General features: G+C 46.3%; 103 protein-coding genes and 2 riboswitches (2 of these 105 running past the window's edge). Of the genes, 85 read left to right on the top strand and 18 right to left on the bottom strand.

Annotation, left to right across the window (positions count from 1 at the left end):
* From PAHA3_RS17595 to mgrA, 5 genes are all read left to right on the top strand, one after another.
* Positions 1–157, top strand: the end of a protein-coding gene (locus PAHA3_RS17595; protein WP_017686833.1) for a bifunctional 2-keto-4-hydroxyglutarate aldolase/2-keto-3-deoxy-6-phosphogluconate aldolase. 509 nt of this gene lie to the left of the window's left edge; only the last 157 of its 666 coding nucleotides appear in the window; its start codon lies off the left edge, out of view; the stop codon is at positions 155–157.
* A 96-nt stretch (positions 158–253) separates the two neighbouring features.
* The gene (locus tag PAHA3_RS17590; RefSeq protein ID WP_062835860.1) at positions 254–1,018 is read left to right on the top strand and encodes an alpha/beta fold hydrolase; all 765 of its coding nucleotides are present in this window, start codon (positions 254–256) and stop codon (positions 1,016–1,018) included.
* Positions 1,019–1,082: 64 nt separating this feature from the next.
* Positions 1,083–1,850, top strand: coding sequence for an HAD family hydrolase (locus PAHA3_RS17585; RefSeq protein ID WP_062835859.1), 768 nt, complete (start codon positions 1,083–1,085; stop codon positions 1,848–1,850).
* 234 nt (positions 1,851–2,084) lie between these two features.
* Entirely contained in the window at positions 2,085–2,825 is a 741-nt protein-coding gene (locus tag PAHA3_RS17580; protein ID WP_062835858.1) for an NAD-dependent protein deacylase, read from the top strand.
* Between the two features lie 78 nt (positions 2,826–2,903).
* Positions 2,904–3,911 carry an L-glyceraldehyde 3-phosphate reductase gene (mgrA, locus tag PAHA3_RS17575; protein ID WP_062835857.1) on the top strand — a complete coding sequence of 336 codons (1,008 nt, stop codon included), beginning with the start codon at positions 2,904–2,906 and terminating at the stop codon, positions 3,909–3,911.
* Between the two features lie 83 nt (positions 3,912–3,994).
* Here mgrA and PAHA3_RS17570 read toward each other — a convergent pair whose 3' ends face one another.
* On the bottom strand, positions 3,995–4,969 hold the full coding sequence (locus PAHA3_RS17570) for an AraC family transcriptional regulator (RefSeq protein ID WP_235599460.1): 975 nt from the start codon (positions 4,967–4,969) through the stop codon (positions 3,995–3,997).
* A 153-nt stretch (positions 4,970–5,122) separates the two neighbouring features.
* Between PAHA3_RS17570 and PAHA3_RS17565 the strand changes: the two genes are divergently transcribed.
* From PAHA3_RS17565 to ptsP, 11 genes are all read left to right on the top strand, one after another.
* Positions 5,123–6,304 carry a galactokinase gene (locus PAHA3_RS17565; RefSeq protein WP_062835856.1) on the top strand — a complete coding sequence of 394 codons (1,182 nt, stop codon included), beginning with the start codon at positions 5,123–5,125 and terminating at the stop codon, positions 6,302–6,304.
* A 1-nt stretch (position 6,305) separates the two neighbouring features.
* The gene (galE, locus tag PAHA3_RS17560; RefSeq protein WP_062835855.1) at positions 6,306–7,295 is read left to right on the top strand and encodes a UDP-glucose 4-epimerase GalE; all 990 of its coding nucleotides are present in this window, start codon (positions 6,306–6,308) and stop codon (positions 7,293–7,295) included.
* 14 nt (positions 7,296–7,309) lie between these two features.
* Positions 7,310–8,908, top strand: a complete 1,599-nt coding sequence (locus PAHA3_RS17555) for a UDP-glucose--hexose-1-phosphate uridylyltransferase (RefSeq protein ID WP_062835854.1) — start codon at positions 7,310–7,312, stop codon at positions 8,906–8,908.
* A gap of 156 nt (positions 8,909–9,064) precedes the next feature.
* Positions 9,065–9,652 (top strand): MSMEG_1061 family FMN-dependent PPOX-type flavoprotein, encoded by a 588-nt coding sequence (locus tag PAHA3_RS17550; RefSeq protein ID WP_235599459.1) that lies wholly within the window; start codon positions 9,065–9,067, stop codon positions 9,650–9,652.
* A gap of 92 nt (positions 9,653–9,744) precedes the next feature.
* Entirely contained in the window at positions 9,745–10,908 is a 1,164-nt protein-coding gene (locus PAHA3_RS17545; protein ID WP_062835853.1) for an iron-containing alcohol dehydrogenase, read from the top strand.
* Between the two features lie 218 nt (positions 10,909–11,126).
* Positions 11,127–11,663, top strand: coding sequence for a protease (locus PAHA3_RS17540; RefSeq protein ID WP_062835852.1), 537 nt, complete (start codon positions 11,127–11,129; stop codon positions 11,661–11,663).
* A gap of 63 nt (positions 11,664–11,726) precedes the next feature.
* Positions 11,727–13,283, top strand: a complete 1,557-nt coding sequence (locus PAHA3_RS17535; protein ID WP_062835851.1) for a flotillin family protein — start codon at positions 11,727–11,729, stop codon at positions 13,281–13,283.
* A 165-nt stretch (positions 13,284–13,448) separates the two neighbouring features.
* Complete coding sequence (glcT, locus tag PAHA3_RS17530) at positions 13,449–14,303, top strand: glucose PTS transporter transcription antiterminator GlcT (protein ID WP_062835850.1); 855 nt, start codon at positions 13,449–13,451, stop codon at positions 14,301–14,303.
* A gap of 287 nt (positions 14,304–14,590) precedes the next feature.
* Positions 14,591–16,642, top strand: a complete 2,052-nt coding sequence (gene ptsG / locus PAHA3_RS17525) for a glucose-specific PTS transporter subunit IIBC (RefSeq protein WP_062835849.1) — start codon at positions 14,591–14,593, stop codon at positions 16,640–16,642.
* 77 nt (positions 16,643–16,719) lie between these two features.
* Positions 16,720–16,995 carry an HPr family phosphocarrier protein gene (locus tag PAHA3_RS17520; RefSeq protein ID WP_036617010.1) on the top strand — a complete coding sequence of 92 codons (276 nt, stop codon included), beginning with the start codon at positions 16,720–16,722 and terminating at the stop codon, positions 16,993–16,995.
* Positions 16,988–18,700: a phosphoenolpyruvate--protein phosphotransferase gene (gene ptsP, locus PAHA3_RS17515; RefSeq protein WP_047844045.1), complete on the top strand. Its 1,713-nt coding sequence runs from the start codon at positions 16,988–16,990 to the stop codon at positions 18,698–18,700. Before PAHA3_RS17520 ends, ptsP begins: the two co-directional genes overlap by 8 nt.
* Before the next feature lie 239 nt (positions 18,701–18,939).
* Here the strand turns inward: ptsP and gcvPB are convergent, their stop codons facing one another.
* The 3 genes from gcvPB to gcvT form a co-directional block, all read right to left on the bottom strand.
* Positions 18,940–20,403 carry an aminomethyl-transferring glycine dehydrogenase subunit GcvPB gene (gene gcvPB, locus PAHA3_RS17510; RefSeq protein ID WP_062836158.1) on the bottom strand — a complete coding sequence of 488 codons (1,464 nt, stop codon included), beginning with the start codon at positions 20,401–20,403 and terminating at the stop codon, positions 18,940–18,942.
* A gap of 110 nt (positions 20,404–20,513) precedes the next feature.
* Positions 20,514–21,869 carry an aminomethyl-transferring glycine dehydrogenase subunit GcvPA gene (gcvPA, locus tag PAHA3_RS17505; RefSeq protein ID WP_062835848.1) on the bottom strand — a complete coding sequence of 452 codons (1,356 nt, stop codon included), beginning with the start codon at positions 21,867–21,869 and terminating at the stop codon, positions 20,514–20,516.
* Positions 21,866–23,002, bottom strand: coding sequence for a glycine cleavage system aminomethyltransferase GcvT (gene gcvT, locus PAHA3_RS17500; protein ID WP_062835847.1), 1,137 nt, complete (start codon positions 23,000–23,002; stop codon positions 21,866–21,868). The genes gcvPA and gcvT overlap by 4 nt, the downstream gene beginning before the upstream one ends.
* Before the next feature lie 223 nt (positions 23,003–23,225).
* Positions 23,226–23,327, bottom strand: a riboswitch (glycine riboswitch).
* Between the two features lie 3 nt (positions 23,328–23,330).
* Positions 23,331–23,453, bottom strand: a riboswitch (glycine riboswitch).
* 343 nt (positions 23,454–23,796) lie between these two features.
* Here gcvT and gcvH point away from each other — a divergent pair.
* The 5 genes from gcvH to PAHA3_RS17475 all read left to right on the top strand — a co-directional run bounded on the left by gcvH (position 23,797) and on the right by PAHA3_RS17475 (position 29,775).
* Positions 23,797–24,189 (top strand): glycine cleavage system protein GcvH, encoded by a 393-nt coding sequence (gcvH, locus tag PAHA3_RS17495; protein ID WP_062835846.1) that lies wholly within the window; start codon positions 23,797–23,799, stop codon positions 24,187–24,189.
* A 417-nt stretch (positions 24,190–24,606) separates the two neighbouring features.
* Positions 24,607–26,061 (top strand): PTS mannitol transporter subunit IICB, encoded by a 1,455-nt coding sequence (locus PAHA3_RS17490; RefSeq protein ID WP_062835845.1) that lies wholly within the window; start codon positions 24,607–24,609, stop codon positions 26,059–26,061.
* 38 nt (positions 26,062–26,099) lie between these two features.
* A complete protein-coding gene (locus tag PAHA3_RS17485) occupies positions 26,100–28,202 on the top strand; it encodes a BglG family transcription antiterminator (RefSeq protein ID WP_062835844.1) in 2,103 nt (700 codons plus the stop codon).
* Positions 28,199–28,633, top strand: a complete 435-nt coding sequence (locus PAHA3_RS17480; protein ID WP_062835843.1) for a PTS sugar transporter subunit IIA — start codon at positions 28,199–28,201, stop codon at positions 28,631–28,633. Before PAHA3_RS17485 ends, PAHA3_RS17480 begins: the two co-directional genes overlap by 4 nt.
* Positions 28,630–29,775: a mannitol-1-phosphate 5-dehydrogenase gene (locus PAHA3_RS17475; protein WP_062835842.1), complete on the top strand. Its 1,146-nt coding sequence runs from the start codon at positions 28,630–28,632 to the stop codon at positions 29,773–29,775. Before PAHA3_RS17480 ends, PAHA3_RS17475 begins: the two co-directional genes overlap by 4 nt.
* Positions 29,776–29,838: 63 nt before the next feature.
* On the opposite strand, the gene PAHA3_RS17470 is transcribed toward PAHA3_RS17475, so the two are convergent.
* Complete coding sequence (locus PAHA3_RS17470; RefSeq protein WP_082762842.1) at positions 29,839–30,090, bottom strand: cysteine-rich CWC family protein; 252 nt, start codon at positions 30,088–30,090, stop codon at positions 29,839–29,841.
* Between the two features lie 136 nt (positions 30,091–30,226).
* Entirely contained in the window at positions 30,227–32,230 is a 2,004-nt protein-coding gene (locus PAHA3_RS17465) for an endonuclease MutS2 (protein ID WP_062835840.1), read from the bottom strand.
* A gap of 512 nt (positions 32,231–32,742) precedes the next feature.
* On the opposite strand from PAHA3_RS17465, the gene PAHA3_RS17460 reads away from it, so the two are divergent.
* From PAHA3_RS17460 to PAHA3_RS17395, 14 genes are all read left to right on the top strand, one after another.
* Positions 32,743–35,079 (top strand): AraC family transcriptional regulator, encoded by a 2,337-nt coding sequence (locus PAHA3_RS17460; protein ID WP_167350898.1) that lies wholly within the window; start codon positions 32,743–32,745, stop codon positions 35,077–35,079.
* Between the two features lie 281 nt (positions 35,080–35,360).
* Entirely contained in the window at positions 35,361–36,314 is a 954-nt protein-coding gene (locus PAHA3_RS17455) for an ABC transporter permease (RefSeq protein ID WP_017686861.1), read from the top strand.
* Positions 36,315–36,359: 45 nt separating this feature from the next.
* Entirely contained in the window at positions 36,360–37,232 is an 873-nt protein-coding gene (locus tag PAHA3_RS17450; protein WP_062835838.1) for a carbohydrate ABC transporter permease, read from the top strand.
* A 62-nt stretch (positions 37,233–37,294) separates the two neighbouring features.
* Positions 37,295–38,794 carry an extracellular solute-binding protein gene (locus PAHA3_RS17445; RefSeq protein ID WP_062835837.1) on the top strand — a complete coding sequence of 500 codons (1,500 nt, stop codon included), beginning with the start codon at positions 37,295–37,297 and terminating at the stop codon, positions 38,792–38,794.
* Between the two features lie 24 nt (positions 38,795–38,818).
* Complete coding sequence (locus PAHA3_RS17440) at positions 38,819–39,922, top strand: glycoside hydrolase family 88/105 protein (protein ID WP_062835836.1); 1,104 nt, start codon at positions 38,819–38,821, stop codon at positions 39,920–39,922.
* Positions 39,923–40,030: 108 nt separating this feature from the next.
* Entirely contained in the window at positions 40,031–41,542 is a 1,512-nt protein-coding gene (locus PAHA3_RS17435) for an extracellular solute-binding protein (protein ID WP_062835835.1), read from the top strand.
* A 348-nt stretch (positions 41,543–41,890) separates the two neighbouring features.
* The gene (locus PAHA3_RS17430; protein WP_062835834.1) at positions 41,891–43,159 is read left to right on the top strand and encodes an S-layer homology domain-containing protein; all 1,269 of its coding nucleotides are present in this window, start codon (positions 41,891–41,893) and stop codon (positions 43,157–43,159) included.
* An 86-nt stretch (positions 43,160–43,245) separates the two neighbouring features.
* A complete protein-coding gene (locus tag PAHA3_RS17425) occupies positions 43,246–46,854 on the top strand; it encodes a DUF5704 domain-containing protein (RefSeq protein WP_082762841.1) in 3,609 nt (1,202 codons plus the stop codon).
* 171 nt (positions 46,855–47,025) lie between these two features.
* Positions 47,026–49,074, top strand: coding sequence for a type I pullulanase (gene pulA, locus PAHA3_RS17420; RefSeq protein ID WP_062835833.1), 2,049 nt, complete (start codon positions 47,026–47,028; stop codon positions 49,072–49,074).
* 479 nt (positions 49,075–49,553) lie between these two features.
* On the top strand, positions 49,554–52,430 hold the full coding sequence (gene pulA / locus PAHA3_RS17415) for a type I pullulanase (RefSeq protein ID WP_062835832.1): 2,877 nt from the start codon (positions 49,554–49,556) through the stop codon (positions 52,428–52,430).
* A gap of 280 nt (positions 52,431–52,710) precedes the next feature.
* Positions 52,711–53,340 carry a 50S ribosomal protein L25 gene (locus PAHA3_RS17410; protein WP_062835831.1) on the top strand — a complete coding sequence of 210 codons (630 nt, stop codon included), beginning with the start codon at positions 52,711–52,713 and terminating at the stop codon, positions 53,338–53,340.
* A gap of 158 nt (positions 53,341–53,498) precedes the next feature.
* A complete protein-coding gene (locus tag PAHA3_RS17405) occupies positions 53,499–54,020 on the top strand; it encodes a hypothetical protein (protein ID WP_062835830.1) in 522 nt (173 codons plus the stop codon).
* Positions 54,021–54,292: 272 nt separating this feature from the next.
* Positions 54,293–55,264 (top strand): helix-turn-helix transcriptional regulator, encoded by a 972-nt coding sequence (locus tag PAHA3_RS17400; protein ID WP_062835829.1) that lies wholly within the window; start codon positions 54,293–54,295, stop codon positions 55,262–55,264.
* Positions 55,265–55,305: 41 nt separating this feature from the next.
* A complete protein-coding gene (locus PAHA3_RS17395) occupies positions 55,306–55,668 on the top strand; it encodes an HIRAN domain-containing protein (protein WP_062835828.1) in 363 nt (120 codons plus the stop codon).
* A gap of 58 nt (positions 55,669–55,726) precedes the next feature.
* On the opposite strand, the gene PAHA3_RS17390 is transcribed toward PAHA3_RS17395, so the two are convergent.
* Positions 55,727–56,830 carry a glycosyltransferase family 4 protein gene (locus PAHA3_RS17390; protein ID WP_062835827.1) on the bottom strand — a complete coding sequence of 368 codons (1,104 nt, stop codon included), beginning with the start codon at positions 56,828–56,830 and terminating at the stop codon, positions 55,727–55,729.
* A 216-nt stretch (positions 56,831–57,046) separates the two neighbouring features.
* On the opposite strand from PAHA3_RS17390, the gene PAHA3_RS17385 reads away from it, so the two are divergent.
* The 6 genes from PAHA3_RS17385 to msrA all read left to right on the top strand — a co-directional run bounded on the left by PAHA3_RS17385 (position 57,047) and on the right by msrA (position 63,143).
* Positions 57,047–57,358 carry a DUF3817 domain-containing protein gene (locus PAHA3_RS17385; protein WP_062835826.1) on the top strand — a complete coding sequence of 104 codons (312 nt, stop codon included), beginning with the start codon at positions 57,047–57,049 and terminating at the stop codon, positions 57,356–57,358.
* 277 nt (positions 57,359–57,635) lie between these two features.
* The gene (locus PAHA3_RS17380; protein WP_062836156.1) at positions 57,636–58,454 is read left to right on the top strand and encodes a TerC family protein; all 819 of its coding nucleotides are present in this window, start codon (positions 57,636–57,638) and stop codon (positions 58,452–58,454) included.
* A 501-nt stretch (positions 58,455–58,955) separates the two neighbouring features.
* Positions 58,956–60,419 (top strand): RtcB family protein, encoded by a 1,464-nt coding sequence (locus tag PAHA3_RS17375; RefSeq protein WP_062835825.1) that lies wholly within the window; start codon positions 58,956–58,958, stop codon positions 60,417–60,419.
* Entirely contained in the window at positions 60,419–61,723 is a 1,305-nt protein-coding gene (locus tag PAHA3_RS17370) for an AAA family ATPase (RefSeq protein WP_062835824.1), read from the top strand. Before PAHA3_RS17375 ends, PAHA3_RS17370 begins: the two co-directional genes overlap by 1 nt.
* A gap of 309 nt (positions 61,724–62,032) precedes the next feature.
* Positions 62,033–62,290, top strand: a complete 258-nt coding sequence (locus PAHA3_RS17365) for a GlsB/YeaQ/YmgE family stress response membrane protein (protein WP_062835823.1) — start codon at positions 62,033–62,035, stop codon at positions 62,288–62,290.
* Between the two features lie 337 nt (positions 62,291–62,627).
* Entirely contained in the window at positions 62,628–63,143 is a 516-nt protein-coding gene (msrA, locus tag PAHA3_RS17360; protein WP_062835822.1) for a peptide-methionine (S)-S-oxide reductase MsrA, read from the top strand.
* Positions 63,144–63,221: 78 nt separating this feature from the next.
* Here the strand turns inward: msrA and PAHA3_RS17355 are convergent, their stop codons facing one another.
* Positions 63,222–64,493, bottom strand: coding sequence for a PQQ-binding-like beta-propeller repeat protein (locus PAHA3_RS17355; RefSeq protein ID WP_062835821.1), 1,272 nt, complete (start codon positions 64,491–64,493; stop codon positions 63,222–63,224).
* Between the two features lie 261 nt (positions 64,494–64,754).
* On the opposite strand from PAHA3_RS17355, the gene PAHA3_RS17350 reads away from it, so the two are divergent.
* On the top strand, positions 64,755–65,351 hold the full coding sequence (locus PAHA3_RS17350) for a restriction endonuclease (protein WP_062835820.1): 597 nt from the start codon (positions 64,755–64,757) through the stop codon (positions 65,349–65,351).
* 212 nt (positions 65,352–65,563) lie between these two features.
* Here the strand turns inward: PAHA3_RS17350 and PAHA3_RS17345 are convergent, their stop codons facing one another.
* Positions 65,564–66,019, bottom strand: coding sequence for a MerR family transcriptional regulator (locus PAHA3_RS17345; protein ID WP_235599458.1), 456 nt, complete (start codon positions 66,017–66,019; stop codon positions 65,564–65,566).
* A gap of 235 nt (positions 66,020–66,254) precedes the next feature.
* Here PAHA3_RS17345 and PAHA3_RS17340 point away from each other — a divergent pair, with 235 nt between their 5' ends.
* From PAHA3_RS17340 to PAHA3_RS17330, 3 genes are all read left to right on the top strand, one after another.
* On the top strand, positions 66,255–67,373 hold the full coding sequence (locus PAHA3_RS17340; protein WP_062835818.1) for an NADH-dependent flavin oxidoreductase: 1,119 nt from the start codon (positions 66,255–66,257) through the stop codon (positions 67,371–67,373).
* A 164-nt stretch (positions 67,374–67,537) separates the two neighbouring features.
* Positions 67,538–67,777, top strand: coding sequence for a hypothetical protein (locus PAHA3_RS17335; protein WP_062835817.1), 240 nt, complete (start codon positions 67,538–67,540; stop codon positions 67,775–67,777).
* Positions 67,778–67,844: 67 nt separating this feature from the next.
* Positions 67,845–69,092, top strand: a complete 1,248-nt coding sequence (locus PAHA3_RS17330) for a winged helix-turn-helix domain-containing protein (RefSeq protein ID WP_062835816.1) — start codon at positions 67,845–67,847, stop codon at positions 69,090–69,092.
* Between the two features lie 109 nt (positions 69,093–69,201).
* Here PAHA3_RS17330 and fabV read toward each other — a convergent pair whose 3' ends face one another.
* Positions 69,202–70,395, bottom strand: a complete 1,194-nt coding sequence (gene fabV / locus PAHA3_RS17325) for an enoyl-ACP reductase FabV (RefSeq protein WP_062835815.1) — start codon at positions 70,393–70,395, stop codon at positions 69,202–69,204.
* 203 nt (positions 70,396–70,598) lie between these two features.
* On the opposite strand from fabV, the gene PAHA3_RS17320 reads away from it, so the two are divergent.
* The 5 genes from PAHA3_RS17320 to PAHA3_RS17300 all read left to right on the top strand — a co-directional run bounded on the left by PAHA3_RS17320 (position 70,599) and on the right by PAHA3_RS17300 (position 74,618).
* Positions 70,599–71,879, top strand: a complete 1,281-nt coding sequence (locus PAHA3_RS17320) for a hypothetical protein (protein WP_062835814.1) — start codon at positions 70,599–70,601, stop codon at positions 71,877–71,879.
* Positions 71,880–72,050: 171 nt separating this feature from the next.
* Positions 72,051–72,371, top strand: coding sequence for a MazG nucleotide pyrophosphohydrolase domain-containing protein (locus tag PAHA3_RS17315; protein ID WP_062835813.1), 321 nt, complete (start codon positions 72,051–72,053; stop codon positions 72,369–72,371).
* A 22-nt stretch (positions 72,372–72,393) separates the two neighbouring features.
* Entirely contained in the window at positions 72,394–72,975 is a 582-nt protein-coding gene (locus PAHA3_RS17310) for a TIGR00730 family Rossman fold protein (RefSeq protein WP_062835812.1), read from the top strand.
* 332 nt (positions 72,976–73,307) lie between these two features.
* Positions 73,308–73,724 carry a hypothetical protein gene (locus PAHA3_RS17305; RefSeq protein ID WP_062835811.1) on the top strand — a complete coding sequence of 139 codons (417 nt, stop codon included), beginning with the start codon at positions 73,308–73,310 and terminating at the stop codon, positions 73,722–73,724.
* A gap of 99 nt (positions 73,725–73,823) precedes the next feature.
* Positions 73,824–74,618: a hypothetical protein gene (locus PAHA3_RS17300; protein ID WP_062835810.1), complete on the top strand. Its 795-nt coding sequence runs from the start codon at positions 73,824–73,826 to the stop codon at positions 74,616–74,618.
* A 166-nt stretch (positions 74,619–74,784) separates the two neighbouring features.
* Here the strand turns inward: PAHA3_RS17300 and PAHA3_RS17295 are convergent, their stop codons facing one another.
* Positions 74,785–75,600, bottom strand: a complete 816-nt coding sequence (locus tag PAHA3_RS17295) for a class I SAM-dependent methyltransferase (protein ID WP_062835809.1) — start codon at positions 75,598–75,600, stop codon at positions 74,785–74,787.
* Between the two features lie 73 nt (positions 75,601–75,673).
* Positions 75,674–76,615, bottom strand: coding sequence for a helix-turn-helix transcriptional regulator (locus PAHA3_RS17290; RefSeq protein ID WP_260986625.1), 942 nt, complete (start codon positions 76,613–76,615; stop codon positions 75,674–75,676).
* An 88-nt stretch (positions 76,616–76,703) separates the two neighbouring features.
* Here PAHA3_RS17290 and PAHA3_RS17285 point away from each other — a divergent pair, with 88 nt between their 5' ends.
* Positions 76,704–78,137, top strand: coding sequence for a glycoside hydrolase family 1 protein (locus tag PAHA3_RS17285; RefSeq protein WP_062835807.1), 1,434 nt, complete (start codon positions 76,704–76,706; stop codon positions 78,135–78,137).
* 161 nt (positions 78,138–78,298) lie between these two features.
* On the opposite strand, the gene PAHA3_RS17280 is transcribed toward PAHA3_RS17285, so the two are convergent.
* Positions 78,299–78,964, bottom strand: a complete 666-nt coding sequence (locus tag PAHA3_RS17280; RefSeq protein ID WP_062835806.1) for a phosphatase PAP2 family protein — start codon at positions 78,962–78,964, stop codon at positions 78,299–78,301.
* Between the two features lie 172 nt (positions 78,965–79,136).
* Between PAHA3_RS17280 and PAHA3_RS17275 the strand changes: the two genes are divergently transcribed.
* Complete coding sequence (locus tag PAHA3_RS17275; protein WP_062835805.1) at positions 79,137–79,709, top strand: hypothetical protein; 573 nt, start codon at positions 79,137–79,139, stop codon at positions 79,707–79,709.
* A 186-nt stretch (positions 79,710–79,895) separates the two neighbouring features.
* On the opposite strand, the gene PAHA3_RS17270 is transcribed toward PAHA3_RS17275, so the two are convergent.
* The 3 genes from PAHA3_RS17270 to mgtE form a co-directional block, all read right to left on the bottom strand.
* Positions 79,896–80,681, bottom strand: coding sequence for an AraC family transcriptional regulator (locus PAHA3_RS17270; RefSeq protein WP_062835804.1), 786 nt, complete (start codon positions 80,679–80,681; stop codon positions 79,896–79,898).
* Positions 80,682–80,700: 19 nt separating this feature from the next.
* Positions 80,701–81,282, bottom strand: a complete 582-nt coding sequence (locus PAHA3_RS17265; protein WP_062835803.1) for a LysE family translocator — start codon at positions 81,280–81,282, stop codon at positions 80,701–80,703.
* A 154-nt stretch (positions 81,283–81,436) separates the two neighbouring features.
* Positions 81,437–82,807 (bottom strand): magnesium transporter, encoded by a 1,371-nt coding sequence (mgtE, locus tag PAHA3_RS17260; protein WP_062835802.1) that lies wholly within the window; start codon positions 82,805–82,807, stop codon positions 81,437–81,439.
* A gap of 190 nt (positions 82,808–82,997) precedes the next feature.
* Here mgtE and PAHA3_RS17255 point away from each other — a divergent pair, with 190 nt between their 5' ends.
* From PAHA3_RS17255 to PAHA3_RS30505, 12 genes are all read left to right on the top strand, one after another.
* Positions 82,998–83,708, top strand: a complete 711-nt coding sequence (locus PAHA3_RS17255) for a DNA alkylation repair protein (RefSeq protein ID WP_062835801.1) — start codon at positions 82,998–83,000, stop codon at positions 83,706–83,708.
* A 30-nt stretch (positions 83,709–83,738) separates the two neighbouring features.
* A complete protein-coding gene (locus tag PAHA3_RS17250; RefSeq protein WP_062835800.1) occupies positions 83,739–84,293 on the top strand; it encodes a methylated-DNA--[protein]-cysteine S-methyltransferase in 555 nt (184 codons plus the stop codon).
* A 220-nt stretch (positions 84,294–84,513) separates the two neighbouring features.
* Positions 84,514–85,740 carry an amidohydrolase gene (locus tag PAHA3_RS17245; RefSeq protein ID WP_062835799.1) on the top strand — a complete coding sequence of 409 codons (1,227 nt, stop codon included), beginning with the start codon at positions 84,514–84,516 and terminating at the stop codon, positions 85,738–85,740.
* A 128-nt stretch (positions 85,741–85,868) separates the two neighbouring features.
* On the top strand, positions 85,869–86,279 hold the full coding sequence (locus PAHA3_RS17240) for a GNAT family N-acetyltransferase (protein ID WP_062835798.1): 411 nt from the start codon (positions 85,869–85,871) through the stop codon (positions 86,277–86,279).
* A gap of 26 nt (positions 86,280–86,305) precedes the next feature.
* Complete coding sequence (locus tag PAHA3_RS17235; RefSeq protein ID WP_062835797.1) at positions 86,306–86,761, top strand: GNAT family N-acetyltransferase; 456 nt, start codon at positions 86,306–86,308, stop codon at positions 86,759–86,761.
* Between the two features lie 13 nt (positions 86,762–86,774).
* Positions 86,775–87,203: a GNAT family N-acetyltransferase gene (locus PAHA3_RS17230; protein WP_062835796.1), complete on the top strand. Its 429-nt coding sequence runs from the start codon at positions 86,775–86,777 to the stop codon at positions 87,201–87,203.
* Positions 87,204–87,244: 41 nt separating this feature from the next.
* On the top strand, positions 87,245–87,946 hold the full coding sequence (locus PAHA3_RS17225; protein WP_062835795.1) for a DUF1361 domain-containing protein: 702 nt from the start codon (positions 87,245–87,247) through the stop codon (positions 87,944–87,946).
* A 39-nt stretch (positions 87,947–87,985) separates the two neighbouring features.
* Complete coding sequence (locus PAHA3_RS17220) at positions 87,986–88,615, top strand: hypothetical protein (protein WP_062835794.1); 630 nt, start codon at positions 87,986–87,988, stop codon at positions 88,613–88,615.
* Entirely contained in the window at positions 88,612–89,073 is a 462-nt protein-coding gene (locus tag PAHA3_RS17215; RefSeq protein ID WP_062835793.1) for a DUF6896 domain-containing protein, read from the top strand. The genes PAHA3_RS17220 and PAHA3_RS17215 overlap by 4 nt, the downstream gene beginning before the upstream one ends.
* Positions 89,074–89,110: 37 nt before the next feature.
* Complete coding sequence (locus tag PAHA3_RS17210) at positions 89,111–90,055, top strand: GNAT family N-acetyltransferase (protein ID WP_062835792.1); 945 nt, start codon at positions 89,111–89,113, stop codon at positions 90,053–90,055.
* Between the two features lie 3 nt (positions 90,056–90,058).
* Positions 90,059–90,772: a metallophosphoesterase family protein gene (locus PAHA3_RS17205; protein WP_062835791.1), complete on the top strand. Its 714-nt coding sequence runs from the start codon at positions 90,059–90,061 to the stop codon at positions 90,770–90,772.
* Between the two features lie 35 nt (positions 90,773–90,807).
* Complete coding sequence (locus tag PAHA3_RS30505; RefSeq protein WP_167350897.1) at positions 90,808–90,957, top strand: hypothetical protein; 150 nt, start codon at positions 90,808–90,810, stop codon at positions 90,955–90,957.
* 104 nt (positions 90,958–91,061) lie between these two features.
* Here the strand turns inward: PAHA3_RS30505 and PAHA3_RS17200 are convergent, their stop codons facing one another.
* A complete protein-coding gene (locus PAHA3_RS17200) occupies positions 91,062–91,964 on the bottom strand; it encodes an ArsR/SmtB family transcription factor (protein WP_062835790.1) in 903 nt (300 codons plus the stop codon).
* 177 nt (positions 91,965–92,141) lie between these two features.
* On the opposite strand from PAHA3_RS17200, the gene PAHA3_RS17195 reads away from it, so the two are divergent.
* The 9 genes from PAHA3_RS17195 (at position 92,142) to PAHA3_RS17150 (ending at position 100,521) form a co-directional block, all read left to right on the top strand.
* Positions 92,142–93,632, top strand: a complete 1,491-nt coding sequence (locus tag PAHA3_RS17195; protein ID WP_062835789.1) for a glycoside hydrolase family 43 protein — start codon at positions 92,142–92,144, stop codon at positions 93,630–93,632.
* Positions 93,633–93,762: 130 nt separating this feature from the next.
* Positions 93,763–94,308 carry a GrpB family protein gene (locus tag PAHA3_RS17190; RefSeq protein ID WP_062835788.1) on the top strand — a complete coding sequence of 182 codons (546 nt, stop codon included), beginning with the start codon at positions 93,763–93,765 and terminating at the stop codon, positions 94,306–94,308.
* 47 nt (positions 94,309–94,355) lie between these two features.
* A complete protein-coding gene (locus PAHA3_RS17185) occupies positions 94,356–94,772 on the top strand; it encodes a hypothetical protein (RefSeq protein WP_153028234.1) in 417 nt (138 codons plus the stop codon).
* Between the two features lie 30 nt (positions 94,773–94,802).
* Positions 94,803–95,324: a cysteine hydrolase family protein gene (locus PAHA3_RS17180; protein ID WP_062835786.1), complete on the top strand. Its 522-nt coding sequence runs from the start codon at positions 94,803–94,805 to the stop codon at positions 95,322–95,324.
* Between the two features lie 730 nt (positions 95,325–96,054).
* A complete protein-coding gene (locus PAHA3_RS17170) occupies positions 96,055–96,534 on the top strand; it encodes a DinB family protein (protein WP_062835784.1) in 480 nt (159 codons plus the stop codon).
* Positions 96,535–96,571: 37 nt separating this feature from the next.
* Positions 96,572–97,444 carry an aminoglycoside phosphotransferase family protein gene (locus tag PAHA3_RS17165; protein WP_062835783.1) on the top strand — a complete coding sequence of 291 codons (873 nt, stop codon included), beginning with the start codon at positions 96,572–96,574 and terminating at the stop codon, positions 97,442–97,444.
* Positions 97,445–97,579: 135 nt separating this feature from the next.
* On the top strand, positions 97,580–97,927 hold the full coding sequence (locus PAHA3_RS17160; RefSeq protein ID WP_082762835.1) for a hypothetical protein: 348 nt from the start codon (positions 97,580–97,582) through the stop codon (positions 97,925–97,927).
* A gap of 239 nt (positions 97,928–98,166) precedes the next feature.
* Positions 98,167–99,168 carry an endo-1,4-beta-xylanase gene (locus PAHA3_RS17155; RefSeq protein ID WP_062835782.1) on the top strand — a complete coding sequence of 334 codons (1,002 nt, stop codon included), beginning with the start codon at positions 98,167–98,169 and terminating at the stop codon, positions 99,166–99,168.
* A 534-nt stretch (positions 99,169–99,702) separates the two neighbouring features.
* On the top strand, positions 99,703–100,521 hold the full coding sequence (locus tag PAHA3_RS17150) for a purine-nucleoside phosphorylase (protein WP_062835781.1): 819 nt from the start codon (positions 99,703–99,705) through the stop codon (positions 100,519–100,521).
* A gap of 118 nt (positions 100,522–100,639) precedes the next feature.
* Here the strand turns inward: PAHA3_RS17150 and PAHA3_RS17145 are convergent, their stop codons facing one another.
* Positions 100,640–101,716, bottom strand: a complete 1,077-nt coding sequence (locus PAHA3_RS17145) for a LacI family DNA-binding transcriptional regulator (RefSeq protein ID WP_062835780.1) — start codon at positions 101,714–101,716, stop codon at positions 100,640–100,642.
* 539 nt (positions 101,717–102,255) lie between these two features.
* On the opposite strand from PAHA3_RS17145, the gene PAHA3_RS17140 reads away from it, so the two are divergent.
* The 12 genes from PAHA3_RS17140 to pstC form a co-directional block, all read left to right on the top strand.
* Positions 102,256–103,116, top strand: coding sequence for an ABC transporter permease (locus PAHA3_RS17140; protein ID WP_223200008.1), 861 nt, complete (start codon positions 102,256–102,258; stop codon positions 103,114–103,116).
* Positions 103,117–103,132: 16 nt separating this feature from the next.
* On the top strand, positions 103,133–104,014 hold the full coding sequence (locus tag PAHA3_RS17135) for a carbohydrate ABC transporter permease (protein ID WP_036617174.1): 882 nt from the start codon (positions 103,133–103,135) through the stop codon (positions 104,012–104,014).
* 55 nt (positions 104,015–104,069) lie between these two features.
* Positions 104,070–105,677 carry an ABC transporter substrate-binding protein gene (locus tag PAHA3_RS17130; protein ID WP_153028233.1) on the top strand — a complete coding sequence of 536 codons (1,608 nt, stop codon included), beginning with the start codon at positions 104,070–104,072 and terminating at the stop codon, positions 105,675–105,677.
* Positions 105,678–105,702: 25 nt separating this feature from the next.
* Positions 105,703–107,175 carry a glycoside hydrolase family 32 protein gene (locus PAHA3_RS17125; RefSeq protein WP_062835778.1) on the top strand — a complete coding sequence of 491 codons (1,473 nt, stop codon included), beginning with the start codon at positions 105,703–105,705 and terminating at the stop codon, positions 107,173–107,175.
* A gap of 28 nt (positions 107,176–107,203) precedes the next feature.
* On the top strand, positions 107,204–108,103 hold the full coding sequence (locus PAHA3_RS17120) for an ROK family protein (protein ID WP_062835777.1): 900 nt from the start codon (positions 107,204–107,206) through the stop codon (positions 108,101–108,103).
* A 267-nt stretch (positions 108,104–108,370) separates the two neighbouring features.
* Positions 108,371–108,796: a GNAT family N-acetyltransferase gene (locus PAHA3_RS17115; RefSeq protein ID WP_062836153.1), complete on the top strand. Its 426-nt coding sequence runs from the start codon at positions 108,371–108,373 to the stop codon at positions 108,794–108,796.
* Between the two features lie 215 nt (positions 108,797–109,011).
* Positions 109,012–110,208, top strand: coding sequence for an MFS transporter (locus tag PAHA3_RS17110; protein ID WP_062836152.1), 1,197 nt, complete (start codon positions 109,012–109,014; stop codon positions 110,206–110,208).
* Positions 110,190–111,512, top strand: coding sequence for an LLM class flavin-dependent oxidoreductase (locus tag PAHA3_RS17105; protein WP_062835776.1), 1,323 nt, complete (start codon positions 110,190–110,192; stop codon positions 111,510–111,512). Before PAHA3_RS17110 ends, PAHA3_RS17105 begins: the two co-directional genes overlap by 19 nt.
* 146 nt (positions 111,513–111,658) lie before the next feature.
* Positions 111,659–112,486, top strand: coding sequence for a sugar phosphate isomerase/epimerase family protein (locus PAHA3_RS17100; protein WP_062835775.1), 828 nt, complete (start codon positions 111,659–111,661; stop codon positions 112,484–112,486).
* A 309-nt stretch (positions 112,487–112,795) separates the two neighbouring features.
* Entirely contained in the window at positions 112,796–114,190 is a 1,395-nt protein-coding gene (locus PAHA3_RS17095; RefSeq protein WP_235599457.1) for a stalk domain-containing protein, read from the top strand.
* Positions 114,191–114,263: 73 nt separating this feature from the next.
* A complete protein-coding gene (locus PAHA3_RS17090; protein ID WP_017686974.1) occupies positions 114,264–115,127 on the top strand; it encodes a phosphate ABC transporter substrate-binding protein in 864 nt (287 codons plus the stop codon).
* Between the two features lie 105 nt (positions 115,128–115,232).
* A protein-coding gene (gene pstC, locus PAHA3_RS17085; RefSeq protein WP_062835774.1) for a phosphate ABC transporter permease subunit PstC crosses the window boundary here: on the top strand, positions 115,233–115,343 show its beginning. 858 nt of this gene lie beyond the right edge of the window; only the first 111 of its 969 coding nucleotides appear in the window; its start codon is at positions 115,233–115,235; its stop codon lies beyond the right edge, outside the window.

Below are 115,343 nucleotides of genomic sequence, written 5' to 3'. Positions count from 1 at the left end.
CTTGTCTAATCTGGGCGATTGGATCAAGGGTGGAGCGGTGGCTGTAGGTATCGGCTCCGACTTGACATCGGAAGCGGTGAAGACGGGTGACCTGAGTCATGTACGTCGCAAAGCGGAACAATATATGGATGCTTACCGCAAGGCCAAGGCTGAATAATATTTTTTTGGAATTCGGAGAAGGGGAGCCTGATAAACGAAGGCTCCCACTTCTGTGAGCCGCGGCACCTGCGGAAGTGAAGAAAGGTGATGAACGTTGAGAAATCGGTATAATACAGGGCGCAAGAAGAGGGGCATCGGGAAATTCCTGCTCGTACTTCTGGCGCTCATTGTCATTGGATGTGGATTTGTTGCGTGGAAATTATTCACACCATACGGTCCACAGGAAACAGCTCAAACCGCAATGGAAACAGCCAATCAGGTGACGGTGAGCGAACAAGAGAACTGGATTGATTTTGTGCCAGATAAACCGAGGGGGAAAAGTGTACTTTTCTACCCGGGTGGTCTGGTGAAACCGGAAAGTTATGCACCGCTTGCGCATGAGCTAGCTGCTGCCGGTCATCACACGATTATTGCCAAAATGCCGGTCAACCTGGCAGTGCTCAAGCCAAACTTGGCAGATGAGATTCTGGCCGCATATCCGGGCGAACAATTCGTTATGGGTGGACACTCTCTTGGTGGGTCCATGGCTGCACGTTATGTAGCTGCGCATCCTGATGCACTTCAGGGCATCTTCTTCTTGGCCTCCTACCCGGATGAGAAAGGAAGCGTAAAGGCACTGGGAATCCCTGCTTTATCTATTCTGGGTACTAAAGATGAGGTCGTGAATGCCACGAAGTATCAGAGTGGACGGATGTATCTTCCAGAGGACACGGTATATTACACTATTGAAGGTGGAAACCACGCCCAGTTCGGTGATTATGGTCATCAAAAAGGGGATGGCGAGCCGGAAGTGAGTGGAGAAGAACAGCTGAATCAGACGGTCAAGACGGTACTGGCTTGGTTAAGTACGATTAAGTAGATTTTAATTATTCTGCATTAAGGGCTGTATGCATTTATAGCATAACTTGATGGAGGTGATACGGATGACCATGCTTCAAGTGCATGGAGCGCAAATTCCATGTAAAGGTATCCTGTTCGATATAGATGGAACACTGCTGGAATTTCTCCAGCTATGGGGGCCGTGGGCAGAGACGCTGCTCAATCAGTTACAAACACGTATGAATGAGCTTGGGGCTTCTTTTACGGTTGAATTGGAGCATGTTCTTGGTACCATCCATAATGAACAAGGTCATATTGTTGGATATGATCCGCAAGGTCCGCTGGCCATTGCTACTGTTGATGAATGCACGGGATTACTTGCAGGGCAGCTATATGCGGCGGGCATGCCGTGGAATGAAGCGATCACAACGATACGCCAATTTTCAAGTGTAGCCATGCGAGAGGTTAGGCAGAGAAAACTGGCTGAACCCATGTCAGGATTGCTGGATTTCTTGCAGAAATGCAGGGCAGCAGACATACCACTGGCGGTCGTCACTTCAGACAGTACAGCGGCAGCAGAAACACATCTGGATTGGATGGGGATCCGTTCCTTTTTTACATCCATTGTGGGCTGTGATCGGGTGATCAAAGGTAAACCGGATGGTGAAGCAGCATTCTTGGCCTGTCGTGAATTACATATCCATCCTGGAGAGGCCGTTGTAATTGGAGACAGCAATGGGGATATGCAGATGGGGCGACATGCAGGAGTATCTTATACGCTCGGTTACTGTCCGCAGTTAGATCAAGGATCTCACCTGGTTGATGCACATGCCATTATTCGTCATTATAATGAGATAAACGTGAGTGTATAAGTCACTCTGGCATTGAACTAATAAATTGAACAAACAATCATTTACATAAAACGGAGAGGACAGAAAGGACCTGAAGAAGCGGAGCGTTCGCCTTTATCACCGGATTTTCCCCTTTAATAAGGGAATCAAAAAAATCTGGGGATAACAGCGATCGGAAGGTTGTTCTGTCATCGGAGTGGCCAGTGTAAATATTATTTAGTTCAATTTATATTGTATATAAAAGGAGGAGAGAGGATGAACGCAACAGAACAACTGGCTACCTGGATTCAGGAAAGCTCCCGTATTGTTTTTTTCGGAGGGGCCGGGACTTCAACAGAAAGCGGGATTCCCGACTTCCGCTCGGCTGCGGGTCTATATCAGACGGAGCAGCATTCGCCTTATCCACCGGAAGAGTTGTTAAGCCGGCACTTTTTTGATCAACATGCCGATATTTTTTATGATTTTTATCGTGGCAAAATGCTTCATCCAGATGCGGAACCGAATGGGTGCCATCGACTATTAGCCCGTCTGGAGCAGGAGGGGAAACTTCAGGCAGTCATCACGCAAAATATTGATGGGCTGCATCAGAAGGCTGGCAGCAGTAATGTCTTTGAGCTTCACGGCTCAGTTCATCGTAACGCCTGCATGGAGTGCAAACAGTTTTATACGCTGAATGAAATTATACAATCCCAAGATACCGTACCTCGCTGTACCGCATGTGGTGGTGTGATCAAGCCGGATGTGGTGCTGTACGAAGAGGAGCTGGATCAGACGACCTTGTATCGTTCTATTGATGCACTGTCGTCTGCAGATCTATTACTCGTGGGAGGCACGTCACTGACGGTGTATCCAGCGGCTCAGTTAATTACGTATTTTCAAGGAAAACATACCGTTCTTCTTAACGCCACACCTACCGCTTACGACCGCCGGGCTGATCTACTGATTACAGAGCCGATTGGTGAGGTAATGAATAATGTGGACCAGCTTCTTGGTTAAACGCATGGACTGAATAACCGCATTCTCCGGCATAGACCGGACACAAGAGGCGGAACCTGGGGAAAGAAGGGATTCATAATGGTCTACGTAGCAAGCGATTCTCGCTATGAAACGATGAAATATAACCGCGTTGGGCGTTCAGGTTTGAAATTGCCAGCGATTTCACTGGGGCTGTGGCATAATTTTGGCGGTATTAACAATGCCGAGAATGGCCGTAATATGATTACCCGTTCATTTGATCTGGGCATTACACATTTTGACCTTGCCAACAACTATGGCCCACCAGCAGGTTCGGCAGAGCAACTGTTTGGACAGGTACTGGCTCAGGATCTGAAACCTTATCGTGATGAACTTGTGATCTCTACCAAAGCGGGATATTATATGTGGCCCGGGCCGTATGGCGAGTGGGGTTCACGTAAAAATCTGGTATCCAGTCTGAATCAAAGCTTGAAGCGTATGGGCCTGGATTATGTGGACATTTTCTATTCACATCGGTATGATCCCGAAACGCCTTTGGAAGAAACGATGATGGCACTGGATCATATTGTTCGCTCGGGCAAAGCCCTCTATGTAGGAATCTCCAACTATCCTGCAGAGCAGACAAGACAGGCCGCCGAAATTCTGAAAAGTCTGGGTACGCCATTGTTAATCCATCAACCGAAATACTCGTTGCTGGAGCGCTGGATTGAAGACGGTTTGCAGGACGTGCTCGATGAATACGGAACAGGCAGTATTGCGTTCTGTCCATTGGCACAAGGTGTGCTCACGAACAAATACTTGAATGGTATCCCGGAAGATTCACGTGCCAAAGGTCCGTCGGTATTCCTGAATGAGAATAACATCTCTCCAGAGACGCTACGCAAAGTGCGTGCACTGAACCAGATTGCAGCAGCCCGTGGTCAGAGCTTGGCCCAATTTGCACTCTCCTGGGTGCTACGTAATGGCAGAGTAACTTCTGCGCTGATTGGTGCAAGCCGTCCTTCCCAGATCGAAGAGAATGTGGCTGCACTCAGCCAATTGGATTTCTCTACAGAGGAATTGGAACGGATTGAATCCATTCTATCTCCGGAGCCGGATGACAAATAAATAAAGTGCAAAAGGTGCATCTTAGCCATAATGGCGGAATGCACCTTTTTTTGTCGTATGTGGTTCCGTCCGTTTATGTTGTTTTACCGTTTATTGTGTTGAGCGTTCTTCTGTAACCCCTGATGTGGCGGGCGGGACAGTATTTTTTCTCGATACAAGCTGGGCGCTTCACCATGAAATCGTTTGAACTGTTTGGAGAAGTATAGTGCGTCAGGTAGTCCTACCGATGCAGATACCTGCTCGATGGACAGATCCGGGCGTTCCCTCAGGAGTTGACGCGACTTGTCGATCCGCAGTTTTAGCAGATAGGTGACTGGCGAAAGTCCGGTTTCCTGTTTGAAAATACGGGATAGATACGCACGGTTATAACCGAGGCTCGCAGACATTTGTTCAATGGAGACAGGATAGGCATATTGGGTAGACATGTATTGAATCATCTGTTTCACCGTACGTCGGATGGAGGATTCACCTGGAATTAAGGTTTGACCCTGCGAAAGGTGATTTTGCGCTTCGGCTAGAATCATATATAACGTACCCAGTGATGTAAAATGGGAGCTTTCTTTACGCTCGGCAAAAGCATCCTGCATCACGGATAGCCAATCGGATATGCCATAGGAGATTCCGGCATGAAAAACGGACTTCTCCGGGCGGAATCCGGCCTCCTCGGCATGCTGGGCAGCCTGACTGCCCGTGAAGGCGATCCAGCGGTATTGCCATGGGTTGCGGGCATGTGACTGGTAGCTCACCAGTTGCCCGGGATGAATAAGGAAGCAATCACCTGCGGATAACTCGTAGGTGTGCAGTTCGGTACGGAACGTACCCGCTCCTTTTTCTACATAGTGCAGCAGATAATAATCAAACAATTTAGGTCCGAGGGCGTGCCCCGGAAGGGTCTGGCTTGCTCCGGCAAAGAGGACATGAAGTGCCCCTTGTTCATAATAAACGGGATTGGAGGCAACGGAATAACTGAGCGCTCCACTTTTACCGGAAGGTGATTCCTGTGTTTTTTCGATAGTAGATGCAAGAGGGTCTTTCTTGGAGTTGGATGTGTCTGCCATGGTTGTTTCCTTCTTTCCGGGATGCTCCGATCATTATACGCCTTAAGGTCACATTTATCCATATGAAACACACATGGTTGCATTACAAGAGGGATCGCTTTCTTATATAATAACATTAAGAAAACCACAACAACGAGGCGAGGTGCACCAGCAGTGAACGTAACTGAATTGAAACAAAAGTTTATTGAGAAGTACGGAGAGAGTGGAGCGGACATCCGTGTATTTCATGCCCCTGGGCGTGTGAATCTGATCGGTGAGCACATTGACTATAACGGTGGATACGTGCTCCCGGCAGCACTTGAATTCGGAACAACATTGATTATTCGTGAGCGTCAGGACAACAAGTTGCAACTGGCTTCCACGAACATGTCTTATGAAGGAGCACTGGATACTTCCACCATCGGTAAAGAGAAAACCGGAGAATGGATCGACTATCCTGTGGGTGTCATGGTTGAACTGCAAGGCAAAGGCGTGAATGTAACGAAAGGGTACGACTTCCTGTACCACGGGGAGATTCCGAACGGTGCAGGACTTTCATCGTCTGCATCTCTGGAGGTACTTACCGGATTTGCGATGCAGTCTCTGGAGGGTGTGTCGGATATTGATACGGTTCAACTGGCGCTTCTTTCCCAGAAAGCGGAGAATGAGTTCGTAGGCGTGAACTGCGGAATCATGGATCAGTTTGCTGTCGCAAACGGTGCTCAGGATCATGCGATCCTGCTGATGTGTGACACACTGGAGTATGAAAAGGTTCCTTTCCGAACAGGTTCCTACAAATTGGTCATCGGTAATACGAACAAACGCCGTGGTCTGGTGGATTCGGCTTACAATGAGCGTCGCTCCCAATGCGAGCAGGCACTTGCCATCTTGAAGGAACAGCTGCCTGCACTGAATTACCTGGCTCAATTGACGCCAGAGCAGTTCGTAACGCTACAGGATCAGATCAAGGATGAGAAAGTAAGACAGCGTGCACAGCATGTCGTGGAAGAGAACGCTCGTGTGCTCGCATCGGTAGAAGCATTGCAGGGTAATGATCTGGAAACCTTCGGCAAGCTGATGAACGCTTCTCATGAATCGCTTCGCGACTTGTACGAAGTAAGCTGTGATGAGCTGGACGTTATGGTCGAAGAAGCTCAGCGGATTCCTGGCACGCTCGGTGCTCGGATGACTGGCGCAGGATTTGGCGGTTGTACTGTATCGCTTGTGCATGAAGATGATGTCGAGCGTTTTGTAAGCGAAGTGGGCGCTGCATATGAAGCGCGTACCAGTCTCAAAGGTGATTTTTATGTGTGCGGCGTAGGCGACGGTGTTAAAGAATTGAAGGAGGCGAAGTAAAATGGCAATTTTGGTGACAGGTGGAGCAGGGTATATTGGATCTCATACGGTAGCAGCATTGTTGGAACGTGGGGAAGAGGTTGTTGTACTGGATAACTTGCAGACAGGGCATCGTGAGGCGTTGCTCGGCGGTAAGTTGTATGAAGGGGATCTGCGTGACAAAGAAATTCTGGCGAAGCTGTTCGCTGAAAATTCAATCGATGCAGTTATTCACTTTGCGGCCAACTCACTCGTAGGCGAGAGTATGAAAGACCCGGCTAAATATTATGACAACAACGTGTTTGGTACACTCTGTCTCTTGGAAGCGATGAATGCAGCGAACGTACGCCGCATCGTCTTCTCCTCTACAGCAGCTACCTACGGTGAGCCTGAGAAAGTGCCAATCGAAGAAAGTGATCGTACAGAGCCAACCAACGTATATGGCGAAACGAAGCTAATGATGGAACGCATGATGTCATGGTTTGATAAAGTTCAGGATATCAAATACGTTTCCCTGCGTTACTTCAATGCAGCCGGTGCTCATGACAGCGGTAAAATTGGTGAAGATCACCAACCAGAGAGTCACCTGATTCCACTGGTGCTGCAAACGGCTTTGAAACAACGTCCGCACATCGCCGTGTTTGGTGACGACTATGCTACAGAAGACGGAACATGTATCCGCGACTATATCCACGTGAGCGACTTGGCTGATGCGCATCTGCGAGCTGTAGATTATCTTCGCAAAGGTGAGAACAGTAACGTGTTTAACCTGGGTAACGGTACAGGATTCTCAGTGAAACAAGTGATCGAAACAGCTAAAAAAGTAACTGGCCTCGATATCCCGGTTGTACAGGAACCACGTCGTGCAGGTGACCCGGCTGTGCTGGTAGCTTCATCTGCAAAAGCGAGATCCGTCCTGGGCTGGAATCCGAAATGGACCAATCTGGAAGATGTCATTCAAAGCGCTTGGAGCTGGCACCAATCACGTCCTGACGGCTACGGAAAAAACTAGGAGGCGAACACCTTATGTCACAGACTCATATTGCAGCAGGTGCCACAGAGCGGACACCGGAGCAGCAGGAAGCACTGCATGCCATTGAACGTCTGGTTGCATTTGCCTTGCAGAAACAATTAATTGAGGAAGCGGATTGGGATTATAGCCGCAACCTTTTGCTGGAACAATTCGGATTCTCAGAGCCTTATGCCGGAGAACTGGATACGACAGTGCCCGATGGCCCACAGGCGATGCTGGATACGTTGATTGATTATGGATTCACGATTGGACTTATTCCTGAAAATAGCGATACGTTCCGTGATTTGCTGGATGCCAAAATCATGGGTCATTTGATGGCACGCCCATCCGAAGTGGTTCGCGCATTCCGCCACACGGAGCAGACGGAAGGCATTGAAGCTGCCACATCTCAATTCTATGACTTGTCGATTAACTCCAACTACATTCGGATGGATCGGATCTCGAAGAACGTCTACTGGACACAGGACACCGCCTATGGAGACATGGAGATTACCATCAACCTGTCGAAGCCGGAGAAAAGTCCAAAAGAAATTGCCATGGCGAAATTGCTTCCGCCACCGGTATATCCAAAATGCCAGCTGTGTCGTGAAAATGTAGGTTACGCTGGTCGGGTGAATCACCCGGCCCGCCAGAATCTGAGAGTCATTCCGCTGGAGCTTAACAGCGAGCCTTGGTTGTTCCAATACTCGCCGTATGTGTACTACAACGAGCACTGCATCATTTTCCATCATGATCATGTGCCGATGAAACTGACAAAGGATACCTTGCGCAGGCTGCTTGCCTTTGTTGGAGAGTACCCGCATTACTTTATCGGATCTAACGCAGATCTGCCGATTGTTGGTGGATCGATTCTGACACATGACCATTTCCAAGGTGGTCGTCATACGTTCGCCATTCAAAATGCACAGCCTGAAGCGGTCTTCCGCCATGCGGATGCACCCGGACTTACACTTAGTCTTGTAAAATGGCCAATGTCTGTGATGCGTCTGGCTTCACACGATCCTGCAGAGCTGCTTGAAGCGGGGAACGCTGTATATGAAGCGTGGAAGGTCTACAGTGATTCAACTGTGGATATCGAAGCATTCAGTGAAGTGGACGGGGAACAAGTACCACACAATACAGTAACACCAATCGTTCGTCGCAGTGCAGACGGTGGCTATGAGATGGATCTCGTATTGCGAAACAATCGCACGAATGACGAGCATCCTGAAGGCATCTTCCATCCGCACCGTGAAATGCACCATCTGAAGAAAGAAAACATTGGTCTGATCGAAGTGATGGGGCTTGCAATCCTGCCAGGTCGTTTGAAAGAAGAGCTGGACAGTATCGCGGATATCCTCGCTGGCGATGCCAAACTTGCTGAAGCAGCCAAAGCTTCTGATCATGTGTTGAACAAGCATCTGGGCTGGGCGGAAGAATTGATTGGACGTTTCGGTCCTAACCTGGACAAAGAACAGGCCGTTGCCATTGTACAGCAAGAAGTGGGCTTGAAATTTGCCGAGATTCTGGAACATGCAGGTGTCTACAAATATGATGAAGCAGGACGCCAGGCTTTCCGTCGTTTTGTAAGCAGCATGGGATACACTGAATAGACATGTATAACGATGAACACCCGCCCAATCATGAGCGGGTGTTCTTGTCGTCTAGTCGTTCTTGTCATTTATGCGCATTGGAATGAACTTCCGGGCCAGTTATAATAGGGAGAAGTCTTAGAGAACCACAATGAATTGAGGGAATGGGGCAATGATTTGGAAAAGCAGGCATTGGATATTCCGTTGATTACAGACGCAGAAGAACTGCAAAGCATGGTGGGTGAACCGCATGAACATGTGCGTAACAAGGCAATCTCATTTGTGGATTCACATGTTCAGCACTTTCTATCCATGTCACCATTATTTTTCCTCTCCACGTCCGATCGTGATGGAAAGAGTGATGTGTCACCACGGGGCGACGGAGCAGGATTCGTAAAAGTATATGATACATACCGGCTCGTCTATCCCGAACGCCCAGGCAATCGGCGAATAGACTCCTTGTTAAACATCTTGTCTAACCCTGGTATCGGTATGCTCTTTTTGATTCCGGGTCTGAATGAAGTGCTGCGCATTAATGGTACAGCGTCCATTACGAAGGATGAAGAATTTATCGCCAGTATGGGTTGGACCGGTAAAACGATTGGTGCGGCTGTCATAGTCGATGTGGAAGAATGCTTTATCCATTGTCCGCGAGCATTCAAACAAGCTGGATTATGGTCGGCTGAAACATGGGTGGACTCTGAGGATTTGCCTTCCACAAGCGAGATGTTTAGAGCCCATTTGGAGATTAACGGGTTGTTATAAAGTGAGTGGCTATCGATTTGTTTTTCTATAAACGGGGTACTATAATTGGAGTTGCACTAAAATTCTAAACTCCATTGGAGGCGACAATAGATATGAGATCTTTCCAATTCTATAATCCAACCCGACTGATTTTCGGTAAAGGACAACTGGAAGCATTGAAAACAGAGGTGCCGAAATACGGTAAACGGGTTCTGCTTGTATATGGTGGCGGCAGTATCAAACGCAGTGGGCTGTATGATCAAGTGATCGGTTTGCTTAAGGAAGTTGGAGCAGAAGTGACTGAACTGGCAGGCGTTGAACCGAACCCGCGTCTTTCTACAGTGCATAAAGGGGTAGACCTCTGCAAAACCAATAACATCGACCTGATTCTCGCTGTAGGTGGCGGTAGTGTACTGGACTGCTCCAAAGCTATTGCTGTAGGTGCTAAATATGATGGCGACATGTGGGATTTTGCTCAGCGTAAGGCTGTTGCACAGGACGCTCTTCCACTTGGTACGGTATTGACGATGGCAGCAACGGGTTCGGAGATGAACTCTGGTTCGGTTATTACAAATCAGGATACACAAGAAAAACTGGGCTGGGGCAGCGCATATTCATTCCCTGCATTCTCCATCCTGGATCCGGTGAATACATACACTGTTCCGCTGGACCAAACAGTATACGGTATGGTTGACATGATGTCCCACGTATTGGAGCATTACTTCCATCTGGATGCCAACACGCCGGTTCAACTCGGCTTCTGTGAGACGATTCTGCGTACTGTAATGGAAGCAGCACCACGTCTGGTTGAAGATCTGGAGAACTATGAACTGCGTGAAACGATTTTGTATTGCGGAACAATGGCACTGAATGGCGTGCTGAATATGGGTCTCGCAGGAGACTGGGCAACACATAATATCGAACACGCGGTATCCGCAGTGTATGATATCCCACATGGTGGCGGACTGGCGATCCTGTTCCCGCACTGGATGAAACATAACCTGGATGTCAATGTGGACCGATTCAAACGTCTCGCGATCAATGTGTTTGAAGTGAGTCCTGAAGGTAAGTCGGACAGACAGATTGCCGAAGAAGGCATTGATGCACTCAGCAAATTCTGGACATCCATTGGTGCTCCTAACCGTTTGGCTGATTATGATATCGATGATAGCCAAATCGACGTTATGGCTGATAAAGCCATGTTGTTCGGCCCGTTTGGTAACTTCAAGAAATTGCAACGGGAAGATGTTGTATCCATCTACAAGGCTTCTCTGTAATTCAATTATCACTGACAAGTGAACAGACACATCCTGTTGTTTAATAGCCGCAAGTCTCCTTCATGGGGGCTTGCGGTTTTTTTATGTAATACCCATTATCGGCTCCAGAATACATTTGAGGAAAGATTTTGAAACATTTTGAGGTTAGTTACGTATTTATTTACATGTGGAATGCCCAGTTAGGATGAATTTGCGGCAGAGGAGAGGAGGAACAGGGGATGGAGACGATTTATTGGGGGTGTCTAATCGGAGGAGCAATATTTGCGGTTGTCAGCCTTGTGCTGGGTGACTTGATTGATGGTTTGCTGGACGGAGCCTTCGAAATGCCAGGTCTTGATTTTTTCAAACCCGTTGTGTTAGCTGGTTCCATTACAACCTTTGGTGGGGCAGGCATTATGCTGACACGTTATAGTTCATTAAGTGCGATGTCGGTTCTAATATTATCCCTGCTTATAGGTATTGCTGCAGCCATGCTGGTATTCTTCGCATATATCAAACCGATGCGTAACAGCGATGTCTCGATTGCATTTTCAATGAAAGAGTTATCAGGAAAAATTGGGGAAATTACCATTCCGGTGCCGGAAAAAGGTTTTGGTGAAGTGATGATTCGTTTTGCTTCCGGTAGTACGATTCAGACAGCATCCAGCTTTGAACACCTCCCCATTGCGGCGGGAGCGCGTGTTGTTGTTGTGGATGTAGTAGACGGTGTACTGCGTGTGTCGGAATGGGATGAAAATGTACTTAAAGATTTATAAAGTATTCTTATCACCTAAGTATTTTAAGCACTCATCATGAATGAATAAGGGGAGAGATGTGGAATGGATAATTTGAATTTGAATTGGGATGTTTTATTGATTCCTATAGTTGTGGTCGGAGTCATTCTAATTTTAGGTCTGGCTTTCTGGGCGAGATACAAAACGGTTGGACCGGATGAAGCGATGATCGTTACGGGATCATTCTTGGGAAGCAAAAATATTTCCGATGATGATTCTGGCCGGAAAATTAAAATTGTTCGCGGTGGCGGTGCTTTTATCCTGCCAGTGTTCCAGCAATCCGAGTTTATCTCCTTATTGTCTCACAAGCTGGATGTCTCCACACCTGAAGTGTACACGGAACAAGGTGTTCCAGTTATTGCAGACGGTGTCGCTATTATCAAGGTTGGGGGCGCTGTAGAGGACGTTGCTACGGCAGCTGAGCAATTCATCGGTAAACCTGTAGAAGCGCTGAGAAGCGAAGCACAGGAGGTACTGGAGGGGCATTTGCGGGCCATCCTCGGTACGATGACGGTGGAAGAAGTATATCGGAACCGGGATCGATTTGCGCAAGAGGTTCAAGGAGTCGCAGCTAGAGATCTGAAGAAAATGGGATTGCAGATTGTCTCATTTACCATTAAGGACGTTCGTGACAAACAGGGCTACCTGGATGCTCTTGGTAAACCGAGAATTGCCGCGGTGAAGCGTGATGCCGAAATTGCTGAAGCGGAAGCGATGCGTGATGCACGTATTCAGAAGGCCAATGCGGAAGAACAGGGTCAAAAAGCGGAGTTGCTGCGGGATACCAATATCGCCGAAGCAGCCAAAGAGAAGGAACTGAAAGTTGCCACGTTTAAGCGGGATCAGGATACAGCGAAAGCGGAAGCCGATCAGGCGTATCATATCCATGAAGCTCGTGCGAGACAGACCGTAGTGGAAGAAGAAATGAAGGTTGAACTCGTTCGTAAAGAACGTGAGATCGATCTGCAAGAAAAAGAAATCGTCGTACGTGAGAAGCAATATGATGCTGAAGTGAAGAAAAAGGCAGAAGCAGATCGTTATGCGGTGGAGCAGGCGGCTGAAGCGGATAAAGCCAAGAGAATGCGTGAAGCCGATGCGGTACAGTACTCCATCGAAACGCATGCCAAAGCAACCGCTGAACAGAAGCGACTTGAAGGTCAGGCTATGGCGGATGCGGAACTTGCCAAAGGTACAGCGGATGCAGAGGTTATTCGTCTACGTGGTCTTGCGGAAGCAGAAGCGAAGGAAAAACTGGCCGAGGCGTTCCAGAAGTTTGGCGAAGCGGCTGTACTCGATATCATTGTCAAAATGTTGCCTGAACTGGCTGGCAAAATTGCAGAGCCAATTGCATCCATTGATAAACTGACTGTGGTAGATACAGGTAAAGGTGAAGGTGCCACGCGGGTTAGTAACTATGTTACCGAGTTAATGGCGACGGCACCAGAGATGCTCAAGAGCGTATCCGGCATCGATGTAGAACAGCTGATTAAAGGCCTTACCAAGACCAAAACACCTGCGCCGGTTGCCATCCAACAGAGCGAGGCAGTTACAACTCCTTCAATAATCGACAAGATTGTGGAAAGAGCTGGGGTTGACGAGTAAGAAGCACTTCGAATGTTGCATGGTTGTTCTATTGACCTTAAGGCGAATTTTTGTTACTTTTTAAGCGAGACGTCCGGCGCGATTTGCCTGCTCCGGATGTCTTTTCGTTCTTAACTAGGGTGTGACTTATCACATCTAAGATGGTGTGAAAAAGAGGTGCAAACTTTGAGTAGCCTGCATGTAGCCAAAGCGCTAAATAATAATGTAATCATTGCACAACATCCTGAACATGGGGAAGTCGTCGTGATTGGTAAAGGCATCGGCTTCAACAGGAAAACTAATGACATTATTCCACTGATGGCTGTAGAGAAGATGTTCATTTTGAGAAACCAGCAAGAGCAAGAGCAGTACAAGCAGCTTCTTCCACAGGTGGATGAAGCGTTGATCGAGATTATTAACGAAGTCATTACGTATATTGCAGAGCGTACGGACGTTCCGCTGAATGAACATATCCATATTGCATTAACCGATCATATTTCTTTCGCGTTAAAACGCAAGGAGCAAGGAATTGTCATACAGAACCCGTTTTTATATGAAACTCGTGAGATCTACCCTGAAGAATATCGAATGGGAGAATACGCTGTTCGTCTGATCAAGGAGAAAATGGGTGTAGATTTGGGGATGGACGAGATTGGTTTTGTTGCCCTTCATATCTATAGCGCAATGACCAACCAGAATATATCCCAGGTACGTGAACACTCACAGCTGATCACCGATTTGGTGAGCCTGGTGTCCGACCAACTCGATTATTCGTTTGAAACGGAATCGCTTGACTACTCCCGTTTGCTGACTCATCTTCGATTCGCACTTGAGCGTGTTCGCCGTGGAGACAAAGTCGAAGAACTTCATAAATTGGATTCGCTGCTTAAGTTGGAGTACCCCGAAATGTACTCGCTTGCATGGAAGCTGACCAAAGTGATGGAGAAAAGGCTAAGCCTGCCTGTTTATCCTGCGGAAGTAGGCTATCTGACTATACATCTTCAACGACTGTATCAGCGGAAAGAAGAAGAGAATAAGTGAAATCATTCCAATGATGGAATGCGGGATTGATTTTTTTGCTGTAAAGGCTTGCAATGGATTAGAACTGGTGCTACAATGGTCTCCGTAATCAAGCAACTGAATAAACAAAAGCGACGTGTTACTGACTCGATCAGGCATGAGTTAACTAGAGTGTGATTGTTCTTTCCTTGTACAGGGTATGCTATACCCCAAGGTTGGTACAGTTCACTTTATTAATTCATGCCTTTTTTGTGTCCCCTTGCTTGCATCACGACACACAACTTAGACGAAAGGGAGAATACGACGCGATGTTTAAAAAGCTCTTCGGTGTATTGCAAAGAGTCGGTAAAGCTCTCATGTTGCCTGTAGCCATTCTGCCTGCGGCAGGTTTGCTGCTCGGAATTGGTAACATGTTGGTTAATCCAGACTTTTTGCAATATGTAACGGCGCTCGACACCCCTTGGGTGAACTCGATCGCAACAATTATGATGAACGCAGGTCAGATCGTATTTGATAATCTGGCATTGCTGTTCGCCGTCGGTGTAGCCGTCGGATTGGCCGGTGGCGAAGGGGTTGCAGGTCTTGCAGCCATCATCGGTTATCTGGTCATGAACGTCACACTGGGTACCGCAGTAGGGGTTACCCCGGCAATGATCGGCGAAGTGCCGGGTTATGCCAGCATCTTGGGTATCCCAACATTAAGTACAGGCGTGTTCGGAGGTATTATCATAGGTATCGCCGCCGCGCTGTGTTACAATCGATTTTTCAAAATCGAACTGCCGTCTTACCTGGGTTTCTTTGCAGGTAAACGATTTGTTCCGATTATCACTTCGGTTGTTTCCCTCTTAATCGGGTTGCTTCTGGTGATTATCTGGCCACCGATTCAAAATGGATTGAATGCTGTGTCTCACTTCATGGTAGATACAAGCCCGACATTGTCGGCCTTCATCTTCGGAGTCGTGGAACGGTCATTAATTCCGTTCGGTCTTCACCACATTTTCTACTCCCCATTCTGGTTTGAGTTCGGTGAGTACGTAAACAAAGCTGGAGATGTCATCCGTGGTGACCAGCAGATCTTCTTCAATCAATTGCGTGATGGTGCAAACCTCACAGCAGGAACGTTCCAGGTTGGTAAATTCCCGTTCATGATGTTCGGTTTGCCAGCGGCTGCTCTTGCGATGTACCATGAAGCAAGACCAGAACACAAAAAGTATGTTGCAGGTATTATGGGTTCGGCAGCGTTGACTTCGTTCCTGACAGGGATCACTGAACCACTTGAATTCTCGTTCCTGTTTGTAGCTCCAATCCTGTTTGCAGTACACTGTATCTTTGCAGGTTTGTCTTTCATGACCATGCAAATTCTGGGTGTCAAGATCGGTATGACCTTCTCCGGTGGGTTCATTGACTTCCTGATCTTCGGTATTATTCCGAACCGTACACCTTGGTGGGACGTGATTATCGTCGGCTTGATTCTTGCAGTGATCTACTATTTCGGTTTCCGATTGATCATTCGCAAATTCAATCTCAAAACACCAGGACGCGAAGAGGCAACGCCTGAAACAGCGTCTGGCGCAGGCTCCGGTTCAACGGATGATCTGCCTCATAACATTCTCGAAGCTTTTGGTGGCAAAGAGAACATCAAACATCTGGACGCTTGTATTACTCGTTTGCGGATTGAAGTGAATGAGAAATCCAATGTAAAAAAAGATCGTTTGAAACAATTGGGTGCATCTGGTGTGCTTGAAGTGGGTAATAATGTTCAAGCCATCTTCGGAACACGTTCCGATACGATTAAATCTCAAATGCAGGATATTATTGCAGGACGAACACCAGCACCAACGCCAGCGGCTGCTAAACCAACTCCTGAAGAGGAGAAGGCACAAGGTGAGCAAGGCGAACGTATCGTTGCTGAGGATATCGTAATGCCAGTCAACGGTGAATTGCTGGACATTTCGAACGTACCTGATCCGGTCTTTGCTGAGAAAATGACAGGTGATGGATTCGCTATTTTGCCACATGATGGCACAATAACTTCTCCTGTGTATGGTAAAGTGTTTAATGTATTTCCAAGCAAACACGCCGTGGGCATCATGTCTGACGGTGGCAAGGAAGTGCTTGTTCATATAGGTGTCAATACGGTGAAGCTGAAAGGTCAAGGCTTTAACGTACTGGTGCAGGAAGGTGATCTGGTATCGGCTGGTCAGCCGATTATGGAAGTGGATCTGGAGTATGTCAAAGCAAACGCTCCTTCGATCATTTCACCAGTTATTTTCACCAACCTGCCAGAGGGCTCCACAGTGACCTTGAAGAAGAGTGGAGTGCTGAAAGTTGGCGATCAGCCAATCATTGAGATAAAATAAGAAGTGTTACGACGATGGCAAGCAAGTGTAAATATATGCAATGCCTAAACCAAATTACTGAAAGTGAGATGATTGTAATGCAACAAACATTCAGAATTACAGACGAAGATGGTATCCACGCACGTCCGGCGACAGCCCTGGTTAATACAGCTAACAAATTCAAAGGTGCAGAATCCTTTGCAGAAGCTAACGGTAAAAAAGTAACGTTGAAATCCATCCTGGGCGTTCTTTCCCTCGGATTGGAACAAGGCGACACTATCAGCATCATCGTTGAAGGCGAAGGCGAAGCTGAAGCTCTTCAAGCTTTGACTGACGTTATGGTTAACGAAGGGTTGGGCGAAATTAATGCTTAATGTCTCCGGGATCGCGGCTTCGGCGGGTATTGCTATCGCCAAGGCGTTTATCTTGGAGCATCCTGACTACTCTGTAGAAAAACGCCAAATTAACGACGTTGACGCAGAAATCGCGAAACTCGACTCAGCTCTGGGGAAATCCCAGGCTGAGCTTGAGGCGATCAAAGAGCGTACTTTACAAGAGCTTGGTGAGAAAAAAGCTGAGATTTTTGCTTCGCATTTGCTCATTCTGAATGACCCGGAACTGATTGATCCGGTTAAAGCTAGAATTGCAGATGACATGATCAATGCAGAATTTGCTTTGAACGAAACGGCATCGCAATTTATCTCCATGTTCGAGAACATGAAGAGTGCATACCTGCAGGAACGTGCAGCAGATATGCGTGACGTTACCAAACGTGTGCTAAATCACTTGCTTGGTATCGACTTCATGAGTCCGGCTGAGATCAATGAAGAAGTAATCGTGCTTGCCGAGGATCTGACGCCTTCCGACACGGCTCAATTGAACCGCCAATTTGTTAAAGGTTTTGCAACCAACATTGGTGGACGTACTTCTCACTCGGCGATCATGGCTCGCTCTCTTGAAATTCCGGCTGTTGTTGGAACCAAGGACATCTTGGCTCAAGCGAAACAAGGCGATATGATCATTGTTGACGGTCTGGATGGTCACGTACTGGTTAACCCTACTGATGAAGTTATTGCTGAATACCGTGCCAAACAGGAACAGTATGATGCACAACGTGCAGAGTGGAGAAAACTTCGTGATGAGCCAACAGTAACGGTGGACAACGTTCATGTTGAACTTGCAGCCAACATCGGTACACCGAATGATGTAACGGGTGTTCTGGAGAACGGTGGCGAGGCTGTAGGCCTGTACCGTACCGAGTTCTTGTACATGGGCAGAGACAAGCTTCCTTCCGAAGACATTCAGTATAATGCTTACAAAGCGGTACTGGAAAAAATGGAAGGCAAACCTGTCGTTGTTCGTACACTCGACATCGGTGGAGACAAAGAGCTTCCATACCTGGATCTGCCAAAAGAAATGAATCCATTCCTCGGCTTCCGCGCAGTTCGTCTGTGTCTGGACCGTCTGGATATCTTCCGTACACAATTGCGTGCATTGCTGCGTGCAAGCGTACATGGAAACCTGCGTGTCATGTTCCCAATGATCGCAACACTGGGTGAATTCCGTGAAGCAAAAGCTGTCTTGCTCGAAGAGAAAGAGAAGCTGGTTGCTGAAGGGATTGCTGTTTCTGACAGCATTCAACTCGGAATCATGGTCGAAATTCCTTCGACTGCAGTTCTGGCGGATCAATTTGCCAAAGAAGTGGATTTCTTCAGTATCGGAACGAACGATCTGATTCAATACACAATGGCTGCTGACCGTATGAACGAACGAGTGGCATATCTGTACCAACCTTACAACCCAGCCATTTTGCGTTTGGTTAAAATGGTTATCGATGCAGCGCATCGTGAAGGCAAATGGGTTGGCATGTGTGGTGAGATGGCAGGAGACGAAACAGCAATTCCATTGCTGCTCGGTCTTGGATTGGATGAGTTCAGCATGAGCGCAACATCCATTCTGCCAGCTCGTAGTCAGATCACCAAGCTGTCCCGTGCGGATATGCAGGAACTGGCTGCTAAAGCTCTGGATATGCAAACGGCTGAACAAGTTGTTGAATTGGTTCAAAGCATTCAAGCGTAATTTTGCCGGGGTTTCCTCCGGATTTGAGGTTTTTCTTTTTCCGATAATGAGCTGCATTCATGCAGCGATTTTGCCGGTATCCGCGAATCATGTGGATATCGGCTTTTTTTGTTGCTCGAAATGTATAGGGTTTAGAAGGGGAGCTCAAGGAGAAAGGTTCTGTACTGTCTAGCCCAAAAAATGCTCTTACTGATGTAGTTAACATCAGCAAGAGCATGGATTAGTAATTCACTTAGTGCTTAACTGCAAGCGCAGTTCAATACAGGTTTGCGGGCCGCGGTTGTCTCATCAAGACGAGTAACCGGTGTACCGTAAGGTGCGTTGAGGACCAATTCAGGTGTCTCTTCCGCTTCTTTGGCAATCCGTATCATCGTATCTATGAATCCATCCAGCGTTTCTTTGCTTTCGGTCTCTGTCGGCTCGATCATGATGCATTCCTCCACATTGAGCGGGAAGTACACCGTAGGCGGGTGATATCCAAAATCAAGCAATCGTTTGGCAACATCTAGTGTACGCACACCATATTGCTTCAATCCCCGACCAGACATCACGAATTCATGTTTACATACGCCTGGATATGGAATCTCATAGTAAGGTGCGAGGCGTGCCATCATATAGTTGGCATTCAGTACCGCACACTCAGATACACGGCGTAAACCTTCCGGTCCATAGGTGCGAATGTAGGCATAGGCGCGTACCAAAATACCGAAGTTGCCGTAGTAGGCTTTCACTCGACCAATGGATTGATCTCCTTCACGGTCCAGTGCATATACGCCCTGTTCGTTCTTAATGACCATCGGTTTAGGCAGGAACGGAATCAGACGACTCTTCACGCCGACTGGTCCGGCACCGGGTCCACCACCGCCGTGAGGTGTACTCATCGTTTTGTGCAAGTTCAGATGCACCACGTCAAAGCCCATATCACCCGGACGGGTAATGCCCATAATGGCATTCGAGTTGGCTCCATCGTAATACAACAAGCCACCAGCCTGATGCACGATGGATGCAATCTCCTGAATGTCTTTCTCGAACAAACCAAGTGTATTCGGGTTCGTCAGCATCAATGCTGCTGTATCCGAACCGACGGCTGCACGGAGTGCGTCCAGATCGACCAGTCCGTCTGCACGGGACGGAATTGTCACAGTCTCAAATCCTGCAACGGTTGCACTTGCCGGGTTGGTACCATGAGAAGAATCGGGCACGATGACTTTGGTACGTTGTTCACCACGACCTTCGTGGTAGGCACGAATCATCATAAGTCCAGTCCATTCTCCATGAGCACCAGCGGCTGGTTGCAGGGTCACAGCGTCCATACCTGTCAGACCTGCAAGGTCGTTTTGCAACGTATATAACAGTTCAAGTGCACCTTGAATGCTGGATTCATGCTGGTACGGATGGATTTTGGCAAAACCGTTATAACGTGCAACATCCTCATTAATCTTCGGATTGTATTTCATCGTACAAGAGCCCAGTGGATAAAATCCGTTGTCTACACCGAAGTTGCGACGGGACAGCGCAGTATAGTGCCTGATAACATCTACCTCGAATACTTCCGGCAGTGCCGCTGCTTCCGAACGGAGCATTTCCCGGGGAATCAACGTATCGGCAGACTGGCGAGGAACGTCACATTCTGGCAAGGAATAAGCGACACGTCCAGGGCTGCTGAGTTCAAAAATCAATGATTGTTCCGGAGCAGGAGACAGGGTCTGTGCACTGAATGTTGTAACCGTCTCAGGTTGAACCGAAGTGGAGACAGAAGTACCTGTTTCCGACTGTCCTTGTACCGATGTTGTCGTTGTCGTCGTTTCCTGAGTCACAGGGATCCCTCCAATGCTCGTGCGAATTCGTCAATCTCTTCCTTACTGCGTCGTTCAGTAACAGCAATCAGCATATGTCCGGCAAGCTCTGGATAATCACGTCCGAGTTCGTAACCACCAATGAAGCCGGCATCCAGCAGTTTCAACTGAAGGGCATCCACATCGGTTCCTTCAGGAAGCTTAATCACAAACTCATTAAATGTTGGTGCATGAAATGTAAGGCTAACTCCAGGAATCGCAGTTAATGTACTCAGGGTGTAATGACTCTTTTGCAAATTCAGATCCGCGACATCGATCATTCCTTGTTTACCCATGATGGACATATATACAGATGCGCTGAGTGCAAGCAAAGCCTGGTTGGAACAGATGTTGGATGTCGCCTTTTCACGACGGATGTGCTGTTCACGCGCTTGCAGCGTGAGTACAAAACCACGCTTGCCGTTGCGATCGGTTGTCTGGCCTACGATTCGGCCAGGAATTCGGCGCATATGAGGCTGGGATACGGCGAAATATCCGCATGTCGGGCCGCCGAGTGAAGCGGCGATACCGAGGGGCTGCGCATCGCCAACAACGATGTCGGCACCCAGCTTGCCTGGGGCTTCCAGCAGACCCAGCGATAGCGGGTTAGCACTTACAACGAGCAGACCCTTGTGCGCATGCACGAGGTCAGCGGCTTGCTTCACATTTTCCACGGCACCAAAGAAGTTCGGGCTTTGGATCATGACCGCTGCGGTATCGTCCGATATGGCAGCTTGCAGGGCATCCCAGTCAGTGACGCCATCCTTATAACCAATCTCGACAATCTCCAGACGGAGTCCGTGCGCATATGCCTGCAATACCTGACGCGCTTCCGGATGAACGGTACGGGATACGATGAGCTGTTTGCGACGCGTTGCTGCTGCGGCCAAGTTTCCTGCTTCCGCAAAGGCAGTTGCACCGTCATACATGCTGGCATTGGCTACAGCCATACCGGTTAATTCACAGATGTAGGATTGAAATTCGAAAATCGCCTGTAGTTCACCTTGGCTGATCTCAGGCTGATAAGGTGTGTAGGCGGTGTAGAACTCCGAACGGGAAATGACATGATTGATGACGGAAGGAACATGATGATCATATATACCTGCGCCGAGGAAGCTGGCGTGTGTTTCAAAATTGGCGTTGGCGCCAGCTTGTTTGGACATGTGACGTGTCAGCGCATATTCATCGAGTTTGGAGGATACGGGCAGCTCGCCCTGATAACGAATCTCTTTTGGAATGTCCTGGAACAGATCCTCCAGCGTATCCACACCGATGGTTGCGAGCATGGCGCTCTGATCTTGCTCGGTCATGGGAATGTAACGGTGCTTGCTCATGCTTGATCAGCTCCTTGAGTAGGTGTCTTTGACGTGCGTGTCCGTTTATGAAAAGGGGTCTTCACGACCTCGGCTTTCAGCTTCTTGCCGCGAATCTCAATCTCAAGCGGGGTTCCCAGCGCAGCGTATTTGCTGTCGATGAGGGCCAGCCCCAGATTACGCTTCAATGTAGGTGATTGTGTGCCTGTCGTCACTTCGCCAATCTGTACGCCTTCGGCGTAAATCGGATAGTGGGGACGGGGAATACCGCGCTCCAGCACTTCGATGCCGACCAGTTTGCGGGCGGGACCATCAGTTTTTTGCTGTAACAAGGCTTCGTGTCCGATAAAAGGTCCGGCATTCAGCTTCACAAACATGCCAACGCCAGCTTCGAGCGGAGAGATGGTTGCCGACAATTCCTGTCCATACAGGGGGAGCCTCGCTTCAAAGCGCAGCGTATCCCGGGCACCAAGTCCGGTTGGTACGAGTCCGTGACCTTCACCAGCTTGCATTAATCCATTCCACACCGCAGCGGCCTGGTCCGCAGGAACATATAGTTCAAAGCCATCCTCACCGGTATAACCGGTACGGGACAACAGTAATTTTACTCCACATACTTCGGCGTCCTGCACAAAACGAAACGGTTCAATCGTGGATACATCCGTAGCTGTAACTTTTCCAATAATATCTACAGCCAGTGGACCTTGCAGGGCGAGTAGCGCTGTCTGCTCCGAATCGTTGGTCATGCTTACGCCAGGGATCAGGTGCTCTTGCAGCCATGCCCAATCCTTATCGATATTGGAGGCGTTAACGACGAGCATATAATGCTGAACTTCCAGCTTATACACGAGCAGATCATCCACCACACCGCCATCTGGGTAACACATCAGGGTGTACTGGGCTTGACCGGGAACCAGCGTGGTCACATCATTGGTCGTCATTTGTTGCAAAAACGCTTCAGCCTGCTCACCCTGTACTGTGAATTCACCCATATGGGATACATCGAACAGTCCAGCACGCTCACGCACCGCTTCATGTTCTTTCTGGATTCCGCTGAATTGCACCGGAAGCTCCCAGCCTCCAAAATCAATGCACCGTACGCCTTCATATTGCTGATATAGGGGGAAGAGTGGTGTTCTAAGCAAATCGGACATCAAATCACCTCGTCATGGGCCGTCAACCGGCCGAATATGCAATCGTGGATCAATGAACCAGAGTATTTTTAAATTTTTCAGCATAAATTTTGCGTAGATAAGTATGGTAAGGCAGCTATGACAGCGCCGATTCCGATCTGAATCCTGTTTTTCGTTTTTTTGGGAAAAAGGAAAAGGACAGGCCAAAGAACCGGCATGCCAAGTAGCACGCTGTATTCTAAGGCTCTGTCCCTTGTACCTGAGAGTTACCCCGCCGCATTAGTGCAGCAGGTTTCCCCTTGGGTGATCATAACGCCCGCACAGGGCGAATAGATGCTCTCCAGAGTTGCGTCCCGTAAAAGTCCTTTTGCCTGAGAGATTCACCCCCGCTTATCGGTGGTTTACTCCTTCGGCGTTACCTCATGTACATCCCGAATCGGGTGTCACGGGTAATCTCTCCCTTTACATTCATCCGCGGGTATAACATAGACCAATAAACACATTTACTCTTCTCATTAAAACGTGAATCCACTGCTGATGTCAAGAACGATATCATAGAAAATGATTTAAAACCGAATATTTATTTAGTTTGTAGTTTTATTGTTCGTGTATTTAAAAAGACTACGCTTACTATTCTAATATTCACCAGTATATGTAGAAAGAGTGTATTCGGGTTACGGTTTGAGGAGGCCATTATTAAATAATTTGTGAGGTATATTGACATTTGATTCAAAAATATCATACGCTATGTTCTGGGAAAAAGGTTAAGGTCAAAGAACGCATGCACTCATTAATGAAAAGCGAGGCGGATATCGATGAGCGAATTGAAAAGTGATTTCCTGTACAGTGAAGAGCACGAATGGGTGCAAATCGTAGGGGAGGATACTGTACGTATTGGCATTACCGAGTTCGCGCAGCATCAGCTGGGTGACATTGTGTTTGTGGAATTGCCTGACCTTGAATCCAATGTAAAAGCAGAAGATAGCATTGGAACGATCGAATCGGTCAAAACGGTGTCGGACTTGTTTTCTCCAGTCACTGGTTCAATCATTGCGGTGAATGATTCGTTACAGGACTCACCTGAGCTTGTGAACAGCTCTCCTTACGAGGAAGGCTGGATGATTGAGATCCGCGTTGAGGGAGATCTGACAGCAGCATTGTCTACATTGATGAATGCAGACGCGTATCGTAAACATACGGAAGAATAGTATGAACGAACTTGTACTTATTAACATATATTTTATAACAAAATGAGATATGCTTCATATTGTTTCGACCTGTGTGAGCCTGAGGCTTGCACAGGTTTTTTGTGTTTTCCGAGGATGGTTTTGAATGCAGATTGAAGCAGATTATGGATGTGAAGTGCCCGATTGGAACATGCTACAGGTTAGAAATTGATTTTGGAAATGATAAAAGTCATAGGAAGAAAAGCCTTATGTACCAATGGGTTCAGCTAATATGCATCAATTAAAACGATTACATAACCTAATGTTGTCATCATTGTTCATGACGAAAGTACGCTTTCATTTGATTGAACAGGAGAGCATTCTCGCTTAGGATTACAGCAGGGGAGAAATGATACCCCTTTCATAAACATAATGACTTGATCCAAGGAGGATAATACAATGAGTAATTTGGACCAATCGTCCAATTCCAAAGGTGGGCTACGGGTAGGTGTGCAGCGTTTTGGCCGATTCCTGAGTGGTATGGTCATGCCGAATATGGGAGCGTTCATCGCCTGGGGATTAATTACGGCGCTGTTCATTCCAACAGGCTGGTTCCCTAACGAGACGCTTGCACAGCTAGTCGATCCGATGATCAAATATTTGCTGCCGCTGTTAATTGGTTACACCGGGGGTACGATGGTGCATGGTCAGCGTGGTGGCGTCGTGGGTGCCATTATGACCATCGGGGTCATCGTGGGTAGTGATATTCCGATGTTCCTCGGTGCGATGATTGCCGGACCTCTGGCAGCATGGATTATCAAAAAATTCGATAAATCCATTGAAGGCAAAGTTAGAGCCGGATTTGAAATGCTGGTTAATAACTTCTCAGCCGGTATTATTGGCGGGATCTTGGGGATCATTGCGCTACTGGGCATCGGGCCTGCTGTAGAAGCGATTAGTAAAGTATTGTCTGCCGGGGTACAAGGCTTAATGAATCTGGGCTTGTTACCGCTGGTCAACCTGATTATTGAACCGGGTAAAGTATTGTTCCTGAACAATGCGATCAACCACGGGATTCTCACACCGATTGCAACAGATCAAGCGAGAGAATTAGGGCAATCTGTATTATACATGCTTGAATCGAACCCGGGTCCGGGACTTGGTATCTTGCTTGCTTACTGCTTCTTCGGACGCGGAATGGCCAAATCTTCTGCACCAGGTGCTGTTATCATTCATTTCTTCGGGGGAATTCATGAGATCTACTTCCCTTACATTCTGATGAGACCAATTCTGATTCTTGCAGCAATCGCGGGTGGCGTCGCAGGTACATTAACATTCATGCTAACCGGAGCAGGGCTTGTTTCAGCACCATCACCGGGTAGTATTATCGCATATTTCCTTTTAACACCAAAAGGTGGATATCTGCCGATGCTCGCAGGGGTTCTTGTAGCAGCAGTCGTTTCCTTCCTGGTGGCAGCACTGTTGCTGAAAACGGGTAAACAAAAGGACGAAGATCTGGAGTCCGCATCCAGCCGGATGAAAGACATGAAGAGTCAAGGAACTGTGCCAAACGCTGGCATTACCGCTAACCAACGTGAAGCAGACAGAACTGCGGATATGGCTACTTCTACATTGAAAACACATGTGAAGAAGATTGTATTCTCCTGTGATGCAGGCATGGGTTCGAGTGCCATGGGTGCTTCCATTCTACGCAAGAAGATGAAGGCAGAGGGGATTGATGTTACGGTGACCAATACGGCCATCAGTGATATCCCGCCGGATGCTGATGTGGTCATCACACAACAAATATTAACGGATCGTGCTCGCTCCGTTGCGCCGAACGCAGAACATATATCCATCGACAACTTCCTAAAAAGCCCGGAATACGATGCGCTCGTTGAACGTCTGAAGTAATTGCACGCATTTGTTTTCCCTGAGCCGGAGGCTGAGATATGAGTATTACCAAAAGACAACGTGAAATCGTGGAGTTCCTGCTAGAGCATCCACATGAAGTAACAGCCGGCGAAATCGCCGTTGAAGTAAAGGTCAGTACCCGAACCGTTCACCGGGAGCTTCAAATGATTGAACAATGGCTTGAACCCCTGGGAATGAAGCTGGAAAAAAAATCAGGAACCGGTATCCGAATCGATGCTGGTTCCGATGATCTGGCTGTATTGCGCCAGCAATTGGAGGGTAAAGAATACGTAGAGTTTACGCCAGAAGAGCGTAAGCTCTTCATGCTTTGCATCCTGCTTGATGAACCGGAGCCTGTAAAGTTGCTCGCCCTGGCTTCCGATCTGAAAGTGACTGTATCTACCGTAACTACTGATCTGGACGATTTGGAATCACGGATTCGTCAGGCGGGACTGAAGCTGGTTCGCAGACGTGGATATGGCGTCAAGATTAACGGAAGCGAGACGATTCATCGCACAGCCATAGCTGCACTTGCACTGGAATTTTTGGATGAGTCTGACTTGTTCGGAAGACAGCCTGAACAAGGGTGCTCCATCGTAAACCAAAAACTGTTGGATATGATCGGACACGGTGATGTGCTTACGGTCGAAAATGCGTTATGGCAACCAGATATCGAATGGCTGGAGAACATCCCGGAACGCCAATACATGAAGCTGCTGATTCAATTGTCCGTAGCGGTTGTACGTATTCGTAAAGGCTTTGGCATTGGCCGTATGTCTCCACGAGAGAAAACGGGGGATGACGTTGCAGAGCGGGATGATATGAAGGTTCCGCCTTATATGGCATCCCGCTTGTGTGGTGTGTTATCCACCCAGCTGGGGCTGACATTCTCCCAAGATGAGCAAGCTTATTTTCACAGACTATTAGTTGAGACAGAGCAGCGAATTCACTCTTCCAGGCTGTTGCCAATAGACGACTTGATTTTACTGGACAGGGTACATTCATTGATTGATCAGATGCAGGCGAGAACGCATTATGCCTTTCATGAGGATCGTTTGCTTCGTGAAGGTCTACTTGGTCATATGGAACCTGTAATGGAGCGAATTGAAGGACAACAGATGATTCGTAATCCGCTATTGCAGCAGATTCGCAAGGATTATGATTTACTCTTCGAAGATGTCAAAAAATCCGTGGGGCAAGCTTGGCCAGGTACAGACGTTCCGGATGAGGAAATTGGTTTTCTGGTCATGCATTTTGGAGCTTCCATTGAGAGGTTACGTGCACTGAAACGGGAAATCAGGGCCATCATCGTGTGTACAAGCGGAATCGGTTCATCACGTATGCTTTCCAGCCGATTGTCCAAGGAGATTCCCGAGATTCGGATCATGGATAGCGTGTCCTGGTACGAGGCTGCCCGGATACCTACAGATCAATATGATCTGGTGTTATCCACTGTCGATCTGCCGATGGATGAGCATCAGTATTACAAAGTGAGTCCACTGCTTACAGCAGAAGAGAGCGAGCGCCTGCGGCATTTTATTAAAACCACAACGTTACAACAGCAGCATAACAAGCCCCGTGAAACAGAGGTTCAGACGACAAGTCGTTACTCGGACCCTGACGGAATGGAAGCTACACTGATTGAAATCGTCCGAATTATTGGCAAGTTTCAGGTGTATCCGCTGGATAATCAAGATATTGGTTTCTATAAAACCGTGTATGCGATGTGCAATGTACTCCATGGATCTGGTGTATTGAAGGAGCCGGAGGAGATCGCGAAACGGTTGGAGGCACGTGAGGCAGTGGGGAGTCAGAAGATTCCCGGCACAAGACTTGCGCTCTTTCATACACGAAGTGAGGGGATCTACAGGCCATCTATCAGTCTGTTTCAGCTCACGGAGCCACTCCTTCGTACGCCGGATGATCCGGCAGGAGTTACCCATATTCTCTTGATGCTCGGTCCAAGAGAATTATCCAAGGAAAGCTTGGAGGTTCTCAGTGAGATCAGCGCCCTGTTATTGCAGGAAGAGATGATTACATTGCTGGAAAAGGGAATCAGGGATGAACTCATTCATTACCTGTCTCAGGAACTTGTTGGATTTTATCGCAGTAAAACCGAAATTGGAGGTCAACCATTATGAGTATGTTAACAACAGATAAAATCATCATGAACGCGACGGCTCAGGACAAATATGAAGCGATTCGTATGGCAGGACAGATTCTGAAGGATGCGGGACATATTACCGCTGATTACATTGAGAAGATGATTGAACGTGAAGAGATTGTCTCGACCTATGTAGGGAACGGACTTGCGATCCCGCACGGTACGAAGGAGTCCAAAGCTTTCATTTTATCTACAGGCATCTCTGTCATTCAGTATCCACAGGGTGTTGATTTTGGCGAAGAAAAGGCGTATATGGTCATTGGTATCGCGGCTCAAGGCGGGGAACATATGGAGATCCTGACTAGCATTGCGGTGATCTGTGCTGAAGATGAGAATATGGAGGCCCTGCGTTTGGCTAAAACTGCCGAAGAAGTTATTGCTATTCTGGAAAGTGAAATGGAGCTATGAAGGCCCTACACTTTGGCGCAGGTAACATTGGACGCGGGTTTATCGGATTAATTCTCTCCCGTGCAGGGTATGAGGTGATTTTCTCCGACGTGAATCAGACCTTGGTAACAGCTCTCCAGAAACGGGGGCAGTATACGGTGGAACTGGCCAACGAGAGCAAGGATCAGGAGACCGTAACAGGTGTAAATGCCATCGATGGAACCCAGCTGGAGACGGTTGCCCAAACCGTGGTGGAAGCTGATCTGATTACAACCGCAGTGGGCGTGGGCGTACTGAAGCATATTGCACCAGGTATTGCGAAGGGACTTGAGAAAAGACTGAGTTCTGGTCCTGCTCAGAACCCTCTTCATATTATTGCTTGCGAGAACGCCATTGGAGCCAGTACACAATTGAAAGAGCATGTATATGCTCTGCTCAATGAAGAGACACGTTCCCTTGCGGATCAGTACGTTTATTTTCCAGATTCGGCTGTAGACCGGATTGTACCCATTCAGCATCATGAAGATCCTCTGCATGTACAGGTGGAGCCTTTTTACGAGTGGGTGGTAGATCGTTCCCAGATGGCTCCTGCATTCAAACCGGTTGAGGGCATCGTATATGTCGATGATCTGGAGCCGTATATCGAACGTAAACTGTTCACGGTTAACACAGGACACTGCGTTGCTGCGTACATCGGTAATGTGCATGGGTATGACACGATTCAGAAGGCTATTGCCGATGAAAAGGTGAAATCCATTGTATATGGTGCTTTGCAGGAAACCGGAGAAGTTCTGGTGAAGCGGTTTGGATTCAACCCAGAAGAGCATGAGCAGTATATTGTCAAAATATTGGGACGGTTCGTCAACCCGTATCTCACCGATGAGGTTACTCGTGTTGGTCGTTCCCCCCTGCGCAAGTTGTCTCCGAATGATCGTCTGGTTCGCCCGGCCCTTCAGGCCTATGCGGATGGAACCGAAACGACCTATCTGGCTATGGGCATGGCAGCAGCCTGCAAGTTCGATGTCTCCGATGATCCGGAAGCAGTTGAACTACAGGACATGATCCGCGAGAAGGGGATTACAGCTGCCCTCCACCATTATACGTCCATGGATGAGCATCATCCGGTGCTGGAACAGGCTGTTGCCCAGTATAACCAAATGTAAGATCAGTGGTAGCGAGGCTAACAATCTAGATAATGCATAATATGAAGAAGAGCCATACAGTTGTTAACTGTGTGGCTCTTCTTTTGGTTGGTGTTTATCGGTATAGTCATCCAAACAGCGTTGACATATGCATGATTTTCGGCGCTGCTCTGCCGGAATGCGGTCAAATACACCTTCGGGGAAAGTAGCCCGGTTACACCAGCATTCCGAATGGGGATGTCCTGCGGCATAGGAACAGCGATTAGCTTCCCCGCATAATGGGCAGACAAGAACATCGATATTGCTACGCTCTTGATTGTCTTGTTCTGCAGACATTGGGTTCTTCCCTCCCTGTGAATAGCTACGAGCTGAAGTTAAACATACTGGTTCCAGTATAACAGAAATGTGCTGGTGATCATGGAATTCATTGTGTATATGAGTTCCATTCCGCTACATTTGTTTCTCCCATCGGCTATTCTTCAGGCGGTAATTCGATCTGAAGGCCTTCCACATGTTTGCGTCCCATCAATTTACGCTTCTTTCGATTTTCCTTTGTTTCTAGCACAATGTCCAAATCATAATCGTCACCTGGATAAAGCTCATTGGCAGATATATGCAGAGTCAGGCGTTTCTTATGAATTTTGACTTTGCGTCCCCTGAGCATGACCCCGATATTTCCACGGCTATCCTCCACATCACAGACGATGCCCGACTGATTGAGATAGGCTGCATATACCCGATCCCCTTTGCGAAAATTTTTGGCAGGAGCAGGGGGATCTGACTCTCTGGGTGTTGTTTTTTGGTGGAGACTGATTGAATCTTTTGGTTGCTTCCACTTATCCCGTTTGGACAACTCTACTTGGCTGTCTGATACTGTAACGGAACGAGCAGGAGGCAGGGCCTTAGTTTCCAAAGGAGGTGACGTGAACCCTAATGTACGATCTCTCGAAATACTTTGATCGGACAGGGACTTGGATCGCTCGATAATACGCTGTGGCATGCCCAGCTTTAATGCGATGGAATAAGCATAGCTCTCACCAGCTTCTCCGATACGCAATCGATACAGCGGCTGGAGAGAAACGGTGTCAAATTCCATACGGGCATTTTCGAATCCTGGCGTGGCAGCTGCAAAATGTTTGATTTCACCAAAATGTGTTGTCGCCACAACGGTTGCTCCGCGGCTATGCAGTTCCTCCAGCATGGCGATAGAAAGTCCAACGCCTTCACCGGGATCTGTGCCAGAAGCCATCTCATCAATGAGCACCAGCGTCGATGGATTGGCCTGTTCCAGTATGCCAATCATATTGCGAATATGTGCGGAGAATGTACTGAGCGCTTGTTCCAAACTCTGCCCGTCACCAATATCAACTGCTACCTCGTTATACACAGCCATCTCGCCACCTTCCTCCACCGGAATAAGCAAACCGGATTGCATCATCAGGGTTAGCAAACCAAGTGTTTTGAGTGCGACCGTTTTACCTCCGGTATTCGGGCCCGTAATAATGAGCGACGAGTACGTTGTGCCGATGGCAAAATCAAGGGGAACCATGGAAGAACCCATGAATGGATGACGTGCACGTTGAAGGCTGATGTGGCCCTGAGTATTGACTCGAACGGTGCGTCCGTCCATGGTGGCGGCATATTTGGCTTTGGCAAATAGAAAGTCCAATACACCTACCGTTTCGGTGTTCAGGGCGATTTCACGGTTATACGATTCGGCCAGGGAGGTTAAATCACCGAGAATTTTCATCTCCTCCCGGGACTCCTCCGCTTGTAGAGCAGCCAATTCCATCTGCAGACTTACTAACTCAATGGGTTCAATATATACGGTTTGCCCGCTTCCCGATTCATCTAGCACACTGCCTTTCACCTGTTTACGAAACTCTTTCTTAATGGGCAGAACTGTTCTTCCTCCGCGTTGACTAACGACATGCTCCTGCATAATGGATCGATGTTTACTCACGAGAGAATCGAGCTTTCGTTTCATACGCTCCTCATTCACAGTCATTTTTTTACGAATTCGAATCAGTTCCTTGCTGGCCTGATCCTGAATGCGTCCACTATGGATGCAACGCTCAATTTCACTCAGCAAAGGTGCGATCAGAATCATGGATGCTGCATAACGACTGACGGTGGGAGCGGCCCCTGATTTGCCCTCCATGTATTTCATGAGTTGTGCGCAGCTGCGCAGGAACTGAGCGAGATGACTGAAGTCGCGTTCACTGAATAGATAACCGGTGCCGAGCAGATCCATAATGGTTTCCATTCCGTCCAGTGAAGGGAGGGGGATACTGGCGCCAAAACGAATCAACGCAGCGGCTTCCGCTGTTTCTTCCAGGCGAATCTGGATCAGGTGAGCATCTACCATCGGTTTTAGCTCTCTGGCATAATGTTTGCCCAGATAAGACAGGGCGCAGTCTGCAACGTTTTTTTGAATTTGTGGATAACCCAGACTGTTTAATGTGTTTTCATTCATGCGTAATCTCTCCTTGGATTTGAGTTGGGAATTCAGTTGACGTGCTGAAACATATTCCTGGAAAACGCAAAAAGGGCGGAGAATGAACAAACGTCATTCTCCGCCCTAAATATATGGGAAAGCAGAGTCCGCTACAGGTCTATATGAAAAAATCCGCGCTGAACTCAGCGCGGAAATAGACCCGGACAATGACAATCCCGGAGGCGATTTATGATATCCGCTGTTCTTAACTAAGTACAGGGATCTGGCGCATCATGAAATACACGTATGCCATAAGGGCACAAACGCAATGAAAGGCCAAACTCCTGAATATGAAACTTGGTTAGTTAAGAACATTCACCGACATTAAAAATCTCTCCTTTGATTGAGGAATATGCAACCAATATAAACTGGAAATTGGTTTGAAGTCAACCTTTAGAATAAATAAGTGGACTTGAATAAGAATGGGTTTTAAAATAACAATAGTAAAATAATCCAATGAAAGCGATTTTATAAGAAGGAGGATGCTCTTCTTGCCGAAGTATTTACTGCGTTTGCTCTGCTTTACCCTGATTCTCGGAGCCCTTCCAGTCATTGTTATTGGTTCCGTCTCGTATACGATTGCATCGCGTGACATTGAGCAGAAGGTGCGTGAGAGCAATCTTCAGATATTGCATCAGACCCAAATGCGGGTAGAACAAGTTCTGCGCAGCCTGCAATTATCATCCATCCAGTATGTCAATTCGCCTTTGGTACTGCAAGCGATGAAGAAACCACTAGACAGCAGCGAGTTTCAGGAGATTCGTGATCTGACTTCCGGTTTTAACAACTTGCAAGCGGTTACGAATATTGACCAAGCCTATCTGGTTAATCTGGATGAAGATTGGGTCGTTTCGATGCGTTCTTTCGGCAAATTGGATGATTTCAGCATTCGAGACCGGATTGGCTCCTATCTGACCTATACCAACAGTCTGTTCTGGGTCACTCAGAATGCAAGTTCTGCCAAAGAAAGTGTACCTGTGTCAGCAGGCATGGGTGAATTAACACCCGAACAGGCACCTACCCTTATATCATCCGATAATGTGGTAAGCATGGTATTCAAGATTCCGATGGTACCGACGAATGTGAAACCCAAAGGCTTTCTGGTCATCGATATTGCTGACGCGGAGCTTAGTACATTTCTGAGTCGCAATCCGAATTCCGGGGACTTGTACGTTCTGGACCGGGAACAGAAATATTTTTTGAATGATACCCAGCAAGGTACGAAATATGACACTTTAAATAAGGAAATCCACGAGATCGTTCAGACGACGGGAGAGCCAGAGGGTTTCTTCAGTGCGGAGGTGGAAGGTAACCAGGTGGCGGTTAGCTATAGACAGTCTCCGCTTAATGGCTGGTTGTACGTGTCCGTCGTATCTCTTGGACAGATCACGGCCCAGTCGCAGAAAATTGCATTGGTTACCGGCGTTGCTACGCTGGTCATGTTATGTGTAACGGGACTGGTCGCCATATACGGCAGTCGGCGGATGTACTCACCGATCTCCAGATTGCTGCAGTTTACGAAGGGGCTGGATGCTCCAGTTGCTCCGTCTGGGCGGCGTCAGGATGAATTTATCTATATCGAGGAGCAGCTGTCAACGTTGTTCAGTTCGGAGAAAACGATGCGTGAGCAGATGAAGGGGCAGCATGTGCACCTCCAGGAGTTTTTTATGACCAAACTGCTAACAGGCAAAATCTCGGAAGAGGATTTCAGATATCAGGGAGAATTATACGATTTTCCGACAGGGTGGGCGAGTCTTGGCGTACTCATGCTCCAGATCGATACCTTGGAAGGGACCCGATATGAGGAACAGGATCGCGATCTGCTGCTGTTTGCTGTCAACAATATGGTAGGTGAGCTCCTTCCTTCGGCAGTTCGGTTCACCCCCGTCATGCTGGACGATGCTCAGGTCACCGTACTTGCCTCCGAACTGACGGATGAGGTGAAGCTGAAGGAATGGATGCATACCCAGGCAGACTGGATTCGCGAACGTGTCGTGACCTATCTGAATCTGCCTGTAAGTATCGGCATCAGTCATTCTTACACTTGTATTGGAGATACGCCAAGAGCGGTTCAGGAGAGCCGCGAGGCACTGCAAGGCCGGGTGAGTCTGGGCAGCCGTATTATTTTGCATTACGAGGATATACAGCCACGTGGTCAGATGGAGGCCGCGTTGTATACCCAGTTACGCATGATTGAGGATCAGCTTGCTTCTGCGCTCAAGCAAGGAGATGAGGAGAAGACGGACGCCTACTTTAAGCAATATTTGGGGCTACTTGCAGACAAGAAGCTTCATTTCAGTGAATACCCCGTCATTATGGTTCAGTTATTGTCTCGTGTATATCAGCTTGTGCAGGAGCAAGGCGGAGATGTAGCCGAAGTGCTGGGTGAAAAAGCATCCATGGCACATTTGCTCAAGTTGTCCACATTGGACGAGATGACCAATTGGTTCCGCAAGCGGTTGTTCCTGCCCGTTATCCGTTTCTGGCGAGAGCAGGAAGAATCCCAATACATGAATATTGCGAGGCGCATGATTCGCTTGATCGAGGAACGTTATGATCGTGAATTGTCGCTGGAAGCCTGTGCCGCTGAGCTTAATTTTCATCCTGTCTACCTAAGTCGGGTATTCAAGAAGGAAGCAGGAGTCAATTTTACGGAATATCTCGCAGAGTATCGTATGGAAAAAGCGAAGACTTGGCTGCAAACGACGAATCTTAAAATATCGGAAATTGCCGAGAAATTAAACTATACCAATCCAACCGCATTTATCCGTACATTTCGCAAAATCACAGGAACGACCCCCGGCAAGTACCGGGAGCAGCAGCGATAAAACAAGCCTGCTCTGCCCGCCATGGCAGGCAGGCTTTTTCATGTCCGGATGAAGGAAGAAGACGCTTTTCTCCGAGAAGTTAAGACAGGAATATGGAGGTTGAAAGCAGTTCATCGCTCCTTTAAATTCTGTGATGGAAATGAGCTAAAGCCTTGCTGTACAAGGGGAAACAAAAGGCTAAAACGAGACGATAGCCAGTCATTCGTTTATCCTCCACAATGAAGACATGAATTCAGGAAGTGATATTTTGTAATCGTTTCCAATGTGGGGAGGAAGACAATATGAAAGCCGAAACGGCGGCTCGAACACGGCCCGCTACCCGCAGTGACAAAAACCTGCTGTGGAGAGACATTATCAAAAACCGGTGGCTGTATATCATGTTAATACCGGGTGTGCTTTACTTTGTTATTTTCAAATACATACCCATGTATGGCATCACGATGGCTTTTCAGGATTACACGCCTTACAAGGGCATCTTGGGAAGTGACTGGGTAGGGTTCAAACATTTCCAGCGTTTCTTTGGAGAACCGCAGTTCTGGACATTATTTCGGAATACGTTTTTGCTTGCCATTTATAACATTGTGTTCTTTTTCCCACTGCCGATTGTACTGGCACTCATGATGAATGAAGTTCGCCGTGAACGGTTCAAACGATTTGTACAAACGCTCGTCTACGTTCCACACTTTGTTTCCTGGGTTGTTGTTGTCGGTGTATTCTACATGCTGTTCACAACCGAGGGCGGTGCCATTAATGAACTGCTCTATAACCTGACGGGACAAAAAGTGGCGTTCCTGCTTGAACCCGGATGGTTCCGAACGATGATTGTCGGACAATCCATCTGGAAAGAGGTTGGTTGGGGCACGATTATCTTCCTGGCGGCGCTTTCCGGTGTGGATACACAGCTCTATGAAGCTGCACGGATTGATGGTGCAAATCGCTGGCGCCAAACCTGGCACATTACGTTGCCGGCCATTCGCAGTACAATCGTCATTTTGCTCATTCTGCGTCTGGGCAATTTCCTGGATACAGGCTTTGAACAGATCTTCCTGATGCTGACTCCGACGAACCGGGATGTGGGCGAGGTATTCGATACTTACGTGTACACGAAGGGTCTTACCCAGGCACAGTACAGTTATAGTGCTGCTGTCGGGTTGTTCAAATCGGTTGTCGGGCTGGCGCTTGTCCTTGGTGCCAATACGCTGGCCAAAAAATTCGGGGAGGAAGGCGTCTACTAACCCTCGGTTGCAGACGTTCTTCACCAGACAGGAGTGAACATTAAGATGCAACAGGATAAAACGTGGGGCAACCGGATCTTTGATTTTGTGAATCACGGCTTGCTGCTGTTGATTGGAATCGTGACGGTCATCCCGTTCATTTATATTTTGGCCGTCTCGTTTACCAGTCCGCATGAAGTGGCCAAGGGAGGATTCATTCTTTTTCCAAAAGAGTTCTCTCTGGCTGCGTACCGTTACATTTTCTCTACAGATACCTTGATTCGCAGTCTGGGTGTATCGGTCTATATTACGGTGATCGGTACTTTCATTAACCTGCTGTTTACATCACTTATGGCTTATCCGCTCTCCAGAAGATATTTACGTGGACGCCAGCCCATATTGTTGGGTGTATTGTTCACGATGCTCTTCAGTGGCGGGATGATTCCAACATACTTTGTCGTGAAATCCTTGCACCTGACGGATACGTTGTGGTCGCTGATGCTGCCTACCGCTATTAGTGCATTCAACTTGATCGTACTTAAAAACTTCTTCCAGGCCATTCCCGACGAACTGGAGGATGCGGCCAAAATTGATGGATGTAACGATGTCAGCGTATTGTTCCGGATTGTACTGCCGTTGTCCATGCCAGCGATGGCGACATTTTCACTCTTTTACGCGGTGGCCCACTGGAACAGTTTCTTCAGCGCTGTTATCTATATTAACGATAGTGAGAAGTGGCCTGTCCAAGTCTGGCTGCGTGAGATTGTCATTCTGGCACAAAGCCGAATCGGAGACACAAGTATTGAAGAGACCGAGATCCAGCCACTTACCATTCGCATGGCCGTTATCGTATTCTCTACGATTCCGATTATGCTGGTATATCCATTCCTGCAAAAGCACTTTGCTAAAGGTGTGATGCTGGGTTCGGTGAAAGGTTGAGTGGGCACATGATTCAAAGTCAGTTCACTATGACTGCATAAAAAAAGGGAGGTTTTTATGTTATGAAAGCAACTAAAAAGAAAGCCGTAGCTGTCTTGAGCACACTGGCACTGGTGACAGGTTTGCTGGCAGGATGCGGATCAGACGAGGGTCAGGCTGCCGAGGGCGGCGTACAAAATGTGTCCATAGCCATTGCACAGGTGGGTGATGTGCCAAGCAAAGGCAATGAAGTTCAGCAAAAGATTGAAGCGTATACCAATACCAAACTGGATATCCAATGGATTCCGGCTTCGGCCTACAATGACAAAATCAATGTGATGATCGCTTCAAGCGATATGCCGAAAATTGTGAAGGTACAATATAACCCAACGGTGACCAGCGCGATGCGTAATGATGTGTTCTGGGAAGTGGGGCCTTTGCTGAAAGATTACAAAAATCTGTCGGCACAGAACGAACGTTTTTTTGACAACATCAAGGTAGAGGGCAAAATCTATGGGGTTCCTGTATTCTCCGATATTGCGCGGGCTACAGTGATCTATCGCAAGGATTGGTTCGAGAAGTTGAATCTCAAGGTGCCAACCACACCGGATGAATGGTATGAAACGATTAAGACACTGGCAACCTCCGATCCGGATGGAGATGGTCAGGATAATACGTTTGGACTAATGCTTTTCAAAAAATATAATGAGGACCAATATTCCTTCACAACGCGCCTTGGCGTAAGCTTTGGTGCTCCTAACAAGTGGAAGGTCGAAGATGATGGCAGCTTCACGCCGGAATTCATGACACCGGAATATATGCAGGTGCTGGATCTGCTGAAACGTTTGTACGATGAGAAACTGCTGAACCAGGACTTTGCCGTATTCGACTCTACGGAAGCGGAGAAAAAGTATGATTCCGGTGTTGTCGGTATTCGTGTTGGTGTTGCGCAGAACGGAAAGAGTCAGCAAGAGCGTCTGTCCAAAAACAATCCGGATGGTGTAGTAGACATCGCTGGTTTGCTTGGAGCGAATGGAGATCGTGTTGCAGGACAGACGGGTAACTCCGGCATTCTGGCATTCCCTAAATCAACGGTGAAATCGGAAGAAGAACTCAAAAACCTGCTCTCCTTCCTGGATAAATTGATGGACCCTGAGATGGCTACCCTGTTGATGCGGGGTATGGAAGACAAACATTACACCAAAGTGGGCGAAGATCAGGTGGAGATGAGTGACTTCGATGCATTCCAGCGTGAAGTGAAGCCTTATCGTGACAACCTTCCTTATGTTGAAGGATACAACGTACCAAAATTGAAGGATACCGAACTGGGTGAAAAAGGTACGGCACTTGCCAAGGAACTGGCGGAGCACGCTGTGCCAAACCCTGCGCTGACGTTATATTCTCCAACGTATGGTGACCGTGGGGCGGATCTGGATCAGGTGATTGCCGATGCACAAACCAAATACATTATGGGCAAGATCGATCAAAGTGGCTGGGAAAAGGAAATCGAGAATTGGGGTAATGCCGGTGGAAACAAGATTCGTGAGGAATATGCCGAAGATTACAAAAAACAGGCTCAATAAGGAGCCGGAAGCGGAGGCTTGATCATGAAGGAAACATTGCAATTCACATCCGTGCGCATGGCACAGCAGTTCATGGAAAGTTATCGCAATCATGAGCTGTACCCCAAATGGCATTATGAGAACGGCTGTCTGCTGAAAGCGCTGGAGGAGCTGTATACGCACACGGGGGAGCAAAAGTATTTTGACTACATCCGTGAGCTGATGGATCATTTCGTGCAGGAAGATGGGTCGATTCGCTCCTATACGATCGAGGAATATAATCTGGATCAGATCAACCAGGGGAAATCGTTGTTCCTGTTGCACGAAAAAACGGGAGAAGATAAGTACCGCAAAGCTGCGGAGTTGCTTATGACTCAGCTCAAAGGACAGCCACATACAAGTGAAGGCGGATTCTGGCACAAAAAGATTTACCCTTTCCAGATGTGGCTGGATGGATTGTACATGGCTACTCCGTATCTGACTCAGTATGGCGCAGTGACAGGGGAAGAGAAGTGGTTTGACAAGGCTGCATTGCAGCTCTTGCTGGTGGAGCAACGTACACGTGATCCGCGTAGCGGTCTCTTGTACCACGCTTGGGATGAGAGCAAAGAGCAGCGCTGGAGTTCGGGGGAGACGGGATGTTCTCCACATGTCTGGAGCCGGGCGATGGGCTGGTATGTGATGGCGGTTGTGGATACATTGGATTACCTGCCGGTAGATCATCCGCAGCGCGGACAGATTGTGGGTATCTTGGAACGGGTAGCAAATGCACTTGTTCATGTACAGGACCAACAGACCGGACTATGGCCACATCTGCTGGATCAACCGGGACGTGAGCGGAACTATCTCGAGGCTTCAGGTACCTCGATGTTTGTCTATGCATTGGCCAAGGGTGTGCGTAAAGGATATCTGAGTGGCAAGTTCAAAGCAGTTGCTGAAAAAGGGTATCAGGGTCTGCTGCAGCATTTGTTGCAAACGGATCGTGAAGGCGTGCTGTCCTTGACGCAGTGTAACGGCGGAGCAGGTCTCGGAGGAAGCCCGTATCGTGACGGGTCATACGAGTATTATGTGACTGAATCCATTCGGATCAATGATCCGAAATCGGTCGCTCCGTTCATTTTGGCAGGGGTGGAGATTGAACTGGCGTAATGCTGGTTCTTTTCTTCAGATCATTTATGATAGCGCATACATGCTTGGTTTGAGTGAAATGAGTTAAGATCGCTGAACAATTTGGCTATCCAAAAGGAGAGATGGTTCATGAGTCCAAAAGGTCCAATGTCCCGTTTAGGCGGAATCGTTGTAATTGGTGCAATGTCCGCTGGGCTGCTTGCAGGTTGCGGGGGAGAGAAAACGCCTGCTGCAGGGGAAGGTAAACTTCCCATTTCCATCTCTTTAATGCAGGTTGGTGATATACCGGCCAAGGAGAACGGGATTGAACAGAAGATTGAGGAATATACGAATACGGATGTCAATGTACAGTGGATTCCGCAGTCTGCTTTTGATGATAAAGTGAACGTTATGGTTGCTTCAGGCGAGATGCCAACCATTATGCGTGTGAATTATGTGCCGACAACGTTTAATGCCGCCAAAACGGGACTGTTCTGGGAACTGGGGCCTTACTTGAAGGATTATAAAAACCTGTCTGCCCAATCCGAGGCTTATTTTAACAATATTAAAATTGAAGGCAAGGTCTACGGTATTCCGAACTTCCGGGATATTGGCCGGACTGCGATCGTATATCGCAAGGACTGGTTTGATACGTTGAAGCTGGATATACCCAAAACGCTGGATGACTGGTATGAAGTGATGCGCTCTATTCGTAAGGATGACCCTGACGGGAATGGCAAGGAAGATACGTACGGTGCACTGCTTTTCAAAAAGTATAATGAGGGTGTCTCTTCCCCGCTGACACGGATCGCTGTAAGTATTGGCGGCGTTAACAAATGGGGTGTGGACGATGCCGGGAAATTGACTCCGGAGTTCCTGACCACCGAATATGTGGATACGATGAAGCTCTTCAAGCGACTGTTCAGCGAGGGATTAATTAATAGTGACTTCCCTGCCCTTGACCCTTCCGATGCGGACAAAAAAATGGATTCGGGCTTGGTTGGCATGAAGCTGAATGGTGTGGCTCAGAACGGAAAGTCCTCTCAGCAACGGCTTACGCCTAATGCTCCGGATGGGGAGATTGATGTGGCTCCATTCCAGGGAACCGATGGTATTCGAATCGCCGGGGAGCCAGGAAACTATGGAATGCTGGTGATCCCGAAGGCGTCCGTAACGGATGAGGAACAATTGAAGCAGGTTCTCACGTTCCTGGATCAGTTGATGGATGAGGAATTGAGCGCGTTGCAGCTCCGTGGGTTGCTCGATGTGCACTACACCAAGACTGCTGATGGGAAAACCGAACTCAAGGATTTTGACGCTTATCAGCGTGAAGTGAAGCCATATCGGGATAATCTGTTAAGCATAGAAGGCTATAACGTGCCTGAACTAGTCGATGTTCCGATTGGCATGAAAGGAACGAAGATGGCGCGTGAGAATGAGCAGTATGCCATAGCCAATCCGGCACTCACCTTGTCTTCGGCGATCTATACTGAGCGTGGTCAGGAGCTGGATCAGATGATCTGGGATGCGCAGACCAAGTACATTATGGGGAAAATCGATGATGCTGGTTGGGAGCAGGAAATCGCGAGCTGGAGAAAAGCTGGTGGTGATCAATTGATCACTGAACTCGAAGCATCCTATAAGGAGTTAAACGGAAAATAAAGCTCAATGGAATAAAAAAGGGTTGATCAAATGGAATGATATGGTTTATTCTATGAGTGAGTTCATTTTCCAATATTATAAGAAAGACCACACACCCTTAAAGCATAAGGCTATGAATCTGCGGATTCATGGCCTTTTTTTGTTTTTTAAGCGAATGAAGTAGGTCTATGGAAGGAGTGGTGCACGCCTTGAAGTGATGGGGATGGACGAAAAATAATACCAAAAGCCTAGTTCAACATGGTAGAATATTGATTATTATGGCAAATTTAGGTTTTGGTTGTGAAGAGAAGTAACTAGGTTGACTAAGCAAAGCACCCCCATACTAAGGTACATAGGAGCGTGAGTAGATTGAAGAAGCAGATCGAAGGACATGAGAAGAAGAAAAAACGGAATGTGTGGATCGTAGGGTTGTTAACGACAGCTGTATTGGCAGGAACTCTATTGAACGTTGGACCCGTACATCTGACCTCAACAGCGATAGCTGCATCTGGAACAAGTGACACCGCCCTTAGCAAGTTCAAGGATATTAAAGGCCATTGGGCCCAAGCGACGATTGCCAAAGCTTATGAAAAGAATTTGATCTCTGGTTATCAAGATGGAACATTTCGTCCCAATGGCAAAATCACGCGTGGGGAATATGCGACCATACTTGCCCGTGCGACTGGACTGGAGAAGGTAGAGGGGCAGAATCCCTTTGCCGATCTCAAAGGTCATTGGTCTGAAGCAGCGGTTAGCCAGCTTGTCGGACAAGGATTCATTAACGCTGGCGATTACGCCAAAGGGTTCAATCCGAATGCGGAGCTGACGCGATACGAGATGATGAAATGGATTGCCAATGGACTGATCAAGTCCGGAGCCAGCTTCCAGGATGCTTTTAACGATACAAAAAATACGCTGCTTCCCACACCGGAAGTGAACCGGGGCACCATTCGTGCCGAACAAATTCCGTATCTTGCCCTTGTTCGTGGGACAGGCATTGTCGGTGGATTTCAGGATGGCACATTAAAACCTGCGGATTCCACCACTCGTGCAGAAGTGTCAGCCATTTTGCTGCGTTATATGGACGTGGAGGGCACGGATGCCGGGAAGTATAGTGACCTGAATGAAATGAGAGAGGTCGGCACGACGGGGACGAATCTGACGACGATAACAAATTACAAATATATCAAGGGAAACTTCGGAGATATAGTTAACACAGAGTACACGTTGAAAAATAATGTGGGGGTCGTAAGGTACCATAGATTTATAGTAGTGGATACTCGAGGGGGGAAGCCCAAGGGACTGTACGCCAAGTTATTTGTAGATCCAAACAACTTGACTAGGGCACAAGTAGGCCGCTTCTCTACCTACGCTGAGATAATGTTTACTTCAAAACTTGATAAGTCAAATCTTTTAACTATTGCTAGAGCGAATGATAATATAGCTATTCCAATTCAACGATTATTTAATGTGAGCTATTTGAAAGAAAAAGGGTTTATTACTTTACCAGACGATTCAAATGCGATGTTGAAGCAAGGAGTGCCTACTAAGTTTTGGTCATCACATACTCTGGATCCTGTGAAAGGCGGATATATGTTGAAGAATGATGCTGGTAAAGAAGTTCAAATCTATCAATAGAACTTTTGGTGGTGTTTAAATTTAATATTAAACGTTATCTATTATATTGTTTAAACAGTTTATATAAAGTCTTAGTAATTATATTTATGATGATACCACTCTATTACTGCACATATGATACTCCTAAAGCTAATGCCGTAGAAGCACAATATGGTCCTAAATCCATGAAAGGGCCAGCGGTAACAGTCGATGCAAACCCAACTCAAGGAACACCGGGAGTTTACTGGTATCAACTTGATTCAGGAGAATTTAGGGCAGAATATCAAGGCACACACAAAGATGTGGATAACGGAGGAACTGATTATGATGCATACCCTGTAAAAACAGAAATTCCTGATAATGTTGATATGAGTAGATGGCCGCCACTAAGTTGGAAGCCATATAGAGGTATAGGAATTGATAAGGAAATGGTAACTGATATTAAGTTAAAGAACGACCCTGATGGTGTAAAATATCAGCAGGTAAATAGTTATGAAGGAATAGGTAGTCCAAGAGTTACAAGTGAAAAAAATGCGGATCTTAGAACATATACAGGCAAGGGGTTTGAGTTCTTTGAAAGGGAACCTTATGGGACTAGGCCAGGCAATAAACCCAAATATAAGATGGTGTACCACACCCCTGTTAGCATCTTCTGGGAAGGTAAGATTCACGAAGAAAAAGAAATCGATGTAACCCCAGATTCAACCCTTACCATAGGGCAAACCCAGCAGATGGAGGCCTTGGTGAAGACGAAGGGTTATGGTGCGACAGCCTTTGGTGAGGGCATCGACGTTTCCCGCAGGGAAGCAGAGATTAAATGGTTTTCTTCTGACGAGACGATTGCGAGCATTGAATTGAAAACAGGGATGTTAAAGGCCGAGAGTCCAGGCACGGTCACTGTGCGTGCAATCTGGAACAATGGTACATACCTTATCTCGGATACAGCCACCATTACCGTGACGTCTGAGCCAGGACTCGTGGTGAATCTGCCGAATGCTTGCAAAGCGAATACAACACCTCTCCAGGCAGAAGCCGTTCTAACCAAACCGGATCGCTCTGTTCATAAACTGACGGCTCATCCCAAATTGACGTGGCAGAGCTCGAATCCGGCTGTGGCAACGATCGGCGCAGATGGAAAAATCACGACGAAAGGGATCGTGGGTAGCACCACTATCAAAGCTCATTTTCTTGATTCTGCTCAGCACCTGGATGAACAAGGGACTCAGGTGCTTGAGGTGAAGGACTGCACAGATAATGGAGAAGGCGGTAATGGTAGTGATCCGGGGGGCGACCCTGTGAACGCTTGCCCTGTAACCATCAGCCCGCCTAGTAGAGGTACGGTTATTGAAGCAGCGGTCATGGATCCGTCTGTTCGAGGTGTGCTGAAGGCAGATGACCGGGGAGCTGAGAAGTTTGATGTCACCCGTGGTATTCCAACTTCAGAAGATCTCTATGCCAATGTGTTGGCTAAGGGATATCTGTTCCAGCACCGTTGGGTCAACATGACCGGAACGGTGACTTATACCGTGAATGTGAAGAAGGTTTATCATAAAACCTGGACGATTCCGGGAAGACCCTCTAGTGGTGAGGGGGATCCGGGAACTCCTCCTGAGCCCAGAGAACTTGATGTTCCTGGTGATAAGGCTATGCGAGTAACACGGACATATAGCTATTGGCAGATCGATAACCTGGAGGTATACAAGTTAAATGAGGCCAAGGTATCTAACTATGCGCTAGGTGGATATGGTGGTGATACCGTGACCCTGACGCCCAATGCATATACTCCACCGACTTTGCAATCGGCTATGGATCCTGCGGTTACCAATCATGTGAAACCTGCATCATGCCGAGAGATTGATCTTGGCACCGAAGGGGTTCCGGGGGGTTCAACTGAACCGCCTACGCCAAATGAAACGTCATTGTTTCAATCCAAGGCTGAAGCAGAGGTTAGGGAGAACACTGTCAATAATGACAAGGTAACCTTTAATGGAGAGACGATTATGGACCCTGCTCCGGTGGAGAAAACAGCTCCAAGACCTGGAACGATCCCACAGCCTGGCATGATTGGAGATGATGTTCTGTACCAGAACCGGCTGACGATCAAGAATACATTGATCAACAAAGCTAACCAGCCGTCCACGGGTGAGATTACGTATGGGCTGCTGCCTGGCAATATTAACGGAGGGCAGGATCAGAGGTTTCCCATTCTGGGTATCAACTCGGTGACGGTACATACTCCGGTTGTGAACTATGCCTGGGTGTCAGATGATCAGCCGCATAACCAGAAGACCACGCCTGATCCGACCAGGGCTGCACTTATTCTAGAGCGCCCATTCCTAGTAAGGATACCCACCTCAGGTCAACATTTGGATGCAGCAAGTTACCCTGGTTATGGAAACCGTGATTATGCAAAATATTTTCGGATCAAACAGGTTCGTTTCCCATTCGATGTCTATAACGGTGCCAGAAGTCAGTTTATCCCGGCCCTGACATGGGTGGATATTCCGGTAAATCAGTTGGACACTCCTTTTTATCTCCCGGTGTGGGTAGATGAAGGGAATTACCAGATTGAGTTCCGTAATATCGCCGAAAATGCACCTGCCAACTTTACGGAACAACAGGATGCGAACACAAATCTGACCCATCATGTGGCAGCAGATACCGTTGCTGTAGAGGTTATCGGACGATTATATGATTTTCACATCACCGATATTTCAGATTACAACTGGGAGAATGTGTTCCGCAAGCGGATGGGCAGCCCGGAACCGACGGGTGTGAGCTACTGGGCTGGAAGAAACGGTATTGACGGAGATCCCCGAGGTAACCTTGCTCCCTATGTACTGCCTATTCGTCCCGGCAGTCATCCCGTACAGGGGTTCCGAAATGCAGCGGTGAAGACGGGGTACCATTTTAAGTTTGATCTGAAAACCAAGGGCAATATGTTTGGGAAACAGGATGGTATTCGAATTACACCGACGTTCTCTTTTGTGAGTAAAGATGGCGCCATCCGGCAAGAAGTGGATTTATACTATCATCGAGGACAGGAACGACTCATTCGTATCGGATCGGCACAGGATTTAGAAAAACGCTTTGTTGTCCTTAACTCACGGTTGCGGAATGTACCCGGTACGGAGTTAGGTGATACAGCGCGCTACCAGTATACTTATGAACTGTCAGAGGAGGAACGCAATCAGGGTACAATGGCGGAACATATGGTTCGTTTTGTGGATCAAACCTCTCATCAGAAAACGTGGGTAGGCCGTTATGACTGGATGATTCTTCCTTCACAGATCCGTACACTCATTGGCCCCAAAACAGATATTCCATCTGGTGTTAATGTGGATCGGGCAAATGCAGCGATTCAGCGCTGGTATGGGGAATATAGCTTACCAGCGGATGTATATGCAGTGCCCAAAGGAACCGATCTCGAATCGCTCGCCAGACAAAATCAGTTGGATGAGAAGGCAATGGTATTTCTGAGGGACGGTTACATCGTGGTTAATTTCAATATCGAAACTTTGCGCAGCGGCAATACGAATGCACCACACCTGCAATATATTTATGCTCCGTTGATGAATCAATGGCAGATGGAGGGTTTCGATAACAGCCCGGTAGATGGTCAGGGTAGAAGCTGGCCGATGCATGACGGGGACGTGGTTTTGTACCACGCCGATCAATCCAGCCGTAATGATTTCCAATCCCAAGTACCGCATTAATTAGACATTGTTGTACCCCTAGAGAAGGCAGGCGTAATGTGAATCTACATGACGTTTGTCTTCTTTTGTGTAATTTGGATTATGGTTGGGCAGCAGAACGGGTATAAAGGGTAAGGAGCATTCGTTCCATCCATATTCATTAATTTTCTCAACGAGAGGGGAACCACACATATGATTGAAGAGGATAAGCAGGAACTGTTGATTTCAGAAGATACATACGAAGGAAGAGATCTGGGTGTCACATTAGAAGCACAAGCCTGTCGCTTCAAAGTCTGGTCACCGTTATCCGTTCAGATGGAACTACTTCTGTACCCACCTTTGACAGGTGGAAACCCGGAGGAAGAGCCCAATCAACGCAAACAGCAGGTCTTACCCATGCAAAAGAAAGAACAAGGCGTCTGGATTCTCGAACTGGAGGGCGATTTAAGTAGCTACCGTTACATGTACAAGCCTACTTTCGAAGATGGACACTCAACTACTGCTGTAGATCCATACGCACGAGCGGTGACTATGAATGGAGAAATGGGTGTAATTTTAAAACTAGAGCAGACGCATCCGATTGGATGGAATGAGGATATTCGCCCGGAATTGATAAGTCCTGTAGATGCAGTCTTATACGAGTTACATGTGCGTGATTTCTCCATTCACTCATCATCTGGCATAACGAATAAAGGCAAATACTTGGCTTTTACCGAGACAGGTCTGCATGATTCGGAGGGCAACACACTAGGGATTGACCATTTGGTTGAACTCGGGATCACCCATGTGCATCTGCTACCCGTATTTGATTTTGCGACGGTGGATGAATCCAGGGTGGATGGTGATGCGTCTGATGCCTCCAACTATAACTGGGGGTATGATCCACTTCATTACAATGTCCCGGAAGGTTCCTATGCCTCACGCGCGGATGATCCGGAGACACGAATTCGTGAGTTCAAGTCCATGGTGCTTGCCCTTCATAACAAGGGAATAGGTGTCATTATGGATGTCGTATATAATCATACGTTTGATACGGCAGGCAGCTCGTTTGAAAAACTGGTACCAGGTTACTACTATCGCCAAAATGCCGATGGGACGTATAGCAATGGTTCAGGTACAGGCAATGAGGTGGCTACCGAACGCGCCATGGTACGCAAGTTCATTATCGATTCGGTGCGATACTGGGCAGAGGAGTATCATGTGGATGGTTTTCGATTTGACCTGATGGGCCTGATCGACACCACTACGATGAAAAAGCTTGCAGCGGAGTTACACGCAGAAGTATCCCCATCCATATTGCTGTATGGTGAACCATGGGGTGCACTGGATTCACCGCTTGGGGATGATATGACTCTAAAAGGAGCGCAGCGCGGAGCTGGTTTCGCCGTGTTTAACGATAATTTCCGCGGTGTGATCAAGGGAGACAGCGATGGAACGGGAACAGGTTTTGCAACGGGTGCGGACGGGAAAGAAGGTGAATTATGGACAGGCGTACGGGGAGCAATCGATGATTTTGCGGATGGTCCATCCGAGACCATTAACTATGTAACGGTGCATGATAATCTGAACCTGTGGGACAAAGTCGCACGTACACAAGGACTCCATGATACCTTGAATTTCCTCACCTATGATGAGGATGGAAGTATCCGGGGATGCCAAAGTGTGGAAGAGGCTGTAGAGAAGGCCAAGCCTTACCTGCAGATTGATCCGGATCACATTCTGGAGAATGAGACGGTTAGGCGTTGTCTGCTTGCCAATGGTATCGTGCTAACCTCCCAGGGTGTCCCCCTGATCGCGGCTGGAGATGAGCTGCTTCGCAGCAAATATGGGGATGCCAACAGCCATCAGAGTGGGGACGTAGTCAATGCCATTCATTGGGAGCAAAAGCGACAGTTCAAGCCGGTGTTTGACTATTATCGTGGGCTGATCCGTCTTCGGCGAGAGCATCCAGCTTTTCGACTTCGTACACGGGAAGAGATCGAGAAGCATGTTCGTCAAATAGAAAAAGGTAATGGTATACTAGCCTATGAATTGGAAGGCGCGGCCGTTAGCGATTCATGGGAACGCATTGTTGTCATCTATAATGCTGCAAAAGAACCCCGTACCGTCTCTGTTCCCACAGGGACATGGAATTTGGTTGTAGAAAAAGGACAAGCAGGCATCGAGGTGATACGTACCGTACAGGATGGACAGGTGACTGTGAATGCTTTATCTATAACGGTGATGTATTCGAAGTCCTGATCGCTACAATGGTTGCCAAGAAATGAAGCGAGCCAGCTATAGGCGAGTGCTCACAAGGGCACGTCCAAGATGTCCAACAGTAATTTAGTACAACATAAAAACAATTCCCTCTTTCCGTCCAGAAAGGGGGATTTTGTGTTGAGTTACAGACCATTGGTTTGGTCGCAGGAGGATCTCATCATGCTTGAAAACTATACTAAAATTCGCCTGTTTAATACCGAGTGTAAGTACAGTTTTCGTTCAAAGCACGTTCAATCTGCAATTATTCTTATATAGTTTGAACTTTTTTTGTCGGGACAGGTACAAATGCTGTCAATCTATGGCGCTTGTTTACATATCTATATTTTGAAAGCGATTGCTAATTGAATACTCGATTTGAACCGATATGTTAGTACAGACAACCCCGGGTTGACAAAAAACGTCCCACTCCGTAACATCGGGACAACACGAAATTAATGGATATAAAGGCGGTGGGAACGATGCCGGAATGGACTTCTTTTCGTTACGATGGCAACGATCTTGGCTTAACATATACTCGTGCAGCAAGTACTTTTAAATTGTGGGCACCTACGGCACAACAGGTTTATATATTGGTTTTTGAAGATGAAGGTCATTACAACGATAGTGGCAAAGTACAAGATCATGAAGGTGGGCAGGAACATACTCTGACGCGCGATGCGGATGGAATATGGAGTCTGGAGCTTAACGGCGATTGGGCAGGACATTTTTATATGTACCGAATCTTCCATGATGATCAGCGGATTGAAGTGGTTGCTGATCCGTATGCCAGAGCGGTAACAGCTAATGGGCAACGAACAGCCATTATCGATCCTGAGACCACCAATCCGGTCGATTGGGACCTGGATGTCAAACCTGCGTTTCTGCGTCCTGTCGATGCCGTGTTATATGAGTTGCATGTCCGTGATTTTTCCTCGGATCCCCATGCAGATATTCCGTATAAGGGAAAATATTTGGCATTCACGGCATCCGGACTCACCGACAGAGCGGGCAATAGTATTGGGATAGATCATCTTGCCGAACTGGGCGTCACTCATGTGCATCTAATGCCTGTAGCGGATTATCAGACGGTCAACGAACTCGCTACGGCGGATGTGGGTTCAAATGTCAGAGCACCATACAACTGGGGATATGATCCTCAGCATTATAACGTTCCCGAAGGTTCGTATGCGACAGATCCACGTGATCCGGCAGTTCGCATCCGAGAGTTCAAATCCCTCGTTCAATCGTTGCACAGACATGGCATTCGCGTTGTACTTGATGTTGTCTATAACCATACGTATAGCGTGGAAGAGGGACCTTTTGAACGGATTGTACCAGGCTATTATTACCGTTATCGGGAGGATGGCACCCTCAGTAATGGTTCTGGTGTAGGCAATGAATTGGCGACTGAACGTCCCATGGTGCGAAAATATATTTTGGATTCTCTCCGATATTGGGCAGAAGAATATCATGTGGACGGATTTCGATTTGACCTCATGGCCCTGATTGATACGGAAACGATGAATGAATTAACGCGCGAACTACGGGAACAGATCGATCCGGCGTTTCTGATCTATGGGGAACCCTGGACGGGTGGAGACTCACCATTGGACCGCAAAACGTTAAAAGGAACCCAGCGAGGTCAGGGATTTGCCGTATTTAACGATCATTTTCGCAGCGCAATCAAGGGCGATAGTGATGGCAGTGGCAGAGGGTTTGTCACGGGTGCCGGAGGGCAGGAATATGAGCTTATTAGGGGATTAGCAGGAGCGCTGGATGATTTTACATCTTCACCTGTGGAAACCGTCAATTATGTAACTGCCCATGACAATCTCAATTTATGGGATAAAATAGCGACAACAATGAACCTTAGACACGAATTAGGTTTTCCCGTATGGAAGGACGGACAGCCCGTGGGTGGCGGAAGTGCTGAGTCGGCTGTCAAAGCAGCAGATCCGTATCGATATGTCGATACGGATGATGTAATGGATCATGAGATGGTTCGTCGTTCGTTGCTGTCTTCCGGTATTCTGCTTACCTCTCAGGGCATTCCGTTTCTGCATGCAGGGGATGAGATGCTCCGTTCCAAAGCCGGTGATCATAACAGTTATCGGAGCGGGGATGCGGTGAACACGATCACGTGGGCCAATAAATCGCGGTTCAGACCGGTATTTGACTACTACCGTGGTCTTATTCATCTGCGGCGTACACATCCTGCTTTTCGTATGATTGATGCTGATCAGGTACGGAATCACCTTCGTGTGATTCGTGGCGACGGCAATGTGGTTGCTTTTATTCTCCAGGATGGTGCGAATCAGGATACCTGGAATCAGATTATGGTCATTTATAACGGAACGGAACATCAGCAGCATGTGGATCTGGGGGAAGGTGACTGGCATGTCGTGGTCAATGATCATCAGGCAGGCACAGATCTGATCGAAACCGTTCGTGGCACTGTTCAGGTAGAACGGTGGTCATTGATGGTTTTGTATGACATAGAGCATGCTGGAGGCGCTGAACCATCAACGGTGGAGATTAGTTTTCCTCGCCAGGTATATAGTCCAAAGGAGACCACTCAACTGCGAGCGATTGTACGGGACAGCATCGGCAATGTGGTAGAGAACGCCCCGGTTACGTGGACTTCTTCTGAGCCGGATATTATTCGGATAGAACCTGATGGAACAATCGAAGCGCTGGAACGGGGGGAAGCTTCGATTACAGTCCACTGTGGGGACATAACGGCAAGCTGTATGTTACAGGTGGATTATCGTCATGCGGAACGAATCGAAATTGTGGGCGAACCTGTCATGTACATGACTCGAATCAGTCGCTTCCGTGCCTTGGTGCTTGATCAATTTGGTCAGCCGCTTCAGGATTCGAATATACGCTGGAGCTCTTCTCATCCAGAACTTGCAGCGGTGAGTACAGCAGGGATCGTACGTGCGATGACACCTGGAGTAACCCATATTATAGCTGAAGCTGGAGGCATCCGGGCAACGCTTGGCGTAACGATTCATAAACAGATTTCGCGAACCGTCACGCTTCGATACGAACGTGAAGACCAGCATTATGAAGGTTGGGATGTCTGGGTATGGGGCACCGGTATGGAAGACGGAGCGGTACGAATGGAACAAATCGGCAATGCTGCTGAAGCCCGTTTCCGCGTAGCTCCGGGTCTGCATCACCTGGGATTGATCATTCGATTGAACGAATGGGAGGCTAAAGATACGTGCGGAGACCGTTACGTGGACATTGTACCTGAAGACGGGGATGTACACATTATTGTCCGTAGCGGATCAGATGAGATGCAGATCATTCGCGAAAGTGAAAAAACGGAGGATCGTGATAGCGCATAGTTTCTTTTATTTATAACGTCGAACGTAGTTCGTCAAAACCTTGATAAACCAGCAGTTGGAAGAGATTCCGACTGCTTTTTTGGTCTGATTATGCGTAGCATAGCTTGGCAAAATATAAAGAAATGTCCTGTTTCGTGTTTGAGATCCTCTATCATTGGGGTAAATATAGATATGGCCCACGATTCGGCCAAAGAAAAAAGACCATTATGGTCTACGAGAGAAGCCTTAGCGCTTTCCAACAAATATAATGTAGTGATCCCTTGAAGGAGGATGTTCAATCATGAAATCCAACGGAAAAATGGCTCAACTTACAGCAACGCCAAGAACTGAAAAGAAAGGTGCAGCACTGCGCCTGTTAAGACAAGGTGGACGAGTTCCCGCTGTCGTATACGGCCCGGGACAAGAAGGTGCCTCCATACATGTAGATGAAAAAGAAATGTTGAAAGTGGCACGCACAGGCCGCTCCGAAATGTTCAACCTGAATGTTGAGGGTGGTAAAACGGTACCGGTGCTGATCAAAGATCAGCAAGAGCGTAACGGACGTTTGCTACATGTAGACTTTCTGCAAATTTCCAAGAATAAGCCGATCAGCGTAAGTGTATCGATCGACTTCCAGGGTACAGCAGCTGGTTCGAAAGCTGGCGGTGTATTCCAGACACAAGAAACACAATTGGAAGTAGAAGGATTGCCTGCGGATCTGCCAACTTCTATTGAGGTTGATGTGAGCGGATTGGACATTGGTGATCGCTTGACTGCTGCGGATATCAAACTGGATAAAGGTTTGACACTCGTAACATCACCTGAATCCATCATCGCGTCCGTCATGCCGCCACAAGCGGCTGAGGAAGAGCCAACAGCTTCTGCTGAGGAAGCGGAACCGGCAGCTGAAGAAAAAGCTACCGAAGAATAAACCAAGCGCAGGGATCTCGCCAGATCCCGTGCTTAACCAAAGCCCAGTCCTAAGGACTGGGCTTTTTTTATGTCCAGAACAAGAGGTTTCGAAGGTCGCATGAAAAATGAGAATGTACTACAATACATGTTAAAGGATAAGAAAGTGGGTTTATTTCAATGTTTGATCCAACGGTGTATGACAATCTGAAAGTCGGGTTTGAGAATCATCTCTATGATATGGATAACCTGGATGAGCGTATTCAGATTACGGGGCGTAAAGATCGGCTGGAGATGGCGGTAATGTCCAGAGAGTTCATGTTACAATTCTGTCTCAGGGATTGCTTGGAAGTAACAGGCGAGGTCGTGCTCAGCAGTTCCCTTGAGGAGCTTGCAGCTGAGATTCTGGAGACGCCTGGTGCACATCCGGGTTGCCGTCTGGAACTTCGGTTTGGCATGATTGTGAAGGAGCCTGAGACGCAGTGTCCGGCTATTCGTTCGATATTGCAGCAGAGCTGGCCTGAGCAGAGGGTGTGCCAGAACATCCTATATATCTTTGATGAACAGCCTAGTACGTTTAATGTCACGGCTCACGTATATTTTGACCGCAGTGTGAATGAGGACCAGATGGGAGATATTCCTGAACTTTGTGAGCATATGGTGAATGTGATGGATCAATTATTACAGTTGAATAACCAGTAATTCTGAGAAAAGCCTTGTCTCTTTGTAGAGATCAGGGCTTTTTTTGTATTATTTTTAGAAAATTGTATAGGCTTTCAGGCTTAGGTAGAAGGCCTTTTGGGTTAATATTTTACGCAAGCAAGTAAGAGAATGTATATTAAAAGGGGGTAAGAGTGCAATTGAACTATATACAAACGGTGAAAGTGCGAAAATAATATTGGGACTAAAGATTTAGTTCTGTACTAAAGGAACTAGTTTTCCTTGCCGATAAAATATCGAAGGGGAGAAACTACATGACAGAGAAATTAATTCGTCTGCTGCGTATACTTCAGGCTATACAAGCAAATCCCGGAATTTCCGCCAAGGAGTTGGCGCTGAAATGCGGTACAACTGTACGCACGATATATCGTGATCTCCGGATTTTGGACAGGGTCGCCCCGATTATGAACGAAGGATACGGCAAGGGATACCGATTCATTGGTGAGTTTGCGATGTATCCGTTAGACTTTACTGAACAGGAAGCGATGGTCTTCTCCATGCTTCCATCCGTAGTTGATACCTCCAAGTTGCCTGCTGAATTTGATTCAGCTTTTGACAAGGTCATGTCGGCTCATACCAAATTAAAATCAAGAAACAGTGACATTGTAGAGAATATTGCGGGAATTATTCGAATGGGCACGCCAGCTTATCGTGAGGAAGGAAAAGATCCCAATTTGCTGATTCCCATCATTGAAGCGATCCTTAGCCAGCAAACGATTCGTACTCAATATCATACGCTGACAAGAAATGAGATTACCGTCCGGGATATCGATCCTTATTATCTCATTCCTCGTGATCAACGTTTTTATTTGATCGGATACTGTCATTTGCTGCAAAAGGTTCGATTGTTTCGAATTAGCCGCTTTCTGGATGTGACAAGAACACATGCCGGATTCGACAAGGGTGAGTTCAACATAACCCAGTACATGAAGAACACATGGTCCATTGACCGTGGCGACGAGAATATCCATTTCAAGGTAAGATTCTCTGAGAAAATAGCCCCCTACATAAAAGAAGAAGAAATGTTTGTTCGCCCGCGAATGACGGATATGTCGGATGGGGGATTGTTATTTGAAGTGACACTGAATAGCAGCCGAGAATTTTTGAAATGGTTATATCAATTCGGACCCGAGGCAGAGGTACTTGAACCTCGTGAGTTTCGTAGAGAGATACGCAGGCAACTTGTGGAGTGGTTGAAGCATTATGACAACGAAGTATCTTTGTGAAATTTTCATAATGGAGAAATACAGGAAAAGGAGCAGGTGATATGAACACCAAATTATTCGCAGCTATGTATGGGATGGAGTATTTCCATGGAGTGCAAGCTTTACATGTGGGGGACACCGTGTATCTCGTCAAAGATCCAGATAATCGTTTGGACCGTCAAGCGATTAAGGTTGTTATTCCCCCGATTGGCGCTGTAGGTTATATCGTTAATGATCCGCTTGTTGTACCGCATGGTTGTTGGACCGGGACGGCATTCTATGATGTTTTTCATCAACTAACGTGTGCCAAAGTGCGCTTCATGATGAGAGATATGGTTATTATGGAGTTAATTGAGATGAGCCACATTCCTGTTCCGCAAATGGATTCTTTTTTTACCGGATGGCAATCTCGCGAAAAAGCTTAATCATCCTAAAGAGTGTCTTTCTTATGGGCCAATTTGATTATTAAAAACTGAAGGAGGCTCATTCTCGGATGAGCCTGGTATAGGTGGCTTCCAGATGTATGGCTGTTCTAGCCCAACTAAAATGTGCCATGGCACTATCTCGGCCAGTCTTCCCTAACAATTCGGCAGAAGCCGGATTGCTTGCAAGTTTGTTCAGGCAAGAAGCGAAACGTTGTGGACGTTTATAAGAGGTGACAAGGTATCCATTGCTACCTGATTCAATAATTTCACGAATACCTCCGTTATCAGAGGCAATGACGGGTAATCCTGAAGCCATCGCTTCAACATTAACCAGCCCAAAGGCTTCATGTTCTTGAGAAGGACAGACCAGACAATCGACTGCCCGGTACAACTGGTCGATATATTCATGGTTTATCTGACCTCTGAAGGATATATGGACTTTTTGTTTTCGAGCAAGATCGCGAAGTCTGCGCATATAATACGGAGGACCTTTGCCTGCAACAACCAGTTGAACAGGCATCTCTTGCTGAAGAAGGGCAGTCGCACGTATTAATATGTCTACACCTTTGCCAGGGATGAGCCGGCCGACATACAGAATAGAGAATGGTTTAGTTATTCCAAATTGTGTACGCAGGCGAAGCTGTTCTTCACTGGACTCAACAGGCCTGAAGCGGCTTAAATCTGCACCGAGTGGAACAACACTCATCCGGCGTTTTACGAGCGGAAATCGGCGACCTAGCTTTTGTCGCAAGGATTGACTGTTGACGGCAATCCAATCGGCTTTTTTCATCAATGCAAGTCTGGAAGGCCCAGGTTGCGCGAATGTTAACGAGTGGAGGTAGAGTACAACCGGGGTGCGAGGGAAAGCGCGTTTAATGGCAGCCATGCTGCGGGGCCTGTTATCCACTTGAATCACATCATAAGCTTGCTTGGATAACAAACGTATTGCTGCTTTGGTGTACCCAAGAGGACTTGATGCAGGGACACGCTGAATGGTGATCCCGTCGATTAGCTCCGTGGTGGCGAGACCTGCCATTTGACGACTTATGATGGTCACCTGATGACGATGTGCAAGTTCGCGAGCAATCCCTAGGATGCATATTTCCACTGAACCGTTTCCGGGCAAAGGCAATTTCTCGGGTGCAACCATAGCTATTTTCATTAACAGGCTCCTCCTTGTCCGACATCGGTAACAATCTTCGTCATATATCCTATGAGCAGCAGCAGCATTTGGCTCCTGCGAACAGGCCGGTGAACCACCCATATGTGCGTGCAGGAATAATCTGCTGTTTGGATTGAAGCAGAAATATTCGGCTTTTGTGATATACTGTACGGGAACTATTGAGTTCGTTACATGTATAGAAGCAGGAGGAAAATGATGTTACATTCTATGCTGGGGCGCTTCCGGCTAATGTTGTGGTTGCAGGGCATTTCGTACGTATTGCTGCTGTTTGTTGCTTTTCCATTGAGAGATGCCGGGATTATGCCGCAGGCTGTCACATGGTTTGGAAATTTATATGGTTTTTTGTTTTTAATGCACTTGTTATTTATGGTGAGTTTGTATACTTCACAGAAGTGGCGTCTGCGCCGTCCAATTGCTCTATTCTTCGTTTCCTTTATTCCGCTGGGGAACATGATCTACGATGTTGTTGTATTTCGTAAGTTATACCGTCAACTAAATAAAGCTTGACTTTATTTAACGTTATGAAATATTATGGGTATAGGTTAAACAACCTGTTTCAACTAAAACTACATATTCCTGTTAAAGGGGAGTAGCTTTTACAGTAAAGTCGTCAATTCGGGATCATATCCCCGGCTTTATTGGCAGCAATTTTGTTGTTAGCGAGACCTTTACCAAGTTTTCATGCTCGGTAAAGGTCTCTTTTTGTGGATATAAAAGGACCTTACCAGCGATGGTAAAGGTCCTTTTTTTTGTACATCATAAGGATATTAAGGAGGAGTCAATGTTGGAAGTTTCATTATTATTGGAATATGGGTGGGTGCTGGCCGTCTTAGTAGTTCTTGAAGGACTACTTGCAGCTGATAATGCATTGGTACTCGCAATTATGGTTAAACACTTACCTGAAGATAAGCGCAAAAAAGCGTTGTTCTATGGTCTGATGGGTGCATTTGTTTTCCGTTTAGGTTCGTTGTTCCTGATCTCTTTCCTCGTCGATGTATGGCAAGTACAAGCGATCGGTGCCCTGTATCTCCTGTATATCTCGATTAACCACATCGTTAAAAAGATACTGGGTAGTCGAAATAAGACAGATGAAGCAGCTGATTCAACGCCTAAGAAACCGAAAAAACAATCTGGTTTCTGGATGACCGTTTTCAAGGTCGAAGTAGCAGATATCGCATTTGCAGTCGATTCCATTTTGGCTGCCGTTGCTTTGGCCGTGGCGTTGCCACCAAGTGGATTGCCTCCAATTGGCGGACTTGACGGTGGACAGTTTATCGTTATCTTCCTCGGTGGATTCATCGGGCTTGTGATCATGCGTTTTGCAGCCACATACTTTGTGAAATTGCTTCATTCCCGTCCAGGGCTTGAAGTTGCGGCTTTTGTCATCGTAGGTTGGGTAGGGGTTAAGCTGGCAGTTATTACACTCGCACACCCTTCATTGGGTGTTCTGGATGAGCATTTCCCGGAAAATAAAATTTGGAAATTCGGATTTTATATTGTACTGATCACCATTGCGGTATGTGGTTGGTTCCTGTCTTCCAAAGCTCCTGATAAAGAAGACGAGAATCCGGTTGAAGAGTTGGAAAAACAAGCAGGACTGTAATAATCATGTTACGCTAACAACATCATTATTATTAGAAAAACAGGAGGCTGTCCTAGGACAGTCTCCTGTTTTTGTTTACATATGTCATCTGCATCATAGACCAATTTCCAAGAAAAGGGTTGACACATGAAATCGAGTCCCCTTAATATAAGACTAACATTAACGAAGGGAGGCCGAGAGACATGATGCTTGGTTATGATTTGAATCAAACAGGGCGCAACGTAGACACAATTGCATATCCGGCTCATCGTCTCATTGGCCTCATACGGTCGACATAGGGGATAGGCATATCGTTTAGCAGCTTATAATCGATATGCGTTCTTCGCTTATATTATAGCGATGGATGACAGACACACAGCATGTTCATGCTGTTCTGTTCTCCGTTATTGTCATTAGTAGAAGTCATGGGCGATTAGCCTATGGCTTTTTTTATTTATATTTTACACAGATGAATCGGCAAACCGAATTTGCTGAACGTACAGGAAGGAATAATACACTTTTATGAATACAAAATTTAATTTATTTACCAATCCAAACGAATTCGCAGGTGCTTATCGGCACGAAGTGAAATTGCCTGCAGGCGACCTAACCGTATATGCGGCGCAACAGCTCTTCTCCTCGCTCGATTACAAGGTGTTCGAGATGGCGAACAATAATCTGCAGATTCCGGGAATTTCTTATATGAGTTACACACCAGACGTGCATGTCGGTGTAGGCACCTGCATTGGAACGACAGCCGTGTGGGATGCACAGAGCGGATACGTATCTCCTTCCATTGTGGGCAGTGACATTGGCTGTGGCATGCGAGTGCATATGACGAACCTGCATAAGGACGAATTGAAAGACATCAAGCTCCGCCGCAAACTCGTCAAGGCTATTGAGAAAGTATTGCCGATGGAGGCGAACCAGCGAGGTCATTACTCGGATATCAGACTGGAGCATGTCGTTCGTAAAGGGCTGCATGGTTTACCCAAAAAGTATATTCCAGACAGCTACACACCGAAAAAATCAACCTCGATGACACATGTGGAAAGCAGCAAGTTCAGTTACGATGAGGATGTGTTAAATCATGTTCCTGATATGACGTGGCATCGTTCGCATCGTCAGCTCGGCACACTGGGTGGAGGGAATCATTTTGCCGAGATCCAGGCGATTGAGATCGCTGAAGAGAATCGTGAAATCGCCGAAGCCTGGGGATTGTACGATGGACAGGTCGTAGTTATGATCCATTCCGGCTCTCGTGCATGGGGTGGTTATGTCAGTCAGATGAGTTCGTCAGCAATTGCCAAAGTCATGCAGCGGCTTAACCTGGGTACATCCGATCCGAGACTGGTCTTTGCTCCGCTGGAACATGCGGAAGGTCGTCATTATGTAAACATGATGTATTCAGCATTGAATTACGCTGTTGTCAATCGTCACCTGATTGCGTATGCTATTCGCGAAGCATTCCGGGATGTGTTTGGCTCCAAATGTGAATTCCGTACATTATACGACTTGATGCACAACTATGCCTGGGAGGAATCACATGCAGACCAAGGTTCCGTTTTTGTGCATCGTAAAGGTGCGACACGTGCGTTGCCGGCAGGTAACCCGGACAATCCAAAGCCATACCTGGCAACAGGACATCCAGCGCTTATTCCCGGTTCCATGGGAACTGCTTCATATATCATGGTGGGTCAGCCACAGGGTGCTGATAATTATTATTCAATATGTCATGGTGCGGGTCGGATCCGTTCGCGGACAGCAACGAAACGATTGGTTTCCGTGGAAGATTTTGCTACGGCACTAGGCGTGGGTACAGAAGATGAGATCGTGGTAAACCAACGCTCACTTGAATCCATTATTGATGAATCACCTCAGGCTTATAAAAATGTAGATGAAATTATAGACAGTGTTACTGGCGCAGGCCTGGCTCAGGTTGTAGCCAAATGTATACCGCTTGTAGCGGTAAAGGGAGCGAAATAATGACAATAAACGAACAACAAACGGATCCAACGCAGGCGATTTATACCTATGATGAACAGCATGATACCCGAATTCGAGTGGAAGGGTACGCCATCTATTCAAGGCTGATTCGTGGAATCAGTGAGGCGCTCCATCAGCGCTATGGGGTTGAATACAAGCTTTATGCGAGTTCTGACCCGAACAATGAATACTGGGAGTTACTCCGGGAAGATTTGCAAAATGGCAGTGACGAAGTGGAATTGGTAGCCCGCATATTCGAGGATCTGGAGCTTCAGACCTTGCATTACGACGACGATGGCGATGTGCCGACTTATGGTGTGCATTACTCCATTCGCAACAACGTATTTGCCTATCCGAAATGGGGCGTAGCACTTGTGCGGGTTCCATTTTTCCGGGAAAACGGGATCTACAGTGAAGACTTTGTCTTTGCCATCGGTGATGAGGAGATGAAGCAGTTTCTGGGTAGTGTCCGAGAGCGGGAACGTCAGCAAAATATGAAAAAAGTGACGGTATATACCGATGCTCGGAATGGCAGCGATCGTCATGTTGAATCCATTACTCGATCTGTGGGAAGAGAGGATGTTGTTCTTTCGGCACAGATCAAGCAGGATATCTTCCGTTCGCTGGATCAGTTCTTCGAAGCGGATCGTTCCTTTTACAGAGATTACGATATCCCTTACAAACGAGGCATTTTATTGTATGGGCATCCTGGAAACGGCAAGACCACATTGGTGAAATCCATTGCTGGAAGTATTCCGGGACCGGCTGCGTATTGGCAGATTACGGAGTATACCAACAGTGAATCGGTGCGTGAAGTGTTCGAGGCTGCCAAACGGCTGGCACCGATGGTGTTGATCATTGAGGACATCGATTCGATGCCGGATGAAGTCCGTTCCTTTTTCCTGAATACACTGGATGGCGCTACGTCGAAAGAAGGTATTTTCCTGATCGGGACAACGAATTATCCGGAGAAAATAGATCCGGGCCTGATGAACCGTGCTGGACGGTTCGACCGGGCTTACGAGATTCCGTTGCCAGATGAAGCGCTGCGTCTGCAATATTTGCGGCAACGGGGCTTCACCGTATTTGCTGGTGAAGAAGGTACAGTTGAGGCTGCTCGTCTGACCGACACGTTCTCTCTTGCGCAGCTGGGTGAATTGTATGTCAGCGCTGCGCTGGAATGGCATCAGAATGGACAGACAGATATTGTGAAAGTCATTCAGTCGATGCGTGGCGAGCTGGACAAGAGCCACAAACACACTTGGCTGGCGCAGCCGGGTAAGGGACGTGCAGGATTTTATTGATCAGATCTAACCAATTCAATCGATAATATGACGAAATTTTATAAATAATCCTACCTCGATTGGTGATACTAACCTTGTCTGCTGTAACATACAATGACTTTCGGGAGGTACATAACGCAGCCCTGAGCTGGTGAGATGCCGGAAAGTGACGCGATCTGTTTCCATACCGGGCTAAGGCCTGTTTTACAGAGAAAGATGTATTGGAACAAATGGTAATATGCAAAAATTTTCATGCCAATTGTTTAAATGCTTCTGTAGCGGTTAATAGTAGACAGACAACAACAAAAACTTTAATTAGAGGTGAATGATATGGGTTGGTTATGGTCATTAATTATCGGTGGTATCATTGGTTGGTTGGCAGGTTTGATCGTTGGTCGTGACATTCCAGGTGGTGTTATTGGTAACATCATTGCTGGTTTCATCGGTGGATGGTTAGGTGGAGTAATCTTGGGCGATATGGGTCCTGAGATGGGCGGATTCCACATTGTACCTGCATTGATCGGTGCGATCGTTCTTGTAGCCATCGTAAGCTTGATCTTCCGTTCGATGGGACGTAGTCGCGGGTAACCGATTCAAGATAACTTATTGAATTAGTTGTCAGCTAAATGAATTACCAATGAAGAGGTTGATTGAGAGCCATAACGATGGCTTTCAATCAACCTCTTGTTGTTTTAGAATATATGAAGATATGCATATTAGCTATCTATATAAATTGGACTAAACATTTACACGAGAACGTAGAGGACAGAAATAACCTGAAGAAGCGGAGCGTTCGCCTTTATCACCAGATTTTCTCCTTGTAAAGCCAAATATAAAAAATCTGGGGATAACAGCGATCGGAAGGTTGTTCTGTCATCGGAGTGGTAAGTGTAAAAGGTAGTTTAGATAAGAGAGGATGAACGGAATGGAAAAAGCTACATTCGCCGGCGGATGTTTCTGGTGTATGGTTACACCATTTGAAGAACAACCGGGCATTCATGGTATTGTATCGGGTTATGCGGGCGGTCACGTCGAGAATCCAACATATGAGCAGGTCAAAACCGGAGAAACCGGTCATGTCGAAGTGGTTGAGATTACATTTGATCCGGATGTATTCCCTTATGAACGACTACTGGAGCTGTACTGGCCACAGATTGATCCGACGGATGACGGAGGACAGTTCCAGGATCGGGGGACACAGTATCGTACTGCGATCTTTGTGCATAATGAACGTCAGCGTGAGCTTGCCGAACAGTCAAAGCAGGAACTGGCAGCGAGCGAACGATTCACTCAACCAATTGTTACGGAAATTCGGGATGCCGTCGTATTCTATCCGGCTGAAGACTATCATCAGGATTACCACAAGAAAAACGAGAAACATTATAAGGAAGACCGTGCGTTATCCGGACGGGACGAATTTATAGACGAAAATTGGAAATAGGATAATTCTATCCTGTCCGTGAAATAAGCCGGGAGAGCTCCTTATGGAACTCTCCCGGCTTATTATTAAATGGAGTATTTATTTTGCAGAATTGGACTTCAGTACATATTTGGACAATGTCTCATCGTTCATGGAATAGATGACATCATCCACATAAGTAGAGACACCTTCTAATGAAGGAACGGAGGCACTGGTCGTGTAGATATGCACGTCTTCCAGCGTAAGTGAATCAAGAATATATCCCGTTTTGGCAAAATCAAGCTGGTACTGACCATCCTGCGTCTGGTCGACATGCATCAATGCAGGTTGTGCGTCCTTGAACGTACGCTCAGTCACTTTGCCTTTCATCGTGTACAGTTCCAGCTTCTGCCCTGTGAGGACCGTATAGCCGTTGCCAGCCGTCTGGATGTAGGCATCACCAGCAATGGCACGTCCCCAAGCGAGCTTGCCATCGGTGCCAAAGCCCATCAGTCGGTTACCCGTGCTCTCCAAGTTAGCACGCATAAGGATGGAACCATCTTCGAGAATGGCCAGCGATTCACCGCCGCCATCTCCGAGTGTATTTGCGTTGGCAGGGAATTGGTAGAAGGACAGGCGACTCAGTGTACGATCATAGATCTCCACTTTGGGATTCGCAGCTTGCTGCCAGAAGTTGCCTACCTTGGTTTGTTTGCTGGCATCCACTACAATTCGACCATGATCAGCCTTAAGCACGGTGCCGTTAATGGTCTTTTCGGTAATTAGCTTGCCCTTCTTGTCATATAACGAGATGGCTGAACGAACCGAACCATTCGATTGCACGCCCTGACTTGAAGCAACCATCAGCGTATCGTTATCCAGTAGGGATATGCTTGCAGGTGAATTCACCGTTTTGACCCAGTTGGTCTTGCCAGATGTATTGAATGAGTACAATTTTTTGGTTTTGTCCGAATATTCCATATACACATAAGCTGTACCGTTGCTGGCATATACCGAATCGGAGTAGGTGGTGTAAGGACCACTTTTCTCATGGAATATCGTATTCCACTTCAATTGTCCAGTTGTAGCATCGAATGCCTGAAGGGAATCCAGTTGCCAGTCCAGCGTTGTTTTGCTACTTGTTTTGGTCACAGGCTGGGAGGCATGTACATATACAAGGTTTTTGGATGGCACGGCATGGATTCCCTTGATCAGCACATCTTTCTCCGTATTGGCCTCAGACAACATCAGGGAAGATGACGTCCACGCGGGTTTGGGCATGGATTCGGTGGAGGCAGCGGCGTAACTCGTTGTATTCATGGTGAAGAGGAGCATGCCGCTAAGAATGAGGGCAGCCCATGTTTTGGACTTGTGTTTGGTCAATGTATGCAAGTGATAAACCACCTTTCTTCTTCGGTTCAAAACAGAACCGATTGTTGAATTTTACCATTGATGTCAAGTTGAATTCAACCGAACGTACTGTAACCTTTTATCATTCGTATTGCGTATCATCTTTGTTTGGTGAAGTGTAACGGTTACAGGGATTTCATCTTCTTTCGATGAAGGTGGAAGTCTGATATATTTAGTGCGGTGACAAGCCATATCTGCGTAAGATGTTGGATAGAACATAGGAAATGAACAAGGAGAACAGCTATGAATTGGAGTGAAAATATGACCCTATGGGTCATTGGATGTATCATCGTATTGTTGCTGCTTGCCTGGATTATCCGGCGTGTTATCGGGCGCGGGCAGCGGATTCGAAGTGAAGCCAACCCCCGGAAGATTACGATAAAGGATATCGACAAGATGGAGGATGGTTCGGAGTTTGAATTATATCTCTATCATTTATTTGAAGAACTTGGGTATGACGAGGTTCATAAGACGACGAGCAGCCGGGATTTTGGGGCAGATCTGGTGTTTGTCGATAGACTCGGCAGACGAAGTGTGATACAAGCGAAGCGATATGGTGCGAACCATCCCGTAGGATTGAGTGCAGTGCAGGAGATCTATACATCAATGCGTTATTATGAAGCTGATCGGTCCATTGTATTGACGTCTGCCCGTTACACCGAAGCCTGTCGGACGCTTGCAGCAGTCAATGGAGTGAAGCTACTGGATCGGGAAGACCTGATGGAATTAATCCTGTTATTCAAAGCCAGAAGAGTGGAAGAAGCGCTGGAACTGATCGAAGAAGATGATCACGAACCAATCGAGACGTGGCAGTCTCGGCGAAAGCGGCAATCCCGCTAGGTTGCCATTGTAATACTGTGCTCTAACGTAGATTTTTTTTTAATATAATCGGAAAATAGTAGTGTAGTCAGGATTTACGTTATAAACCGTGGAAGTTGCCTCAAAAAAATGGACGACTACGACAGATGCAGATATTAAATCGAATTATAACCAATCGCTAGGTCATTACCCGCGACTGGTTATTTTTGATAGGTATTTCGAGCTCTGTTTGTTCATCTGTTGGTTGTAGCATTCTGAATATTTGGTTCAGCCCCATTGGTATGGACAATGTTCACCTCAAGGCCGTGACATTTAAAATTGTGGTTAGGATTTTTCCTAACCTCATCTTTTTGAAGTTCATACATAGCTAATTTATAATTTATTTCTTCCATATGTTTCAAACTTTCTTCAATTTTCTTTTGTAATTCAATTTTATGTTTCTTTAACATTTCCTCTCTTTCTAAATAAGTGGAGTTCCCCATCTCATAAGATTCCTTGTATTCTTTAATTTTAGAGAGTGGCATTCCTGTTTCTTTGAGACAAAGAATAAAAGAAATCCAATCGATTTGTTGTTCGGTATAGACTCTATTCCCTTTTTCGTCGCGCGAAATATTCGGTAAGATCCCTTGCTCTTCATAAAATCGAAGTGTCTTTGCAGTTATATTATAATTCTCCACCACATATTTCATTGAAAAAAACATCTGATCGCCTCCATAGTTACAGTTACTGTAACTGTTATTCTATCACATATGAGATTATTAAAAGAAAATCGTTTGAAATTACGTATCAATTCCTACTTTACTTCCCCTTAGGTTAACCTGATATTCTTGTGTAGAACTTGTGATTGGGATGGATGAGATAAGGTCACCTTCATCTGTTCCATGAATAAGCACTTAGAAATCAAAATATAAAGGAGAACGTACAATGAGTAAATTTAATAACTTGTTTGAACCCTTTACATTCAATAAAGGGATTACCTTAAAGAATAGAGTGGTTATGTCTCCGATGACGACATGGTCAAGTAATGATGATTACACGATTTCCGATGAGGAAGTTGCATATTATAAAAAAAGAGTTCATGGTGTAGGTTTAGTTATCACTGGCTGTACTCATGTCCTACCTAATGGTATTGGATTTACACATGAATTCGCCGCATATAATGATTCATTTATCCCTAGTCTAAAAAAATTGGCTGATGCTGCTAAGAGTGGAGGAGCTCCAGCAATTCTTCAATTGTTCCATGCTGGAGATAAAGCGATTGCTGAATTAGTTCCTAATGGCGACGTGGTAAGTCCAAGCGGTGTTGCTCTGACTGAAGCAGTGTCCCCTAGAGAGCTTACCCATGAAGAAATTCTGGAAATTATTCATGCGTTCGGTGAAACTACAAGACGTGCAATTGAAGCTGGTTTTGATGGTGTTGAACTCCATGGAGCTCACGGCTTTTTACTTCAAAGCTTTTTATCTCCATTTTTCAACAAACGTCAAGATCAATGGGGTGGCTCACTGGAAAAACGTCTGAGTTTTCCAATAGCTGTTATTCGAGAGGTGAAAAAAGCTATTGAAAAATATTCGACAAAACCATTTATTTTAGGTTACCGCATTTCCCCAGAGGAACATCAACAAGATGCCCTTAGAATGAAAGATACTTACGCACTGATTGATAAACTGATTGAAGAAAATGTTGATTATGTTCATGGTTCCTTGGTACAAGCCCTTACGTCAAAACCAAAATATAACCAAGATAACAAAAAAACGTATCTTGAGCTGATTGTTGAACATGCCAATAATCGAATTTCAGTCATTGCAGCCGGTTCCTTGGAAAGCCCAGAGGATGTTACTGAAAGCTTGGAGAGAGGACTTTCGTTAGCAGTAATTGGGCGTGTATTAATCTCTGATCCAGAGTGGATTGAAAAAGTTCAACAAGGGAGAGAATCGGAAATTCAAAACGTGATTAAATCATCCAAAGTTAGTGATCTTTTGTTACCAGCGAAACTATGGGGTGTCATACAAAATGCAGGTCCATGGTTTAAAGTTGAACAATAAAGAAGATGAAAGATCAAAAAAGGACGCTAATAATAGCGGCCTTTTTTGATTTCAAGAACAGTAGTACTAATTTAGCCGCTTCAACAAAAAATGCTTCACCTTCACTTGCATAGCTGCACATGATATATTGAGTGTATATCAACCAAAGGAGTGTGTGATCCATTATGGCACGTACACAAACACAAAAAGCATTACGCAAAGCAGAGCGGTCAGGTAAGTGGTGCTCGGAACAGAGCCGTAGAGTTAACGGAGATTATGGTGCGTTATCCCAGCATGTACGGCTCATGCCTACGAAGCAGGAAAAATTGCAAAAGGTCAAACACAAGAAGCAGATCATCCAGGATGGTGGTGCTTCTTTTTATTTTTTTCCAATGTGTGCGAAAAAGTGCATAATGTTCCTATAAATCTTCTTTTGGTTGGGGAAGCTTCTGGTTGATCATGAATATAAGTTAGAAGGGACGAGCCATTTCGATGACAACACCTCTACGTATAAGTAAAGTAGCTGTTCGACGTCTTTTGCTGCACACGCAAGGTTTACTGGCACGTTGGCCAGCGGAAGCGGGGCACTCCGGGCCGGATCAGGTCATGGAGCTAATTCGCAGTCTCGGTTGCGTGCAGATTGATCCGGTATCTGCGGTAGCCGGAAATCAGCATTTGGTGCTGGGTGCCCGTGATCCGGGATATAGCCCCGCATATTTACATACATTGCTAAGTAATCACAAGGTATTTGAGTATTTTGCCAATGCGGCATGTGTGATTCCAATCGAAGACTATGCCCTCTTTGAACCTGTGCGTGCCAGAATGAGAGAACGTCTCGCACCTTCCCTGCAAGGTTTGGAAGGTACCGTGGAGCATGTTATGCAACGTCTTGCTGAGGAAGGACCTTTGCCCTCCAAAGCATTTCGTGCAGTTGAGCGGGTTAGTGGGTATTGGGACCACCCGGATACACCTAAGACGAAGGACACAAGCCTGGCACTAAATCTTTTGTTGGATACAGCGGCTATTCGGGTAGTGGCAAGGCAAGGGAATGAACGATATTTTCAGATTACCGAACCGGATTTACGTGGGGAGGAGTCAACCTCAAGAGAAGAACAGGATATGCTTAATCAGCATCAAGCGCTTATGGATAAGTACATAGATGCTTATAGGGTGGTGGATGCCCGTGATCCAAGACTGGGGTGGCTGAAATGGACAGCATCGGAGCGACGTGCACACATCGCTGAACGTGTAGCATCCGGGCAATTAACTCCACTGGATATAGATGGTGTGGCAACGCCATATTATATTCGTACAGAAGATGAAGAAATGCTGTTGAATTTAGAGACAGCCAGGGCCGACTATGATCCGTCTGGTCCGGTACGTTTCCTGCCGCCGCTGGATAACCTGTTATGGAGAAGAGAACGTATTGTCGATTTATTCGATTTTCATTATAAATGGGAGATTTATACGCCAGAGGTGAAAAGAACCTACGGTTATTATGCTATGCCGATTCTTCACGGTGATCGGTTGATCGGACGTATGGACCCGCGACTTGATCGCAAAACAGGAGTATTTACTGTTCGTTTGTTATCGATGGAAGAGACTGCTCCACCTCTGGAGGAATGGATCACGGATTTTCGGGAAGGGCTTCAATTTTTTGCGTCCATGCATGGAGCGCGTTCAATCACCGTGGAGAAGACGATACCGAAAGAGCTGAAAAAGCTGCTTAAATCGATTTGATTAGGGGATATACGAAGCAGTGTATGGATACAAAATTGGAATTGATGAACAAATCTAAAAAGGACAAAACAGGGGGAGCCATCTGGCTCCCCCTTCATTGATTTTAAAATCATATCACCAGATGAGGCATTTCAACGTTCGGATCAACATCTGCTTCATAATCCACACCATCGGTTTCAAAACCAAACAGCTGGAAGAATTCGCGACGGTAACCTTCCAGATCGGACAGATCGTAGATGTTCTCTGTGGTCAATTCATTCCAAAGCTTCGCCACTTCTTCCTGAACGTCAGCTCTCATCTCCCAATCGTCAATGCGAATGCGACCTGCTGCATCGGTTGGAACTTCTCCTCCTGCATACAGGCGATCAGCGAACAGACGTTGCAATTGCTCGATGCAGCCTTCATGCAAGCCTTTTTCTTTCATGACTTTGTACAATGCTGAGATGTACAGCGGCACGACTGGAATCGCAGAACTGGATTGAGTCACCAGCGCCTTGGCTACAGTTAAGTACGCACGTCCACCTTTTGAACTTAGACGATCATTCAGCTTGTGTGCAGTCGCTTCCAGATGATTCTTGGCCTGACCGATGGAACCATCACGATAAATGGCATGGGTAAGTTCAGGACCGATGTAGGAGAAAGCGATCGTTGTTGCATCGTCAGCAAGCACGCCGCCTTGTTGCAGGGCATCCATCCACAGTTCCCAATCGTCTCCGCCCATAACGGATACCGTCTGACGAATTTCCTCTTCGTTTGCCGGTTCCAGTGTAACGGAGCTAATTTCCCCTGTGTGGAAGTTTACTGTTTTGTTCGTGTAGGATTGTCCGATAGGCTTCAGCACAGAGTTGAATACTTCACCCGTGTTTGGATCGGTACGACGTGCCGAGGCTACGCTGTATACGACCAGATCCACTTGACCGAGTTCACTGCGAATGAGTTCAACGGCTTTGTCTCTTGTTTCGTTTGCGAATGCATCGCCTGTGATGCTGTACGATTTCAGGCCTACTTCCTCAGCGGCTTTTTCAAATGCGGCGGAGTTGTACCAGCCTGCTGACGCTGTACGTTTCTCTGTGGAGCTGCTTGGGCGATAAATGCCGACCGTATTCGCTCCCGCCCCAAAAGCAGAGACAACGCGTGATGCCAGTCCGTAACCGGTGGAAGCACCGATGACGAGCACATTACGAGGTCCTTTCAGTTGTGGCTGGGATTTCACATAATCAATCTGTTCCTGCACTTGCGCAGCGCAACCTACAGGATGGGAAGTAGTACAAATAAAACCACGTGTTCTTGGTTTAATAATCATTTATTTGCATCCTTTCATATTCAGCTCATGTTCCAGCATTTCGATAAAATGCTCTTACACATACCTCCTTATTGTAAAACAATTACCTCGGAAACGGAAACCGTTTCGTTTGATTTCACTGGAAGGGTGGCGTTATATGTCTAATTTTGCGATGATGTGAATAGAATGTACTCGCTAGTTAGGATAGAAAGGACAGGGATACCATGCTGAAAGAACGCATTGAACTGCTAAGCAAAAGAAAACAAATCTCCCGTAAAGACCTTGTGGAAGGTCTGGTCACGCAGGCTCATTTTGCAAATATTCTGGCGGATCGTTATCCACTCCCTGAGGACTTGGCAGAAGCCATCGCTGGGCGTCTTGGGGTACCCCCATCCTATATTGTAAAGGCGGCAGATCAGGACGAGGAAACACTTGAACGGGCAGAGGTTATTTTCGAACAAATGTCAGTTCCAGCGTCGGCGATATCCGAAGATACGGTGCATGCGCTGGCAGATCGGGATGACACGCTGACCGTAGAGCTGACAACGGCCTTGATGAAGGCGGTCTATTATCAGCAATTAAACGATGCAACGGCTCATGAATATATACATACGTCTTACCTCAATTTTTACCTGGAGAAATACGGTCGTCCAGACGATATTGATCTGCCGCGTCCGTTAGTTAAGGCGCTCTTATTCTATAAAATACAATATTACCGCTCTAAAATGGCCTTTGTGGATGTGCTAACTCATGCAACCAGGCTCAGTGAGCTGGCGCTTCCTGGCAGTGAATTCTGGCTGTCTGTGCAAAACATCAAGATGGAGGCCTACATTCAGGTCAAACAGTATGAAGAGGCAAAACAGGTATTCGAGCTTACGATGCGTCATGTCTATGATCAGCGGATGTTCCATCGTTTGTCCGGATTATATGTGGCATATAGTGGCTATTGCTTCGCGATGGGGCTGGTTCAAGAGGCACTCTCTGCACTAACCATGGCGGAAGCGAACCTCGTGTATGCTGGCAACCAGGGTGATCTGGTGACGGCGATTGCCAACAATCGGATTGTCATGCTGACGATGACAGGTGAACTGGATCAGGCACAGGCTGAGATTGAAAGATTTGAGTCGCTATTGCAGCAGGAACCGGAAGAAACACAGCAGGCCATGCAGCCGCTCATCGGTGTGTATAGATGCGAAGTAGCTCTGGCACGGAAGAACTGGGGCGTGCTTGCGCAGAGTGTAGATCAACTTTTGAAATGTGCAACAACACAGGACCAGCAGATGAGCGCAACCTTCTACCAGAGCCATCTGGCTCTTGCACATGGAGATCGCGAGGTTTTCATGGAGCGGGCACTTGCGTGTCTGCCTTATTTTGAATCTGCGCAGCATGTCATGCGGCTTGAACCTTTATATGAGGGAATGGCCGTTGTGTCCGAGGATCAGCGGAAATACAAGGAAGCGGCCATGTATTATCGGAAGCTGGTATACCTGTTACGCAAAAAATAGAGCTGGAAATGGAATTGGAACAGCCTTACCTCATAAACAGATCCCAGAACGATCATTTAAATATACAGTCGGCTGGTTTCAACAAACGATGAAATAGATTGTTAACTTTCATTATGGTATTATTATTTTCGAGTTTTGAGATCAAGTCATCTTGTTATGTTGGAGGGGAACATGGATATTATTGAATTTCAACAATGGGTTAAGGAATATTACAAGAATCGCAACTGGTCAGACTTAGATATCTTTGTCCGTATTGGATTTCTCGCCGAGGAAACCGGGGAAGTAGCTCGTGCCATCCGTGCATTAGAGATTGGTAGGGATCGTCCAGATGAGGTTGCAGGTACATATCAAGATAATAAAACTGAATTAACAGAAGAACTTGGAGACGTTTTGGGAAATCTCATCGTGATCGCAAATAAATATGATATATCGCTTGAAGATATCCTAATATCTCATAAACAAAAGCTTCAGGCACGTTACTCAGAAAAATAAAATAAACAACCGGAGATGGATTATGAAATCAATCGCTGTATTTTGTGGTTCTAGTGAAGGAGCTTCTTTGATTTATAAAGAAGGTGCACTTAAATTAGGCCAAGAGCTTGCCAAACATCAAATCACTTTGATTTACGGTGGAGCTAATGTCGGGCTTATGGGAATTGTTGCTGATGCAGTGCTGGAACATGGGGGTTCTGTTGTTGGAGTACTCCCTCAATTTCTCCAAAATCGTGAGATAGCACATACGGGCTTAACAGAGCTTATTATGGTGGATTCCATGCATGAGCGCAAAGCAAAGATGGCTGAATTGGCAGATGGATTTATTGCTCTTCCTGGTGGACCTGGAACATTAGAAGAGTATTTCGAGATTTTTACATGGGGTCAGTTAGGATTGCATCAAAAGCCGTGTGGATTACTGAATATCAATCAATATTTTGACCCACTTGTAGCTATGTTTGATACTATGGAACGCGACCATTTCATGCAATCAAAGTATCGTGATATGGTCATTACAGATGATACTCCAGAGGGAATCTTGAAGCAGTTTTCGATTTATAAGGCTCCTTCAGTCAAAACGTATCTCACCGAACAGCGCACTTGATTATTGCATTGTTTAAAACGGGGAACATCAAAGTTGAAAAAAGTGTGGATGTTGGAAAGCTGATGGGTTAAATCCCACTGTTTTTGGTGTGATTTTGTACCTTGCCAGCGTACTTGACGCAAAATATATCTGCTAATAGTGAAATGAAAATCGGATTAGCAGATCTTTTTTTGCGAAATTGGCTTCAAACCTTACCAAAGAAACGATTATCCGGTAATTCAATTGCCGGATTTTTCGTTTTTTTTGTATGCCGCCAGAAGGGTATTCAAGGACAAGCCGTGGTGTTTATAATTTAACTATAATCAAAAATAAAACAAATTGAGGTGTTTTCAATGGGATGGTTCGGTAAAAAGAACAAACAGGAAGATGCAATTGCTAAAGCGGATAAAATGATGAATAAAGGACTCACTGGCATGATGATGAAAGGTTTTGTATCAAAGGAACATCGGGAGGCCATCAATCAGAGTCTGGATTCGGCAAAGCAGGCACAATTGGCGGCGAGTGGTTCGCTTCCATTAACTGCAACAGCTACGGTGGTGACGATCACCGATACGGGGAAACTGATCAACTTTGATCCGATAGTTGTGCTTGTATTGGATGTGACGGAGACAAACGGTAACCAGTATCAGCGTACATTGGAGACACTGGTATCGAAGATGCAGATTCCACGAGTAGGCGATCGGGTGGGATTAGGTCAGAATCCAGCAAATCCGTCTGAGCTGATTTACATGGGGATATTGTCTATCTAGAAGGTATTTGGTTATAAGATAGTGATATTCTATTTATGAAATGCGTATAACAACGATTAATAGAGATATTAAAAGAAGTATTAAGAGAGGGTGGATCATATGGTAGTTTTCCTGAGGTTCATTGGCGTATTAACGGTGTTCGGAGTGGGGTTCTCCCCATTTCTGGCACAGCAGTTGTGGAATGATCCGTTTATGGTTATGCAGGCATGGTGGTACACTCCGGCGATCTTTGCCGGGTTCGCACTGATCTTTGTTCCTGCGATTTTGAGCAATATTTTTGGCGTAGGTCGAGTGAAGACAGGTTTACCAGCAGTTGGGGTCATTAAAACTATACAACAGACAGGTACGTATATTAATGAACAGCCTGAGGTTCGGTTGTGTCTGACGGTGTCGCGTAAGGGGCGAGAGAAATACGATACGGAGATGAAAACTGTCATTCCATTGACATCCATGGCACAGTTCCAACCGGGCAGTTTCATTCCGTTAGTGGTTTCTGTTAAGGATGAGCGCAAGGTAGGACTTGATCTGAAAGGGCGGTTGTCGCAAGAAGATATGCAGCAATTGCTGGATGAGAAGATGGTACAGCAAGGGGTATCTCCTGAAATGATGGATATTGCGAGAACAGGTGAAAAAGCGATGGCCAAGATTCTTGATGTCACTCCACTGGGGAGTGAAGGTAGCAATAAAATCAAGCTTCAGCTCAAGCTCAGCATAACAAAGACGAACGGTGAAACCTTCAATGTGACAACGCAAAAAGAAATTTTGTCATCTGCGCTGCCGCAGGTGCAGCAAGGTCATATCATTAACGTCATTTATTCAAGACAAGACCCAACAAAATTGGTGTTGGCATTGAATGTACAGGAGCGACAATTAAGTGACTTATTCTCCTCCTGATGATGTAGACAAAAGCATATATTCAAATCTCGAACGCAATGAGTCGTACGATTTGCTAGAGCAGAATAACGCTATAAAAAAGGAGATCCTACAGATCATGTTTATGACGTGTAGGACCTCCTTATTTCATTTGGTATGTACCAAAGGTGCAAGCAACGTACTGCTTTCAGACAATACCAAGGCGCATGCGATAAGAAAAGAGTACTTTTCTGGATTCTCCATCAAATACACGATTAGCCAGCTCTCTAAAGTCGTCGGCAGCTGTTAATAGATCATCCGCTCCGAGCTTCAACGCCGTTTGTAGGCCGCCTTGGCTCAGGGCAAGATTGACGTAACGATCGGCTGTGAATGTCTCGTGGTGATGAAACACGATTTCCCGAACATATCTGAACAGCCCGGACTGCTGAATCTGCTGCAGATGCCCATCTTTGCTCCATTTGTGTGCCTGATTCTCTTGAGGAGCCAGACTGGCTGCTCGATGATCTGCCTCCGTATTCAGCTGCAGATAGGCCTGTTCCAGCTGCCAGTCCAGCATTGGCGGCCAATCGCAGTCGTAGGCAGCAAATATGCCCCCTGTACGAAGTACACGTGCAAACTCGCGCAGTGTGGGTTGCGGCTCCATCCAGTGAAACGATTGCGAGCAGGTCAGCACATCCACACTACCATCCGGAAGCCCGAGGTCGTGAGACAAGCCAGACACGAACCGAAGGTTATCCGGCTTGCCAGCAGATTCCCACTTGGACTCCGCGACAGATCTCATGTCATCGCTGGGTTCAAAGCCCATGATGCGTTCTGCCTCATTAAGCCAGATCCACGATGATAAGCCGGTGCCACAGCCAACATCTGCGACCATACGCGGTGTGCTGCCAAGATATGTCGTTAGAATATCCACCACTTCAGTGGGAGCAGCTGGCCGATTTTGATCGTATAACGTACCGAAACCTTTGAAACGTTCCACATTGTTGCGTCTAATGTCTTGCATGGATAAACCTCCTTCGGTCAGATGGATGACAGAGAGTCAGCTGTGCTCAAAAGTTGTATAGGCCTATATTATATCATTCATTGTCGGGTTGTTTGTTCATGACGTTCTGCAAATGTTCAACAGCTTTGATATGACGCCTGAGCAATTCCTGTCCAACATGAGCAGGCTCGATGACGGTCAGCTCGGAACCAAACGACAGCAGGAAGGAGTAGAGCCATTCCCCAACATTCAGTTCGAGAGAGACACGGAGCCTGCCATCAGGCTCTTTTTTAATGAGGGACGGTTCGAAAAAATCATGTACTCGGTATGCAATGGTGCTGGAAAACGAGAGTGTCAGAGGGGTCAGGGCAGGAGCTATCTCTGATTCAGGATAGGTTGACCCCGCATTAAAAGAGTGATCGTGTTTTCTCGCCAGAAAAGTCAACTGGGTGATCCGTTTCATCTTGAATGTCTCGAATTCTCTCCGGTCGGGATCATCATGGATATATCCTTTGAAGTACCACGTACTGTTTTTGAATATAAGTTTCTGTGGCTCCACGGTCGGAATGCTCTTCTCACCATCCGAATTAATGTAGTGAAACGTAATTAGTTGATTTGTTAATATAGCCTGTTTCACCTGATTGAACAGTTCTCTCTCCTGGAGGGGAATGCTGCCCCATGGCGAGAAATTGAATTCGATCCAATCCAGTTTGTGATCAAACAGGGCGGTTAACCGTTGCAGCATATGGGCACTGTTAAGATGGGGAATCGCACTGACGCTATAGAGTCCCATCAAAATTTCGTTCTGGTCTTCTTCCGACAGCAGCGACTTGTCCATGACATAGTTGTCCATCAGATGAATGCCGCCATGCTTGCCGGTCGTCGTATAGACGGGAATGCCCGCAGCGCTCAGCCGATCGATATCACGGTACACCGTGCGTACAGAAATCTCGAACAAACGGGCGAGTTCGGGTGCAGTGGCTTTCTTTTTCTCCAATAACAAAAGCAACATTCGAAATAGTCGGTTATTTTCCATGCCATGATTATACCATGACAACAGGTGTCAGGGTATGGGTGGTACACTGGTTACATAGTCTTGTTGAGATATGAAGGAGGAACTGATCATGACAATGAAAGAAGGATTTTACTGGGGTGGCGCTACGGCTGCCAATCAATTCGAGGGTGGATGGAACCAAGGTGGCAAGGGGCCGAGCACGTCTGACATGATGACAGGGGGAACCCACACGATTCCACGCCGGATTACGCCTGTATTGGAAGAGGGTACGTATTATCCGAGCCATGAAGCGGTTGATTTTTACGGACATTACAAAGAAGATATTGCCATGATGGCAGAGATGGGCTTTAAAATGTTCCGCATGTCCATCAACTGGTCCCGGATCTATCCGAACGGTTATGATCTGGAGCCCAACGAAGAGGGATTGCAGTTCTACGATAATGTCTTTGCCGAGTTGAAAAAGTACAATATTGAGCCGCTCGTAACGATCTCTCATTATGAAACGCCATTCGGTCTGACACAGAAGTATAACGGCTGGGCTTCCCGTGAAGTCATCGACTGTTATATCCGTTATTGTACAACCCTGTTCAACCGTTACAAGGATCAGGTGAAATACTGGTTGACGTTCAACGAAATCAACATTTTGACAATGCCAATGGGTGCTTATATGGGTGCAGGTATCTTGTTCGAAGGCAAAGAGTCGTTGACGGATGGTATCGATAATCCACAGACTCGCTTCCAGGCACTGCATCACCAATTTGTCGCAAGTGCTAAAGCGGTAAAATTGGGACATGAGATCAACCCTGAGTTCAAAATTGGCTGTATGGTTGCGTTCATGACAACGTACCCAAATACATGTAACCCGGACGACATGCTGCTTGCACAGAAGAAAGACCAACTGTCTAACATGATCTGTGGTGATGTACAGGTTCGTGGCGCGTATCCTGGATTCGCTAAACGTTTCTTCGCCGAAGAAGGCATCCAGATCGAGATGCAACCGGGAGACGAACAGACCCTGCGCGAAGGCTGCGTAGACTTCTATTCTTTCAGTTATTACATGTCTCTGGTTGAAAGTGCGGATCAGACGTTGGAAAGAGCAGAAGGTAATCTGCTGGGCGGAATCAAAAATCCATATCTCGAAGCTTCCGACTGGGGCTGGCAGATTGACCCTAAAGGATTGCGTTACACGCTGAATCATCTATATGATCGTTATCAGATTCCACTGATGGTGGTTGAGAACGGTCTGGGCGCTGTCGATGTGGTCGAGGAAGACGGCTCCATTCAGGATGACTATCGCATTGATTATCTGAAAGGTCACATTGAACAGATGAAAGAAGCCGTAGCTGACGGCGTAGATCTGATTGCCTACACCATGTGGGGATGTATCGACCTGGTTAGCGCATCCACTGGGGAGATGAAGAAGCGTTATGGCTTCATTCATGTCAACAAGGATAACGACGGTAACGGAGACTTGAGCAGAACACCGAAGAAGAGTTTCCACTGGTACAAAAAAGTTATTGAATCCAATGGTGAAGAGCTATAATTTGGTGTGAAAAAAACTAGATCCGCCAGTTCCCTTTAATGGGACAAGCGGTCCATGTAGTCCTGAACTCGTTCAGGACTACTATATATGAATATAAAAATACCCGGCGATCCTTCAGTTAAGGAAAGCCGGGTATTTTTATGTGCACGCACTGGTCGCGATTATGCCAGTCTTCTGGACTGCAGTTGGGACATACGCTCCAAGTGACGCCGGTAAAACCATATGCAGGTGGAGAGCCAACACCCACTTAAGAAGTATCCGCCTACGATATCACTTGGATAATGCACCCCCAAGTAGATACGACTTATACCAATGGTCAGTATAAATACGGCGCTGGCAATAATCATCAGCACACGGCCCGTAACGGTGGGTACATGTTTCCAGATCAGAAAAGCCAGTCCGCCATACAGGCTAAATGCGGCCATGGAATGCCCACTGGGGAAGCTGTAGCCGCTCACTTCGATGATCCGGTTAATGGTAGGTCTAGCACGCTGGAATACCAGCTTGAGCAATGCATTTAACAGGGTTGAACCGGCGAGCACACAAGCCAGGAAGAGCAGTTCACGTTTGTGTCGCAGGCAGACGTATAACACAATCATGGCAATGATTGTAATGATGACCACAGGCATTTCGCCGCCAATCCAGGTGAACAACTGCATGAATTGCGTCATACCTGGCGATTCCAACCCTTGAATCCATCCTATTAGCGTATCATCAAATCGATGAATCTGGTTGTCGCTGATGGACAGGGCGATGCTTACAAAAGCGATCATGCATAACGCTGCAACGAGCAGCGGGAATGAGATGTTCCTTTTCCAGTTGTGCATCAAATGTTGAGTTCCTCCGTGATGAGTGATTTCGTGTGTTGTGTCCTTGTGTATGTCGGACATAACGATATTTGTATTGTGCTATAATTTTACAATAAATATAGCAGCAATAAAAATATGTAACCTTAACAACGGTTGTTCAAGCAGAGAATCTAGGAGGGGAGCAGTCGGAATGAAACGACGGTTGGTGATGTGCATGTTGGTCTTACTGTTGGTTGCGTCTGGGTTAGCTCTATTTTCTGGAGAGAAAGTGTATGCTTGCAGTTGTGTCGAGAGTGATGTTCAGGAGAGATTGAAGACCCAGACAACGGTATTTACGGGAAAAGTGGTGAACAAAGGCCATTCTCAACAATCGAAGCATGATGGCATGTTAAGAGAGTATACCTTTGATGTAGATACGGCATGGAAGGGAGTCAATGCCAAAAAGATGAAGATCATAGGGAGTGACGGAGGGTCTGAATCCTGTGGCATTCAATTTGAGAAAAATCAGTTCTATCTGATCTTTGCTTATCAAAATGTATTAGATCATAAACTTCATACGAATCTGTGCAGTGGCAATGTTCCTATTGAACAAGCCGGAGATGATCTGAAATTACTGGGCGCGGGCAAGGTTGTAAGTAAAGAAGATTTTGGAGAAACCAACGATGGGCAAAATGGGCCTCTTTATCTCATCTTATCCGGTGCAGTCGTTTTATTGGCGGCGTTGGCAATCGTGTGGGTCTGGAGACATAAGAAAAGAATCTGATTGCAAAAGGACGGAAAGAACCTGAAGAAGCGTAGCGTTCGCCTAAAGCTTTCTATAAGAAAGCTGCATCGGAAGCATACGCTATCACCGGATGATCCCTTAATAAAAAGGGATCAAAAATCTGGGGATAACAGCGATCAGAAGGTTATTCTGTCATCGGAGTGGGCAGTGTAAATATTCTTTAGTTCAATTTGTATAGTTTAGCTGCAACATGTATTCATAAGCGGTGACGCCAAATACCCGTTTGAAATGTCGGTTCAGATGGGTCAGATCGACGAATCCACAATCGGCAACAGCAGCATAGACGTCCTTGTGTGTTTCGATGGACTGACGGGCACGCTCAACCTTGCAATTCAAGAAAAATTGGTAGGGTGATATGCCAGTATGTGATTTGAATTCACGGATAAATTGAAACTTGGACATGCCAAATTCGGAACTCAGGTTGTCCAGCTTGAGCACATCCTCGGTGCTACAAAACATAATTTCCTTGGCTTTGCGGACCAGGTTGTCCTGAGGCAACCAGAGCTTGGTATCCATTTCCTTCTGTGCCAGAAGGTGAACCAGATCGAAGAGTCGTTCGCTACATTCAGCTTCGTCTTGTCTATGTTGAACGGCATCGTTCAGCATCAGAATGCTCCGTGCAAGTTCGGGTTCATAGACGATGGGAGTTGCGAAACGCAATTCCTTTTTACCGATAATCTCTTCTACCAAATCGGGCTTCAAATACAGCATCACATAGTCAATGCCAGCTTTATCATAGGAGCTTCCATCATGGGACTGTTCATGGTTGAACAGCATGACACCATTTTGGTGAGAAGCCTGATATTGTCCGTCCAAATTGTATTGTTGAATGCCGCGCAGCGTTACGCCAACCGCGTACTCTTCGTGGCAATGCTTTTTATAGGTGAAATCAGTAAAGCTGGCGGATAGTGCCAGCACGTCTTGCGACTTTTTGTAGTTAAACCGTTCCATGCAGCACACCTCCCAAGCTTTAGATCAATCCGGATACTATAATGGCTGAGTATAACAAAAAAAGAGCCATGAGAATACTTAGTAATTTTTGGTGACGATTCAGCAGCGTTTTGAAAACCGTGCCAAACACAACCCAACTGGAATAGGCGAGAAAGCCAATAAAGGTAATGAGAAGCACGAACAGAAACGATGAGAAGGAACTTTGATAAAAGGGTAATACATAACTTGGAATGACAGTGAAGGTAAACAAGACCACCTTTGGATTCACAAATTGCATGATGAAACCGTTCCAGAATCCGGTAACTTGTTTCGGTGCATCCTCAGTGGTACCCATCTTGTAGATCTGGTACGCCAGATACACCATATACAGGCCGCCGACAATCTGCATCACCTTCAGAATTCCGGGTAACACTCCCGCCAGAAGATGATTAAGAAAAGCTGAACCGGTAAGCAACAGACCAAATGCCAGCGTAGCCCCCCACACATATTGCATCGTTTGACGCGCCCCAACCTGCTGTACGGAAGAAAGAATTACGATATTGCTAGGGCCCGGGGTAAACGTAACGACGATGCAGTAGATTAAAAAAGATGCAAGATTCATGATGATGCTCTCCTCTGGTTGTAGTCTAGTTCCATGATCATATATCCAGAGGGAAAAACCATATAGTACATTATTGCAGCATGTGACTCTGTAAATGTAGAAAAGAAAAACAGCGTAACCCAACCGCTTCATAAAAGGCGGTCTGGTCACGCTGCTACATCAAGGCATCGAGGAAACGTGTGGCAATCCCAAAATAGATAAACAGGGACAAGATATCATTCAATGTGGTGATTAATGGGCCAGAGGCGACAGCCGGGTCGACTTTGAAACGACTAAGCAGAAGGGGGATACAGGTACCTGTCAGTGTACCAATGACAAGAGTGAGGAACAAAGACACCCCAATAATGGCGCCAAGCAGCCAATCCCCTTGCCAAAAATAAGCAATGACGGTGATCAGTAATCCGCACACCAATCCTATCATCGTGCCTACTTTGATCTCCCGACCAATCAGTGCGAGTACGGTGGCTTTGTCGAGTTTGCGTCCAATTAATCCACGTACCACAACAGCCAGAGACTGGGTTCCTGTGTTCCCCGTCATACCCGCGATCATCGGCATGAAGAATGCCAGTGCGACAACCTGATTCAGTGTATCTTCGAAGAAATCCACAATGCTTCCAGAGATCAATCCAATCAACAGAAGCAATATGAGCCAGGGAAGTCTGCGTCTGACCGCCACGAGCGGTTTGGTATCAAAATCGATATCCTTGCTACCGCCACCCATCTTGGCTAAATCTTCACTCGCTTCAGCCATAATAATATCAATGACATCATCCATCTGGATGACACCACATAACCTGTGATTCTCATCTACCACCGGAAGCGCCATAAACTCATAACGCTGCAAGAGCTGTGCGGCTTCTTCCTGGTCCATATCCACCGTTGCATGGATTACCCGCCGAGTCATTAGGTCTTCAACTTGAGTCTTGTCGTCAGCTAAGGCAAGGGATCGATAACTCACGACACCGACCAGTTTGCCTTCATTATCAGTCACATAGAGGTAACTGGAGGCGGAGATATGCATGGTACCTTGCGATTGTCGTAAGGCTTCCTTGGCTGTCTCATGAGCAAGCAAAGTCCGATATTGATCCGTCATGATGCGTCCTGCCGTCTCTGGCGGATAATTAAGCACGGACCGGATAATGGCCGAGTGGTCCAGATTCATATTGGACAGCAATTCTTCTCTGCGTTTGGCAGGCAAATCGTGCATGAACCGGATCAGATCACTTTTGTCCATCTGCTGCATGACTTCAAGCGTTCGTTCCGGTCCGAGTCGTTCAAACAGCTGAATCTGCTCATGCAGCTTGAGGGTCTCGGCGAGATCCGCTAGGGCATCGGGTTTGAAGAGGAGCAGAAACCGATTGGTCTCTTTTTCAGGGAACTTTTTATATACGAGTGAGAGGTCGTAGGGATGCAGTTCTTTCACCAATTTATAGAAATCGGACAGGTTCCGCGATTGCACATGTTGCACGAGTTGTTCGGTGATTTCCTCAACGGAGAAATCTTTCTTGGAATCAGATTCTTTCATATCGACACTCCTTTCTAAACGATCAGCTTCATATTTTTAAACGAAATGGGTTGGCGGTTAAACAATGAAGGGAAAAAGAGATTTCCCAAAACGATATTGTAATCTTGCTCAAACATTCGAGGTGGGCTTACAAACGAGCGCTGCAAGGATATACTTGTTGTATGGCAACAGACGAGGAGGACATGCGTTAGTGGAAATAGATATCAGAACACAATTGCTCAGCTTGGCTGAGCCGGAGTATCAGAAATTCTCGGCTGCGCTCATTCCCAACATCACGAATGTACTAGGTGTGAGATTGCCAGTCTTACGAAAGATTGCCAAACAGATTGCAGCCGGGGACTGGCGCACGTATCTGGAGACGGCAGACGATGAATACTTTGAAGAAGTGATGCTGCAAGCGATGGTGATTGGACATGTACAGGCCGATCTGGACGAGCTGCTGAAGGCCATTGAAGCATTTGTGCCGAAGATCGATAACTGGTCAGTGTGCGACAGCTTCTGTGCGGGACTAAAATATACGAAGATGCATTCGGAGCCAATGTGGACGTTCTTGCAGCCCTATCTGCGATCAGATCAGGAATATGAAATCCGGTTTGGCGTCGTGATGCTGTTGAATTTTTATCTGGATGAGAGATATATCGATCAGGTTCTAAGCGCATTGGATCAGATTAGGCACGAGGCGTATTATGTGAAAATGGCAGTTGCCTGGGCCATCTCGATGGCTTATGTGAAACAACCTGAAGTGACCATGCGCTATCTGAAGCATAATACCCTGGACGATTTTACGTATAATAAGGCACTTCAGAAAATCACGGAATCTTATCGCGTTGACCCGGAGACCAAGCAGAGGATTCGCGGTATGAAACGTAAGGTGAAGAAGCAGGTTACGTCCCAGCATTAAGCATTCCACCGGGGAGAGGGCGATAAACGGATGAGAAAAAAGTTGATGTACACCACGATGCAGTTAGACGGTCGTCCATGGGTGTTACTCGCTACGGAACAAGGCTTGTGCCGAGTGGTCATGCCCAATGAAACACTGGAGGACTGGAGCGGCTGGATACGGAAAGTTGCACCAGGCGTGGAACTGGAAGAGAACGAGCATGCGCTGAAACAAACAGGCATGATGGACTGGTTGCAGTCCTATTTTGCAGGAGAACCCATGGCTTATACAGATGCAATCCCACTGGACTTGATCGGAACGAACTTCCAGCAGGAGGTATGGAGAGAGCTAGGGCGTGTGCCTTACGGTGAAATTCGGACCTATGGTGACATCGCTGCAGCGATTGGAAGACCATCGGCTGTGCGAGCAGTTGGGGCTGCAAATGGAGCCAATCCGATTCCGGTTCTGTTACCCTGCCACCGTATTATCGGGGCCAATCGCAAGCTGACTGGATTCCGTGGAGGCCTGGAGATGAAGCGCAGACTGCTGGATATCGAACAGATTGAAGGCGTGACCGATGGAGGACATGCGCGGTTTCATTTTTAATGGAAGAGCGGAATCAAGCAGATTAAGGTGATATGGACAGGGCAGGCACGTTATTGTGCCTGTTTTTTTGCATGTATTAAGGTAGAGTAATATAAACGTTCTGCATATGGAACACCAACGTTTTACGTATTTTTGCCTGGTGAAACCGTATGGTACCATGGATCATAGAACAATCGGTATCCGGGGGACGTAATGCCGGGTGAGAAAAGAGGGATGACATATGGAAAAGGTCTACTGGCTAACGAACGTGACTTTGGAGCAGAGTTATGTTCGAGAAGGAGAACAGGTGACGGGGACACGGACAAGCCCTGCTCATCTGCGGATTGAAGATGGAGTGATCGCGGCGATCGTGGATGGAAACAACCCGTTGTCTAGTGATCTACCACAAGTAGATGGCAAGGGACTTTTGCTGCTGCCTTCGTTCGAGGAGGCACATATTCATCTGGATAAAACCTACTACGATGGGCCGTGGGCAGCCGTTAAACGTATCTCCAGTATTTTCGAACGTATTGAAGAAGAGAAGGTTCTGTTGCCCAAGCTGTTACCTGATGCGAAGCGTCAAGCGGAGAGTATTCTGACCTTGATCCAGGGGTATGGCTCCACACATGTGCGTAGTCATTGTAATATTGAACCCGTCAGTGGGTTGAAAAGACTGGAAGCGACGGGGCAGGCTCTGGAATCATTTTCGGGCAAAATCTCTTCAGAGATCGTGGCTTTTCCACAGCATGGACTGCTTCGCTCCAATTCAGTGGAGCTTATGGGCCAAGCGATGAAGGAAGGTGCAACGCATGTGGGCGGTCTTGATCCTCATACGGTGGATGAACAGATCGAGAAATCACTGAACGCCATGGTTGAACTGGCTGTTCAGCACCATGCGGGCATAGACATACATCTGCATGATAGCGGGCAGGCTGGCAAACAAACGCTGCTGGAACTCGCGAATCTGACCGAAGCAGCAGGGCTTCAGGGCAAAGTTACCGTGAGTCATGCGTTCTGGTTCGCCCACGCAGAACAGCAGGAAGCAGAATATATGGCGCAGCGAATGGCTTCGCTTGGGATGAGCATTGCTTCCACGGTGCCCATTGGCAGAACGATGATGCCCCTTCCCATGCTCCACCGTATGGGCGTGAACGTGAAGCTGGCAACAGATAGCCTGACGGATCATTGGTCTCCTTTTGGCAATGGGGATCTGCTTGAGAAAGCAGGACGCTTCGCAGAACTGTATGGATATAGTGATGAACTGTCCTTGTCTCAATCTTTGGCATTCGTAACAGGCGGTATCACACCGCTGAATTCACATGGGCAGCAGGTATGGCCGAAGGTAGGTGATGCAGCGAGTTTTGTACTGGTTCATGCAAGTTGTTCGGCGGAAGCTGTTGCGAGGCGATCTGCGCGGCAGGCCGTATGGTACAAGGGGCAATTGGTCAGTGGATCAACATCGGATTGAGGAAAATAGAGCGTATAGAGCCACGGGGAACCGTGGCTTTTTGGCATGGGAGAAAAAGAGGAAGGAACTGTTCGCATATACCACATTTTGGGTTATGATGGACGTAGTTAATGAAGGGAGTATTACAAATGAAGATTGAATACGCAACGGAAGCTGACTACGACTATATCATTAATAGTGATCGGCATATCCATCAGCCACTTGTGAAAACGAAGATTTCTGAGAAAGAAATATTCATCCTATGGGACGAGGACGAGGGATCAAGAGTTGGATGGATGAGATACGGTTACTTTTGGGACAACCTTCCCTTCATGAATATGATCTGGGTTGATGAACCCTATCGAAACGGCGGATTTGGCAAAAAAGTCGTGCATCACTGGGAAAGTCTAATGAAGGAACAAGGCTTCGATACCGTGATGACTTCAACGCAATCAGACGAACATGCCCAACATTTCTATCGAAAGCTGGGGTATGTTGATGCAGGGGCTCTGTTGCTGGATGTGCAGCCTTTGGAGATTATTTTAATCAAGAAGATCTAGTAAATAAGCTGCAAGGAGAGATGACTGTGGATGTGAAGCAAGTAACCCTACAACCCATAACCAAAGAAAATGAACTGGAGTGCATTCACCTTAATTCACGGGAAGATCAGCTGGATTTGGTTGCTAGCAATGCGGATTCATTGATTCATGCGACGAAGGAAATTACATCTAAACCATACGGCATCTTGGCAGAGGATCAGATGGTGGGTTTTATTTTATTTGATAACGAGATCTACAATGACGGGTATTACTGGATTCTACGCTTCATGATTGATGAGAAGCATCAGGGTAAGGGCTACGGTAAACTGGCTATTCAAGAAGTGATTCGTATGTTGCAAGAGAGAAGTGACTGCCAGCAAATCAGGGTATCCCATGTTCCACATAACATTGCGGCAAATGCGCTGTATAAGCGTTGCGGATTTCAGGACACGGGTGAATTCGAGGACAACGGTGATATCATTTTAAGTTATCAAGTGAGGTAATGGGGGGAGCTAGATGATAAGAGAGGCAGAAGCTAGGGACGCAGCAGTGATTGAAAGGCTGTATAAAGAATTATTGCCGAACAACTTAAACACCAAGGTGCTTGCAGAGCGTATTGAAGAAGTTCGGAATAACTCAAACAGTTTCTTGTTTGTGTATGAACTGGGTGATCAGGTAATCGGCACGGCTCATTTACATATTTGTCTGGATGCTTTGGTGGAAAATAGACCATTCGGCGTAGTTGAGCGGGTTATCATTACGGAACATGTGCAGAGCAATGGATATGGATCTGAATTGATGAAACATATAGAGCATGTATGTGAGCAGAAAAATTGTGTGAAGGTGTTTCTTACGAGCGGATCATCCAGAAACGAAGCACATCACTTTTATACGAAATTGGGGTACAACGGAGAATCCAGCAAGGCATTTAAAAAGTATTTATAATTTATACCATTCATCAAGGAAAAGGAAGTAGAAGCAAAGATATGAAAGATAACAAACATCCGGTTCAAGATCTCCGACTTATTGGTACATTGCTCGTGGCTACTCTTTGTTGTCTAGGTGTTGTGATGTATTTACGTGCTCAAACAGATACGAACATGTATCGCTTTTTGAGCTGGGATATGTTCTTGGCATGGGTACCTTTCATCATCTCATCCTGCATTAGATACATATTCAATAAGAAATTAACCACAACGAGCGTTATATGTATGGGGCTGATGTGTGCAGTTTGGCTCTTTTTTCTGCCCAATGCGGCCTACCTTTTTACGGAGATCCTGCATTCATTCAGATATTTTGATGCTCAAGGGGAGGTTAGATTTTGGGTTAATATTGATTTTTGGTATAGTCTCACCCTGACGTTTGCCGTAGCGATTATCGGATTGCTGCTCTCAACTTGTTCGATCATTCATATCCATGGCATGTTAAACAAATTAGTCAATAAGTACATTAGCATGATGGTTGTCGGCGCTATTTTGCTATTGAGCAGTATAGGGGTCTACATTGGTAGATTTAATCGGTGGAATTCGTGGGATGTGTTGTCGAGGCCTGGGAAGATCTTTGTGGATCTTGTGAATGATTTCAATGCAGCGAACAGCATGATGGTTGAGTTTGTCGCCATTGTATTTACGGTTCAACTTTTTGGATACGTTATCGTATCTTTGCTAACCGCAAGGTCTAGCCGTTAATTATTCCATTCGAACGGGTAAAGGAGGCAATATCACACGATGGGTAATCTTAATTTTATCGATAAACTTCCTCACATTAGTGAATGCAAACAGATTCTAAAGGCAGCAGCGATGTTGGATGCCATTTTGATGCCGGAATGGGAGTACAGGTATTACTCGTATAATTCCCAGTGGGACACGAATGAGCAAATGGCATCCATGAGAGATGGGCAAGGAGATCATTATTTTGCAATATTCAGTCCGAATGGGCTGATTATTAAAGGCTTTGATAAAGAGTATACACTTCAGCATAAGGTTGATAGGAGTGAGGTGGTAAAAAGCGTTCCAGCAGCATTTAATACATTTTTGGCAGAGCCGGCATTTGTAATAGATCAGACGACGTTCTGTATCTGGAGTGTGGCGGATCAGGAAAGGTGGTCTGCGGGCACGGTGCTTGGGGATCATGAATACGAACTGTTAGAGATTTTGGTAGGCGGCGCGAAATATTATCATGCTTGGGCACAGGATTACTACGAGATAGTGTTGGATATCAAACTGGTTGAACAGGTATTTGATATGAAGCCGATCGATGAGGTCTTACTACAGCAATTAAATGATGAACTGAGATTAAGTGATATCGAAGGTGAAATTGCAGAAATTGGATACCCGGATAAGGATCTGAAGGTATGAAGGCGATAACGCAGGAAATTACAGAAGAATTATTGACTGTGATGGATATATACCAAAGAATCGCGCGGCAATTGATCGAGCAATTGATATTGGAAACGGATCAGCCTGATCGTATGGAGATCCTGGCAGGTGCTTACGATATGCTGACCAATGCGGATGTAATCCATGGAGGAGAAGAATTAACGGGAGACTGGTTTTTTGATGTTCATGGTGAGCACTGTATGTTCCAGAATACAGAAACAGGGCAGACATTGGAGGTTTCCCTTGGTAGTCCAGAAGATGTGGGTAACATGGACCCCTACTTTTTTTATAATTTTATCAAAACAACGCCAGAGATTGCTTACCTAACTGCGTATTTCGAGAATCCGTTTAAGGACATGTTGGATTTCTTCGAACGTTTGCAGGCACAGCATGTGTTAATTCATGTTCACGGGGTGGAATATAGAAAGGTTCTTTAATTGCTGTACATGTAATTAGAACCGAGGAGGAATGACGATGGGTTTAACGGAATGGTCTACAGATATTCTTCAATATGATTTGTCGGATGAATATTCGATTCGCAAAGCTGATTTTGCCGAATGGGGATTATATTGCACGGTTTATTATGATATGCGTTATGTCGGATTTTTCAGGGAAGAAGAGTTCAGTTCTTCCAAGATCAGTGCGTACTGGATGTACAAGGGGGAAAGCAAAATAGGTGGCGTGAGAATGGAGCCTAACCGGATGTATCATCTGTTTTTCATCCCGCCATTCCAGCAGTGCTTTGAGGTATTGAAACTTCTGAAGCATAAATTATTACAGTGGTCCGATCGCACCAAACGCATTCTGACCTTTGAGATTCTTCCAGACCAAGTAGATCTATACGCAAGAGCTGGATTCTGGCCAGTGGAGTTCAGATGTCGCTGGATGCAGCGGCCTACAGATCATTTTGAGATCGAGTGGGACAGCAGGGTAACCGTGAAGAGTCCAGAGATTATTGAAAGTGAAACCGGCACCAGAAAATATGTGAATGAAGATGAAATTGCTCAATGTGACCTGGAGAGTTTTGCAGGAAGTCTTGAAGCTACACGAAGAAATAAAACCTCCCTTGCAGACTTTATACCTGACGAAGATCCTAATTATACGAATGAGATTCTAACTCAAGCTTCCACCCTAGTATATGACAAGGAAACGGGACAGCTTATTGCAAATTGTCGCTTGTGCTTGCAAGATAATCAGGCTGCTGTGTATAGCATAGGGGTTCGTCCGGCATATAGAGGAAGAGGGCTTGCTACACTGATGTTACAGAGAGCATTAAATGAACTTAAGGGTCAGTATCCCGTGCTACGATTGTATGTGATGCAAGGAAATGATGCGGAGTCCGTGTATCTGAATCTGGGCTTTATGCCGGGTGTGCAGGAGATTCAGACGATGTATATTCCTGAGGAGGAATCACAATGAAGGTTGCCATCGCTTCAAGCAGTATTGGCTGATATGGATTCCAGAGGAGACATTGAGTATACATTTTGTTTGGGGGATATGATCGGTATTGGCCCTTACTCCAATGAAGTGATTGAGATGTTGTATAGTCGTAAAAATATGATAGCGATTGCAGGCAATCACGAAGAAGCCGTATTGAGCTTACTCCAAAATAAGGGACCATTAGAAGGGCATAAAGGCATAGCCGAGCATCATGAATGGATTGGTCGACATCTAAGTGCGGAATCGATCAAGAGAATACAAGCTCTACCGAAATTCGTTGAAAAAGAGGTAGAAGGACGTCGGTTCCTTCTAACTCACTATCATATGAACAACGACAAGCTGGATGTCATCGATAAAGAACCATCCGGGATTAAATTGGACGCAAGGTATCAGGGGACGGCCCATGATTTGGTTTGTTTTGGTCATCATCATATTCTTCATTATTATAAGACAGATCAACGAATCTATATGAATCCGGGCGCTTTAGGCTGTAACGATCTTGCCATTGCCAGATATGGGATCGTGGATCTCCAAGAGGGCAAAGTGGACGTGAAATTCATTGGCGTTCCATATGACAATAGGGAGTATCTGCAATCGTATGAACGATTGAACGTTCCGGATCGTGCTTTTATTTTGAAGGCATTCCATGGGAATCAGTTGGAGAGAGAGTATGGGGGGGACAGTGAGCGTTCTTAGCGACGTTTTTGTTTCCTGGTAAAGGAGAGATGTACATGGGAATAATCATTATGTTGGTGGTGTATCTGTTTCTCGGTATTTATGTTGTAAAAATTGGAATAGATAACTCAAAAAATAGCCAGCACACCAAAGAAATATTATCAGAGTTAAGGGAAATTAAGGAGCTGTTGAAAGATCAAAGATGAAAATTGATCAGGTATGTGCTTCAAAATTAGCTGAGGAACAGTATTTTCCATCACTCCCTCTCCTTTATGTTAGGAAAGGGAGGATTCCTGTACAGCTAGCCAAATTACCCCAGTACACGAATAACAATATCCTGATCATGGTTACCGAAACCGGCACCATAGATCGTTAGACCGCCTACGTTGGGGCTTTCCTCGTCAACTGTGAAACGAAGCGTCCAGAACGGTTCGCTAAGCTTAATATCCGCAAGAGTAATATCCGACATCCGTTCACCATCCATATACGTACCGGAGGCATCAATGCGGATGGTCTTCAATAATCCATACTGATTCACATTGCGATGCCACCAATCAGGTGTATATTTGCCGCGCGCTGCTCTGCCAAAGTCGGCAGGGCTTGTCCACGTTCCGAGAGAAACACCATTGAAAGTGAAACGAATATCCGAAGGCCAATGATCCCGCAATCCCGGAGCTTCAGAAGCCAGTTCCATCGATATCTCAATAGCATCAGTTGTCTGATCAGGAAGTACAAAGTTAGGTGTTTTATATTCAACATAGCCCTTCCCAAACCACAGGATAGCGGCGTGTACCCGCTCAGGATCAAGGAAGTAACGCGGATCATCCCATACCCCGATTTCTTTCTCAAGTGTGCCCAGCCCACAGGTAGGGTGAATATCAAAAGCAGTGTAGTGCCCAACGGATATTGTCTGCTCTCTGGTTCGTGAAGTTTGGCTTGCGGACGGCAGCTCTATCTCAATCTGATTTTGCTTGAGGTAACATAATTTGTGTGTTCCTCCGTTAATCCGAACTCTTTTACTCCCGATTAAACCCGCATCCTCCAGTTTGCGAATATGCATCGTGACAATGGAGGGGCTGAGCTCTAATGCTGCCGCAATATCTTTCACATTTTTTTCGCGATCTGCAATCATGTCCATGATTCTCCATCTGACCTCGCTTGCCAGCGCCTCATATAAAGGGAGGAACTGGGGCTCCCCATTTGCTTTGATCATCTGCACAACTCCTTACCCTCAATCTTCTAAAATCACATATATATTAATTCAATGAAATTTGTTCCAAGATACAATCCAGATTCATTGCAAGTTGATAGCCAATGGTGTTTAATTTTTTTAGTTGCTATGAAGTTGGATTCTTATATCTGTGAATTTTATCATAAGAGGTGGAGTATAGTGAAATACAATAATCCTGTCGTTAAAGGTTTCTATCCAGACCCAAGTGTGATCAAAGTCAACGATACTTACTATATGGTGTGTAGTTCTTTTCAATACTTTCCGGGCGTACCGCTCTTTGAAAGCAAGGATCTGCTGAATTGGAAGCAGATTGGTCACTGCCTCACTCGTAAAAGTCAGATTCAGCTGGAGACCGTGAGCAGTTCCGGGGGCGTATTTGCCCCGACGATCAGACACAATAACGGACGTTTTTATATGGTGACAACGAATGATACGACACATCAGAATTTCTATGTATGGACGGACGATATCTACGGAGAATGGTCTGAGCCTATCTACGTGGATCAAGGCGGGATTGATCCGGATTTGTATTTTGAAGATGGCAAGACCTTGTTTATGAGTAACGGGGTAGATGATGAAGGCGTTGGCGGAATTGTCCAGTGTGAGATTGAGATTGAAACTGGTCGCAAACTGACCCCGAGTCGTTCGATATGGAACGGAACAGGTGGACGATATCTGGAAAGTCCGCATCTCTATAAAATGAACGGTTATTATTACCTGCTTGCAGCCGAGGGTGGTACGGAGTATGGTCACATGGTTACGTATGCTCGGGGAACTTCGTCTTCAGGTCCATTTGAAGCTTATGCACACAATCCAGTTCTGACCAATCGTAATTTGGGCGGTTATGAGTTGCAGGGGGTTGGACATGGTGACCTGGTTCAGGATGATTTGGGCAACTGGTGGCTCTTTCACCTGGGGTTCCGTCAGATTGGCAGATGGGCTACGTTCCATCATCTGGGCCGGGAAGTGTTCCTGACTCCGATTACGTTTGGTGAAGACGGATGGTTTACAGCCGGGCATGAAGGCACAACGCTGACGAGTTTTGAGACTAATCGTATCCCGGACACGGTGATCCAGCAGGACAAGAAGCATTATACGTTTGAAAATACAGACTGGAACCTGGACTGGTGTTACCTTCGTCATCCGAATGCAGAGCATTATCAGCTTGAATCAGACAAGCTTACACTAACAGGAACTGATGTAACACTGGATGTTCCGGCATCCCCGACGTTCATCGGGCTACGTCAGAAAGACTTTAATGCCACAATTTCAGTCGATGTCAGTCTGACAAATGGGGAAGCTGGTGTTACGATCTATATGGATGAGAATCATCATTATGAAGTGGCTATTCGTCAGGAGCAGGACGGCTACAAGGTGATCGAGCGTCTGAATATCGGTGATATCAAATCGATTGAACAAGAAGTGGATCTGGGAAATAAACAGCATGCAACGCTGGTCATCCGCTCAAGTCAGGAACGTTACAGCTTCTTGCTTCAAGCAGATGGTGAAGAGATTCTGCTAGGCACGGCACAGACGAGGTACCTGTCATCGGAAGTGGCTGGAGGTTTTACAGGCGTACTTATTGGTCTATATGCGACGGGTGAAGATGCTGTAGCTGAGTTTACAAACTTCAAGTGTGACTATCATTAAGAAGTGAAGGGGAGGACCTAAGGTCCTTCTCTTTTTTTGGATTTGTGTCAAATAATCTACATGTAACAAAAGGATAAAAGAACGTGTTGTTTAATTATATAGCTAGATTGAATAACCAAGGAGGAGTTGCATGGAAGATCAATGGAGAATTGCAAAGTATGATCCGGCATGGCCTGTTTTGTTTCTCGAAACGAGTTCGAAATTAAGAGAAGCGTTAGGAGAAAAGGCCGTGCGGATTGACCATGTTGGGTCCACTTCAATTGCTGGAATAGATGCCAAACCCATCATAGGTATACAAATATCTGTTTCCCAGTATGAAAATTTGTTGGACTACAAACGTGAGATCGAAACAGTTGGTTTTGTATTCAGAGCAGAAAATCCAGATAAGACTAAACGTTACTTTCGTGAAGAACCCGGAAGCAGAAGGATACATATACACGTTAGACAGGCAGGCAGTTTCTCCGAGCAGATGACTTTGCTGTTCAGAGACTATTTAAGGGAGCACCCAGAAGATTGTTTGAAATATGCGGAAGAAAAGCACAGACTCATGTCATTGTATAAAGATCAACGTCCCAAATATGTTGAAGGAAAAGGGCCAATGGTGTGGAGCATATTACAGAGAGCACATCGTTGGTCTCAAAATATCGGATGGCAACCGGCAAAATCTGACGCATGAGCACATCCAATGAATAGAGATAACTGTATTGGAGTGATGAGATGAACATGGGAAGAAAGCTGATAACAACCGTTCTAACCATCATTTGTTTTACTGTGGCTGCAAGTATCATATCGATGAATGAATCCTACAGTTTTGATTTTTACATTCTTATTTATCCGATATACGCGACTCCCTTGATCCTGTTGATCGGGCTACCTTTATCGATATTGCTGGACTACCTGCTGAGCCAAATACAATTCGTTAATCATGTTTTGTATCTACGTACGAGGATATTGAGTTATGCCTGTGCTGGAGTTCTAGGTATGTATATTTATTATGTGGTCATGGGCGCAGGAGAAGCAATTTTGGATTTAAAAGAGACGTTAGTTCTGACCTTATTTGGCGTTCTTGCTGCTATTCTATTTGTGCTGATCGATATGGGATTGGAAGTTTTGTTAAAGATGCGAAGAAGAAAGAGTTAAATTATATTAATTCGTCAGGAGGAAAACAAGATGACAACGCATTGTGCACTTCTAATCATTGACGTACAGGTAGCGATGTTTGATGAAGCAGATCCTGTATATCAGGGGGAACGATTGCTTCAGAAGATCCAGGTGTTAATTGCCAGGGCCCGTGAAGCAGGGCATGCCATCATATATATCCAGCACAGCGAAGGGGCAGGTAGTCCTCTCGAACGAGGAACTCCGGGGTGGGACATCCATCCGTCCATTGTACCTATAGCTGGTGACCTCGTTATTGAAAAGGAGACACCGGATTCATTTCACAAAACCGATCTGCATCTGAAATTGCAAGAAGATGGCGTGACGGAGTTGATTCTCGCGGGTATGCAGACTGAGGTATGTGTAGACACGACTTGCCGCAGAGCGTACAGTCTGGGATACACGGTCAATCTGGTTCAAGATGCGCACAGCACATGGAATTCAAAGACACTTCAAGCGGAGCAGATTATTGAACATCACAATACGGTACTGAGACTGTTTGCCAACGTGATGGATATGGAGAATGCGCTGTAATGCTAGGAAAACGTAGGCGATTCTGGTTTTTCATAGGTGTGGCAATCATGTTTCTGTATTTTCTAATCACGAGTAATTCAAATCCAAATAAGCCGATTTCAAGAATGGATCAAAAGCTAGAGGGCACATACTTTGGTGAAGATCCCGTCAGGGATGAGTAGGGGGAGAAATACATTGAAAATCTATAAAAGAATACTTAATCTATCAGCCTGGCTTGCTGTATTAGCCATCCTATGTATTCCTGGAACTTTACATACTGAAGATGGACCGCTCCGAACAGAGTATGGTTTCCCGATCCGATTCTTTACGGATTATCATTATGCTAACTCTGAAGGAACAATCTGGTTTATATCTGGCATCTCTTTAAATGTACTTCTATATTTGTTCAATGTTCTGCTTATTTATACAGGTATTCATGTGATCTTGTATATAAAAAAGAGATTAACTATATAAATTAACTGAATATTTACACGAAACGGAGAGGACAGAAAAAAAACTGAAGAAGCGAAGTGTTCGCCTAAAAGCTTTCTGAAAGAAAGCTGCATCGGAAGCATAGGCTCATCCCCGGAGTTTACCATCATAAAATGAATCAAAAAAATCTGGGAATAACAGCGATCGAAAGGTTGTTCTGTCATCGTAGTGGCCAGTGTAAATATTCGGATGATACCTTTGCCAATACAGAATTGATCAAATCTCTCTAAAAACATAGCCGATAAAGGGGAATATGCCAATGGAAACCTTCTTTCGTTATAACTGGATGGTGCGTGAGCAATGGTATGTGTGGTGTGAAGATGTACCGCTTGAAGAATTGCTTCGGCCTCGTACGGGCGGAGTAGGCAACATATTACAAACATTGTTTCATATCATTGATGTAGAGTGGAGCTGGCTTCAATTGCTTCAGGACAAACCGGATGATGCGGAAGATTTTACAAACTACCAGAATCTTGAGGCGGTAAGGCGATTCGATCGTAAGTTACGTCCTGATGTGGAGACATTTATTACAGCATGGGAGCCGAGTATGGAAAAAAGAGCTTATATTGATCATCGCTCAGCTGGCAAAGTCGCTACAGATTCATGGGGAGAAGTTATGCGACATGTGATCGCCCATGAGATCCACCACATGGGACAGCTGTCGGTATGGGCCAGAGAAATGGGCAAACAGCCAGTATCCGCCAACGTTATTGGCAAAGGTCTGATCATACCTGATTAACAGGGAGATGCTGTCATAACATGGAAGGAGGAGAACGATGACGATTCAACTTAGCCGGATGAATTGGATAGAACTGGACGAACGTATCCAGCAGGTGATTAAACAGGAGGTTCAGATCATTCCCTTGCCACCTGGACTGGAAGCGAGTGTGATGACAATCGAAATGGAAGATCAGCGGTACGTATTGAAAGTCTGGGACAAGGATTCCAAACCGGATATCGCCAAACAATATCGATTGTTGTCCAAGCTTTATCAAAGTGGGATTCGTGTTTCCAAACCCTACGGTTGGGGATTAGACGAGCAAGAGAATCAAGTGCTGTTAACGAGCTATGATGGAAAGCCGGTTACCCAATTAACACAAACCAAACTGACACATTTGGCTGAGCGATTAATGGAGGTCCATCGTTATCCGGTGAATGAAGTGCCTACTGGAGAAGATGAAGAATACATATTTAGGTACGATTTTGTTCAATACTTTTTTCCTCAAATTGAGTTACATGACGATATAAATGATCTTCTGGAAAACTTGATCCAGCAGGTCCAGATCAGACAGGACCGCTTGATTCATGGCGATTATAATCTGGGAAACATTCTTGAGCTGGACGACCATTACACCATCCTCGATTGGACTAATGGGCAATATGGTGATCCAAGGTACGATATGGCATGGTCTGTGTTTCTGATCACCGTCTATAATGGGGAAAGTTATGGCGAGATGTATCACGTTCAATTTGCACGTTCTGCAAGTTATACGTACACGCTGGAAGAGGAGCAGGTTTTTGAAGCTGTAGCTTGTCTTCGCTGGATTCTGTTAAAGCGCGTTGGTGATGTACCCATGGGGCCAAATGTAATGGAAAGGGTTCACAGTATGGTTGTCCATAATCCATATTTGAATGAACACCTGCTGTAATCGTAATACGGGGATACACAATAACGACAGTATACAATTAAGTAATAGAAAGACCACTTTTCTCAAATAAAATAAACAGCCTGTCCTAAACCAGCGATCCTCGCATACCTATGATAATAGAGGAGCGTGATCGATATGGAGCAGAAAGTGCAAACTTACTTTGACCTGAAGCAGCAGCAAAAAGATATTGAGCAGCAGTTGTCTGTACTACGAGATGAGATTGTCGTGTATTGTGCAGAACAAGGGGTCTATGAGACGCAGGTTGGTGGTTACACGGTGAAAACAGTGCTTCAGAACCGGAAGGAATACGATGATCAGAAGCTGTATGCTTCTCTTCCAGACCCGGACATCTGGCGATTGTTGTCCAAGGTAGACAGCCATAAGCTGAAAAGCCTGATCAAGCTGAACATTCTGTCCGAAGATCAGATCAGCCCGGCATGTACAGTGAAACAGGTGACCTTGTTACAGGTAGACAAGTTGTAACGCTTCATACCTTCTTTGTACATGAGTTGAATTTAAATGAACATCCCGATCACAAAACACCTTCCGAGAAACATTCTGTTGCGATGAGCAGTGGAACAAACCTGGAGGTGTTTTTGTTGTGCAAACACGGGCGAGGATTATAAATAGTTAAATATGAGGGGGAAGAAGTATAATTTGTTCATTGTAAGCGTATTCAACAAACGATATGATGGATAAAAAATGGCAGGGAGGAATTGTAAATGCCAACCGAAATTCCATCACTACATGCTGCTTACGCCGACACGTTCAAAATAGGTGCTGCTGTACATACCAGAATGTTGCAGTCCGAAGGGGATTTCATCGCCAAACACTTCAATAGCATCACGGCTGAAAATCAGATGAAATTCGAAGAAATTCACTCGGAAGAGGATCGGTATACATTTGAGGCGGCGGATCAAATTGTTGATTTTGCTGTTGCCCAAGGGATTGGGGTTCGCGGACATACGTTGGTCTGGCATAATCAAACATCGAAATGGGTCTTTGAGGATACCTCAGGTGCTCCTGCTTCCAGAGAGCTGCTATTATCTCGCTTGAAGCAACATATTGATACGGTAGTAGGTCGGTATAAGGGGCAAATATATGCCTGGGATGTCGTTAATGAAGCTGTTGAAGATAAGACCGACCTGTTCATGCGGGACACGAAGTGGTTAGAGCTGGTGGGGGAAGATTATTTGCTGCAAGCGTTCAGTATGGCACATGAAGCTGATCCCAATGCGCTTCTTTTCTATAATGACTACAATGAGACGGATCCGGTCAAACGGGAGAAAATCTACAATCTGGTTCGTTCTTTGCTGGACAAGGGAGCGCCTGTACACGGGATTGGGTTGCAGGGGCATTGGAATATTCATGGTCCTTCCATTGAGGAGATCCGAATGGCTATTGAGCGTTATGCTTCACTGGATGTACAGTTGCATGTTACGGAGCTGGATATGTCCGTGTTTCGTTATGAGGATCGTCGAACGGATCTCACCGCGCCAACTTCGGAGATGGCTGAGCTACAGGAGCGTCGATATGAAGAAATCTTTAATTTGTTCCGTGAATACAAATCATCCATTACCTCTGTGACATTCTGGGGAGTAGCGGACAATTACACCTGGCTGGACCATTTCCCGGTTCGTGGGCGTAAAAATTGGCCCTTTGTTTTTGATCAGCAGTTGCAGCCAAAGGAATCATTTTGGCGTATCATTAACCCTATGACCTGAACATCAGGGAAGTGGAGAGAATCGGTCACGATGTGGCCGATTTTTTGCTGTAGTCAATATAGATTATACAGTAGGGCTATCTCATGCATGATCGAGGCGTTGATTTGTGTGGATGATAAGAATATGGTATTAAATGGAATTGTGTGATAAGGTTGGAGAAATGGTGAACCAAATTCTTTCCTGAAATGAGATGAGAAGATGGATTACATCCGAAACTATTTAATTACTTTTGCCGGAAATTTTGCATTTAGTTATTATATCTTTGAAGAAGGTACTTTTGCCCAACCGCTGATGTTTGCTACATTCATGCTGTTGCTTATCATGACAATCGATTACATGAAAAGTAGAAACAAATATACATTGGATTAGGGTATGTCCATGTTTTTAAACGATTCTGGAGCATAGGGTCGTTTTTTTATTGTATATAGGACAGCTTCCATTTACATCAAGACCATTGTTCATTACACTTGATGAGTAGTACCTCATTATCTCAGTTTTTGTTAACTCAATTCAGATCATCAGGAGGATATCATTATGCATCAATCCGCACATATTCAGGAAGCAAGAGATTACATATTAAACCGAATTCATACCAAACCTGCCGTAGGCATGATTCTGGGTTCGGGATTGGGAGCGCTCGCGGACGAGATTGAAAATGCGACCGTTATTCCGTATACAGAGATTCCGTATTTTGCTCAATCGGAGGCTATCGGTCATGCCAATGAATTGGTTATTGGTGAACTGATGGGCAAAACGGTTGTAGCGATGAAAGGCCGCCTTCATTATTATGAAGGTTTTACATTGGACGAAGTGACTTTCCCTGTCCGCATCATGAAGGCGCTGGGTGTCGAGCAATTGCTTATCACCAATGCCTGCGGAGCGATCAACACAAGCTTTGAGCCGGGACAACTGATGCTGATTACAGATCATATTAACCTGGTGGGCAATAACCCGTTGATGGGACCGAATAATGCTGAACTGGGTGTGCGCTTCCCAGACGTATCACAGGTATACAATCGCGAACTGCGCAGCATTGCCCTTAAGGTTGCAGAAGAACAGAATGTTGGTCTGCAGCAAGGTGTCTATGCATGGTGGAGTGGCCCGGCATATGAGACACCAGCAGAGATTCGCATGATTCGTACGATGGGTGCGGATGCTGTGGGGATGTCTACGGTACCTGAAGCCATTGTTGCCATCCATGGCGGTATGAAGGTACTAGGCATTTCCTGTCTGACCAACATGGCCTGTGGCATTCTGGATCAGCCGTTAAGTCATGACGAAGTCATTGAAGTGGCTGCCCAAGTGAAAACAACCTTTATCGGTTTGGTAAAAGGCATCTTGAAAGAGATCTAGTTCCGAGATCATTTTTATGTGGGCCGCGATGGATAGGATAGAGTTTACATCCAGCCAAATCGAAATCACAAAAAAACGTATGCTTCACGAGTTGTTACTCGTGAGACATACGTTTTTTTTATTTTGCAGAACGATGAACCATCTGAGAATGATCGGCCATGATTGCTGGCGTAGACTCCCTGATGATGGGTTTGGTCACAATGTGTGAGACCTGATACGGTTGTGTTGGGCTATTAATCCGGGATAACAGCATCTCTGCAGCCTTGATGCCCATCTCATTACTGTAAATATGAACGGTCGTTAATGCAGGCTCAATAATTCGGGATTGGGGCGCATTATCGAATCCGCATATCGCAATATCCTGTGGCACAGCGACATTTCTGTCTTTTAACGCCCTGATCAGATCAACTGCTAAAAAGTCATTAGCGCATACGTAAGCAGAAGGTAGGGAGGCCAGCTCTGCCACTCGCTGGTTCAACCATCCTGGCTTAGAGAAACACAGGCGATCATTATCCAGGATGCAATGAGACAGGTCCACCTGCAACCCCGACTCCAGCATCGCACGATGATATCCAACCCATCGTTCATTAAAACTCTTGCAGTGATTGTAATCTCCCACGAATCCGATACTTGTGAAGCCGCTCTCAATTAATTTTTTGGTTATCTGATAGATGCTATGTTCATTCTCCATAAGGAGCAAATCTGCTTGGAATTCGGGATAACATATGTTGGAAGCGCAATCGATAAAGATCGTGGGGATGCCCAGATCGGTAATCAATTGAGTGTATTCCAGATCAAATAATTCAATGCAAATGATGCCGTCTATTTTAGCAATATCAAAATTGTTGGGAAGTGTAAGCGTATCTTGATCGTCTTCACGCACGATATGAATCGAGAGATTGTATCCCTCCGCACTGATTCTTTTCTCCAAACCGCTGATCAACAACGAACCAAAGTGAGATGTATTCGGCAGGTTTTCAGTTAACAGGGCGATATTGCCCGGAGTCTTCGTTAGAACAAGCTCATTTTCCATGTAGGCGAATTGCTTATATTTAAGTTCAATTGCTTTTTTTATTACACGATTTCGGGTCTCATCCGGGATGTTTCCGCTATCGTTTAATGCTTTGGAAGCCGTGTTCCTGGAGATCCCCAAAGCATCAGCGATGTCTTGTATCGTGACTTTTTCCTTAGCCATCTAATGCTTCACCTCTAATCCTCAATAGTCATCCATAATCTTCTCTAAGTCAAATGTATAATAGAACGGGACAAATAGCAATCTCTGTTTTACAAATGCACAATTGTATTTACATTTAGATGGGCGAATTTCATTTTCATAATTGTTCCAGAAGTTTCGTTAACTAGTGTAACAATGATGATCTATTACAGTAATGATGTAGAAATACCTATGCTAGTATTAACGATTGAGTGCTGTACATATGCGAATTTAATCCCTTTCAGTTACATTGATGCAAAGATAAAGTGATCAAATGCACAAATATTTTTTACAAAACGTATTGACTAAATCCGTAGATAACTGATAAATTGTAAATTATTAAATAGGCAATTGTAAATATTGAAAGCCCTTACTGAAAACAATTGTCAACTTCTAGAATGAACGGGGGTATCGTGTTGGATAACATAGCCGACAGAAAAAAGGGCGAAGGAAGGGTACTGAAAGTGAGGACGACAAGCGGTCATAGGTTGCAGCAGCTCAAAAAAAATTACTTTTTATATATGTTGCTTGCACCAGCCTTAATTTTGACTCTTATCTTCAAGTACATTCCGATGTACGGAGCCATCATTGCGTTTAAGGATTTCAGTCCGATCAAAGGCATCATGGGCAGTGATTGGGTAGGACTGAAGCATTTTGAGAAATTTATAGCTTCACCCAATTTCGATATCATTTTAATGAATACGCTTAAACTCAGCTTTTTGGGATTGATATTCAGTTTCCCGGTGCCCATTTTACTGGCACTCATGCTGAATCAGGTACGCAAAGCTGGCATCAAGAAAAATATTCAATTGTTTCTGTATGCACCCAATTTCATCTCGGTTGTTGTCGTGGTGGGTATGTTGTTCATCTTCCTCTCACCGACAGGGCCGATTAATCAATTAGCCACATGGATTACAGGTCAGCCAATCATGTTCATGTCTGAACCGGAATATTTCCGCTGGATCTACATTTTGTCCGATATCTGGACTGGAGCGGGTTGGGCTTCGATCATTTACGTCGCAGCTTTAGCCAATGTTGATCCAGAGCTTCACAATGCGGCTAATCTGGATGGAGCCAATCTCCTTCAGCGTATTCGCCACATTGACCTTCCAACGATTCGTCCGATTATGGCTATCGTCTTTATTCTTGCAGCCGGTGGCATTATGTCCATTGGATTTGAGAAGGCCTATCTGATGCAGACGTCCATGAACCTGCCTTCCTCCGAGATTATTGCCACGTATGTCTACAAGGTGGGGCTACAGTCTGGAGATTACGCTTATTCTGCGGCAGTTGGATTGTTCAACTCGGTGATCAATGTGATCTTGCTGGTGACGGTGAATCTGATTGTGAAGAAATTGAATGAAGGCGAAGGCCTCTATTAGGAAAGGAGTATTATCCATGGTTGTTAAACACACGGGAATGGATCGATTGATCCTCACACTCAATGCCATCTTTCTCACCTGTGCTGTACTGGTTGTGGTTGTTCCCCTGATTTATATTGTTATCGCCTCATTCATGGACCCCACGGTGCTACTGAATCGTGGACTGTCCTTTAATGTATCGGACTGGAGTCTGGACGGATATCAGATGATTTTGTCCAATCCAGCCATGATTCGGGGGTTTGCAAATGCGGTATTGTATTCGGTTTCCTTTGCACTGATCACCGTGACCGTATCCATATTTGCAGGTTATGCATTGTCGGATGACAGGCTCGCGGGACGTGGATTTTTCATGATTATCTTTATCATTACCATGTTCTTCGGCGGGGGATTAATCCCAACGTATCTACTCATACGTAATCTCGGCATGCTGGATACGGTGTGGGCAATCATCATCCCTGGAGCCGTTAACGTCTGGAACATCATTCTCTCCAGAACCTTTTTCAAAGGGGTCCCTCGGGAGCTGAAAGAAGCCGCGAATGTGGATGGCGCGTCTGAGATGAAGATCTTCTTCCAGATCGTCATTCCGTTGTCGAAACCGATCATTTTTGTACTCGCACTCTATGCGTTTGTTGGGCAATGGAATTCCTATTTTGATGCAATGATCTATCTGGATAATCCGAACCTGCATCCGTTACAGCTCGTTCTGCGCTCCATTCTGATTCAGAATCAGGCTGCACCGGGCATGATCAGTGATCAGCTGGCGATGGCAGAACTGAAACGGCTCTCCGAGATGATTAAATACTCAGCGATTGTCATTTCGAGTCTGCCACTCATCATTATGTATCCGTTCTTCCAGAAGTATTTCGAAAAAGGTGTCATGGTCGGTTCCCTCAAATAGTGAACAGCCTGCGATACAGTAAGTTGATCTAATCCAACTCATGGAGGTCATTATTATGAAAAAAGTAAACAAATCCAGAAAAGCCGTTACAACGGCATCCATTTCCATGTTATCTGCAATGCTCTTTCTAACCGCCTGTGGCGGGGGTGGAGGCGGCGCGGCAAGTGAGGCGCAATCCCCTGATGGCAAGGTGACATTGAATTTTATCACACAGAGCTCTCCGCTGGCTCCAGCTGATCCGAACGACAAGCTGATTAACAAGCGACTCGAAGAGAAAACCAATGTGCATATCAACTGGAAGAACTATACGAGTGATGTGTTTGCGGAAAAAAGAAACCTGGCGGTTGCCAGCGGTGATTTGCCGGATGCCATTTTTGATGCAGGTTATGGGGATTATGATCTCCTGAAACTGGCGAAGGATGGGGCGATCATTCCGCTCGAAGATATGATTGAACAGTACATGCCCAATCTGCAAAAGGTGCTGGAGGAAGCTCCCGAATACAAGAGCATGATCACGGCTCCAGACGGCCATATCTATTCATTCCCATGGATTGAAGAACTCGGAAGTGGCAAACAACGGATTCAGGCAGTGGATAACTTGCCCTGGATTAATGTGGAATGGCTGAACAAGCTCGGACTGAAGATGCCAACGACAACCGAGGAATTAAAAGAAGTGCTGATTGCGTTCAAAACCCAAGACCCGAACGGCAACGGTAAGGCTGACGAAATTCCGCTCTCTTTCATTAACAAACCGGGTGGAGAAGATCTAACATTTCTCTTTGCAGCATTTGGACTCGGAGAGAACTGGGACCATACGGTGGTGACCAATGAAGGAAAAGTGGTCTTTACAGCAGCCGATACGGGTTACAAGGAAGCGGTTAAATACATTCATGAACTGGTTCAGGAAGGTCTTGTGGATGTGGAATCGTATCAGCAGGATTGGAACACGTATCTGGCAAAAGGCAAGGACAACAAGTACGGCATGTACTTCACTTGGGATAAGGCTAACATTACAGGCATGAATGATACGTATGATGTTCTGCCTCCGGTTGCCGGCCCTAACGGAGAGGTCAATGTCACAAGAACAAACGGAATTGGACTTGATCGTGGTCGCATGGTCATTACCAGCAGCAATAAAAACCTGGAATCCACAGCGAAGTGGGTAGACCAATTGTACGATCCGCTCCAATCTGTGCAGAACAACTGGGGTACCTATGGAGATGAGAGTCAGCAGAATATTTTTGAATTCGATGAAGCCAAAGGCATGCTGAAGCATCTTCCACTGGAAGGATCTGCACCTGTGGAACTTAGACAAAAGACCAGTATCGCCGGACCATTGGCCATTCTCGACAGTTACTATGATAAATACACAACCAAACCAGAAGATGCAGCTTGGCGTATGGAACTTCTTGATAAGGTTATGGTTCCGCATATGAAAGCAGAGAACGTATATCCAAGTGTGTTCTTCTCTATTGATGAACTGGATCGATTGTCCACGATTGAGACCGATCTTTTCGCCTACGTGTTACGTCTGCGTACGGAGTGGTATCAAAACGGGAAAATAGATCAGGAATGGGATGCTTACCTGAAAGAGTTGGATCGCCTTGGATTGCAAGAATGGCTACAGATTAAACAAGCCGGGTATGACCGTAATAACCAATAAAGAAAAGTACGGAGGAGAAACCATAATGTCGACAATTCTTAAACAAGATTACAGAAACGAATACCATTTCTCACCGAAAGAGAAGTGGATGAACGACCCGAACGGCATGGTTTTTTTCAATGGGGAGTATCACTTGTTCTATCAACATCATCCGTTTGGTACAACATGGGGCCCCATGCATTGGGGTCACGCGGTGACCCGAGATCTTGTCAATTGGGAGGAACTTCCTGTAGCTCTGGCGCCGGATGAACATGGCATGATCTTCTCGGGGAGTGCTGTGGTGGACTGGAATAATACTTCAGGACTTTTCGACGATGAGCCGGGGTTGGTTGCTATTTTCACCCATCACCTGGAAGTTGAAAAGCATGATGCCATACAAACCCAGAGTCTGGCGTATAGTAAAGACAACGGCAGAACCTGGACTAAATACGAGGGTAATCCGGTATTAAAGCATGAGTCCTTTGTCGATTTCCGTGATCCCAAAGTGTTCTGGCATGAGCAGACCAAGGAGTGGATTATGATTATCGCTTGTGGTCAAACGGTATGTCTGTACCGATCTCCCAATCTGAAGGATTGGACGCTAGGAAGTGAATTTGGCGAAGGGATCGGTTCACACGATGGCGTGTGGGAGTGTCCGGACCTGTTCCCGCTTGCAGTGGATGGAGATTCAGGGCAGGAGAAATGGGTGATGCTCGTTAGCATTGGTGCAGATCCTGCTTTTATAGAAGGCTCCAGAACGCAATATTTTACGGGAGATTTTGATGGAAGTACATTTATCCCAGACGAGGCATCCCATACGATCCGCTGGATTGATCATGGCCGGGATAACTACGCTGGAGTTAGTTGGTCCGACATTCCGGCTGAAGACGGCAGACGCCTGTTTATGGGGTGGATGAGCAACTGGATGTATGCCAATCAGACGCCGACCAATGATTACCGTGGAGCCATGACCATTGCACGGGAGCTGACACTGGAGACAAGAGCCGGAGAAGTTATCCTGATTCAACGTCCTGCACGTGAACTTGAGCAAGCCCGTAAGTCAGTTTTGTCCCTACAGGATGCTTCGATTCAGCAAGTGAGTGAGCAGTTAAATGCTTTGCAACTCGTGAACTATGAGATCCATGCAGAGTGGGCTCCGAATCAGTCGTTCCATTTTGCCTTAAGAAGCGGAGCTGACAACGAAACGCTCGTTGGCGTAGACGCTAACCGAGGTGAAGTGTATATCGATCGTAGTCGCTCGGGTATCGGCGATTTTCATGAACATTTCCTGGGACGCCATGCAGCTGAGTTAAAAGAGGTAAATGTAAACCAAAGTTTGCGTATCTTTGTAGATCATTCATCTGTGGAGGTATTTGCAAATGATGGTCAGGCCGTTATTACGGATCTGATCTATCCGGATGTGGATTCCAAAGGCATCTCTGTTCATGCCGAAAATACCGATCTGCTATTCTCTTCACTTCATATCTATGAGATCTCACCGACCAAAGCTAAAGATTAATAGTAATGAAGGAAAGGAGTCCAGAACGATGCGTATTGGAGCTATAGAAGCGGGAGGAACGAAGTTTGTATGTGGTGTAGGGAATGAGCATGGACAGATTGAAGATCGGATCAGCTTTCCAACAGAACATCCGGAGACCACTCTTGCCAAGGTGATCGACTATTTCAGGGATAAAGATGTGGAAGCCCTGGGGATCGGCTCCTTTGGTCCGATTGATCTGCAACCGGATAGTCCGACCTATGGATACGTTACAACTACACCTAAGCCAGGTTGGGAGAACTGTAATGTGGTTGGAACCTTGAAGCGTGAATTTCCGGTTCCTATCGGATGGGATACGGATGTGAATGCTGCCGCGCTTGGCGAAGTGACGTGGGGAGCGGGGCAAGGACTGGATAACTGTGTATATTACACGATTGGCACAGGCGTTGGTGTTGGACTCGTAGCAGGGGGCCAACGAGTCCATGGATTGTTACATCCTGAGGGTGGACATATTCGTACAAGACGCCATCCAGACGATCACTTTGCCGGATTATGCCCGTACCATGGCGATTGCCTGGAGGGGATGGCTGCAGGACCAGCCATTGAAGCACGTTGGCAAAGTCCCGGTAGTGAACTGCCCGCAGATCATCCGGCGTGGGAGATGGAATCCTTTTATATTGCGGAGTCGATCACCACAGCCATCCTGCTTCATTCGCCGCAGAAGATCATCTTGGGCGGTGGTGTAATGCAGCAAGATCAGCTGTTTCGACTAATCCGGGAGCGTGTTGTACGGAATCTGAATGGTTATGTGAATGCAGCCCCAATTACGCAACATATTGACCAATATATCGTCCAGCCCGGATTGGGCCAGCATGCAGGTCTGTGTGGTGCGCTCGCATTGGGTCTGGAAGCATTGCAACATGCAGCACAAGCGTCGCATGCTTCGTAGTTTTCTTAAATAATCTATATCCCAGAAGGGACGGTTGCGGATTTGCTTATTTGTATAAGCAAGACTGTACCGTCCTTTTTGGGCTTTTTTTTATTTTTTGAGGAGTTTAATATGTTTGAAAAAAAGTGCGTTCTAAAATCCGATGTTGCTCAAGTGAGCTGCCAAAGGTATGATTTTTAGTGTCCTATCCCTATCATGCGATAAGACATTCAAAATCTAACGCGTCTCGAATGGAAAGGAATCTAACCAATGAAGAACCATATAACAATGCGTCAAGCTGTCCAGGCAGACCAAGAGCAACTCGCCGATTTGCGGGCGTTAGTACTGTACGATGATCTAACCAGGCTGGGGAGATATGATGATGTGAAAGTACGTGAACGTTTCCGAAATACGTTCGACCCTTCCCATACGAGGATTATTGAAGTGGAAGGTTCCATGGTAGGTTGCGTAGCATTGAAGCCCAAGTCTGAGGCATATCTATTGGAACATTTCTACATACATCCCGATTACCAAGGCCAGAGAATAGGAACGCAGGTACTGAGCATGTTGCTAGAACAGGATGAAGTTCAGGGGAAACAGGTTATTTTAAATGTATTGCAGGGAAGTCCCGCTCGGCGATTGTATGAACGATTTGGATTTATATTGGACAGTGAAGATGAGGTCGATGTGTTCATGTCCGTTCAAGTTCAGTAATTTATACTGTACATCTATATAAGTTGAACTATTCTTTTACACAGGAACGGAGTGTTCAGTGTAAAATCTTTAGTTCAAGTTATATAACAGACCCATTCATTTAATTCTTGAATGGGTCTATTGAACTTTTCTATTATACATTCCGATGACGTTACCCTAATATGGATAATAACCTACTTTTTATATAGGAATTATATAGTATGGAGAATGCCAAGATGCCACAATGGAAGCGAAATCTGTATATTCTGTGGTTCGGCCTGTTTTTCAATCATATGGCGTACTCACTGTCCGTTCCGTTCTTTCCTATATTTCTGCAAAATGATCTCGGTATCCAGAGCGGCTTAGAAGCTTGGTCGGGGATTTCCATTTCCATCAGCTTTCTGATCAGTGGATTATGCGCACCCTTCTGGGGATCACTCGCGGATAAATATGGGAGCAAACTGATGCTTGTCCGTTCAGGAGTTGGGCTAGGCATTGCACATCTGGCTAACTTCTTTGTTTACGATCCATATACGTTTATCGCAGTGAGGATCTTTCAGGGACTCATGGCTGGTTTTCATCCTGCCTCGATTACATTGATTGGCACCAATACTCCGGAGAAACACGTGGGTTATGCACTTGGTGTGATCTCCACGGCCAGCGCTGCAGGCGGGATTCTTGGTCCTCTTGCCGGTGGTGTGCTGAGTCACTGGATCGGACTGCGGGGATGCTTCATTGCATCAGCTGTCATTACGTTCCTCGCGGCTCTCATGGTCCTCGGTGTTAAGGAGTCACGACAAGCTCGTACAATCGTTCCAACGAGGATCATAGGGGATTTGAAAAGAGCGGCTTCCACGCCCGGCTTGATGCGAATCTACGGTTTGATTCTGCTAGTCTCAACCTCCGTACTTATCATCGAACCTGTGCTGACGCTCTATGTGGTCCAGATTGGTGGAGATGTTGGCAGTGCAACACTTAGTGCAGGCATTGTCTTCTCGGCGATTGGTGTGGCAACTGTCATCATGGGGCCGCGCTGGGGCAAGATTGGTGGAAGGATCGGATACGAAAAAACCCTGTTTATCGGTCTGATCGGCGGTGGGATAGGCAGTCTGCTGCAAATGACAGCAAATAATCTGATTTATTTTGGCAGCCTGCGATTTGTTTATGGTCTATTCTTTGCCGCGGTTTATCCGGCGCTTAATGCGCTGATCATCAAATATGCTGATCACGATTTTCGTGGGAGGGCTGTCAGTCTGAGTCAGACGGCGAGTCAGTTCGGTATCGTGCTTGGACCGTTAATCGGTGGCTTTCTCGGTGGATGGATCGGTATTTCTTTTATTTTTCTATTCACAGGGATTGTATTGCTGGGAGCAGCGTGGGCAGTGTCATCACCACAACATAGGGAGGAAGATATATGTCGCAACGACAATTGAAATTGGGAGCTAATCTGAACGGAGTGGGGAACAGCATTTCCTTTTGGCGTCACCCGGATATTCCCATTAACGCGAGTGTTAGTCTGGAGTTCTACAAGAAGCAGGTGCGTATCGCGGAAAAAGGGAAGTTCGATCTGCTCTTTATTGCAGATGGCCTCTTCATCAACGAGAAGTCCAATCCTCATTTTCTCAATCGCTTCGAACCTCTGACGCTTCTGTCCGCACTCGCCGGGGCAGCTTCCCACATCGGGTTGGTTGCTACATTATCTACTTCCTATAGTGAACCCTTCACGGTTGCGCGGCAATTTGCCTCACTGGATCAGTTAAGCGATGGGAGAGCCGGATGGAATGTGGTCACTTCACCTCTGGAAGGCTCGGCACTAAACTTTTGTAAAGGTGAACATCCAAACCATGCGCTGCGCTACGAAATTGCGGAAGAACATCTGAATGTAGTCAAAGGACTTTGGGATTCCTGGGAGGATGATGCCTTTGTCGGAGACAAGGAACAGGGCGTATTCTTCGATCCTGCCAAGCTGCATACGCTGAATCACAAAGGAGTGCATTTCTCGGTACAGGGTCCACTTAATGTAGGGCGTTCGAAGCAGGGTCACCCGGTGATTTTTCAGGCGGGCTCATCTGAATCTGGTAAAGATCTGGCCGCCCGATCGGCGGATGCCGTGTACACAGGACATGAGACGTTGGAGGAAGCAAGGGAGTTCTACCGGGATGTGAAGACAAGAGCGGTGGCGTATGGACGTCAGGCATCGGATATCCTGATCTTCCCGGGCATCGGTCCCATTGTGGGTAGAACAGCGGAAGAAGCTGAGCAGAAGTATCAGGAAATTGCCGAACTGGTGAGTATTGATCAGGCGCTAAATTATCTGGGACGTTACTTCGATCATTACGACTTCTCCCAGTTCCCGCTGGATGAACCTTTTCCCGAGATTGGGGAGATCGGCAGCAACAGCTTCCGCAGTACAACGGACAAGATCAAGCAGCAGGCACGGGAACAGGGGCTGACCCTGCGCGAAGTGGCGTTGTTAGCGTCTACCCCGCGTACATCGTTCATTGGTACACCGGATCAGATCGCAGATCAGATTCAGGAATGGTTTGAAGGCGAAGCGGCAGACGGATTCAATGTTCGTACTGTGGTGCCCAATGGCTTGGAAGATTTCGTGGAGCTGGTTGTTCCGGTTCTGCAAGAACGAGGACTGTTCCGCACGGAGTATGAACATGAGACGCTCCGAGAGAATCTGGGTCTTGAGATTCCGCATAATCGGTATACGCTGGAGAGTGTGAGATAGAGAAGGTAGAGTGGTAATGACGTTGAATTAACGTTGTTGCCGCTCTTTTTTATGGTTTCTTTTTAGGAGAGTACTGTTATTATAAAATGATATAGGAAACGCTAGAACAAGCTGCAATTCCAGACGAGTCACAGGAGGAGATTGGGATGATTAGAGGATTAACGAATGCGGGACTGGGCAACATCGAGTCTGATGAACAATATATCACAGAGGCGGCCAAGCACGGATTTGGATCTGTAGATTTGAATCCGCTCTCATTGATTCAGACGTATGGCAAAGAACGGGCGAAACATCTGCTGGAAAGTAATCAGGTGATCATCGGTTCATCGGGTCTGACGGTAGAGTGGCGGACGACAGATGAGCAGTTTCGTGAGGGATTGCAATCGTTGGTCGCTATGGCAGAAGCTTCTGCTTCGCTGGACTGTTACAGCTGTTGCACGTATATTTTACCCTCAACGGATCAACCGGCAGCGCAATTTATGGCGGCGGCTACGAAACGCTTGAGACTCTGCGCAGATATCTTGGATGCTTACGGGATTAAGTTAGGGCTGGAGTTTGTGGGCTGCCATCACTTGCGGACGCAATGGATGAATCCGTTTATCTGGCGTGTGGAGGATACGCTGGACTGGATCGAGACGATCCATGCGCCTAACGTAGGTTTGTTGGTAGATTCCTATCACTGGCATACGAACGGTCTACCGATGGAAGATCTGTTAAAGCTGAAGAAAGAACAGGTTGTTCATGTGCATATCAATGATGCCTATGATCTGCCTGTGGAGGAATTACTGGATTATGAGCGTTTGTATCCCGGCGAAGGGGTCATTGATCTGGGTGGATTTCTGAGAAATCTGCAGACGATTGGCTACAATGGTGTGGTGGCTCAGGAAGTTTTGGCACCAGCATCGAATCTTGGTACGAATGAACTATTTGCCAAGTCGAAGGCGGGGTTTGATCAGGTGTTCGCCTCAGTATAATGAGTGAGAAAACATATAATGACCGCAAGGGCCCATACATTGTGTATGGGTCATTTTGTTGTGTTTAATCATATGAATGTGTTGATATGAAAACATTGACAATTCGTTAACAAATCCAAGATTTCCCGTTTACAATTCGCTCCTATAATTACAAACGTGATAGGTCATTTTTACTATGAACGTGGAAGTTTGGGGGGATGAGGCGGACAAGCTCTCATATTGATGATACATGCAGAATACCAGACAACAGGGCATGACAAAACAAGGCAAATTATATGGAGAAAAGAAGGGTGACCAAAGCCAATGTCAATGAAAAAGGTGTTAGTAGTGTCCATGGTAGCCACAGTGTTAACAACTTCTGTGGTCAGTGCAGTATCAGCTGCTCCTGCAGTGAAACCTGCAGCTAGTACAGCTCAGGTGCAAAACTCCACGCTTACAATAAACGGAAATAGCGTCGTCGTTCGCTCCATCGTGAAGAATGGTGAGACCCTTGTGTCGCTCCGTGATGTGATCAAGGCTATTGGCGCACAAGCGGAAGTACAACGTGGAACGACGGTGATCAAGCTAAATGGTCACACGGTGACACTCCAGAACAACGCGAAACAACTTCTGGTGGATGGCAACAAAGTGAATTTGAATCAACCGGTTACGATCATTGGGGGTACAAGCTACGTTGCGCTTCGACCATTGGTATCCAGCGTTGGTGGCACAATCGTCAAGAGAAGTGGACTGCTTGAAGTTAGCACGGTAGCATTGCTCGAAGGTGCGGAAAATCCTCGTTTTGCCGGAACAGACAAGCTGATCGTTTCCAAGAGTGATGACAATGGCCGAACCGATTATCTCGTGAATACCACGAGTGGTAAATACGATTTGTTGTTAACAACAGATGGCGGATCGGATCTTATCGTTTCCCCGAGTGGCAATCAAGCGGCGTATACAAATGCGGATGGAGCCGTCTACGTTATCGATCTGAAGACAAAGGCTTCGAAATTGATCACAAACGACACGAGCATCAAACCGGAACTGGTATGGTCTGCGGACGGAAGCGCGATTTATTTCCTGCAAGGAGATAAAGGGTCGGTCATTGCGAGTCTGAATCTGGCTGATGGTGCAATTAAGAAGCTGGTTGAAGATAAGGTGGATTACAAAGAAAACCTGAATGTGTCTGCAGACGGCAAAAAATTCATTTACACGGTAACGACTTTGGGGAAGGTGACCTCTGATGCAACCAATGTAGATGAAGACAACGTGTCTATCGACTTTTCAGCCAATCAACAGCAAATATTTTCGTATAACAACGAAATATCAAAACCTGAAGCGGCGCAGTTAACGACTTCAACGGATGACAAAGTGTTTGTATACTCCGTTGATGGGCAGAAAGCCTACTACGTAAGTGTACCGTCCGAGGACGGCAATGCTTCGCTGCAATCTGTGGATTCATCCCAGGAGGCAACAACGGTGTATGGCGTTCACGATGTAGAGCAAGCGATTCTGTCGGGTGGCGTCTTGTACGTACTGGCTGCGCAAGATGACAGCAATAGCGTTATTATTTCCATTGACACGGTGACAGGAAAACAAACCAAACTGTATACCGTATCTTCCGATGTTTCCTCCATTACCGTTGCCGGATCACAATTGGCTGTAATTGAAAATGGCCGGGTTCTGGTTCAAGCGGGCGGCAGCTGGAGAGCCGTTACGAAGTGAGTTTTTTTGATCCAAGAGTGATAAGCACAAAATCATAATTAACTATTTTATAATTCGAGAGGAGTTTATGAAAATGAAAAAATGGATCAAACCCTTCACGGCAATGCTCATGGCTGTATCGCTAATTGGTGGACTTGGAGGAGCAACGACGGCATCCGCTGCCAAGAGCACAGAGAAAGGTAAAATTGTCATCAACGGTTCCTCGGCATTGCTTCCACTGACTCTTCAGGCTGCAAGTGAATTCAAGAAAGATAATCCAAAAGTCAAAATCTCGGCTTCCGCCGCAGGTTCAATCACAGGTCCTCAATCCGTACGTAAAGGGATTGCCGATATCGGTGCTGTGGACTGGGACGCATCCAAGGATGTACCTGGTTTCAAGAAATTCGATGGAATGGTTGCTAATCCAGTAGCAGTGACAGTATTCACGGCTGTCGTTAACACAAATGTGGGTGTAAGCAGTCTGACTACGAAACAATTGCAGGACATCTTCTCCGGTAAAGTGACCAACTGGAAAGACGTCGGCGGTGCGAATGCCAACATCGTTGTTGTTAACCGTAAGTTTGGTTCCGGTACACGGGTCAACTTCCAGCAAAAAGCGCTCGACGGTAAGGATTTCATGAGCAAAGGTGACAACTACAAAGAAGTTGGCTCCAGCGGTGATATGAAAACCACCATCGAAACGACACCGAATGCGATCGGTTATATTGACCTTCCTTATGTAACTAGCAAAATGAAGGCTGTATCCATCAATGGTGTGGCACCAACAGAGAAAAACGTTCTGAACAAAACCTACAAAGTATGGGGTATCGGATATTACATGACCAAAGGTCAACCTACCGGTGCAACCAAAGCGTTCATTGAGTACATCCAAAGCAGCAAGTTCCAGAACGGTTCCCTGAAAAAGCTGAAATTCATTCCGCTTGCGGCTGTAAAATAACGGAGCATCAAACGTTCGTCATTCTCACATTTCATAAGAAAAGGGATAGCCAGCTTCTGCGCATGGTCGCAAGCTGGCTTCTCTATGTGAAAGGAAGAGCACTTCATGATCGATTTGAATCCATCCACGAACAGCCCCACCCCCAGTGAACTTGGCACGAGCCTTGGTAAGGCCGCTGATTCGGCCACGCGGTTTAACCGTAAGGCGCGACTAAGG

It is taken from the genome of Paenibacillus amylolyticus (genome assembly GCF_001570725.1).
Taxonomy (GTDB): Bacteria; Bacillota; Bacilli; order Paenibacillales; family Paenibacillaceae; genus Paenibacillus; species Paenibacillus amylolyticus_A.
Note: the sequence above shows the minus strand (reverse complement) of the source record. Positions and strands in the feature narration are given on the sequence as shown.

Excerpts from the sequence above, each read along its gene's own strand:
- PAHA3_RS17585 (WP_062835859.1), top strand. The coding sequence starts at position 1,083 with ATGACCATGCTTCAAGTGCATGGAGCGCAAATTCCATGTAAAGGTATC.
- PAHA3_RS17580 (WP_062835858.1), top strand. The coding sequence starts at position 2,085 with ATGAACGCAACAGAACAACTGGCTACCTGGATTCAGGAAAGCTCCCGT.
- mgrA (WP_062835857.1), top strand. The coding sequence starts at position 2,904 with ATGGTCTACGTAGCAAGCGATTCTCGCTATGAAACGATGAAATATAAC.
- PAHA3_RS17570 (WP_235599460.1), bottom strand. The coding sequence starts at position 4,969 with ATGGCAGACACATCCAACTCCAAGAAAGACCCTCTTGCATCTACTATC.
- galE (WP_062835855.1), top strand. The coding sequence starts at position 6,306 with ATGGCAATTTTGGTGACAGGTGGAGCAGGGTATATTGGATCTCATACG.
- PAHA3_RS17555 (WP_062835854.1), top strand. The coding sequence starts at position 7,310 with ATGTCACAGACTCATATTGCAGCAGGTGCCACAGAGCGGACACCGGAG.
- PAHA3_RS17545 (WP_062835853.1), top strand. The coding sequence starts at position 9,745 with ATGAGATCTTTCCAATTCTATAATCCAACCCGACTGATTTTCGGTAAA.
- PAHA3_RS17540 (WP_062835852.1), top strand. The coding sequence starts at position 11,127 with ATGGAGACGATTTATTGGGGGTGTCTAATCGGAGGAGCAATATTTGCG.
- PAHA3_RS17535 (WP_062835851.1), top strand. The coding sequence starts at position 11,727 with ATGGATAATTTGAATTTGAATTGGGATGTTTTATTGATTCCTATAGTT.
- ptsG (WP_062835849.1), top strand. The coding sequence starts at position 14,591 with ATGTTTAAAAAGCTCTTCGGTGTATTGCAAAGAGTCGGTAAAGCTCTC.
- PAHA3_RS17520 (WP_036617010.1), top strand. The coding sequence starts at position 16,720 with ATGCAACAAACATTCAGAATTACAGACGAAGATGGTATCCACGCACGT.
- ptsP (WP_047844045.1), top strand. The coding sequence starts at position 16,988 with ATGCTTAATGTCTCCGGGATCGCGGCTTCGGCGGGTATTGCTATCGCC.
- gcvPA (WP_062835848.1), bottom strand. The coding sequence starts at position 21,869 with ATGAGCAAGCACCGTTACATTCCCATGACCGAGCAAGATCAGAGCGCC.
- gcvT (WP_062835847.1), bottom strand. The coding sequence starts at position 23,002 with ATGTCCGATTTGCTTAGAACACCACTCTTCCCCCTATATCAGCAATAT.
- gcvH (WP_062835846.1), top strand. The coding sequence starts at position 23,797 with ATGAGCGAATTGAAAAGTGATTTCCTGTACAGTGAAGAGCACGAATGG.
- PAHA3_RS17490 (WP_062835845.1), top strand. The coding sequence starts at position 24,607 with ATGAGTAATTTGGACCAATCGTCCAATTCCAAAGGTGGGCTACGGGTA.
- PAHA3_RS17485 (WP_062835844.1), top strand. The coding sequence starts at position 26,100 with ATGAGTATTACCAAAAGACAACGTGAAATCGTGGAGTTCCTGCTAGAG.
- PAHA3_RS17480 (WP_062835843.1), top strand. The coding sequence starts at position 28,199 with ATGAGTATGTTAACAACAGATAAAATCATCATGAACGCGACGGCTCAG.
- PAHA3_RS17475 (WP_062835842.1), top strand. The coding sequence starts at position 28,630 with ATGAAGGCCCTACACTTTGGCGCAGGTAACATTGGACGCGGGTTTATC.
- PAHA3_RS17470 (WP_082762842.1), bottom strand. The coding sequence starts at position 30,090 with ATGTCTGCAGAACAAGACAATCAAGAGCGTAGCAATATCGATGTTCTT.
- PAHA3_RS17465 (WP_062835840.1), bottom strand. The coding sequence starts at position 32,230 with ATGAATGAAAACACATTAAACAGTCTGGGTTATCCACAAATTCAAAAA.
- PAHA3_RS17455 (WP_017686861.1), top strand. The coding sequence starts at position 35,361 with ATGAAAGCCGAAACGGCGGCTCGAACACGGCCCGCTACCCGCAGTGAC.
- PAHA3_RS17450 (WP_062835838.1), top strand. The coding sequence starts at position 36,360 with ATGCAACAGGATAAAACGTGGGGCAACCGGATCTTTGATTTTGTGAAT.
- PAHA3_RS17445 (WP_062835837.1), top strand. The coding sequence starts at position 37,295 with ATGAAAGCAACTAAAAAGAAAGCCGTAGCTGTCTTGAGCACACTGGCA.
- PAHA3_RS17440 (WP_062835836.1), top strand. The coding sequence starts at position 38,819 with ATGAAGGAAACATTGCAATTCACATCCGTGCGCATGGCACAGCAGTTC.
- PAHA3_RS17435 (WP_062835835.1), top strand. The coding sequence starts at position 40,031 with ATGAGTCCAAAAGGTCCAATGTCCCGTTTAGGCGGAATCGTTGTAATT.
- PAHA3_RS17425 (WP_082762841.1), top strand. The coding sequence starts at position 43,246 with ATGATGATACCACTCTATTACTGCACATATGATACTCCTAAAGCTAAT.
- pulA (WP_062835833.1), top strand. The coding sequence starts at position 47,026 with ATGATTGAAGAGGATAAGCAGGAACTGTTGATTTCAGAAGATACATAC.
- pulA (WP_062835832.1), top strand. The coding sequence starts at position 49,554 with ATGCCGGAATGGACTTCTTTTCGTTACGATGGCAACGATCTTGGCTTA.
- PAHA3_RS17410 (WP_062835831.1), top strand. The coding sequence starts at position 52,711 with ATGAAATCCAACGGAAAAATGGCTCAACTTACAGCAACGCCAAGAACT.
- PAHA3_RS17405 (WP_062835830.1), top strand. The coding sequence starts at position 53,499 with ATGTTTGATCCAACGGTGTATGACAATCTGAAAGTCGGGTTTGAGAAT.
- PAHA3_RS17400 (WP_062835829.1), top strand. The coding sequence starts at position 54,293 with ATGACAGAGAAATTAATTCGTCTGCTGCGTATACTTCAGGCTATACAA.
- PAHA3_RS17395 (WP_062835828.1), top strand. The coding sequence starts at position 55,306 with ATGAACACCAAATTATTCGCAGCTATGTATGGGATGGAGTATTTCCAT.
- PAHA3_RS17390 (WP_062835827.1), bottom strand. The coding sequence starts at position 56,830 with ATGAAAATAGCTATGGTTGCACCCGAGAAATTGCCTTTGCCCGGAAAC.
- PAHA3_RS17385 (WP_062835826.1), top strand. The coding sequence starts at position 57,047 with ATGTTACATTCTATGCTGGGGCGCTTCCGGCTAATGTTGTGGTTGCAG.
- PAHA3_RS17375 (WP_062835825.1), top strand. The coding sequence starts at position 58,956 with ATGAATACAAAATTTAATTTATTTACCAATCCAAACGAATTCGCAGGT.
- PAHA3_RS17370 (WP_062835824.1), top strand. The coding sequence starts at position 60,419 with ATGACAATAAACGAACAACAAACGGATCCAACGCAGGCGATTTATACC.
- PAHA3_RS17365 (WP_062835823.1), top strand. The coding sequence starts at position 62,033 with ATGGGTTGGTTATGGTCATTAATTATCGGTGGTATCATTGGTTGGTTG.
- msrA (WP_062835822.1), top strand. The coding sequence starts at position 62,628 with ATGGAAAAAGCTACATTCGCCGGCGGATGTTTCTGGTGTATGGTTACA.
- PAHA3_RS17350 (WP_062835820.1), top strand. The coding sequence starts at position 64,755 with ATGAATTGGAGTGAAAATATGACCCTATGGGTCATTGGATGTATCATC.
- PAHA3_RS17345 (WP_235599458.1), bottom strand. The coding sequence starts at position 66,019 with ATGAAATATGTGGTGGAGAATTATAATATAACTGCAAAGACACTTCGA.
- PAHA3_RS17340 (WP_062835818.1), top strand. The coding sequence starts at position 66,255 with ATGAGTAAATTTAATAACTTGTTTGAACCCTTTACATTCAATAAAGGG.
- PAHA3_RS17335 (WP_062835817.1), top strand. The coding sequence starts at position 67,538 with ATGGCACGTACACAAACACAAAAAGCATTACGCAAAGCAGAGCGGTCA.
- PAHA3_RS17330 (WP_062835816.1), top strand. The coding sequence starts at position 67,845 with ATGACAACACCTCTACGTATAAGTAAAGTAGCTGTTCGACGTCTTTTG.
- fabV (WP_062835815.1), bottom strand. The coding sequence starts at position 70,395 with ATGATTATTAAACCAAGAACACGTGGTTTTATTTGTACTACTTCCCAT.
- PAHA3_RS17320 (WP_062835814.1), top strand. The coding sequence starts at position 70,599 with ATGCTGAAAGAACGCATTGAACTGCTAAGCAAAAGAAAACAAATCTCC.
- PAHA3_RS17315 (WP_062835813.1), top strand. The coding sequence starts at position 72,051 with ATGGATATTATTGAATTTCAACAATGGGTTAAGGAATATTACAAGAAT.
- PAHA3_RS17310 (WP_062835812.1), top strand. The coding sequence starts at position 72,394 with ATGAAATCAATCGCTGTATTTTGTGGTTCTAGTGAAGGAGCTTCTTTG.
- PAHA3_RS17305 (WP_062835811.1), top strand. The coding sequence starts at position 73,308 with ATGGGATGGTTCGGTAAAAAGAACAAACAGGAAGATGCAATTGCTAAA.
- PAHA3_RS17300 (WP_062835810.1), top strand. The coding sequence starts at position 73,824 with ATGGTAGTTTTCCTGAGGTTCATTGGCGTATTAACGGTGTTCGGAGTG.
- PAHA3_RS17295 (WP_062835809.1), bottom strand. The coding sequence starts at position 75,600 with ATGCAAGACATTAGACGCAACAATGTGGAACGTTTCAAAGGTTTCGGT.
- PAHA3_RS17290 (WP_260986625.1), bottom strand. The coding sequence starts at position 76,615 with ATGGAAAATAACCGACTATTTCGAATGTTGCTTTTGTTATTGGAGAAA.
- PAHA3_RS17285 (WP_062835807.1), top strand. The coding sequence starts at position 76,704 with ATGACAATGAAAGAAGGATTTTACTGGGGTGGCGCTACGGCTGCCAAT.
- PAHA3_RS17280 (WP_062835806.1), bottom strand. The coding sequence starts at position 78,964 with ATGCACAACTGGAAAAGGAACATCTCATTCCCGCTGCTCGTTGCAGCG.
- PAHA3_RS17275 (WP_062835805.1), top strand. The coding sequence starts at position 79,137 with ATGAAACGACGGTTGGTGATGTGCATGTTGGTCTTACTGTTGGTTGCG.
- PAHA3_RS17270 (WP_062835804.1), bottom strand. The coding sequence starts at position 80,681 with ATGGAACGGTTTAACTACAAAAAGTCGCAAGACGTGCTGGCACTATCC.
- PAHA3_RS17265 (WP_062835803.1), bottom strand. The coding sequence starts at position 81,282 with ATGAATCTTGCATCTTTTTTAATCTACTGCATCGTCGTTACGTTTACC.
- mgtE (WP_062835802.1), bottom strand. The coding sequence starts at position 82,807 with ATGAAAGAATCTGATTCCAAGAAAGATTTCTCCGTTGAGGAAATCACC.
- PAHA3_RS17250 (WP_062835800.1), top strand. The coding sequence starts at position 83,739 with ATGAGAAAAAAGTTGATGTACACCACGATGCAGTTAGACGGTCGTCCA.
- PAHA3_RS17245 (WP_062835799.1), top strand. The coding sequence starts at position 84,514 with ATGGAAAAGGTCTACTGGCTAACGAACGTGACTTTGGAGCAGAGTTAT.
- PAHA3_RS17240 (WP_062835798.1), top strand. The coding sequence starts at position 85,869 with ATGAAGATTGAATACGCAACGGAAGCTGACTACGACTATATCATTAAT.
- PAHA3_RS17230 (WP_062835796.1), top strand. The coding sequence starts at position 86,775 with ATGATAAGAGAGGCAGAAGCTAGGGACGCAGCAGTGATTGAAAGGCTG.
- PAHA3_RS17225 (WP_062835795.1), top strand. The coding sequence starts at position 87,245 with ATGAAAGATAACAAACATCCGGTTCAAGATCTCCGACTTATTGGTACA.
- PAHA3_RS17220 (WP_062835794.1), top strand. The coding sequence starts at position 87,986 with ATGGGTAATCTTAATTTTATCGATAAACTTCCTCACATTAGTGAATGC.
- PAHA3_RS17215 (WP_062835793.1), top strand. The coding sequence starts at position 88,612 with ATGAAGGCGATAACGCAGGAAATTACAGAAGAATTATTGACTGTGATG.
- PAHA3_RS17210 (WP_062835792.1), top strand. The coding sequence starts at position 89,111 with ATGGGTTTAACGGAATGGTCTACAGATATTCTTCAATATGATTTGTCG.
- PAHA3_RS30505 (WP_167350897.1), top strand. The coding sequence starts at position 90,808 with ATGGGAATAATCATTATGTTGGTGGTGTATCTGTTTCTCGGTATTTAT.
- PAHA3_RS17200 (WP_062835790.1), bottom strand. The coding sequence starts at position 91,964 with ATGATCAAAGCAAATGGGGAGCCCCAGTTCCTCCCTTTATATGAGGCG.
- PAHA3_RS17190 (WP_062835788.1), top strand. The coding sequence starts at position 93,763 with ATGGAAGATCAATGGAGAATTGCAAAGTATGATCCGGCATGGCCTGTT.
- PAHA3_RS17185 (WP_153028234.1), top strand. The coding sequence starts at position 94,356 with ATGGGAAGAAAGCTGATAACAACCGTTCTAACCATCATTTGTTTTACT.
- PAHA3_RS17180 (WP_062835786.1), top strand. The coding sequence starts at position 94,803 with ATGACAACGCATTGTGCACTTCTAATCATTGACGTACAGGTAGCGATG.
- PAHA3_RS17170 (WP_062835784.1), top strand. The coding sequence starts at position 96,055 with ATGGAAACCTTCTTTCGTTATAACTGGATGGTGCGTGAGCAATGGTAT.
- PAHA3_RS17165 (WP_062835783.1), top strand. The coding sequence starts at position 96,572 with ATGACGATTCAACTTAGCCGGATGAATTGGATAGAACTGGACGAACGT.
- PAHA3_RS17160 (WP_082762835.1), top strand. The coding sequence starts at position 97,580 with ATGGAGCAGAAAGTGCAAACTTACTTTGACCTGAAGCAGCAGCAAAAA.
- PAHA3_RS17155 (WP_062835782.1), top strand. The coding sequence starts at position 98,167 with ATGCCAACCGAAATTCCATCACTACATGCTGCTTACGCCGACACGTTC.
- PAHA3_RS17150 (WP_062835781.1), top strand. The coding sequence starts at position 99,703 with ATGCATCAATCCGCACATATTCAGGAAGCAAGAGATTACATATTAAAC.
- PAHA3_RS17145 (WP_062835780.1), bottom strand. The coding sequence starts at position 101,716 with ATGGCTAAGGAAAAAGTCACGATACAAGACATCGCTGATGCTTTGGGG.
- PAHA3_RS17140 (WP_223200008.1), top strand. The coding sequence starts at position 102,256 with ATGTTGCTTGCACCAGCCTTAATTTTGACTCTTATCTTCAAGTACATT.
- PAHA3_RS17135 (WP_036617174.1), top strand. The coding sequence starts at position 103,133 with ATGGTTGTTAAACACACGGGAATGGATCGATTGATCCTCACACTCAAT.
- PAHA3_RS17130 (WP_153028233.1), top strand. The coding sequence starts at position 104,070 with ATGAAAAAAGTAAACAAATCCAGAAAAGCCGTTACAACGGCATCCATT.
- PAHA3_RS17125 (WP_062835778.1), top strand. The coding sequence starts at position 105,703 with ATGTCGACAATTCTTAAACAAGATTACAGAAACGAATACCATTTCTCA.
- PAHA3_RS17120 (WP_062835777.1), top strand. The coding sequence starts at position 107,204 with ATGCGTATTGGAGCTATAGAAGCGGGAGGAACGAAGTTTGTATGTGGT.
- PAHA3_RS17115 (WP_062836153.1), top strand. The coding sequence starts at position 108,371 with ATGCGTCAAGCTGTCCAGGCAGACCAAGAGCAACTCGCCGATTTGCGG.
- PAHA3_RS17110 (WP_062836152.1), top strand. The coding sequence starts at position 109,012 with ATGCCACAATGGAAGCGAAATCTGTATATTCTGTGGTTCGGCCTGTTT.
- PAHA3_RS17105 (WP_062835776.1), top strand. The coding sequence starts at position 110,190 with ATGTCGCAACGACAATTGAAATTGGGAGCTAATCTGAACGGAGTGGGG.
- PAHA3_RS17100 (WP_062835775.1), top strand. The coding sequence starts at position 111,659 with ATGATTAGAGGATTAACGAATGCGGGACTGGGCAACATCGAGTCTGAT.
- PAHA3_RS17095 (WP_235599457.1), top strand. The coding sequence starts at position 112,796 with ATGAAAAAGGTGTTAGTAGTGTCCATGGTAGCCACAGTGTTAACAACT.
- PAHA3_RS17090 (WP_017686974.1), top strand. The coding sequence starts at position 114,264 with ATGAAAAAATGGATCAAACCCTTCACGGCAATGCTCATGGCTGTATCG.